The 115,343-nt window shown below is 43.5% G+C and carries 84 protein-coding genes, 1 tRNA gene and 1 pseudogene (1 of these 86 only partly in view); 45 read left to right on the forward strand and 41 right to left on the reverse strand.

All coding sequences use genetic code 11. The features are described from left to right. Positions 1–65: 65 nt before the first annotated feature. From nuoF to FW774_RS04730, 15 genes and pseudogenes are all read left to right on the forward strand, one after another. Positions 66–1,433, forward strand: coding sequence for an NADH-quinone oxidoreductase subunit NuoF (nuoF, locus tag FW774_RS04660; RefSeq protein WP_149346959.1), 1,368 nt, complete (start codon positions 66–68; stop codon positions 1,431–1,433). A gap of 248 nt (positions 1,434–1,681) precedes the next feature. Continuing rightward, a pseudogene (locus tag FW774_RS04665) lies at positions 1,682–2,221 on the forward strand (ORF6N domain-containing protein). A 2-nt stretch (positions 2,222–2,223) separates the two neighbouring features. Beyond that, entirely contained in the window at positions 2,224–3,228 is a 1,005-nt protein-coding gene (locus FW774_RS04670) for a 2Fe-2S iron-sulfur cluster-binding protein (protein WP_149346960.1), read from the forward strand. Continuing rightward, positions 3,228–4,283 carry an NADH-quinone oxidoreductase subunit NuoH gene (nuoH, locus tag FW774_RS04675; protein ID WP_149346961.1) on the forward strand — a complete coding sequence of 352 codons (1,056 nt, stop codon included), beginning with the start codon at positions 3,228–3,230 and terminating at the stop codon, positions 4,281–4,283. The genes FW774_RS04670 and nuoH overlap by 1 nt, the downstream gene beginning before the upstream one ends. Positions 4,284–4,320: 37 nt before the next feature. Continuing rightward, complete coding sequence (locus FW774_RS04680) at positions 4,321–4,830, forward strand: NuoI/complex I 23 kDa subunit family protein (protein WP_149346962.1); 510 nt, start codon at positions 4,321–4,323, stop codon at positions 4,828–4,830. Positions 4,831–4,909: 79 nt separating this feature from the next. Further along, entirely contained in the window at positions 4,910–5,419 is a 510-nt protein-coding gene (locus FW774_RS04685) for an NADH-quinone oxidoreductase subunit J (RefSeq protein WP_149346963.1), read from the forward strand. After that, a complete protein-coding gene (gene nuoK / locus FW774_RS04690; RefSeq protein ID WP_149346964.1) occupies positions 5,419–5,748 on the forward strand; it encodes an NADH-quinone oxidoreductase subunit NuoK in 330 nt (109 codons plus the stop codon). The genes FW774_RS04685 and nuoK overlap by 1 nt, the downstream gene beginning before the upstream one ends. Positions 5,749–5,887: 139 nt before the next feature. Then, positions 5,888–7,813, forward strand: a complete 1,926-nt coding sequence (nuoL, locus tag FW774_RS04695; RefSeq protein WP_149346965.1) for an NADH-quinone oxidoreductase subunit L — start codon at positions 5,888–5,890, stop codon at positions 7,811–7,813. Between the two features lie 22 nt (positions 7,814–7,835). Then, a complete protein-coding gene (locus FW774_RS04700; RefSeq protein WP_149346966.1) occupies positions 7,836–9,299 on the forward strand; it encodes a NuoM family protein in 1,464 nt (487 codons plus the stop codon). Positions 9,300–9,317: 18 nt separating this feature from the next. After that, complete coding sequence (locus FW774_RS04705) at positions 9,318–10,700, forward strand: NADH-quinone oxidoreductase subunit N (protein WP_149346967.1); 1,383 nt, start codon at positions 9,318–9,320, stop codon at positions 10,698–10,700. Between the two features lie 42 nt (positions 10,701–10,742). After that, entirely contained in the window at positions 10,743–11,387 is a 645-nt protein-coding gene (locus tag FW774_RS04710; RefSeq protein WP_149346968.1) for a DedA family protein, read from the forward strand. Further along, entirely contained in the window at positions 11,384–11,929 is a 546-nt protein-coding gene (locus FW774_RS04715; RefSeq protein ID WP_149346969.1) for an inorganic diphosphatase, read from the forward strand. The genes FW774_RS04710 and FW774_RS04715 overlap by 4 nt, the downstream gene beginning before the upstream one ends. 9 nt (positions 11,930–11,938) lie before the next feature. Further along, a complete protein-coding gene (locus FW774_RS04720; RefSeq protein WP_149346970.1) occupies positions 11,939–13,258 on the forward strand; it encodes a hemolysin family protein in 1,320 nt (439 codons plus the stop codon). A 1-nt stretch (position 13,259) separates the two neighbouring features. Then, a complete protein-coding gene (locus FW774_RS04725; RefSeq protein ID WP_149346971.1) occupies positions 13,260–13,964 on the forward strand; it encodes a 16S rRNA (uracil(1498)-N(3))-methyltransferase in 705 nt (234 codons plus the stop codon). Then, the gene (locus FW774_RS04730; RefSeq protein ID WP_149346972.1) at positions 13,961–14,614 is read left to right on the forward strand and encodes a DUF4159 domain-containing protein; all 654 of its coding nucleotides are present in this window, start codon (positions 13,961–13,963) and stop codon (positions 14,612–14,614) included. The genes FW774_RS04725 and FW774_RS04730 overlap by 4 nt, the downstream gene beginning before the upstream one ends. A 153-nt stretch (positions 14,615–14,767) precedes the next feature. Here the strand turns inward: FW774_RS04730 and FW774_RS04735 are convergent, their stop codons facing one another. From FW774_RS04735 to FW774_RS04760, 6 genes are all read right to left on the reverse strand, one after another. Further along, positions 14,768–15,154 (reverse strand): putative toxin-antitoxin system toxin component, PIN family, encoded by a 387-nt coding sequence (locus FW774_RS04735; RefSeq protein WP_149346973.1) that lies wholly within the window; start codon positions 15,152–15,154, stop codon positions 14,768–14,770. Between the two features lie 32 nt (positions 15,155–15,186). Beyond that, positions 15,187–15,384, reverse strand: a complete 198-nt coding sequence (locus FW774_RS04740; protein ID WP_149346974.1) for a hypothetical protein — start codon at positions 15,382–15,384, stop codon at positions 15,187–15,189. Positions 15,385–15,533: 149 nt separating this feature from the next. Then, on the reverse strand, positions 15,534–17,024 hold the full coding sequence (locus FW774_RS04745; RefSeq protein WP_149346975.1) for an NAD(P)H-hydrate dehydratase: 1,491 nt from the start codon (positions 17,022–17,024) through the stop codon (positions 15,534–15,536). A gap of 64 nt (positions 17,025–17,088) precedes the next feature. Beyond that, positions 17,089–17,307: a DUF3368 domain-containing protein gene (locus FW774_RS20835; protein ID WP_149347168.1), complete on the reverse strand. Its 219-nt coding sequence runs from the start codon at positions 17,305–17,307 to the stop codon at positions 17,089–17,091. A gap of 9 nt (positions 17,308–17,316) precedes the next feature. After that, entirely contained in the window at positions 17,317–17,550 is a 234-nt protein-coding gene (locus FW774_RS04755; RefSeq protein WP_149346976.1) for a hypothetical protein, read from the reverse strand. Further along, complete coding sequence (locus FW774_RS04760) at positions 17,543–17,776, reverse strand: UPF0175 family protein (RefSeq protein ID WP_149346977.1); 234 nt, start codon at positions 17,774–17,776, stop codon at positions 17,543–17,545. Before FW774_RS04760 ends, FW774_RS04755 begins: the two co-directional genes overlap by 8 nt. Positions 17,777–18,046: 270 nt before the next feature. Between FW774_RS04760 and FW774_RS04765 the strand changes: the two genes are divergently transcribed. The 4 genes from FW774_RS04765 to FW774_RS04780 all read left to right on the forward strand — a co-directional run bounded on the left by FW774_RS04765 (position 18,047) and on the right by FW774_RS04780 (position 22,841). Next, the gene (locus FW774_RS04765) at positions 18,047–20,350 is read left to right on the forward strand and encodes an NADP-dependent malic enzyme (RefSeq protein ID WP_149346978.1); all 2,304 of its coding nucleotides are present in this window, start codon (positions 18,047–18,049) and stop codon (positions 20,348–20,350) included. A 5-nt stretch (positions 20,351–20,355) separates the two neighbouring features. Beyond that, complete coding sequence (locus tag FW774_RS04770) at positions 20,356–20,718, forward strand: VOC family protein (protein ID WP_149346979.1); 363 nt, start codon at positions 20,356–20,358, stop codon at positions 20,716–20,718. Between the two features lie 280 nt (positions 20,719–20,998). Continuing rightward, a complete protein-coding gene (locus FW774_RS04775; protein ID WP_149346980.1) occupies positions 20,999–21,721 on the forward strand; it encodes a YebC/PmpR family DNA-binding transcriptional regulator in 723 nt (240 codons plus the stop codon). 199 nt (positions 21,722–21,920) lie between these two features. Next, complete coding sequence (locus FW774_RS04780) at positions 21,921–22,841, forward strand: hypothetical protein (RefSeq protein WP_149346981.1); 921 nt, start codon at positions 21,921–21,923, stop codon at positions 22,839–22,841. A gap of 62 nt (positions 22,842–22,903) precedes the next feature. Here FW774_RS04780 and FW774_RS04785 read toward each other — a convergent pair whose 3' ends face one another. From FW774_RS04785 to FW774_RS04810, 6 genes are all read right to left on the reverse strand, one after another. Beyond that, complete coding sequence (locus FW774_RS04785; RefSeq protein ID WP_149346982.1) at positions 22,904–29,290, reverse strand: alpha-2-macroglobulin family protein; 6,387 nt, start codon at positions 29,288–29,290, stop codon at positions 22,904–22,906. A 274-nt stretch (positions 29,291–29,564) separates the two neighbouring features. Then, positions 29,565–30,125 (reverse strand): aminoacyl-tRNA hydrolase, encoded by a 561-nt coding sequence (pth, locus tag FW774_RS04790; RefSeq protein ID WP_149346983.1) that lies wholly within the window; start codon positions 30,123–30,125, stop codon positions 29,565–29,567. A 305-nt stretch (positions 30,126–30,430) separates the two neighbouring features. Next, on the reverse strand, positions 30,431–30,868 hold the full coding sequence (locus tag FW774_RS04795) for a GNAT family N-acetyltransferase (RefSeq protein WP_149346984.1): 438 nt from the start codon (positions 30,866–30,868) through the stop codon (positions 30,431–30,433). Positions 30,869–30,991: 123 nt separating this feature from the next. Continuing rightward, complete coding sequence (locus FW774_RS04800) at positions 30,992–31,573, reverse strand: 50S ribosomal protein L25/general stress protein Ctc (protein ID WP_149346985.1); 582 nt, start codon at positions 31,571–31,573, stop codon at positions 30,992–30,994. A gap of 21 nt (positions 31,574–31,594) precedes the next feature. After that, positions 31,595–32,539: a ribose-phosphate pyrophosphokinase gene (locus tag FW774_RS04805; RefSeq protein ID WP_149346986.1), complete on the reverse strand. Its 945-nt coding sequence runs from the start codon at positions 32,537–32,539 to the stop codon at positions 31,595–31,597. A 76-nt stretch (positions 32,540–32,615) separates the two neighbouring features. Then, positions 32,616–32,686, reverse strand: a tRNA-Gln gene (locus tag FW774_RS04810). Positions 32,687–32,895: 209 nt separating this feature from the next. Here FW774_RS04810 and FW774_RS04815 point away from each other — a divergent pair. Next, complete coding sequence (locus FW774_RS04815) at positions 32,896–35,925, forward strand: protein O-mannosyl-transferase family (protein ID WP_149347169.1); 3,030 nt, start codon at positions 32,896–32,898, stop codon at positions 35,923–35,925. A gap of 659 nt (positions 35,926–36,584) precedes the next feature. Here FW774_RS04815 and FW774_RS04820 read toward each other — a convergent pair. The 10 genes from FW774_RS04820 to FW774_RS04865 form a co-directional block, all read right to left on the reverse strand. After that, positions 36,585–37,835, reverse strand: a complete 1,251-nt coding sequence (locus FW774_RS04820; RefSeq protein WP_149346987.1) for an MFS transporter — start codon at positions 37,833–37,835, stop codon at positions 36,585–36,587. Between the two features lie 94 nt (positions 37,836–37,929). Then, a complete protein-coding gene (locus FW774_RS04825) occupies positions 37,930–39,576 on the reverse strand; it encodes a beta-N-acetylhexosaminidase (RefSeq protein WP_149346988.1) in 1,647 nt (548 codons plus the stop codon). Between the two features lies 1 nt (position 39,577). Beyond that, positions 39,578–41,341 carry a LamG-like jellyroll fold domain-containing protein gene (locus tag FW774_RS04830; protein ID WP_149346989.1) on the reverse strand — a complete coding sequence of 588 codons (1,764 nt, stop codon included), beginning with the start codon at positions 41,339–41,341 and terminating at the stop codon, positions 39,578–39,580. Positions 41,342–41,365: 24 nt separating this feature from the next. Next, positions 41,366–42,085, reverse strand: coding sequence for a D-lyxose/D-mannose family sugar isomerase (locus tag FW774_RS04835; RefSeq protein ID WP_149346990.1), 720 nt, complete (start codon positions 42,083–42,085; stop codon positions 41,366–41,368). A gap of 22 nt (positions 42,086–42,107) precedes the next feature. Next, positions 42,108–43,949, reverse strand: coding sequence for a glycoside hydrolase domain-containing protein (locus tag FW774_RS04840; protein ID WP_149346991.1), 1,842 nt, complete (start codon positions 43,947–43,949; stop codon positions 42,108–42,110). Between the two features lie 22 nt (positions 43,950–43,971). Further along, positions 43,972–45,747, reverse strand: a complete 1,776-nt coding sequence (locus FW774_RS04845; protein ID WP_149346992.1) for an SGNH/GDSL hydrolase family protein — start codon at positions 45,745–45,747, stop codon at positions 43,972–43,974. Positions 45,748–45,793: 46 nt separating this feature from the next. After that, positions 45,794–47,956: a RagB/SusD family nutrient uptake outer membrane protein gene (locus FW774_RS04850; protein WP_149346993.1), complete on the reverse strand. Its 2,163-nt coding sequence runs from the start codon at positions 47,954–47,956 to the stop codon at positions 45,794–45,796. A gap of 18 nt (positions 47,957–47,974) precedes the next feature. Continuing rightward, positions 47,975–51,154 (reverse strand): SusC/RagA family TonB-linked outer membrane protein, encoded by a 3,180-nt coding sequence (locus tag FW774_RS04855; protein WP_149346994.1) that lies wholly within the window; start codon positions 51,152–51,154, stop codon positions 47,975–47,977. Between the two features lie 43 nt (positions 51,155–51,197). Next, positions 51,198–53,036 carry a putative Ig domain-containing protein gene (locus FW774_RS04860; RefSeq protein WP_149346995.1) on the reverse strand — a complete coding sequence of 613 codons (1,839 nt, stop codon included), beginning with the start codon at positions 53,034–53,036 and terminating at the stop codon, positions 51,198–51,200. Between the two features lie 229 nt (positions 53,037–53,265). Then, positions 53,266–57,351, reverse strand: coding sequence for a putative Ig domain-containing protein (locus FW774_RS04865; protein ID WP_149346996.1), 4,086 nt, complete (start codon positions 57,349–57,351; stop codon positions 53,266–53,268). Positions 57,352–57,561: 210 nt separating this feature from the next. On the opposite strand from FW774_RS04865, the gene FW774_RS04870 reads away from it, so the two are divergent. Next, a complete protein-coding gene (locus tag FW774_RS04870) occupies positions 57,562–58,431 on the forward strand; it encodes an AraC family transcriptional regulator (RefSeq protein WP_149346997.1) in 870 nt (289 codons plus the stop codon). A gap of 184 nt (positions 58,432–58,615) precedes the next feature. Continuing rightward, positions 58,616–58,867 (forward strand): DUF433 domain-containing protein, encoded by a 252-nt coding sequence (locus FW774_RS04875; protein WP_149346998.1) that lies wholly within the window; start codon positions 58,616–58,618, stop codon positions 58,865–58,867. A gap of 12 nt (positions 58,868–58,879) precedes the next feature. Here the strand turns inward: FW774_RS04875 and FW774_RS04880 are convergent, their stop codons facing one another. Together FW774_RS04880 and FW774_RS04885 are read right to left on the reverse strand one after the other, a co-directional pair. Next, positions 58,880–59,833 carry an Rpn family recombination-promoting nuclease/putative transposase gene (locus tag FW774_RS04880; protein WP_149346999.1) on the reverse strand — a complete coding sequence of 318 codons (954 nt, stop codon included), beginning with the start codon at positions 59,831–59,833 and terminating at the stop codon, positions 58,880–58,882. Between the two features lie 224 nt (positions 59,834–60,057). Further along, positions 60,058–60,597 (reverse strand): hypothetical protein, encoded by a 540-nt coding sequence (locus FW774_RS04885; protein ID WP_149347000.1) that lies wholly within the window; start codon positions 60,595–60,597, stop codon positions 60,058–60,060. Positions 60,598–60,850: 253 nt separating this feature from the next. Here FW774_RS04885 and FW774_RS04890 point away from each other — a divergent pair, with 253 nt between their 5' ends. From FW774_RS04890 to FW774_RS04900, 4 genes are all read left to right on the forward strand, one after another. Next, complete coding sequence (locus tag FW774_RS04890; RefSeq protein WP_149347001.1) at positions 60,851–63,133, forward strand: glycosyltransferase family 4 protein; 2,283 nt, start codon at positions 60,851–60,853, stop codon at positions 63,131–63,133. 64 nt (positions 63,134–63,197) lie between these two features. Next, entirely contained in the window at positions 63,198–64,202 is a 1,005-nt protein-coding gene (locus tag FW774_RS04895) for a glycosyltransferase family 4 protein (RefSeq protein ID WP_149347002.1), read from the forward strand. After that, positions 64,202–64,369 carry a hypothetical protein gene (locus FW774_RS20355; protein ID WP_187774808.1) on the forward strand — a complete coding sequence of 56 codons (168 nt, stop codon included), beginning with the start codon at positions 64,202–64,204 and terminating at the stop codon, positions 64,367–64,369. Before FW774_RS04895 ends, FW774_RS20355 begins: the two co-directional genes overlap by 1 nt. 295 nt (positions 64,370–64,664) lie before the next feature. Next, a complete protein-coding gene (locus FW774_RS04900) occupies positions 64,665–66,593 on the forward strand; it encodes a tetratricopeptide repeat protein (RefSeq protein ID WP_149347003.1) in 1,929 nt (642 codons plus the stop codon). A gap of 274 nt (positions 66,594–66,867) precedes the next feature. Here the strand turns inward: FW774_RS04900 and FW774_RS04905 are convergent, their stop codons facing one another. Next, complete coding sequence (locus FW774_RS04905; RefSeq protein ID WP_149347004.1) at positions 66,868–67,491, reverse strand: response regulator; 624 nt, start codon at positions 67,489–67,491, stop codon at positions 66,868–66,870. A 118-nt stretch (positions 67,492–67,609) separates the two neighbouring features. Here FW774_RS04905 and FW774_RS04910 point away from each other — a divergent pair, with 118 nt between their 5' ends. After that, positions 67,610–69,526: a sensor histidine kinase gene (locus FW774_RS04910; RefSeq protein WP_149347005.1), complete on the forward strand. Its 1,917-nt coding sequence runs from the start codon at positions 67,610–67,612 to the stop codon at positions 69,524–69,526. A 55-nt stretch (positions 69,527–69,581) separates the two neighbouring features. Here the strand turns inward: FW774_RS04910 and FW774_RS04915 are convergent, their stop codons facing one another. From FW774_RS04915 to FW774_RS04935, 5 genes are all read right to left on the reverse strand, one after another. Further along, entirely contained in the window at positions 69,582–69,998 is a 417-nt protein-coding gene (locus FW774_RS04915) for a hypothetical protein (protein WP_149347006.1), read from the reverse strand. A gap of 104 nt (positions 69,999–70,102) precedes the next feature. Next, a complete protein-coding gene (locus FW774_RS04920) occupies positions 70,103–73,225 on the reverse strand; it encodes an AsmA-like C-terminal region-containing protein (RefSeq protein ID WP_149347007.1) in 3,123 nt (1,040 codons plus the stop codon). Between the two features lie 270 nt (positions 73,226–73,495). Continuing rightward, positions 73,496–73,885, reverse strand: a complete 390-nt coding sequence (locus tag FW774_RS04925; protein WP_149347008.1) for a septal ring lytic transglycosylase RlpA family protein — start codon at positions 73,883–73,885, stop codon at positions 73,496–73,498. 184 nt (positions 73,886–74,069) lie between these two features. Then, entirely contained in the window at positions 74,070–74,942 is an 873-nt protein-coding gene (sucD, locus tag FW774_RS04930; protein WP_149347009.1) for a succinate--CoA ligase subunit alpha, read from the reverse strand. Between the two features lie 190 nt (positions 74,943–75,132). Beyond that, on the reverse strand, positions 75,133–76,404 hold the full coding sequence (locus FW774_RS04935; protein WP_149347010.1) for a dicarboxylate/amino acid:cation symporter: 1,272 nt from the start codon (positions 76,402–76,404) through the stop codon (positions 75,133–75,135). Positions 76,405–76,637: 233 nt separating this feature from the next. Here FW774_RS04935 and FW774_RS04940 point away from each other — a divergent pair, with 233 nt between their 5' ends. The 5 genes from FW774_RS04940 (at position 76,638) to FW774_RS04960 (ending at position 79,543) form a co-directional block, all read left to right on the forward strand. Further along, positions 76,638–77,090 (forward strand): VOC family protein, encoded by a 453-nt coding sequence (locus FW774_RS04940; RefSeq protein ID WP_149347011.1) that lies wholly within the window; start codon positions 76,638–76,640, stop codon positions 77,088–77,090. 130 nt (positions 77,091–77,220) lie between these two features. Further along, the gene (locus FW774_RS20840; protein ID WP_410522724.1) at positions 77,221–77,385 is read left to right on the forward strand and encodes an HTH domain-containing protein; all 165 of its coding nucleotides are present in this window, start codon (positions 77,221–77,223) and stop codon (positions 77,383–77,385) included. Continuing rightward, the gene (locus FW774_RS04950; protein ID WP_149347012.1) at positions 77,382–78,701 is read left to right on the forward strand and encodes a serine hydrolase domain-containing protein; all 1,320 of its coding nucleotides are present in this window, start codon (positions 77,382–77,384) and stop codon (positions 78,699–78,701) included. The genes FW774_RS20840 and FW774_RS04950 overlap by 4 nt, the downstream gene beginning before the upstream one ends. A gap of 174 nt (positions 78,702–78,875) precedes the next feature. Further along, positions 78,876–79,121 carry a DUF6364 family protein gene (locus FW774_RS04955; protein WP_149347013.1) on the forward strand — a complete coding sequence of 82 codons (246 nt, stop codon included), beginning with the start codon at positions 78,876–78,878 and terminating at the stop codon, positions 79,119–79,121. Then, the gene (locus tag FW774_RS04960; RefSeq protein ID WP_149347014.1) at positions 79,121–79,543 is read left to right on the forward strand and encodes a type II toxin-antitoxin system VapC family toxin; all 423 of its coding nucleotides are present in this window, start codon (positions 79,121–79,123) and stop codon (positions 79,541–79,543) included. The genes FW774_RS04955 and FW774_RS04960 overlap by 1 nt, the downstream gene beginning before the upstream one ends. Positions 79,544–79,694: 151 nt before the next feature. On the opposite strand, the gene FW774_RS04965 is transcribed toward FW774_RS04960, so the two are convergent. Both FW774_RS04965 and truA read right to left on the reverse strand, forming a co-directional pair. Next, complete coding sequence (locus FW774_RS04965; RefSeq protein ID WP_149347015.1) at positions 79,695–81,494, reverse strand: ABC transporter ATP-binding protein; 1,800 nt, start codon at positions 81,492–81,494, stop codon at positions 79,695–79,697. A gap of 116 nt (positions 81,495–81,610) precedes the next feature. Further along, complete coding sequence (gene truA, locus FW774_RS04970) at positions 81,611–82,378, reverse strand: tRNA pseudouridine(38-40) synthase TruA (protein WP_149347016.1); 768 nt, start codon at positions 82,376–82,378, stop codon at positions 81,611–81,613. A 364-nt stretch (positions 82,379–82,742) separates the two neighbouring features. Between truA and FW774_RS04975 the strand changes: the two genes are divergently transcribed. The 3 genes from FW774_RS04975 to FW774_RS04985 all read left to right on the forward strand — a co-directional run bounded on the left by FW774_RS04975 (position 82,743) and on the right by FW774_RS04985 (position 92,049). Beyond that, positions 82,743–83,588 (forward strand): helix-turn-helix domain-containing protein, encoded by an 846-nt coding sequence (locus tag FW774_RS04975; RefSeq protein WP_149347017.1) that lies wholly within the window; start codon positions 82,743–82,745, stop codon positions 83,586–83,588. Between the two features lie 417 nt (positions 83,589–84,005). Then, a complete protein-coding gene (locus tag FW774_RS04980; protein WP_149347018.1) occupies positions 84,006–89,897 on the forward strand; it encodes a right-handed parallel beta-helix repeat-containing protein in 5,892 nt (1,963 codons plus the stop codon). A gap of 172 nt (positions 89,898–90,069) precedes the next feature. Beyond that, complete coding sequence (locus FW774_RS04985; RefSeq protein WP_149347019.1) at positions 90,070–92,049, forward strand: TonB-dependent receptor plug domain-containing protein; 1,980 nt, start codon at positions 90,070–90,072, stop codon at positions 92,047–92,049. A 64-nt stretch (positions 92,050–92,113) separates the two neighbouring features. Here FW774_RS04985 and FW774_RS04990 read toward each other — a convergent pair whose 3' ends face one another. The 6 genes from FW774_RS04990 to FW774_RS05015 form a co-directional block, all read right to left on the reverse strand. Further along, the gene (locus tag FW774_RS04990) at positions 92,114–94,267 is read right to left on the reverse strand and encodes a PAS domain S-box protein (RefSeq protein ID WP_149347020.1); all 2,154 of its coding nucleotides are present in this window, start codon (positions 94,265–94,267) and stop codon (positions 92,114–92,116) included. Between the two features lie 3 nt (positions 94,268–94,270). Beyond that, positions 94,271–94,858: a YfiR family protein gene (locus tag FW774_RS04995; RefSeq protein ID WP_149347021.1), complete on the reverse strand. Its 588-nt coding sequence runs from the start codon at positions 94,856–94,858 to the stop codon at positions 94,271–94,273. Between the two features lie 304 nt (positions 94,859–95,162). Further along, positions 95,163–96,083: a DUF58 domain-containing protein gene (locus FW774_RS05000; protein WP_149347022.1), complete on the reverse strand. Its 921-nt coding sequence runs from the start codon at positions 96,081–96,083 to the stop codon at positions 95,163–95,165. A 21-nt stretch (positions 96,084–96,104) separates the two neighbouring features. Beyond that, a complete protein-coding gene (locus FW774_RS05005) occupies positions 96,105–96,680 on the reverse strand; it encodes a DUF4468 domain-containing protein (RefSeq protein ID WP_149347023.1) in 576 nt (191 codons plus the stop codon). Between the two features lie 55 nt (positions 96,681–96,735). After that, positions 96,736–97,791 (reverse strand): outer membrane beta-barrel protein, encoded by a 1,056-nt coding sequence (locus tag FW774_RS05010; RefSeq protein WP_242457739.1) that lies wholly within the window; start codon positions 97,789–97,791, stop codon positions 96,736–96,738. Between the two features lie 68 nt (positions 97,792–97,859). Further along, positions 97,860–99,251, reverse strand: a complete 1,392-nt coding sequence (locus FW774_RS05015) for an ammonium transporter (RefSeq protein ID WP_149347025.1) — start codon at positions 99,249–99,251, stop codon at positions 97,860–97,862. Between the two features lie 581 nt (positions 99,252–99,832). On the opposite strand from FW774_RS05015, the gene fabG reads away from it, so the two are divergent. Together fabG and FW774_RS05025 are read left to right on the forward strand one after the other, a co-directional pair. After that, positions 99,833–100,576, forward strand: a complete 744-nt coding sequence (gene fabG / locus FW774_RS05020) for a 3-oxoacyl-[acyl-carrier-protein] reductase (protein ID WP_149347026.1) — start codon at positions 99,833–99,835, stop codon at positions 100,574–100,576. 412 nt (positions 100,577–100,988) lie between these two features. Then, positions 100,989–101,462 (forward strand): ribonuclease H-like YkuK family protein, encoded by a 474-nt coding sequence (locus FW774_RS05025; RefSeq protein WP_149347027.1) that lies wholly within the window; start codon positions 100,989–100,991, stop codon positions 101,460–101,462. 172 nt (positions 101,463–101,634) lie between these two features. Here FW774_RS05025 and FW774_RS05030 read toward each other — a convergent pair whose 3' ends face one another. After that, a complete protein-coding gene (locus FW774_RS05030; RefSeq protein ID WP_187774810.1) occupies positions 101,635–102,246 on the reverse strand; it encodes a SprT-like domain-containing protein in 612 nt (203 codons plus the stop codon). Positions 102,247–102,447: 201 nt separating this feature from the next. On the opposite strand from FW774_RS05030, the gene FW774_RS05035 reads away from it, so the two are divergent. The 3 genes from FW774_RS05035 (at position 102,448) to FW774_RS05045 (ending at position 104,726) form a co-directional block, all read left to right on the forward strand. Continuing rightward, positions 102,448–103,602 (forward strand): LLM class flavin-dependent oxidoreductase, encoded by a 1,155-nt coding sequence (locus FW774_RS05035; RefSeq protein WP_149347028.1) that lies wholly within the window; start codon positions 102,448–102,450, stop codon positions 103,600–103,602. Between the two features lie 79 nt (positions 103,603–103,681). Continuing rightward, on the forward strand, positions 103,682–103,888 hold the full coding sequence (locus FW774_RS05040; RefSeq protein ID WP_187774811.1) for a DUF2281 domain-containing protein: 207 nt from the start codon (positions 103,682–103,684) through the stop codon (positions 103,886–103,888). A 121-nt stretch (positions 103,889–104,009) separates the two neighbouring features. Next, positions 104,010–104,726 carry a DsbA family protein gene (locus FW774_RS05045; RefSeq protein ID WP_149347030.1) on the forward strand — a complete coding sequence of 239 codons (717 nt, stop codon included), beginning with the start codon at positions 104,010–104,012 and terminating at the stop codon, positions 104,724–104,726. Between the two features lie 242 nt (positions 104,727–104,968). On the opposite strand, the gene FW774_RS05050 is transcribed toward FW774_RS05045, so the two are convergent. Further along, a complete protein-coding gene (locus tag FW774_RS05050; protein WP_149347031.1) occupies positions 104,969–106,897 on the reverse strand; it encodes a beta-galactosidase trimerization domain-containing protein in 1,929 nt (642 codons plus the stop codon). 331 nt (positions 106,898–107,228) lie between these two features. On the opposite strand from FW774_RS05050, the gene FW774_RS05055 reads away from it, so the two are divergent. The 3 genes from FW774_RS05055 (at position 107,229) to FW774_RS05065 (ending at position 110,592) form a co-directional block, all read left to right on the forward strand. Further along, on the forward strand, positions 107,229–107,978 hold the full coding sequence (locus FW774_RS05055) for a glycosyltransferase family 2 protein (protein ID WP_149347032.1): 750 nt from the start codon (positions 107,229–107,231) through the stop codon (positions 107,976–107,978). 167 nt (positions 107,979–108,145) lie between these two features. After that, positions 108,146–108,649 carry a hypothetical protein gene (locus FW774_RS05060; protein ID WP_149347033.1) on the forward strand — a complete coding sequence of 168 codons (504 nt, stop codon included), beginning with the start codon at positions 108,146–108,148 and terminating at the stop codon, positions 108,647–108,649. Positions 108,650–108,786: 137 nt separating this feature from the next. Beyond that, positions 108,787–110,592 (forward strand): DNA polymerase III subunit gamma/tau, encoded by a 1,806-nt coding sequence (locus FW774_RS05065; protein ID WP_149347034.1) that lies wholly within the window; start codon positions 108,787–108,789, stop codon positions 110,590–110,592. 466 nt (positions 110,593–111,058) lie between these two features. Here the strand turns inward: FW774_RS05065 and ppsA are convergent, their stop codons facing one another. Then, positions 111,059–113,497 carry a phosphoenolpyruvate synthase gene (gene ppsA, locus FW774_RS05070; protein ID WP_149347035.1) on the reverse strand — a complete coding sequence of 813 codons (2,439 nt, stop codon included), beginning with the start codon at positions 113,495–113,497 and terminating at the stop codon, positions 111,059–111,061. A 123-nt stretch (positions 113,498–113,620) separates the two neighbouring features. On the opposite strand from ppsA, the gene FW774_RS05075 reads away from it, so the two are divergent. Both FW774_RS05075 and FW774_RS05080 read left to right on the forward strand, forming a co-directional pair. Next, a complete protein-coding gene (locus FW774_RS05075) occupies positions 113,621–114,493 on the forward strand; it encodes an AraC family transcriptional regulator (protein ID WP_149347036.1) in 873 nt (290 codons plus the stop codon). A gap of 289 nt (positions 114,494–114,782) precedes the next feature. After that, positions 114,783–115,343 carry the beginning of an FG-GAP repeat domain-containing protein gene (locus tag FW774_RS05080; RefSeq protein ID WP_149347037.1) on the forward strand. 1,446 nt of this gene lie beyond the right edge of the window, so only the first 561 of its 2,007 coding nucleotides appear in the window; it begins with the start codon at positions 114,783–114,785; its stop codon lies off the right edge, out of view.

The raw sequence follows: 115,343 nt of genomic DNA on the forward strand, positions 1-115,343 counted from the left end.
AAAAGCAGATACGGATTTGACGATAGACTGATGTCTCAAATCTTACATCTCAAATCTAAAATACAATGGGCCGTAAACTATTAATAGAGCATATCAACGTTCCCGGAATCAATACCCTGGAAGTTTACCGGCAAAAAGGTGGTTACCGTGCAGTAGAAAAAGCCTTGAAAACCATGTCGCCTGATGATGTGGTTGAAGAAGTGAAAAAATCGGGCTTACGCGGACGTGGTGGCGCCGGTTTTCCTACCGGGATGAAGTGGAGCTTTTTGGCTAAGCCCGAAGGAGTTCCCCGTTACCTGGTGTGCAATGCCGATGAATCTGAGCCGGGAACATTCAAGGACAGGCACCTGATGACCTATATTCCTCATGCTTTAATTGAAGGAATGATCATTTCGAGCTACGCATTAGGCGCTAACGTATCTTACATTTACGTGCGTGGCGAGATGATGCCGCAAATACGCATTCTTGAAAAAGCCATTGCCGAAGCTAAAAATGCCGGTTTCCTGGGTAAAAATATCTTAGGCTCAGGTTACGATTTAGAATTATATGTACAGCCCGGTGGCGGAGCATACATCTGCGGCGAGGAAACAGCACTGATAGAATCCCTTGAGGGAAAACGAGGAAATCCACGGATCAAGCCTCCTTTTCCAGCCATTGCCGGTTTATATAATTGTCCCACCGTTGTTAATAACGTAGAATCTATTGCAGCTACGGTACCCATTATTAACGATGGCGGCGAAGAATACGCTAAAATAGGCGTTGGCCGTAGTACCGGAACTAAGTTAATTTCCGCTTCGGGAAATATTAATAAGCCCGGTGTTTACGAAATTGAATTAGGTGTTCCGGTAGAAGAATTTATTTATTCTGATGAATACTGTGGCGGAATTGCTAACGGAAAACGGTTAAAGGCGGTTGTAGCCGGAGGTTCATCTGTGCCTATTTTGCCAGCCAACCTGGTTATGAAAACCGCTAATGGTGAGAATCGCCTGATGACTTATGAATCGCTTGCTGACGGTGGATTCGCTACCGGCACCATGATGGGGTCGGGCGGATTTATTGTATTTGATGAAGACCAGTGTATTGTACGCAATACCTGGAACTTTTCGCGGTTTTACCATCACGAAAGCTGCGGACAGTGTTCTCCATGTCGTGAAGGTACGGGCTGGATGGAAAAAGTGCTGCACCGGCTGGAATATGGTCACGGTAAATTAAGCGATATTGATTTGCTGGTTGATGTATCCAAAAAAATAGAAGGTAACACCATTTGTCCGTTAGGGGACGCGGCGGCATGGCCGGTAGCCAGTGCCATACGGCATTTCAGGGATGAATTTGAGTGGCATGTAAAAGAGCCAATGAAAAGCCAAAGTACCAATTATGGTTTGGCCAATTATGCAAAGCCGATTGAAAAAGCTGTGGCGGCTGAGGAGAAATAATTACAATCTTAAGGTCGCAATTTGCGACCTTAGAATTACAAAACTTGTTAAATGAACTCGTTAAGGTCACATTTTGTGAGAATTGTCAAATTTGTGAAAAGAAATTTCTAAGATCACATTTTGTGATCTTAGAAATTTGAATAAAGACTTTGAAAATGGGACTTGGTAGCTAATTGAGGCCGTTTAATATAAAATAATAATAAAATTCTAAGATCACATTTTGTGACCTTAGGATAACAACTTAATAAATGTCAAAACAAGAGTTATCCATAATTCCTAATGAGATAATCATTAATAAAATATATCTTTTTAGAGATATTAAAGTGATGTTGGATACAGATTTGGCAGAACTTTTTGGAGTAGAAACGAGGTTGTTGAAGCAATAAGTTAGAAGAAACATAGAGCGTTTTCCAGAACATTTTATGTTTGAACTAACAAAAGAAGAAAACGAAGTTCTAAGGTCGCAAAATGTGACCTTAGAACAAGGGAAATATTCAAAATACCTGCCTTTTGCATTTAGCGAACATGGTATTTTGCAATTGTCGAACGTTTTAAAAAGTAAACGTGCGGTAGAGGTAAGTATAAAAATAATAGATGTGTTTGTTGAGCTTAGAACAATGGCTTTAAGTAATGCAGACCTTCGCATCGAAATAGAAAAGGTTAAAAAGAAAGTAGATAATCAAGATAAAAATATAGAGGTAATATTTCGTTATTTTGATGAATTATTACAACAACAGGAAAAGCCGAGAAAACAGATAGGATATAAAATTCCTGATAAGAAGAAATAAAAATGGCTGAAACAGTTAAAGTGACCATAGATGGAATAACAGTAGAGGTAGCTCCCGGCACTACCATTTTAAATGCTGCAAGGCAGATAGGAGGGGAGATTGTTCCGCCGGCGATGTGCTATTACTCTAAATTACAGGGAAGTGGAGGTAAATGCCGTACCTGTTTAGTTAAGGTAAGCAAGGGTTCAGAAAAAGACCCGCGTCCGATGCCAAAGCTGGTAGCATCATGCCGTACAGGTGTAATGGACGGTATGGAAGTGCAGAATATCACTTCGCCGGAAGTTATTGAAGCACGTAAAGGTGTGGTAGAGATGCTGCTCATCAATCACCCGTTGGATTGCCCGATTTGCGACCAGGCCGGTGAGTGTCATTTGCAAGACCTGGCTTACGAACACGGAGAAGAAGCCACCCGCTATGAATTTGAGCGTCGTACGTTTGAAAAACATACCTTGGGCGATAAAATCCAGCTGCACATGACGCGTTGTATTTTATGTTACCGTTGTGTTTTCGTAGCCGACCAGATTACCAATAAGCGTATTCATGGCGTGTTAGGCCGTGGCGATGCCGCCGAAATATCAACATATATTGAAAAGGCTATTGATAACGATTTTTCGGGCAACATGATCGATGTTTGCCCGGTTGGCGCATTAACCGATAAAACGTTCCGGTTTAAAAACCGGGTGTGGTTTACCAAGCCGGTAGATGCACATCGCGATTGCCCGACCTGCAGCGGTAAAGTAACCCTTTGGTATAAAGGTGAGGATGTAATTCGCGTTACCGCCCGGAAAGATGAATATGGTGAAGCAGAGGAATTTATCTGCAATACCTGCCGCTTTGATACCAAGAAAACCAGCGACTGGGTGATTGAAGGCCCTCGTCATATTTCCAGGCATTCGGTGATATCGTCTAACCATTATGAAACCATGCATCCGCTGCCGGTTATACAACAAAAGCCGCAATTGCAGGAGTTTAATAAAGAACAATTTGAAAGAGCTACAAAACTGTAATGGAATTAGCACTCGTTATACAAAAATTTATCCTGGTTATCGTCATTTTTGCGGTTAGCCTGCTTGTTGCCATGTATTCCACCTGGGCAGAGCGTAAAGTAGCCGCCTTTTTGCAGGATCGTGTTGGCCCTAACCGGGCCGGCCCCGGGGGAATTTTACAACCTCTGGCCGATGGTATAAAGATGTTTACCAAAGAAGAGATTATTCCTTTAGACTCCAATAAGTTCCTGTTTATCGCAGGCCCGTCGCTGGCTATTTTAACAGCCTGTATCGGTAGTGCCGTTATTCCCTGGAGTACACCGCTTACCATCGGTTCTAAAACCATCCCCTTGCAGGTAACAGACATTAATGTAGGTATACTGTACATTTTTGGCGTGGTATCGCTGGGTGTTTACGGAATTTTAATTGGCGGCTGGGCCTCCAATAATAAATATTCGCTGATGGGCGCTATCCGGGCAGCGTCACAGAATATCAGTTATGAAATTGCCATGGGCTTATCGATTATCGCTTTACTGATGTCTACCGGCTCATTGTCGCTCAAAGTAATTGTAGAACAGCAATCCGGTTTCTGGGCGCATGGCTGGTTTACCTGGAACGCGTTTCAGCAGCCTTTGGGCTTCCTGATTTTCCTGGTGTGCGCTTTCGCGGAAACCAATCGTACACCGTTTGACCTGCCCGAATGTGAAACCGAGCTTATTGGTGGTTACCATACCGAGTATTCGTCCATGAAATTAGGGTTTTACCTGTTTGCCGAATATATCAATATGTTCGTGTCATCGGCAGTAATGGCCAGCCTCTATTTTGGAGGATATAATTTTCCGTTCATGCATCATTTAGGCCTGGATGCCAACTGGTTAAGCATATTGGGAATTGTGGCGATGTTGCTGAAAACCTTCTTTTTCATATTCCTGTTTATGTGGGTACGGTGGACAGTTCCCCGTTTCCGTTATGACCAGTTAATGGATTTAGGCTGGAAAGTGCTTATTCCGTTATCTATTGTCAATATTGTACTAACAGGAATCTGGATAACGGTGAAAGACATATATTTTAAGTAGAAACGCATCCGCCTGAAGCGGATAGGAAGAGATACTAATGGAAGCATTGAGTTCAAAAAAGAAAGTATTAGAGCAGAAGCCTTTAAGTTTATCAGAACGGTTATACCTGCCTGCTATCCTTAAAGGAATGGCTACAACAATAAGCCACCTGTTTAAGCGTGTGCCAACGGTTAAATATCCCGAACAACAGCGGGAGTTCTCTAAAAACTGGCGTGGCATGCACTCGTTAAAACGCGATGAGCAGGGCCGGGAACGTTGTACCGCCTGCGGTTTGTGCGCCTTGTCATGTCCGGCGGAAGCCATTACCATGATTGCCGCCGAGCGTCAGAAAGGCGAGGAAAACCTGTACCGTGAGGAAAAATACGCAGCGGTTTATGAAATCAATATGCTGCGGTGCATATTCTGTGGTTTATGCGAGGAAGCTTGTCCTAAGGAAGCCATCTATCTGGACGGCCCCATTGTACCGGCGGATTACCTGCGTAAAGATTTTATATACGGAAAAGATAAACTGGTTGAACAACCGTTTCATGCGGAACAGGCTAATTAACCGTTTTAATTAAATTTTTGGAAGAGAAATTATACCTTTGCCCGCATTGTAAGCGGATGAGGCAACAACAACAAGATAAATGGGCATATCTCTATTCTATTTAGTAGCGTTTTTATCCATATTTTTTTCGCTGCTGGTTATTTTTTCCAAAAATCCGGTGCACAGTGTGCTGTACCTGATAATAACCTTCTTTACGTTTACCATCCACTACATTATTCTCAACGCACAATTCCTGGCTGTAGTAAACTTCATTGTGTACATGGGAGCCATTATGGTGCTGTTCCTGTTTGTACTGATGTTGTTAAACCTGAACCGCCAGAGCGAGCCGGCAAAACCCCTGCTACTCAAGTTAACGGCTGTTATTGCCGGTATGTGTTTACTGGTAACACTGGCCGGTTCTGTAAAGGCATTGCATACTTCAAACCCGGTTTTACTGCATCATCCTAATCTGGGGTTGGTTCAGAACCTGGGGAGGGTACTGTTCAGCGAATTTCTTTTACCGTTCGAAATATCGTCAATACTGTTGCTTACCGCTATGGTAGGCGCTGTACTGTTGGCTAAAAAGGACGAAACACAACCTGAAGCATAATGGAAGCATTAGTAAAATCCATACATGGCGTTCCGCTTAATCATTACATCCTGTTAAGCGCTATTATATTTACCATCGGCGTTATCGGGGTGCTGATACGCCGCAATGCTATTGTGATATTCATGTCGGTAGAGCTGATGCTGAACGCGGTAAACCTGTTGCTTACGGCATTTTCTGTTTACCTGGGCGATGCTTCAGGACAGGTGTTCGTGTTTTTTATTATGGCGCTTGCCGCTGCCGAGGTAGCCGTGGGTTTAGCCATTATTGTAATGGTTTACCGCAACACCAATTCAATAGATATTAATATACTTAACCGCTTAAAGTGGTAGGGTTAAAGCTAAAAGTGTAAAGTTAAAAGTCAAAACAGTTAATACGTTTAAAATCAATAAATAAAAACAATAAACAAGACAGTTTATAATTGACTTGGCAATTGTGACAAATAAAATCTCCCGGTAAGGGATTTCGATTATGATAGATTTAGTTTGGTTAATTCCTTTATTACCATTAGCAGGATTCCTCATCAATGGCTTTGGGCGCAATGTTCTTTCAAAAGGCGCTGTAAGTGTTATTGGCTGTGGAGTTGTTTTTCTGTCGTTTTTATTGAGCTGTGGTGTTTTTGGACAGATATACACGGCTGTGCAACAAACAGATGTTGCGGCGCAAAGTATTACCGTTCCTTTATTTAGCTGGATACAAGCCGGAAATTTATCGGTAACATTTTCATTCCTGGTAGATTCATTAAGCGCTGTTATGTTGCTTATTGTTACCGGTATCGGTTTTCTGATTCACGTATATTCTACCGCTTATATGCATGACGATAAGGGATTCGCTAAGTTCTTTTCTTACCTGAATCTTTTTGTGTTTTTCATGCTGCTGCTGGTGCTTGGCTCAAACTACATCGTGATGTTTATTGGCTGGGAAGGCGTGGGCTTGTGCTCATACCTGCTTATCGGCTTTTGGTTTACAAATTCCAGTTATGCCAGTGCCGCTAAAAAAGCCTTTGTAATGAACCGTATCGGCGATTTGGGTTTCCTGGTTGCCGCTTTCCTGATATTTTACACCTTCGGAAGCCTGGAGTTTGCCAAGGTATTTCCGGCAGCAGCCAATATGGCTTCGGGAAATGCTACGCTGGTGCTGATTACCATTTTACTCCTGGTAGCAGCTACCGGTAAATCGGCACAAATTCCGTTGTTTACCTGGTTACCCGATGCGATGGCTGGCCCTACGCCGGTATCAGCGCTGATACACGCCGCGACCATGGTTACAGCCGGTATTTATATGATTACACGTTCAAACGTGTTGTTCACGCTATCGCCGGTAACTATGGAAGTAGTTGCGGTGGTTGGTTTGGCTACGGCATTACTGGCGGCAACTATCGCGTTATCTCAAACAGATATTAAAAAAGTATTGGCGTATTCAACGGTATCGCAATTGGGCTACATGTTTTTAGGTTTGGGCGTGGGCGCCTTCACCGGGGCCATGTTTCATGTAATTACACATGCCTTTTTTAAAGCCCTGTTGTTTTTGGGGGCAGGCTCGGTAATTCACGGTGTAAGCGGCGAGCAGGATATGCGTTTAATGGGCGGGTTGAAGAAAAAAATGCCGGTTACTTATATCACCATGCTTATCGCAACTATTGCCATAGCCGGTATTCCGCCATTCTCAGGCTTTTTCTCCAAAGACGAAATCCTGGCCCATGCTTATGAGCATAATAAAGTATTATGGGTTTTGGGTGTTATCGGTGCATTGTTTACCTCATTCTATATGTTCCGTATGCTGTTCCTGACTTTTTTCGGAACATTTCGCGGTACACACGAGCAGGAGCATCATCTGCACGAATCGCCTAAGGCCATGACCATGCCATTGATTATCCTGGCAGTTCTTTCTGCTATTGGCGGATTAATCAATATCCCCGAAGTATTTGGCGGAAACCATTGGCTGGCTAATTTCCTTTCACCTGTACTTAGCTTTTCAAATGCGCCGGCAGAAAATACCCCGGCAGACCATAATACCGAATATTTGTTGATGGCGGTTTCTGTAATAGGAGCCCTGATTGCTGCTTTTGTGGCATACAGCCGGTATGTGGGTAAAACCCATGTTCCGCAGCCCGACAATGGTGAGCGGAGCTTCCTGGCAAAACTATCGTATAACAAATATTATATCGATGAATTGTATGATGCGTTGTTTAAAAAGCCGTTAGACGCGATTTCTGGATTCTTTTATAAAATTATTGACCGTTCGGGTATTGATGGTATTGTGAATGGCGTGGGTAAAAGCGCTACCGAAGCCGGTAATGGGCTGCGTTTATTGCAAACCGGTAATATCGGCTTTTATATTTTTATGATGGTTATCGGAATCATCGCCCTGCTGGTTTATGGTTTTTATAAAATTTAAACGGATAGAATAGTTTAGAAACATGTATTTACCCTTTATCATATTTTTTCCGTTGGTAGCATCGCTGCTGCTGTTACTGGTTAAAAGCTATGCCCGGCAGTTTGCCCTGGTAGCATCGCTTATTACATTGGGATATACTTTCGTACTGACCTGTAACTTTGTTCCCGATGCTTCCATGCAGTTTGTTACCAGTTACCCGTGGATTTACTCACTGGGGATAAACTTCAAAACCGGTATTGATGGTATCAGCCTGCCGATGGTGCTTTTAACCAACGGACTCATGCCGCTCATTATCCTGGCCAGCTTCAAGCAAACGTATAAAAACAGCGCCGCGTTTTATGCTTTGGTACTGTTTATGCAGGCCGGTTTGCTGGTTGTATTTACAGCGCTCGATGCCTTTTTATTCTACGTAGGTTGGGAAGCCGCGTTAATTCCCATTTATTTTATCTGTGCACTGTGGGGCGGCGAAAACCGTATCCGGGTTAACCTGAAATTTTTCATCTATACCATTTTCGGAAGTTTACTGATGCTGGTAGCCATTATTTACCTGTACCTGCAAACTCCCGGACAGACGTATGATATTAATGCTATTTACAGTCTTGCCGTGAGTGGAAATGCGCAAAGCTGGATATTCTGGGCTTTCTTTATTGCTTTCGCGATAAAAATGCCGGTATTTCCATTCCATACCTGGCAGCCCGATACCTATACCGAAGCGCCAACTGCCGGTACCATGCTGTTAGCCGGTGTTATGCTTAAAATGGGTGTTTATGGCGCTATCCGCTGGTTGATACCGGTTGTTCCGCTGGCATTTGCTGCCTGGGGTAAAACTGCTATCATACTTGCCATAATCGGAATTGTATATGCCTCAATCATTGCCTTTACCCGCAATGACATCAAGCGTTTAATCGCGTATTCATCTATTGCACACGTTGGCCTGATTGCTGCCGGTGTGTTTGTGTGGAATGTGCAGAGCTTACAGGGCGCCATGATTCAGATGCTGAATCACGGTATCAATGTTGTTGGTCTGTTTTTCATTGCCGATATCATTATCCGCCGGCTTAATACCCGCGATATGCACAACATGGGCGGCATCGCTAAACAAGCTCCAACGTTTGCCATTGCTTTCCTGCTGGTAGTAATGGCTGCCGTAGCTTTACCGTTAACAAATAGTTTCATCGGCGAATTTTTACTGTTGCTGGGCGTTTATCAGTATAGTATCTGGGCCGCCGCGATATCCGGTTTAACCATTATTCTTGGCGCCGTATATATGCTGCGTATGTACCAGCGGATAATGCTTGGGCCGGTGAACGAAAAGATTCCGGTTTTTGCTGATATAGACGGAACCGAAAAAACAGTGCTTGTAATTATCGGCATCCTTATCCTGGCTATCGGGGTATATCCAAAACCGTTGCTTCATTTATCAGAGGCTGCCGTAAGCAACCTGGTAGAAACCGTGAACAGCAAACTATTAAGTACCAAATTTTAAACAGGTCAGAAAGAATCAATGAATTCATTATTAACCATATCTGTTTTAGCCATACTGGTTTTATATTTAGGTTTATTTAAGGCTAAAAAGGCCTTATTGCCTGTTACCATTCTGGGCTTACTGTTTGCGCTGGGTAACGCAGTAGTGCAATGGAACCAGTTTAATCCGCCTATCTTTCACGGTATGATGCAATTTGATAATTATGCCGTAGCGTTTTCGTCGATAGTAATTGTATCAACCATTTTAATCCTGCTGTTATCTAAAAACTATTTTGAGCGCATCAGCCGGCATGTGGCCGAATATTATGCCGTTATGCTATTTTCGCTGGCCGGGATGGTGGTCATGGTTTCGTATCATAACCTTACCATGCTGTTCATCGGCATAGAAATCATGTCGGTAAGCCTGTACATTCTTGCCGGTATAAAGAAGCAGGATTTTGCTTCAAACGAAGCTGCGCTGAAATATTTCCTGATGGGAGCATTTTCAACAGGCTTTTTGTTGTTTGGTGTCGCCCTGATTTACGGTGCTTCCGGCTCATTCGATTTGGAGGTGATTAAAGGTTCGCTGGAGAAAGTTCAGCCTAAAGATATATCGCCGTTATTTTATGCGGGCATATTGCTGATTTCGGTTGGTTTGCTATTCAAGGTTGGCGCTGCTCCGTTCCATTTCTGGACACCCGATGTGTACGATGGCGCTCCAACCATTATCACAACATTCATGAGCACAGCTGTGAAAACCGCCGGATTTGCCGCGTTTTTACGCTTGTTTGCTACCTGCTTTGTGCCGCTACAGGATTTTTGGATGCCGGCAATGCTTACCATAACAATTATCACCTTGTTTGTAGGCAACATTACGGCTTTATATCAGCATAGCTTTAAACGCTTGCTGGCTTATTCAAGCATTTCGCATGCAGGATATATGCTTTTTGCCATTGTAGCATTGAACGGAAATTCAGCTTATGGCGTATTTGTGTATGCCATTGTTTATTCGGCAGCAACCATCATTGCCTTTGCCGCTTTAATGCTTATCCAGTCGCAAACCGCTTCAGACGCCATCGATGGACTGAATGGCTTGGGCAAGCGCAACCCCTGGCTGGCATTTGCAGTAACAGTTGCCATGCTGTCATTGGCCGGTATTCCGCTAACAGGCGGATTTATCGGTAAGTTTATCATGTTCTCAAATGCGCTCAGCAGTTATCATATCTGGTTAGTTATTCTGGCGGTGGTAAACGCAGTAATTGCCATATTCTATTACCTGCGGGTGGTAGTTGCCATGTATTTTAAAGATGCCGAACACGGTAATATTGTGGTTCCGGCATATTTTAAGCTGGTACTGGTTATCACGGTAGCGGCAACAATCCTGATTGGTATTTATCCTGCAGTTTTAACTAATCTTATCTGATAAGAATTATCTATATTCGTAATTTTACGGATAATAGGCACTATGCAAGATATTTGGGCTTCCCTGCAACACATCATCAATCCAGAGAAACTGTTAAGAGAAGGAGGCTTATACGTACTTCTGTTTGTTGTTTTTGCTGAAACCGGCCTGTTTTTTGGTTTCTTCTTACCGGGTGACTATCTGCTGTTCCTTGCGGGGATGTTTGTAGCCACTCAAAAATTAGATGCTAATATCATTGTTCTGGTTGTAGGGTTAATTGTGGCAGCGATATCGGGCAACTTTACAGGATATTGGTTCGGAAAGCGTACCGGCCCGGTGCTGTATCACCGTAAAGATTCATTTTTTTTTAAGCAGAAGTATTTAGCTGCAGCCGAACAATATTATCGTAAACAAGGTGCATTTGCCCTCATCATGGGACGCTTTATACCCATTGTACGAACATTTGCTCCCATAATAGCAGGAATAGTAGGCCTGAATTTTAAACGGTTTGCTCTGTACAACATTGTGGGTGCAATATTATGGGTTACTTCATTAACTTTGTTGGGATATTATCTCGGACGGAAGTTTGAGAGGCAGATAAACGATTATTTATTATACATTATTATCGGTTTTGTAGTAATTACTACGTTGCCATTAATAATAACTTACATCAGAAACCAGTTTTTTAAAGACGATAAACAAAAATGAGTAAAAACCATCCTTGGCATGATGTTTCCCCCGGCGGCGCTGATATTCCGTCTATAGTTAATGCTATTATTGAAATTCCTAAAGGCTCAAAAGCAAAATACGAAATTGAAAAGGAATCCGGTTTATTAAAATTAGACCGCATCTTGTTTTCGTCGGTAATGTATCCGGCAAACTATGGTTTTATTCCCCAAACCTACTGCGATGACAAAGACCCTCTGGATATTCTGGTACTTTGTTCCGCCGATGTTTATCCCTTGACCATTATTGAAGCAAAGGTTGTTGGCGTGATGCACATGGTTGATAATGGCGAGCAGGACGATAAAATCATCGCGGTAGCTAAAAACGATATGTCTGTAAATTATATTGAAGATTTAGAGCAGTTGCCGCCGCATACCATGAAAGAAGTTGTTCGCTTTTTCCAGGATTATAAAGCGCTTGAACATAAAAATGTAACCATTGAGGCGTTAATGGGTCGTGAGGAGGCGTATCGCATTGTCCGTGAAGGTCTGGAACTTTACCAGACAACTTTTGTTAACAAATAAGATTTAGCAATGGGTTTCCAGCTTTTCATAACATTCTTTCTGGTATTTTTAAACGGGTTTTTCGTGGCGGCGGAGTTTGCCATTGTAAAAGTGCGTGGCTCGCAGATAGAAATTAAGGCGAAATCCGGAAGCCGGGTAGCAAAAATAGCCAAGCACATTACCCATCATTTAGATGGTTACCTGGCGGCTACGCAGCTGGGTATCACGCTGGCTTCGCTCGGTCTTGGTTGGGTAGGCGAAAGTGTAATGACCGAAATTGTTAAAGATTGCTTTGCCTGGTTCAACATTGATGTAACCGGCAGCATCACCATTAACATTATTCATGCGCTGGCTTTCTCCATCATCACCATTCTGCACATTGTTTTTGGCGAGCTGGCCCCTAAGTCGTTAGCCATACAACGTCCCATTGGCGTTACGATGGGTATTTCGTTACCCCTGCAATTTTTCTACGTCATATTCAGGCCGGTTATCTGGCTGCTGAACAGCCTGGCTATGCTGATTCTCAGCGTGTTTGGCATTAAGCCCGTTGAAGGCGGCGAGGTACATCACAGCTCTGAAGAGCTGCAATATTTGTTAGACCAGGGAAAAGAAAGCGGTGTAATCGACATCAGCGAGCATGAGCTGATTAAGAATGTGTTTGATTTTAACGAACGCATGGTGAAAAACATCATGGTTCCCCGAACCAAAATATCAGCCATAGAGCTTAATACCGATTACAAGGAACTGTTGGATACCGTTATCAAGGAAGGCTATTCCCGTATTCCGGTTTATGATGAAACCATCGACAAAATAGTGGGTATTGTACATGCCAAAGACATTTTGCCGCTCCTGGCGGATAATAAACCATTAGTGTTAAAAGATATTATCCGGAAGCCCTATTTTATTCCCGAAACCAAGAAAATTAACGACTTGCTAAGCGAATTGCAGGCTAAGCGGATACAGATTGCCATTGTATTGGACGAGTTTGGCGGTACTGCCGGTATGGTTACCCTGGAAGATATTGTTGAAGAGCTGGTAGGCGAAATTCAGGATGAATATGATGAAGAAAAGCCTATTGTAGAGAAGCTTTCCGACCATGAATTTATGGTCAACGCATCGGCAAGTATATACGATGTGAACGAATATTTACCACACGATTTGCCCGAAGACCGCGATTACGATACCGTAGCCGGTTTGGTAAGCGATGTGTTTGACAAAATTCCCGAAGTAGGCGAGCGTCGTAGTGCGTTTGGCTATACTTTTATTGTTTTGAAAAAAACAGACCAGAATATTGAATCGGTGAAATTAGAACTGGAGCTTGAAAAACCCGATTTAGTGAATGTACGCTAGTATGCACATTTTTTATACGCCGGATATTGTTCCAGATGCAGCGTATGAACTCAATGAAGAAGAGAGCAAACACTGTGTCAGGGTGCTACGCTTGCAGCAGGGCGATGAGATTGTGCTGGTTGATGGTAAAGGCGGATTTTTTAATGCCGTTATTGAGAATATCCATCCCAGGAAAGTCAGTGTAGCCATTGTTCATAGCCGGTATGATTATGGTAAACGGAATCATTACCTGCACATTGCTATTGCACCTACAAAAAATATTGAGCGTATAGAATGGTTCCTGGAAAAAGCTACCGAAATTGGTGTTGATGAGGTTTCCTTTATCATTTGCGACCGTTCTGAGCGTAAAGATATTAAGTTAGAGCGGCTCAATAAAATTATCACAGCAGCGGTAAAGCAATCCATTAAAGCGTATCATCCCAGACTTAATGAAGCTGTGAAATACAAAACGTTTTTGCAGCAGAAACCGGCCGGGCAGAAATTTATAGCACATTGTATTGATGCGCAAAAATCGTACGTTAAAGATTTAATGAACCTTAACGGGACATATACCGTATTAATCGGACCTGAAGGTGATTTTACTCCGGCGGAAGTTGATGCGGCCTTACAAGCGGGTTATCAACCGGTAACATTAGGAGAAAGTCGTTTGCGTACCGAAACGGCAGCGCTTGAGGCCTGTTTTGAATTTAATTTCCTGAACCGATGAAGTTGCATCTGCTGGTTATTTTCGGAGCTTTATTGCTTACTGCCTTTGTGCCGCCATCGTATAAAATGGCTAAGCTTAAATATAATGGCGGTGGCGATTGGTATGGCGACCGTACGGCCTTACCTAACCTGATTAAATTCTGCAATAAAAATTTAGGCACCAATTTCAGCGAGGATGATGCTGTTGTTGAAGTGGGAAGTAAAGACCTGTTTAACTATCCGTTCGTATTTATGACCGGGCATGGTAATGTACAGTTCTCAGACCAGGAAGCCCGCAATCTGAGGCAATATCTTATAGCAGGGGGGTTTCTCCATATCGATGATAACTACGGACTTGATGCGTTTGTGCGTCCGCAGATGAAGAAGGTTTTTCCCGAGTTAGAGTTTAAGGAACTACCAGTTACACATCCCATTTATTCACAGAAATATAAATTTCCAACGGGGCTACCTAAAATCCATGAGCACGATGGCAAACGTCCGCAGGGATTTGCATTGATTTATAAAGGCCGTGTGGTTTGCTTTTATACCTACGAATGTGATTTGGGGAACGGCTGGGAAGATTATGGTACGTATACCGGCGATACCCAGGAAACCCGCGAAAAAGCGCTTAAAATGGGCGCTAACCTGGTGCAGTTTGCATTGACGCAGTAGGGGTAAGACGTGAGATGTTAGAGATTTCTCAGTATAATTCTATCGATTGAGCGAGGCCCTAACTTCGTTTAACTAACTTTTACAGCCTACGGACTATATCTTATAATTTGAGTTATAGCCTAAACATCGTATTGAACCATAACTGGCCTGTTTCTATTCAAACTCTTTTTTATATTGAGCTTCAAATTCTTCGTAGGTTAATACTAAAATTTGTGGAAACCGATTGTTCTTGATTTGATGAATATGCTTATCGTTACTTATGATATAGTCACTTTGACCGGCTATATAACAATCTATAAATTTATTGTCATCCTTATCATTTTCAACCAATTGCCATAAAAAACTTGGATTTTTTAGTATGACATTTGGCAATAATAACAGAAAGTCGAGCGAAGCCTCTGTTTGTTCAAGCCCATATCTTATACTAATTTGCTCTTGATATTCTGTTAATATTTCGTTGGAAACTACTAAATCATATTTCTCCTGTAATAATGCTTTGTATATCCAATGGTACTTGTACTTAGGCGCAAGCGCTACCATGAAAACATTAGTTGTCTAAAACTAAACGTAACCTATCCATTTAGCCACTTATCCAAATCCTTTTCGGTAATACCTTTGTCGTCAACCGCTTTTTGAATGTTCTTTTGCAGTTTATCGGAAAAATATTGAGCCAGCATTTTTTTTATGGCTAACAAATCTTCTTCCTTTGGTTGAAAAGAGTAGACATTTAATAATTCCAGTTGTAGTGCACTTAGCTTTTGACCTTGCATAAAAACCTCCTTTTAACAAAAATAACAATTTAGGAGTGATTTACCTCGTAAGTCGCTTTGCTAAACTTTTAAGATTGGCAAAATCTTCAAAGCGATGTTTTACACTTACAAGCCTTGGTTTTTACTTTATAATTGGAGTACATTATCCCTTACTTATCCATCAACTCCGCCATCAGCGTAGAAATCCGGTCTGTCAATGCTGATGCCGTTAATACATTCCCTTTGTATTGTTCGCCGCAAAGGCCATGAATATAAGCAGCTGCAATGGCCGAATGTTGGGGCGTATATCCCTGGGCCAGTAACGATGCAATCATTCCGGTAAGCACATCGCCCATACCGCCTGTTGCCATCGCTGGACTTCCGGTTGGATTGAACAGGCATTCACCGGAGGTTGTAAAGATGATGGTATAGCGGTTTTTTAGCAGGATGGTGCATCCCAGTGTTTTGGCCCGGTCTAGCCCGGTCTCTAAACGTTCCCACCAGGATTGATGATTACCAAAAAGCCGGTCGAATTCTTTTACGTGTGGCGTAAATACTGAACCCTCGGGGACAAATGACATAAGCTCATAATTTTTAGCAATCAGGTTAATGGCGTCGGCATCAATGACAATTGGCTTTTGAGCATTTCGCAGGGTAGTTTCTACCAGGCTTTTAGCGGATGTAGTTTCACCAAGTCCCGGCCCAATAGCGATGGATTGATATTTCTCCCAGTTTAGTGCCGGAGGATTATTATCTCGTAAAACGGCCATCACTTCAGGTAAACGGGTATTTAAGGCAGTTAATCCGCTTGCCGGGATGCAGGCTGTTGTTAAGCCAGCCCCGGTTTTAAGGCAGGCTTCTGCCGATAGCAGAGCGGCGCCCATAGTTTCTTCTGCGCCTGCTATAATGAGCGCATGTCCGTAAGTGCCTTTATGGCTAAACGGCTTTCGCGGTTTTAATAAATGCCGGATGTCCGCTTCTTCAATTAATTTATATGGACTCGGCAGATCCCGGATAAAATTTTCATCCAGGCCAATATCAGCTACTTCAAATGTATCGAACGTCACGGCAGATTCAGGCAGCAGGAAGTTGATTTTAGGTCGCTGAAAGGTGATAACCCGGTTGGCTTTAAGTGTCATGGATTGCTCCGGTGCGCTTCCATCGGCAAAGAAACCGGTAGGAATATCCACTGCGACCTTTTCTGCATGAAGCGAATTGATAAACGAAACCAGCTGAAGCCAGTCACCTGCTAATGGCTTGTTTAAACCTGAGCCGAGTAAGGCGTCGATAATGATATCGGCCTGTTCCGTTGGGAAATCTCCGGATTGAAGCTCGCAGCTATTTACCGGTGTTGACCGGAGTCGTTGTAAATTCTGCTCAAAATCCGGGGACTGTTTGTTGCTGAACCTGGCAATATACACCCGGATATGTTTATAATCCTGCTGTGACAGCAATCGTGCTATGGCCAGTCCGTCGCCACCATTATTCCCGGTTCCGCAATAAACGGCAATGTGTTTATCCCTATCGGGATAATGTGTAATGAAAATCCGCACAAATGCCTTTGCCGCGTCTTCCATCAGGTCAATAGAGGTTATCGGCTTATGAGCAATGGTCCAGGTATCAGCCTGGCGCATTTGTTCTGATGTTAACAGGTTGAGCATACTGCTAAATTAAACAATGTAGCAGCAATTCAATAATTTGAGAATTTATAATTAGGAAGTGTTATTAATCCTTAAAATCAAGGAGAATACGTTTGAGCAGTAAAGGATCTATTCTAAAATCAGTTGATTTAATCAGCTCAAAGTAGGGTCTTAAAGAATAATCTATTACATTTTGTTGCCGAGCAGAAATTAGAATACCTATTGTACCTGTAAAACGAATATTCAGTTGGGTAGCAAGCCGACGTCCTTTCAGGTCATCTACAATAAGTAGCGCATGTTGTATCTCCTGGGCTCAAGCAATGGCGCTGGCTTCACCTAAATCCACCTGATTGGCATAGGCTTTGAGCAAATTGCTGTTCTTTACTGATACGACTTGTATCCATGCCGGTAAGGCTGTTTTAAACTCAGCAGCAATCTGTGGAGTAATTAATACGTTGCGATATAAAGTATACAGTAAATTAAGCGCTCCAATCTTGTCTAATAGAATTAAACAACTGGTGTCTGTAATAATAACGTATTCAGCCATTGATTCTGGCTACGTCAGTTAATACATCTTCATAAGTATATTGGATATAGTTTACATTGAACTTTGCCAATATTTTAGTAAAATCCCGTTTAGCCATTCCACACATTTCAGCCGCTTGCCCTAAAGATAATTTACCTGCCTCATATAACTTAGCTGCAAAAAAACGGACAGTTTCGTCATGTTCTTTTTCAAGTGCCTCGGGAACATTTAACATCATTGTGGTCATAACAAAAAGATAAGCAATTTATATAATATTTACAGCATGTGTATAACTGTGTTATTGCTGAATATGAGATAGCTAAGTTTCGGTGTAGTTGTGCTCACACTCTTAACCCATGAATCTGAAAATACAAATCTTTCCGGTCCTTTTGGTTAGATTATGAGTCTATTATGCTTATAAAACTGAACTTTTTTCAAAAAATGTTTTCAAAACAACTTCGGTCTTAGCTCAAAAAAGATACTAACTTTGAGGCGCTCACAAAGATTAAAAAGCATAATGAGTAAAATAAATCGCAAGCAGGACGCACTGGATTATCATTCACAGGGCCGTCCGGGTAAAATACAGGTCTTACCAACCAAACCCACCAATTCACAACGAGATCTTTCTTTGGCTTATTCGCCAGGTGTTGCAGAGCCCTGTTTACGCATTGCCAGCAATGCCGACGATGCCTATAAATATACAACCAAAGGGAATTTGGTTGCTGTTATCAGCAATGGTACAGCCGTTTTAGGTTTGGGCGATATTGGCCCGGCAGCCGGGAAACCGGTGATGGAAGGAAAAGGTCTGCTGTTTAAAATATTTGCAGATATTGATGTATTCGACCTGGAGCTTGATACTAAGAATGTGGATGAATTTGTCCGCATTGTTAAAGCGCTGGAACCAACATTTGGCGGGGTAAACCTGGAAGATATCAAAGCTCCCGAATGCTTCGAGATAGAACGCCGGCTAAAAGAGGAAATGAACATTCCTGTAATGCACGATGACCAGCACGGTACAGCCATTATATCGGCGGCGGCCTTATTAAATGCCTGCGAGTTACAAAAGAAAAAGATCGACAAGGTTAAAATTGTGGTTAATGGGGCCGGTGCGGCAGCCATTTCTTGTTCCCGCCTGTATGTAAGCGTAGGAGCCAGGAAAGAAAATATTGTGATGCTTGATCGTTCGGGAGTAATCCGAACTGACCGGGAAAAGCTTGATCCGTTAAAAGCTGAGTTTGCTACATCGCGTGATCTGAGCACATTAGAAGATGCGATGAAGGGGGCCGACGTATTTATTGGCCTGTCATCAGCTAATGTGCTTGGTGCCGAGGCCCTCAAAACGATGGCCAAAAATCCCATCGTGTTTGCCATGGCTAACCCCGATCCTGAAATTGCTTATGAGCTGGCTGTGAGCACCCGCAAGGATATCATTATGGCTACCGGCCGGTCTGATTATCCCAACCAGGTAAACAATGTGCTCGGTTTCCCCTATATTTTCAGGGGGGCGCTGGATGTACGTGCCACAACCATTAACGAGGAAATGAAAATTGCCGCCGTTAAAGCTATAGCCGATCTGGCCCGGAAACCTGTTCCGGAAGCTGTTAATATGGCTTATAACAATGTGAACCTTAAGTTCGGAAAAGATTATATCATACCCAAGCCTGTTGATCTGCGGCTGATCACAACCGTATCGCCGGCGGTGGCAAAAGCAGCCATCGAATCAGGGGTGGCACGTAAGGTAATTACCGATTGGAATGCTTACACCGAAGAGCTGGAAAAACGTTTGGGTATTGAAGAGGCCCTGATGCGCTCGTTAATTACGAAGGCAAAGAGTAATCCTAAACGGGTGATTTTTGCTGAAGCCGATAATTATAAGATACTCAAGGCTGCTCAGATCGTAAAAGATGACGGCATAGCCATACCCATTTTACTGGGAAATAAGGATGCTATCCGGGCCATTATCCGCGAACATGCATTAGAACTGGATGGTGTGGAAATTATTGATCCGAGGGAAGAGACTGCACGTAGCCAGAAATATGCTGATTATTTGTATAAAAAGCGTCAGCGAAGAGGTGTAAGCACCTTTCAGGCTGCTAAATTTATGCTCGACCGGAATTATTTTGGCGCCAGCATGGTTGAGTTTGGCGAAGCTGATGCACTGATCTCCGGTCTTACCAAAGATTATGCGTCAACGGTGCGGCCTGCATTACAGATTATCGGTACGGCGCCCAATGTTAACCGTGTAGCCGGTATGTACATGATGCTGACACGTAAAGGCCCTGTGTTTTTTGCAGATACAACCATTAACGAAGATCCCACCATTGATGAATTGGTAGACATCACCGTTCTGGTGAATGAGGCAGTAAAGCAATTTAATATCACCCCAAGGATAGCCATGCTAAGCTATTCGAACTTTGGCTCTACCGAAGGTGAAGTGCCGTTAAAAACCCGGAAAGCTGTTTCTATTCTGCACGAAAAATACCCGGATATTATTGTAGATGGTGAAATGCAGGCTAATTTTGCCATTAATCCGCAGTTGTTAAAAGACAATTTTCCTTTTAGCACACTGGTAGATAAACCGGCAAATACATTGGTGTTTCCTAACCTTGAATCGGGAAATATTGCTTATAAACTGTTACAGGAACTGGGTGAGGCAGAAGCGGTAGGACCAATTCTGCTTGGTTTGAATAAGCCGGTTCATATTTTGCAGCTGGGCAGCTCGGTACGTGAAATTGTCAACATGGTAACCATTGCAGTTGTTGATGCTCAGGCCAAAGAAGCGGGTGCGAGCGATAAGAAAAAAAGAATGTTTAAAAAATAACAGGGATGCTACAGGGACTTAGAACGATAATTTATCATGTTGCCGATATAGAGCAGGCTAAGCAATGGTATAAGCAGGTTTTTGCTATAGAACCGTATTTTGATGAGTCTTTTTATGTAGGATTTAATGTGGGCGGTTATGAGCTTGGCCTTGACCCTGATCCAACTACGTATACCAACGGGCATCATGCCCTAACTTACTGGGGAGTTGCTGATATACAAAGTGCTTTTAAGCGTTTTGCAGCACTAAATATCAGCATACACGAAGCTCCTAAAAATGTAGGCGGCCCAATTTGGGTTGGAAGCATTTACGATCCGTTTGGCAATGTTATTGGTTTAATAGAAAACCCGGAGTTTAAAGTTGGATAATATTTACAACGCAGACAGCGTTCAAAACGCTGTCTGCGTTAACTTTGACAACTTTTTAAAAGTTGTCAAAGTTAACGTCTCAGAAAAGTAACAGCAGCACTGCTTTAACCAAACTAAACCCGACAGGAGCGGCAGCCCCGATTGCAATGAGGGCTATAGCGGATGGCGGGACTACCTGAACCTATGAAATACGACAACTGCTTTTCAAATATCAACTAAAAAGCCTACCAGAAATTAAAGATAACATTAACTTTGCTGCACTAACGACAGATCATTTTTTATGGGAAGAGCTTTTGAATTCCGCAAAGAGAGAAAATTTAAACGCTGGGCTAAAATGGCCGTGCAGTTTACCCGCTTAGGTAAGGAAATTGCCATGGCGGTTAAAGCCGGCGGCCCGAACCCCGACGCCAATGCACGCTTACGCACAGCCATGCAAAACGCAAAGGCGGTAAATATGCCGAAAGACCGCGTTGAAGCAGCTATTAAACGGGCGTCGAGCAAAGACGAAAGCGATTACGAAGAAATTGTATACGAAGGTTATGCGCCATACGGCGTTGCCGTGCTGGTTGAGACCGCTACCGATAACACCAACCGCACCGTGGCCAATGTGCGCAGCTATTTTAACAAAGTTGGCGGCACACTGGGTAAAACCGGTTCGCTGGACTTTATTTTTGCACGTAAGTCTGTTTTCAGGTTTGATCCGGGAGATTTTGACCTGGAAGAGCTGGAACTGGAACTGATCGACTTTGGCCTGGAAGATCTGTACGTGGAAGAAGATGAAGAAGGGAACGATGTTGCCGTGATCCACACGTCGTTTGAGGATTTTGGTAAAATGCAAAAAGCGCTGGAAGAGAAGGGCATTGAAGTAAAAAGCGCCAAGCTGGAGCGTATCGCCTTGTCGACCACTGAAGTTACCGAAGAACAGGCGGCAGACGTATTAAAGCTGATCGATAAGCTGGAAGAGGACGATGATGTGCAGGCGGTATATTATAACATGGCGTAAGCATTGCTTAATCAAAAGTCAAAAGTTGAATCCCGTATCCCAAATCGTTCCTCTCGGGACAGGCAGTACGGGAAGACTCCGACTATTCGGGGCCAAAAACCACACAAGGCTCCTGATATGGCTAACGAAACTGAGGGTCTTTTTTAAAACTGGTTGTATAGTATAGTTCGTGTAGGCTAATTTATATAAACGTATTATTATGCTCACATTCGAAGAATTTTTTAAGAAAAAAAAGATAGATCTGGTGCAGCTTAAAGCTGCGGAGCCAGCGCTATATACCGAATTTGAGTACGATTATGCCCAGATGGGCGAAAAAAGCTTTGACCACACCAAGAAATTCTGGTTCAACAAATTGCGCCGGCTCTATCATACTAAGGAAGAGCCTAAACCGGCCAGGATTGCCACCCAGCCGGCTCAGCCCGAACCAACTGCTCCGGCGGCTACCCCGGCAGAGCCAGCTACTCCTGCTAAAACCGGCTTTACGCCTCGTTTTAAACCGGGACTGGCCAAACCTAAGCCAGCAGATGCACCTGAACCTGCGGAAAATAAACCGGCAGATAATGAAGTTTCAGGGGATACACCGGCTTCAAAACCACCGGCATTTAAACCACGTTTCAAACCCGGCTTAACCAAGCCTGCCGCAACGGCCGAAACACCGGTTAATGAACAGGCACAACCGGAAACAGAACAGACATTAACCGATACCCCGGCAGCACCAGATCCTTTATTAAAAGAGAAAACTGCTGCTAAACCGGTATTTAAGCCCCGCTTTAGACCGGGATTAACCAAGACTGTTCCTTCAACCGAAACTCCGGCCAATGAACCGGTACAGGCCGAAACACAACCCTCGCCAACAGAAAGTTCCTCTGAAGATGCTTCATCAGTTACAGCCAGGCCCGCTTACAAACCGCGGTTTAACCCCAGGAACCTGCCGAAGAAACCGGCAGAGGAAACGAAAGCAGGGCAGGAAAGCAAGCCACTGGATGTACCGGCATTTACAGAAACATCCGACAGCGCTGCCGATACTCCTGCCCAACCTGAACCAAAAGAAGATTCACCTATCCAACCTGCAACCGCTTATAAGCCGCGGTTTAATATGCGGAATATAAAGAAGAGTTAAGAGCGGAAAGGTTCTCTGCTAATATTTGCGTCAGCACACCATCATACTACAGCAATCCTACACTATTTCACTGTTACCCGTGTTCCCTGCCAATAGGTGCTGAACTCCGGCGCATACATGCATTGCAAAGAGGTAATTCCGTTCGAAAAATTACCGGCATGCGTTACCCGCAACGGATATTCAAACACATAAACACCTTTACGCAAATAGCTGATAAAGAAATTGGTAGAGGCATCTTTGGTGCTTTCATAATATCCCAAACCATCCTGGTACTTATACCGCGAGATCACATTCACCGGCTCAAAACCTGCGGAACGCATATCTTTCAGGTGGATATATTCCATATCCCGGTCGGTGCTGATCTCAATACGAACCTTTATCAAATCACCAACAGCCAGCATGGTGTTATTGTCTAATGCTGCGAGCACCTTGCCTGCCGAAGTCTGCTTTTGCAGGAATAGCTGCTTTTTAATTTTCACGGCTGTAGCCGACGATGTGACCTTATCCAGGTTCTCAAAATACTGCCAGTAAACAGCGCCCCAGGCAATGCCTTTATTGGTATTGGTTACCCGGATATTGCCCATTGCAGGTTTTACGGCATTTCCCGATATAACGGTTTTGGTATATCCGGTTCCTGCTTCTGCCGGACTGTCGCTTACCGGTAAGGCCTGTCCGCCTAAGGTAATTTGCGGTTGCGCCGATTCATCCAGCAAGTTATAACCACGCATCAATAACGCATAACATGCAGCAGCAGTTGCTTTTGTAGTTTCCCAATCGTTAGTTTGCTTGTTCTTAAGCAGCCAGACTTTCATTTCTTCTACAGCCTGTGTATCATGAGCTACCTCGTCAAAGGCTTCAATTAATATGGCCTGTGTCTCTATCGGCGACTGATACCACCACCAACCGGCCTTATTCTCCGGCCAATACATTCCCAGCTCTTCGCTTTGCTGCGCCCGTTGCTTTAAGGTGCGGATAATTTTAAGCGCTTCGGTGGTATTTCCGGCCCGTTGCAGCACCAATGCCGCCTGCGCCTGCTGGTAAGGGCTCATGGTTTTCCAGTCTGTAGCAGTCTGTTTCAGGAAAAACGAGTAGGCCTTCTGGAAATCTGCACTGGCATTTTCCTGTTTACCGTAGCTGCGGGCATATAAATAATGCAGCGGCAGGTAGGTAAAATGTTGATCCTTTTTTGATAAAATGTGCTTGTAATCTTCCACCATTTTACCGTCTAACCAGGTAATGGCCTTTTTCAGCAGCGCATCCACCTCCGGATAAGTTTTATTATCAATAAGGTTGAGGTGTTTCAGCTGTCCGATACCTAAAACGATATGCTGCGTAATATAACGGTCTGCGCTCATGCCGGTAAACCAGGGGAATGAGCCGTCGCTGTTCTGCATTTTCTTCAGCTTATCGAAATTGTTTTTCAGCTCATAACGCATCCTGTTCAGATCGAATAAAATGGCTATGCGCTTTTTACGCCCGGTTTCACCGGCAGCATCACGCACCCAGGGCGTTTCTTCCAGCAAAATGGTCTTCAATTCCTGGTTTTTCTCCAGGTTTGACAACAGACTTTGTCCGTTTTTATCCTGCTGCCATTGCTCAAATACCTGCTTTATCTTAGGCGAGCTGTTGATGATGCCGGTGGCAAAGCTATTGGCATAAAACCGGCTGAATGTTTGCTCGGCACATTCGTACGGATATTCCATCAGGTACGGCAGGGCCTGCACCGCATACCAGACCGGGTTAGGCGTAAACTCTACGGTTAAACTCTGCTGACGCAGGGTTGCTGATTGCCCTGATTGCAGCAATTTATCAAATGTGAACGTTTTGGTCTGGTTATCACGCAGGTTTAGCGGAAGCGTTTCGGTAACTAACATAGCATTGGGTAATACGGGAATGGTGTTTTCCTCGCCATCGGCATAGCTGCCGGATTGCGCCTGTAAGCGGTAGGTAATGGCCTGTATTCCCTGCGGGATGACCAGTTGCCATTTTAATGCTTCGCTGCCGCCGTTAGCCAACGTAACGGTTTTTGCAGCCCGGTCGGTTGCTGAAATGATATTCAGCGGCTGCCCGGTAAAGGCATCTTTTAAGCTAAGCAGTACCTGGCTGCTGAGACGACTGCCTGATATATTATTCAGCTTTGCAGCGAAAATAATAGTATCGCCTTCGCGGAAGAAACGGGGTGCATTGGCCGAAACAGCCAGCTGTTTTTGTGTAATCAGCGTTTGTGTCAATGAACCGGTTTTCAGGTCTTTGGTATGTGCAAAGGCCATCAGCTTCCAGCGTGTCAGCGACTGTGGGATGGTAAAATCGATGACAATCTGACCATTTTCATCCGTATGCAACTGCGGGTAGAAGAAAGCCGTTTCGTTGAAGTTTTTGCGAGGTTCTATTAATGCTAAATAAGGATATTCCTTTGGTATCTGGACGGCCCGGCCGTTTATAATGGCTGTCCCATTAGCTTTATCATAAATCGCAACGGATGCGAAATCATGAGTATTATTATCTGTTACTGTTGCTGAACCTCTGATAGTTACCTTGGGAGCTGCACCTACGTAATCAGTGGACGCTACAGCTCCTGTTAAATCTTGTCGCTTTTGCTCTCCATAACCCACAACCACCACCTCATCCAATCCTGATGAAAGTGGCATAAGCTTGATATCCAAACGTCCTGCACCCGGAATACGAATAGTTTGAGGCTCATAACCAACAAAACTAATGGTGATCATATCACCTGTGGCAGCATGAAATTTATACATGCCATCTGCATCTGTAGTAATGCTTATATCTTTTAATTTTATTACTACGCGGGGCAATCCTTCTCCTGTTCTGGCATCGGTAACCATACCGAATACGCCCTTATAGGTTTTGGCCAGGCTGTCTAATTTCAGCTTTAAGGCAGCAATTCTTTCTTTATGCTCACGATTCCATCTCACCCGGTTCATATAATTACGGTATAAGGAGTTATATCCGCCATAGTAGGAATATCCCAGCAGGTCAATTTGCTCATAGTTATGCTTTTGAGGGTTCAGATAGCTATAATGCTGCAAAAACCAGATCGGGTTAGTTACAGAAACAGTGTTATAATAAGAATGCCAGCTAAATTTACTATAGCTGGCGGTGCGGGTAAAGTTGGTTTGCCAGTTAAGCGGTTTAAAGGCATCCAGCGAGGCATCATATAGCGTAGCTACCATTTCAGCCAGCTCCTTTTCACCTTTTTTATTGCTGACCTGGATTTTCCACTGCTCCTGCTCACCGGGCTGCAGCTTATTCCGGAAGGTGAGCAGCTTCACATCTAAGGATTTGCTTTTATCATCTACCTGTATAGTACGCAGTGAGCGATAAAGGCGATTCTGCTGCATCATGCTGAATTGCACGGCGAAGCTGTTATCAAAATCAGCCGTAACCGGGATGCTTATTTTGGTTTGCTTACGAGATACCGGAAGCCATTGCCGTTTGATCACCCTATCCTGCCGGTAAATTTCGTACAATACATAACCGTTGCTGAATGGAGCGGCAACTTTGAATACGGCATTTTCACCAGGACTTATACTTTCCTGTTCGGCGATCAGCCAGTCATCCGGTGTTTCAATAAGCGTTTCTCCCCCGGACGTTACTGCAAATACTTTAACGGTGCTGGCGGTATCTCCAACATGAGTTGTAGCCTTAATATATACCCGGTAATAACCGCTTTCCAGTTTCCCGGCATCCAGCGCCAGCGATTCCCGGCCGTTTGCCAGCTTCAGCTGCCGAGTTAATACCACGTTGCCATCCGGCCAGTTTTCCGGCTGGTCATCGCCCTGGTAAGCATCGAACGGAAAATACTCCAGGTACTGCTTTTTACTGAAAGCATACTGCAGCTCGCCTTTATCAAACAGGTCACTGCGTATCATCCTGCCGGGCTCTTTGAGCTTTACCACTTTCACATCAGCTGTAGCTGCTACCGGCGTTTGATTCAGATTGGTCACCTGTACCTGTATGGAATCGCGGGATTGTATCTTTCCCGGAACCTCGGCCTGCAACAGGATGTCATGCTGCCCGGCATTGACGCGTGTGCTATTGCTGTGTGTTTCGCCACTGGCATCGGTAACATCCACGTTTACCGTATAGCTGTAATTGTGCTTCATATCATCAGCCGCAGCTAAAAACCGGATCTTAAAATTCCCGTTGTCATCTGTTTTTATCGTTCCGTGGGCAATTTGCCGGGTTGATACGGGCGCATAATACCAGCGACCAACCGGGAAACCGGCCCTGGTAACGGTATATTTTACGCCGGCCTGGCTTACCGCGTACCCGGCAAGAGCTACAGACCGGCCTGTAACCGTGATGCTATCGTTTAGCTTATATCGTTGATCTGGCTTATCAAACGTTACTTCAAATGAGGGACGTTTATATTCTTCAACTTGTACGTTTACCGAACCATATTTGGCAGACAATACCATAGCGCCATTTAATTTCCCTTGCGGGATAGCAAATGAGCCCTGGAATGTACCGTATTCATTGGTTTGCAGCAAAAGCTCAGCTAATTTCTCACGATTCACATCTTTAAAGGTTACCGTTACCTTTTCGTTAGTGACGATCGAGTTTTTATTATTTTCTACCCGAAGATACAGGCCTTTAAAATACACGGTCTGTGCGGGACGATAAATACCCCGGTCAGTAAAAAGCACAATCCGCCTGGACGGTTTTGACGAATGGCTACTGTATCCGCCATTTACATTAAATACCAATGTATCTTTATTTAAAATGGCGAGGCCCCTTCTTATTTCTGTGTTCCACGGACATGAGGCATACCCTTCCGTATCGGTAACCAGTCGGTTGATTGTTTTTTCTTCATTGTTTTTAACTGTATATAACCTGATCCTGGCATTTTGAAGCGGCTTACCAACCGTTCTGTCGGTTACCGTAAATTCCATATTGTCATTTACGGTACGATTGCTTACCGCCAGGTTTGAAACCGTAATCAATGAAGCATAAACGGGCTGCTTTTTCTGCAATAAGCTGTCGGATGATGAAACAAACAACACATATTGTCCTGCGTCAAGCGCATCTATTTTATCCATCCAGTTATGTTGCTGATAATCGGTCTGTGCAGGTAAGATGATCCGCCAGGTACGCAGCGCCTGATGGTTTTGTAGAAATTCGGTATAGGATTTTTCGCCACCGTATAAGCCGTATGTGTTATAGGTATCTGATGCGTTAACCGGAATTTTATACAAGTACAGGAAAAGCATGCCGGCATTCTGGTATTGGATAAACAGGCGCATGGGTTTTCCTGGCAGGTTTACGTCCTCGGTTTTAGCTGTGATCTGCTCTTTTTGAACAACCTTTATGAGCTGCCGGGCATTAACAGCACCGGTACTTTTAGGATATGCCGTTATTGCCCGCCGGGCAACGTTAACTGCTTCTACATATCCCAGCCGGTTGCGATCGCTTTTTTCGGTTTTGTATTGATCGCCTTTTTGCTTGTAAAATTGTGCTTCCTGGAAGAGTACATCGCTATACACCTCGCTGTTTCGCGATAAGGTTTCCAATTGTTTTAACCGGTTCAGGTAAAGCGTATCCTTATTCTCCAGATCGCTTTTGCGATAAATAAATTGCAGCCGTTTCAGGTCGGCATCGGCCAGCGCTGCTTTATCGGCATCGTTATTATGAAAGGCAAGAATATCCTGAAAAAGCTTTACGGTTACGGCAATGAGCGAAAGGCTGTCTGTTTGTGGTACCGGTTGTTTGATAAAATCGGTTATATTGCCCAGCCAAACTGCATGGTTTACCGTAAACGCATCTTCAGCGACGGGCAATGTGGTTCGGGCATCCATCAGTACATCAATTGCCCGTTGCGCCAGCAGATCGTACAATGTCGGGCGATATTTGCGGGTAGCTTTATCGCCTTTCAGCACACTATCGAGCACACTAACCGGTGTCTTTTTCAGCATGCCGGCATCGGCCAGCGACCCTCGATATTGTTTCAACACCTCATTTACCAGTGTTGCGGCAGGCCAGGTACGGATATCCGGGCTTAACGCGGATTGTTCTTCCACACCGGTACGCTGCATGATCTTCCATGAATTTTGCTGATAATAATTCCAATAGGTTTCTGCCAGCAACGATTGCAAAATACTTTTCTCCGGCTGACCGGCTTTGGCAATATCCTGCTGCATGGCAGTAATGATTTTCACCAACGCATCTTCTTCCAGGTAGCTTTGAAAGATCATGCGGTATATCACCGATTTTACCAGCATAGCACTGTTACCTTCGGCCCTGGCCCGTGCATTGATCTGCTCAATGTGCGTTAACGCATCTTTCGGCAGACCTTCATCGGCCAGGGAATCGATCAGTTTAAAGCTGCGGGTATAAAAATTCTGACTTTGGGTTTGAGCTATTGAGGTGCTACCTGCAATTACCAGGATAATTCCTACAAGAAGTAATTGCCGGAAAGATGATGCTGTCATAATGATTAGTTTGTGATATCAGGATGAATTGGCATCTCAAATTCCACAAATAATAATTAATAAGCAAATTTATAAGGTATTGGGTCATGAGTAGTGCGTATTGAGATCGTTGAATTGCTGTATTGCGGGGTTGCTATAGTGTTGAATTGCTGTGATTGTTTAATTGTTTTATTGCTATATTGTTGATTACTCGTTAAAGCCTGCAGCTAAAAATCAAAATACCGAATCAACCAACTACCAACCAACTAATCACTAACTACTAATCACTAACCAACTACTTATTATACCTTGTCATTGTCAGTTCCGGGCCGGCGGTAACAAAGCTTTCAATCATTTCAACCGAGCGATCGATCAGGGCTGGTAGCTCGGGGATCTCGTCATCGTCAAACCCGCTTAATACGTAATCTACCTGGCGACCTTTGGGGAAGTTATCGCCTATACCGAAACGTAAACGTGGATAGTGCTGCCCGCCAACCAACGCTTCAATGCTTTTCAGTCCGTTATGTCCAGCATTGCCGCCTTTGGGTTTTAACCGGAGCGCACCAAAAGGTAAAGCCAGATCGTCCACAATAACCAGGATATTTTCTACAGGGATTTTCAGCTCATGCATCCAATAGTTTACGGCTTTGCCGCTCAGGTTCATGTAGGTAGTCGGTTTGATCACATGCAGCTTTTTTCCCTTATGGCTTAGCTCGGCATAGTATGCCAGACGGAGATTGGAAAAACTTGTTCCGGCTTTTTTCGCTAATGCATCGGCCACCATAAAACCAATGTTATGCCGTGTATCTGCATATTCCGGGCCAATATTTCCCAAACCAACTATCAGGTATTTCATGGCGTAAAGGTAGTAAATAAGGTGGAAGGTAATGGGGGGAAGGTATAAGGCTTAGAATAGAAACAAGAGACAAGAAAGGTAGAAGGTAGAAGGTTTATGGCTTATGGTTCATGGCGGATAGTCCGGAAGAAATCTTTAATAATTGACAATTGATAATGGACAATTGACAATGTCTGTATGGTTCATGGCCTTTAGTTCAGAAGTCGAAGAAGTCCGGAAGCTAAATAGAAGCAAGAACATAGATGCAAGAACCAAGACAAAGAACACTAACTATTGTCGGGGTGGCTTATAGCAGGCCAAGCCTTCTATACATCCGGATTCTGCAAGGGTTTGATCAGGTATTTAGGCCATTCGATATAACCTTGCCGGAAATAAAAGCGGTGTGCGGCCTCCCGCAGAGAATGGGAATGGATCTCAATACGGTCGCAGTTTCTTTTGCGGGCCAAACGGGTACAATATTGCTCCATTTTACGGCCAATGCCCTGGCTGCGAAATTTTTCGTCTACTGCAAAATAGCTGATCCGGGCAAAATCGCCTTGTAAGGCAATCTGAGGAATAAAATGGATGGACATTACGGCAGCAACCGTTTCCCCGTGCTCATATACCAGCAATTCTGCATCCGGATGATCGAGTAGCTGCAATATCCGGTTAGCCAAAAATGGCCCGGTATCAGGATATCCTAACTGCCTTAATAATTCCTTGATCACAGGCAAATCATCCGGCCTGGCTTTTCTTATCCCCATAATCTTAACTATTTTGTATGAGAGTCTTTAAACGCATAACGTCATTCCGGTAAATTGAAGCTTTGATCTCAATGTAACCGGAATGACGTTGTATACAATCTCTTTCCCGATAAAGGTTAAGGATTATTTGCCTTTTGCAGCTTCCTGTTCTGCCTGACGTAATGCACGGGACATAACAACCGATACAATCGTATCGTCGGCATTATTCAGAATAGAGAAGTTATCAAATTTAAGCTCGCCTACGCGTACTGATTTTCCTACTTCAAGCGTTTCAATGCTTACTTCAACGTATTGAGGAATATCTTTTGGCAAGGCTTTTACACGTAGCTTACGTAACTTCTGGATCAGTTTACCACCCACTTTAACACCGGGTGATGTTCCTGTTAATTTTACCGGTATTTCTATAGCAACAGGCTTTTTATCATTTAATTCTAAAAAGTCTATGTGCTGAACTTTTTCATTTAACGGGTGAAACTGGATATCCTGAACAATAGCCTGAGCTTTTGTACCTGCAATATCCAGATCTACAAAATGAACATCCGGTGTATAAACCAGTCCTGTTAAATCAGCAGCGTCAACCGCAAAATGCAATTGTGTTTTTCCACCGTACAGAACAGCCGGAATCTTTCCCTGGTAACGTAGCTCTTTGGCGTCGCGTTTCCCTACGTTCTCTCTTGGAGAACCGCTAATAGCGATAGTTTTCATGTTTATCTATTTTATTTGTTATTAATCTACTTTAAATAGCTGGCTGATGGAGCTATGCTCATTTACATTGGTAATGGCCTTAGCGAACAGCTCGGCTGTTGACAGCACTTTGATTTTGCTGCACTGTTGCTTTAACGGAATGGTATCGGTAACGATGAGCTCGGCCAGGGCTGATTTTTCGATGGTTTCGTACGCCTTGCCTGATAAAACAGCGTGAGTACATACGGCCCGTACACTGTTGGCTCCGTTTTCCATGATGAGGGCCGCCGCTTTAGACAAAGTACCTGCGGTATCGCAAATATCATCGATCAGCACAATATCCTGCCCGGTAACATCACCGATAATAGACATAGACTCTATCTCATTGGCCCGTTTACGACGCTTGTCGCAGATAACGATCTCGGCGTTAAAATATTTCGCAAAGGTACGTGCCCGGTATGAGCCGCCAATATCCGGCGATGCGATGGTTAAATTTTTAAGTCCCAGGCTTTTGATGTACGGAACAAAAATGATCGCTGCATCCAGGTGATCTACCGGGATATCAAAAAATCCCTGGATTTGCGCAGCATGCAAGTCCATGGTCATGATGCGGTGAGCGCCTGCCGCCATGATCAGGTTTGCCATCAGCTTGGCGCCGATAGCTACCCGCGGCTTATCTTTACGATCCTGGCGTGCCATCCCAAAATAAGGTACCACAGCAGTGATGTAGTGCGCCGAAGCCCGTTTTGCCGCATCCGTCATCAGTAACAGCTCAATAATATTATCATTTGGCTGGCAGGTGGATTGGATCAGGAAAACATCGCATCCGCGTACAGATTCATTATAGATAGGCTGAAACTCGCCATCGCTGAAGCGGGACAAGGTAAGATCACCTAACTCTTTTCCGTAAGCTTTTGCAATTTTTTCGGCCAATTCCCTGGAACCTGAGCCGGCAAATAATTTGATGGGATTAAACTGGAGTGGCATTTCTGGATTTCGAAATCACGAATCTTAAATGTTCAATCTGTTCTTTAACGAAAGTGCAGCAATTGAATGTTAATTGTTGCCCGACCAGGATTCGAACCTAGACAAACAGAACCAAAATCTGTCGTACTACCATTATACTATCGGGCAATTTCCATCGCAAAAACATCGCTCTGAAATGGACTGCAAATATAGAGCGATAAAACAAAACCTGCAAAAGAATTTTATTTTTTATCTTGCAAATAATTCAGCACGTAATTTCGTTAACACGAAAACGTTAAAAGCCGTTAATTACCCATGGTATTCAAATACTATTCACTATTTTCGGCGCAAATTATTTACTGTTCAGGTATTTTATGATGAACTATACAAAAACCAACAACATTTTAGGCTGGGTATGCTTTGTAATTGCATCGTTAACCTATGTGCTTACCCTGGAGCCTTCTGCCAGTTTCTGGGACTGCGGCGAATTTATTTCTGCCGCCTATAAGCTGCAAATTGTGCATCAGCCCGGCGCTCCGCTGTTTTTAATGATACAAAAAATGTTTTCATTACTGGCCATGGGCGATATTCACAGGCTGGCCTACTGGATGAATGTTGGCTCGGCGCTTTCAAGCGGGGCAACTATTCTCTTCCTGTTCTGGACAATCACAGCCCTGGTGCGTAAGGTGGTGTGGAGACCCGGCGAAGAGCTTACCATCTCCAAGCTGGTTATTATCATGGGCTCGGGTCTTGTTGGTGCCTTAGCCTATACTTACTCTGATTCTTTCTGGTTCTCTGCCGTTGAATCTGAAGTATATGCCATGTCGTCATTATGTACGGCCATTGTATTCTGGGCCATCTTAAAATGGGATGCTCATGCTGATGAGCCCAAAGCCGACCGTTGGCTTATTTTTATTGCTTATGTGATGGGCCTTTCCATTGGTGTGCACCTGCTTAACCTGCTGGCCATACCGGCAATAGCGCTGGTTTACTATTTCAGAAGAACGGCTAAGCCAACCAATAAGGGTGTTATCGTAGCGCTTATTGTTGGATGTATCATCCTTGCCGTTATACAATATGGCATTATTCAATACCTCATTAAATTTGCCGCTTATTTTGACCTGTTCTTTGTTAACTCGCTGGGAATGGGCTTTGGCAGTGGAGTTATTGTCTTTTCTGTACTGCTCATTGCTGCTATTATATATGGTATTCTGTATTCCATCAAACGGGCTAAGCCTATACTTAACCTGGCGCTGGTCTGTTTCGCTTTTATCCTGATAGGCTACAGCTCCTTTGCCATGGTTATTATCCGGGCAAAAGCCAATCCATCACTGAACAACAATGACCCCGACAATGCCTTTTCATTTTTAAGCTACCTGAACCGTGAGCAATACGGTGATCGTCCTTTATTATACGGCCCGTATTTTGACTCAAAGCCTATTGATTACGAGGAAGGCGAAAAAATTTACCGCAAGGGCAAAGAAAAATACGAAGTTGCCGGCCGCAAATTTGACCAGATATACGACCGCAATACCTTGCTGCCACGCATGTACAGCGATGATCCGCAACATGTGGGTTATTACCGCGACTGGATGGGTTTGGGGCAGGATCAATCGCCAACCTTTACCGATAACCTGGGCTTTTTGTTCAGCTACCAGTCCGGCTTTATGTATGCCCGTTATTTCCTGTGGAATTTCTCAGGTCGGCAGAACGATACACAGGGCAATGGTAATTATACCGATGGTAACTGGATAACCGGTATTAAATTCCTGGATGCGCTGCGTTTGGGCCCGCAGGATAATTTACCGCCAAGCATTGCCGGCAATAACGGTTATAACCGTTTTTATATGCTTCCGCTGATACTTGGATTATTAGGTGCATTCTGGCACTTTAAACGCAAGCAGAAAGATGCCGGCGTTGTCGGTTTATTATTTTTCTTTACCGGTCTGGCCATTGTGCTTTACCTTAACCAAACGCCGTTGCAGCCCCGTGAGCGTGATTACGCGTATGCCGGTTCGTTCTACGCTTTCGCGATATGGATAGGTATGGGCGTTGCCTGCATAGCCGATTTCCTGAAAAAGAAAATGAACCCGGTAAACGGCGCTATACTGGCAACCGTTATCGGCATCTTCGCGGCCCCGGTACTTATGGCAAAAGACGGGTGGGATGATCACGACCGCTCCACCAAATATACAGTACGCGATTTTGCGAAAGATTACCTCGAATCATGCGCACCAAATGCCATTCTGTTTACGTATGGTGATAACGATACCTATCCGCTGTGGTATGTACAGGAAGTGGAAAACGTACGTCCGGATGTGCGCATTGTTAACCTGAGCTTATTGGGAACCGACTGGTACCTGCGCCAGCAAAAGTATAAGGTAAACGAAGCCGACCCGCTGCCGATCACCATGCCGGATGATAAGTTTGTACAAGGCGTACGCGATGTTATCCGCTACAACGATCAGTACAAAATTGATGGATCGGTTGAATTGAAGGATATTTTCGATATCATTACATCCGATAATGATAATGATAAATTAACTTACCAGGATGGTTCGAAAGAGAATTTCCTCCCGACCAAAAACTTCAAATTAACGATCAATCCCGACCAGGTAATTGCCACCAATACGGTAAGCGCCGCTTTACGCGACAGCATTATCCCGGTGATGGAATGGAAATACAACAAAAATTATGTTACCAAAACCGAGCTGGGAATGATCGATATCCTGGCGCATAACAACTGGAAACGTCCGGTTTATTTTGCCGTTACCGTGCCATCCAGCAATTTTATCGGCCTGGATAAATACCTGTATAACGAAGGATTTGCCTCACGGCTGCTTCCTTTAAAACCTGCCGCCGAAGATACTACCCAGCAGCAGGATGACCGGTTAAACCCCGAGCCTATGTATAATAATATGGTGAACAAGTTTGTATGGGGAAATATGAAAAATGCCCGTTACCTTGATCCCGAAAGCTCACGGATGATCGGTATTGTGATCAAAAGCTTCAACGAGCTTGCCCAATCATTATACAATGCCGGCGAAATTGATAAAGCAAAAAAGGCCATTGATAAAAGCCTGGAGGTTGTTCCCGATAAAAACTACTCCTTGTATTTCACCATACACCGCTTCTATACCGCCGACATGCTGTACAAGCTGAAAGAAACGGATAAAGCGAATACCCTGGTTAAGCAGACCGCCGATTACCTGGATAAGGAACTGGAGTATATGTATGAGATCTCGAAATCAAAAGAAAACCTGAGCACCAACGATATCCAGTTAGGTATGTCGGTATTGAACCAACTGGTGACTCTAACCCAGCAAAACAACCAAACGGCTTTGCACACGCAACTGGATAACAGCTTTAAAGCGTTTGAATCGAAGTTTATGAGCAGTATGAGGTAGTGGGCCTCTCCCCAGCCCTCTCCGACCGCGTACCACCTTAGCTTTAGCGGTGGCGCAAGGAGAGGGAGCTTTGATCGTAGTATTCTTTCTCATGCCTGGCTTAAGTTTCAGCTAGGCATAGTGTTCTGGGCTTAACTTAAGTGCCTTAGTTAACTTTGACAACTTTTTAAAAGTTGTCAAAGTTTATCTTATCGGTATAAACAGATTCGGGGCTAACTAAAAAGTCAAAAAGTAGTGTCATTTCGATCCCGAAGTCTCGCATAGGCCTCAAGATAATTTTATGGATTTACTATTAATTTATTGATTTTTAGATAGTTATTATCAAAAAAAGCAGTAAGTGAAGTGGCAACACAGACAGAACTAAAAAGCCCGGAACCCCGTCACCCTGAACTTGATTTATCCCGAGACTTCGGGAGTAAAGTGGCGCTTATGCTGCTATTTAGGAGATTCCGGATCCCCCGAGTACTCGGGGCGGAAGGACGGCAGGGGCTTTTAGCTCTTAACTTGACGCCTATACGAAGTCTCGGGAGAGGAGACCATCGGGATGACGGGAGCTTTTTGGTCAACCCCAAGGGTAGGGCGGAACATCACCTGTGAATATTGTTGGTCTGTCAGGGATGGACTAAGGAGAGAAATCCAACGTTTTTTATAAATCTTTGCTATGGCTTTCTGCCACGCACCGCAAGTATAACTAAAACGGATGCCAGGAACAGTGACCCCGACATAAATAAAAACGATTGTCCGACCTGGCCTGTTCCGTGAAGATAACCCACAATATAAGATCCTACAAAAGAGCCTAAAGCGCCAATACTATTTATCAACGCAATAGATACTCCCGCTACGTTGCGGGGTAATGTTTCGGCTATCAGGGCAAAGAAAGGTCCAAACGGCGCACATAATGATGCGCCTGCTATGACCAGCAGCACAAACGACAACCAGAAATTGCTTGCTCCAACCAAATAAGAACCGTAAAAAGCAAGTGAGCTGATTAACAGAAATGCCCAGACAAATGTCTTCCGGTTTAAGGTTTTATCAGAGAAATACGACACACTAATCATCCCGATAATGGCAAATGCGTAAGCAATGGATGAAAGCCATCCGGTTTCTACAATATCCATATCCGGGGCAGCTTTAATTACAGAGGGCAGCCACATCATAAATCCATACGTGCCGATACTCCATAAAGCAAATTGCAGGCTCAGCAATACCACGAATCTCGATTTAAAAGCTGTTACATAATTCTTAACCGGTTTGATATGTTCCTGCTCCTGTTGTAACTGGTTTTCTATAACCTGTTTTTCATGGTCTGACAACCATTTTACATCCCGGGGTTTGTCGCCAACCTGTTCCCACCAAAAAAAGGCCCAGATCACCGCGGGTACTCCTTCAATGATAAACATCCCTCTCCAGCCCACCGCGTCAATTAAATATCCCGATAGAATAGACATCCACAGCATCGTTGCCGGATTGCCCAGAATTAAAAACGAATTCGCCTTGGATCGCTCGCTTTTTGTAAACCAATTACTCAACAGTATCAGCATACCCGGCATTACCGCACTTTCAACAACTCCAAGCATAAACCGGATAACGATCAGGATGCTGATATTATTCACTATACCTGTTATGGTTGCTAATACGCCCCATAATACCAGCGACCAGAAAATCAGTTTTTTTGTGCTTTTGGTTGCAGCATAATGCGCCCCGGGAATCTGGAAAAGGAAATAACCCAGAAAGAACAGCGATCCCAGCAGGGATACCATCGCCGGCGTTATATTCAGATCGTCGGCCATGCCGCCGGCAGCGGCAAATCCAAAATTTGCACGGTCAAGGTAAGCGAGACTATACGTTACAAAAACAATAGGCATCAGGCGATACCATCGTTTGCCGGCGGTTATATTTTGACTGGTCATTTTAGGTTTATAATGTAATTGTGTTGTATGGTTTTGTTCTGATATCCTTTTAAGCCTTTATTAAAAGAACTGAAACAAACTGAATCCGATAAATTCAATTCGCATTACTATAGTACTTAAAAAAATCCATCTTCATCTTATCCAAATGCCTGAGATTATAATTTAACCTGCGCAGAAAGCCATTATAATCCTTTTGTGCCAAAGATGTCCATCCTACTTCAGCCAGAGCACAGGCCCTCGGAAATGTCATAAACTCAGCGTCTCGTTCATTGGTAACATATTCTGTCCATAAACAGGCCTGCGTACCCAGAATATACCGGGCTTCATCCGGTGTTAAACCGGCAGGTACCGGATTATAGGAATATACTTTTTCTAAAGGTAAAAAGCCCCCGTTAGAAAAGGGTTCCTGTTTCCTGTCTTTTGTCTGGTACAAATTCACATAGGTATAAGCGCTGGGTGTCATAATTACCTGATGGTTTTGCCGGGCGGCAGCTATTCCACCTTTCTCGCCATGCCACGACATCAGCGTAGCATTTGGAGCCAGACCGCCTTCCAGGATCTCATCCCAACCTATAATTTCACGCCCTTTTGAATTCAGGAACTTTTCAAGCCGGCCGATAAAATAGCTTTGCAGACCATGTTCATCCTTCAGATTCAATGTTCGAATCAGGTTCTGGCAATATGCCGATTCTTTCCACCGGTCTTTGGGTACCTCATCGCCTCCGATATGGATGTATTTGCTTGGAAAGATATCCATCACTTCGGTGAGTACGTCCTCCAGGAATTTAAACGTTTCTTCTTTAGGGCAGAGTATTTCCTTATGCACACCCCAGCGTGTTGAAACTTCATACGTTGTATCGGCTTTGCATCCCAGATTTGGATAAGCTGCCAGTATAGCCTGTGAATGTCCGGGGACATCTATTTCAGGAATAATGGTCATGAAATGTTTGCCGGCATACGCCACCAGGTCTTCAAGCTGCTGCCGCGTGTAGTAACCGCCATGTGGTTTACCATCAAATTTTTCGGGCACATCCAGCCGGTGGCCAACCAAGGTTTCTTTACGCCAGGCAGCCACTGTTTGCAAACGCGGATATTTTTCAATGGCTATCCGCCATCCCTGATCATCATTGAGATGCAGATGAAGCGTGTTGATCTTATAAAACGAAAGTGCATCGATATACTTTTTTATAAACTCCACCGAAAAAAAATGACGGGCCACGTCTAATAACGCCCCGCGATATGCAAAACGGGGAGTATCCTCAATTTGAACGGCTGGAATGGTAAGATTTTTCACATGACCATCTTTTGTTTCAACATCCGGCGGCATGAGTTGCCGTAATGTCTGAACGGCCCAGAACGCTCCACGCGGGGTTTTATAGTTTATCATCACTATCTTACCCGTTACCGATAACTGGTATCCCTCGTCGTTAACGATGGTATTATCTATTGAGAAACAGATACTGTTTTTATGATTTCCCTTATTCCCATAACCCAGCTTATAACCTGTGGAATGTTCAATCAACTCAATAAGGAAACCGGCTGCTGTTTTTAATGCCGGATTATTGTTATCCAGGATAACTTTTGTCTTTGCAGTGATATCAAAATACCCTTTTCCCGGTACAAGTTTTACCGGCTTGGGAATAAGCGGGTAGCGCTCACTCTCCTGCGCATATAAGACCAGGCCCGAAGAAAACAGGTACGCAAAACAGATAATTATCCGTAAAAAGGAGGTGTTGAACATGTTATTTTCTTTTAATGCCTGCGTGAAAATTACTGATGGCCTCGGATGTGGTGAGGTAACGGTTGTACAATCTGAGGTTCACAAGGGAGCCATGCAGCGCCGGAGCAAGTTTCCATATCGCATTATTACCTATATTTTGCATTTTATCACTGAATCTGCCCCAGCCATGTATACGGGCCGTTCCTCCGTCGCATAGTTTTCCATCTACAACAACGGTGATAATATCGGGCAGGCCATCTACAATAAAAACTACATGATGTAATTTGCCTGCAGCGAGGGTTCCGGGATCGGTATCCCAGCCTTCGGTGTGCTTTCCATCACTTAGTTCCAGCCTTAGCGTATGCTGTGGCGTGGTTATTAAACGGACGCCTTTACCCTGATTATCCCGGTTATCTAATACAATCTGCCCCGGTTCCATATCTTTTAACTCAAGCCAGAGATCAATTGTAAAACCTCCTTCTTGTAGATTGGGTAAGGTGCCGGCAGCAACAGTGCTGTTCGCTTTAATACCAGCCTGATTATAAATCAGCCCTTTCCGGATAAGTTTTCGTGCGGTTGGCTGATTCCACAGACCTTTCAATAAATCAACATCTACCGCATGGACACGGGCTTTGGTTTTCTGGGTTTCGGTTATCCAATACTTGCCGTCTTGTTCTATCAAATCCGGATAACTCATACCGGCATAAGTTAAATCATTGCTATACAGTATAATTTCGGGCTGCGACCAGTAGATTTTACCATTTTTCTCTATTCCCCCGCTAATCCAGGCAGGATTGCGCCCTTTAAAATCTTTACCTCCATGATTATGAAACCAAAACAGATACTTACCATTAGCGCATTTGAATACCCGTGGACAGGCTCTGGGAGTTTTGATTGTATTACCGAGGCTATATACAGCCCTTTGAGGCAGCGTCCAGGTCTTACCAGCATCCTGGCTATAGGCATCAGCAGGGAATCCCATTGCCGTACGATACATACAATAAATATTGCCGTTGCTGAGTGTAACGGTATTGTGTTCTTCCTGGACTGAACCAAAAGCAGGATTACGTAATCCGGCATCTCCCTCAGGAAGCATTTGCCAGTGAATTTTACCAGGGTCTTTTTCAAAAGCAATATTATCCGACTTAAACAGCCATCCCTCACCGATATCCTGGGGAAATTTCCCTAATTTCGTAAATGCGAAATAGATGCTGCTTTTTATTTTATCAGGTTTATCTATTCCCCAGAACATTTGCACTTTACCCTTAAAATCATTGTTAAAGTCCAGGCTGGTTTTGCGTACCGGCAAGCGGTAACGTTGCGACCATGTCTTTCCATTATCATCTGAGAATTTGTAGCAATACCATCCCAATAATCCCGCCTGCCGAATGGGTTTGCCGTTTACTTTTGAAACATTATCTCCATTATAATTGTAAAAAACATATACCCGTCCATAGGACGTTAGGTACGGAATAGCCCAGGACGAAATTGGCCCAACATTTGGCTCTATAGCAACCACATCTGACCATGTTTTACCATGATCTACGCTTATTGCAGAAACAATATGTTGACCGGGCCGGCTTTCTGATTCTGCTCCTGTGGTAAACACACACAACCAGCGCCCGTCTTTTAGTACCACCACATAAGGCTGATCGATATATCCGTTATCATAGATAGAATAACCATTTTGTATGTTTCTTGGATCTGCAGATTGGGCTAGCACCAGCTTACCTGGCATGCTTAATATTACTATAATAGCCCCGATTATATAGAGAATCTTGTTCATAAAGTATTTGATTAATGGATTAAATTATACCGATGAACACGCCACCGGATATTCATGACACAAATAATATTTCCGGGCTTCATCTTCCTCAATCTCCGGAAAGCGTTGTGCATAATCTACCAGGAATACGTTATCGCTCCAATCATCACAAACGCTGGATATTTCATTACTGATAGTATAACCAACACCATCTATTTTGTAACCGGTACCTTCCTCACCCCAAAACTGATGAATGGTGCGGGGCGGAATACATACGCTCATTCCCGGCTTAAGCCTGATGATACTTCCCGGTTCCATTTTGACGGTACAGCCATCTACCTGTATTGTAAATCGCTCTGTTGAATGCCGGCCTTCTTCATCGGCCTTGGTTACCTGCACCAGAATATTTCCACCAGCCCGGCAAATCAAATCTTCACGCTTTGAGAGATGAAAATGGGCCGGTGCACGCTGAATTTCAGGATCGATCAATAGTTTCTCCGCATACTCTTTAGGATATCCCGTTTTTCCTTTACGCCCATTGCGCAGGGTAAACAGCACTCTTCCTATATTATAAAAATCTTTACTGTTAAAATCGGTAACGTCCCAGCCCAGCATACAATCACGTATTTCATTATATTCTTCTCCTGCCCGTTCCCATTGTTCCGGGCTCCAATTGTAAAAATCAGGAAGTTTTACGTTAAAATGTTCAATTACCAGCTTAGCTGTATCAATACTGTTATTAATGATGGATCTTGTTAAGTGCATGTATTTATATATAAAAGTTGTTTCAATAGATAGTGTCTAAATAGTCAAGCATTTCCTTGCGTACAGCGTTAAACGTTGCAGGTGAATCTTCATAACCTTTTGGAATAGTTTCTGCCCGGGTGAGGTACGTAGAAAAAGGCAAGTCCTGCCCCTGTTCAATTTCGGGAAAGACCAACTTTGCTATCAATTCCTGCGCTTTTGATGGATTAGCAGAACGAAGCTTTGCCAGCAAGGTCGCATCAACCATGCCTTCTCTGAAACTTATAATCCGCATAGAAGGTATCAGGCCATTTGGAGATCGGTAATACAACCAGGCATCGCCAGGTGGGTGTCCCGGATTTTGCGATCCGTTAGGGAGCGGCCCCAATGATGTTTGATATTCATCCGGAACTCCCCGGTATTCATTCGCTGCCCAAAATAAATATCCTGAAGCATTATATTTCATACACAGCCATGGCCATAACCGATTCTCAATCAGCGGCTGGTCCAGATGACGGTTAGGATAAGGCGGATAGGGACTTGAGGTATTATATAGCCATATACTCTTATGCTGGCTTAATCGATCCTTCACCGCATCATTTTTTTGAAGAATAATACCTGGAAGATTAAAAACCTGTATACCAATCATATCGGTAAACAATTCCGGGTGTGAACTATTGGCATCTATGGACTTAACAGTCGGCATAGTTCGTTTCAGGATATTATTATAATGCTTATATTCATTCAGGGCCGCAGGTGAAGGCTCATCGTATATATGCTGTACATAACGGTTTAACATCCCCAGCGTTTGAAGATGATTATTTAAATCTTTAAGAAATGTTTGTTGAAAACATTCAAAGTTAATTTGTGTGCTGCCCAAACTAATCGTATTTCCAGTTACACTATCTTTAATAGTAAGGCCTGAACCCATTAACTTCATATGCCGGCCGGCAAAATATTTAAAGCCCAGACTGTCAAACATGTGTACCCAACGATCGAATCTGGAATAATCAAATGATAATGTCTTTGTCTGGCTATTCCATAATGTTTGTATGAGTGGATGTGCTGTACTAACAAGTGGCGTAAACATCGTATTCGCTCCATCTTCCCGCAGCATTTTCCCGGCCCGTTCCAGTAAATTCCAGTGTGCTTCGCTCCACCATTCCACCGAAGTACCGCTTTTGAGATTTTCAGGCAATTCAGAAAGCCAATGTGTGCTATCCAGGAAATAATCTTCTGGCAGTACGGTTTTGTGTACGGTAAACGAAACCGGGATATTTTTTTCTATTCCTAACGAGCCCGTGATTTTAATATTCCCCTGATAATGCCCAATGGGGCAATCTGTAGGTACCTGTATTTGTAGTAATACGCCTGCAATTTCTTCAGCAGGTACATTGATAGCAGTTGTTTGTGTGTCTGCTACTGCCTCCAGAACATCAAATGGTGCAAGCCGTACGAGATAAGGTACCCAGGAATCTGGAAACGCCCCCCCTGGGACATTAATCATTGAACCCTGTGTATTTCCTTCAACATGCACAGGCAACAGTCGTCTAAAAGCAAATCCACCCGTAAAGGATGTACCTTCTTCATTTTTTACGCTGTCAAGCACTATTGTGAATTGCTGCGTGCTCGAACCCGTGATGGCCAATTGCATGCCTAAAGTATAGTTTCGCGGAATATTAACAGACTGATACCCTGGTTCTGTAACAGGAAAATTATCAGAATAAATACGGGCATACAGGTCTAATAGTTTACATTGAAAATCATTTCCCGTATTAGCTTCCTTCTTTATAGGGAAAGCTTTATATAATTCTTCCGCCTCTGCAGATATTGTATAAGCAGACAGCAAAGCCAATAAGGCTATCATTCTTCTTATGCCATTCATCGAACAATAAAATTAGTGTAGTTTACTTACCTAAAATTTTTCGTAATACGGGCTCTATCACCTCACAATAGCGAAACATGCCTAAATCAGTAGGATGAGACCCATCAACAGTTGCTTCATTATCATAGCCAATCAGCCCTTCTCCCGGTATATATGACACAGCCTTCACATTTTCTTTCAGGAGTTGTTCATAGGCTTTTTTCAATCCTGCCCGGCGATTATTTGGCACTGCCGCTCCCGTAAAATTTGCATAGGCATACGTTCGGTCTTCGACAAGTATTATCGGTGTTTCGGGGCGTTTAGCCCGAAGTTTTCTTACAAGAAAAAGTGTTCGGTCTACAATTTCATCAGAACTCATCTTTCCCATATTGGGCAGACAGTCTATAATATAAGCTGATGCAGAGATTTCTGCCAGTATATCAGCAAATTCCGGATCCATAGTACCATTGCCTGAAAATCCCAGATTGATAGTTGGCATATCCAGCCTTCTACCCAACATAGAAGGATATGCCATGCCGGGTCTTGAGGCGCTACATCCCTGCAATATTGAAGTGCCATAAAAAACCAGGGGCTTTCCGCGATCATGAGGCTTTTCTATTTTAACATCTGGCGAAAAACCCAACTGTATATCAGTTAAAGCACTATATAATGGCAAATAGAGGATATATTCATATTTACCTGTTTCGGGAATTCCGTTTTTTAAACTTGCCTCATTATCAACATCACTCCGTGTCGGTTTCCCAACACCAGCCCACTGCCATTTCCCGTTTAATTTAACATACAAATCGAGCCCATTAACACCAAGAGGAGTCATGTGGGGAAGAAACGGATTACTCTTCAATTTCCATTTCGCAGTAATAAATTTTGTATTGGAAGCGGTAAAATGCAGAGCAATACCCGCCGAATGTGTGCTTAATGCCCATACCGGATTTCTCACCACAGATTTAAAACGGGCTGGCAATCTGTTATATGGTGTTTCTGTATCTTTCCATCCTTTACCTTCAATATTTAATTCAGTAGCGTTTATCCATTTTACAGTTAGATCTACAGGCTTTCCTGTTCTCATTTCTGCATCCAGGTTTTCTATACGTGTTTCTGTGGATGATGTCGTTGATGCCTGCGGAACACCTGTAAATTTAAAATTCTGCAGTTTTCCTATCCATAATAAAGATTTACTACTGTTACCTGCCTGACAGCCTATTTCAAACAGTCTTTTTGAGTTTTCTCCTAAATCACCTATCCCAGCAACAGAATATTTGTGTTTCCGATCTATTACAAGTGTAATGGTTCCTTTTCCACCATCGGGGCTCCATTCCAAAGAAAAGAAATGAATTTTTCCATCGTTAAAGCTACGGCCCGAAGACATTAATGAAACCCCTTTCTTATCGTTATTAACGGCCATTACTCTTAATGTCCCATCTTTTAACATTAAAAAATCCCAGCCTGTATAACCTGATAGAGCAGAGCGAGTGCCGGCTATAACCGCTATATTTCCGTCCTCGTTTGTTGTCTGGAAGTTTCCTTCAAACACCCAAGGAAGGTTACGCATATCCAACGATGGCAAATACGAGCTGCTAAAACCCGACCATGTTCCTTTTTCAACAGATGCCTGCTTATTTAGATTATAAGTTCCTGTGTTATCCTTTATGAATGTAGATTTATCATTTACGTCCAAAGGCCAATGTGCCATAAGTTTACTGCCCGCCTGATAAGAAGCTAACGCATTGAATGTTAAGATCCATCCTAAAAGCAGCAACAATAGCTTAGTATAGTGTCTCTTATTTATTATTTTTCTCATCTTTATATCCTTTGTAGTATACGTTGCCTTTACATATTAGCATCGATTACCATCCATAGTTCTGGTCCAGTAATGGGTTCAATCCTCTTTCTTGTTCAGGTATTGGCCAAAGAACATCACGGGCGGTGGCATTTTTAAAGTATTCAACTCCCGCATTGGTAGGGGCTTCTATGGCAAACTCGTCTACTCCTATTTTCATTCTTTCAACAAAATTCCCCCACCTTCTTAAATCCGATTTTCGTAAACCTTCATAACACAGTTCCCTCGCTCTTTCGGCCATTATATATTCCTGTAAAGATTCTTTGGTAAACCCGGACAATTCAATGCCGGATGCTCCGGCCGGTTCTGGCGGATAATAAAACTTAAAATCACTCAGGTTTCCATTCCAAAGGTATCTTTTCAGTAGATTGGGGCCAGAAGCATATATATCAGACCCAATCGAAAAGCGACGATTTGTGTTAGCGCCTAAATCACCAACACCATCAGCCGAATACTCATTTGTTCCGTCGATGATCAAGGTAATTTTTCCTAGTGCACCGTCATCGGGATTCCATTTGACCTCGAAGTGATGCCGCTCTCCATCCCTAAGATTAAGTGAGGTAGGAGTGGAAACACTAGCTGTTGCCTGGCCCGACCCCTTTGATACCAAAAAGCGAACGGAACCGGTCGCCAGCATAACAAGATCCCAACCGGAATAAGAAGAATAAGTTGACCTGGTTCCTGCGATGTTCTGTAACGCCGTATTAGTTGTTTTAAAATATCCTTCGCATACCCAAGCCCTATCCCTTATGTCCAATACTGACGGATAGGCACTGCTGTATCCTGACCAAGTGCCGTTGGCGAAAGTTACCTGTTCAGTAAGATTGTATTCTCCTTCATCGTCTTGCAATACGCCACCCGACCCTGCTTCTGTATCCAGTTTCCACGAGGCGAAAATCGTATTCTCCGTTAATGGAATCGGAGACATTCCAAACGCCCTTCTTCTAATTTGATTTAATGCGCTATAGGCTTCTGCCGTAGGTCCGTTAAGATAGTTATCGGCCTCTGCAAACATCAACAGCACATCAGAATATCTTAGCAATACAAAATTGAGACATGAGTTAGGATATTCCCTTGCTCCGGCAGCCTCATATTTTCTATACCATTTGCCCGCATATCTAAATAATCTTGAGGTAGCAGGTCTTGCCACTTCAACGCCATTCGATATAGTGTACGGTGCTATACACCAATCTCTTCTCAGGTCTCCTGTTTCATATGAGTCGTATAGCCACCTTGTGCCTTGTACCCATCCGTAAGACACGCCGCTTTCTGTAGTTGACCCATTATACAAAACCCCAAAGTTTGTTCCTATCCTGCCTGCCTGTTCATAAGGAGGTTCACGATTTCCCCAAAATTCAACTTCCCATATACTTTCTTTAATATCGTATATATCCTGTGCATAATTGATAAAAACCTGTTTATAACTGGGATTAAGAGCATGTAATTTAGAATCTATTACTTTTTTAGCCCAGGTTCTAGCATCTTCATATTTAGAGACATCATTGATAGGATTTCCTGCCATATACAGGCACGTTCTTGCAATAATGCCCTGAACAGCAGATTTGCTTACCCTTCCCCCAAAACCAATTTCATTTATAGGTAATACAAGTTTTTCTGCTTCGATCATTTCTTTGAGAATAAACTCGTAAACCTCTTTTGCAGGAGTTTGTGGAATGTTTGGTTCACCTGGTGAAGTAGTACTCTTCAGTTTTAAAGGAATATTCCCGAAATTATTCACCAGAATAAGATAAAAGTAAGCCCTTAGAAACTGCGCTTCACCCTTTATTACTTTTCTCTTTTCCTCATCCATTTCTGGTTTATTAATATTCTCCAAAAGCAGGTTTGCATTATTAATACCTTTATAAAATTCAGCCCATAACTTAGTTATGTAAGGATCGCTCGTCACTACATTATATACCTGTACTCCACCGGTTCTTCTGAACCATCCTTCATCTGCTTGTAAACCCATATATCCATGCATCGCATTTCCATACGTGTTAAAACTAATAAGAGTAGCATACACCGCATTTAGTGCATAATTTAACTGTTCTTCTGTTTCATAATAAGTTACAGGAGATAGAAAATCTTTGGGTTTGGTATCCAGAAACTTCTCACACGAACCAAGAAGTAACATCACGATACTTAGCGCCGATATAATTATCCGTTTCATAATTTTTTGCTTTATCTGTTATAAAATGGCTTTTAAACTAAATACAATTGTTTTCGCCCTGGGATATGCAGAAAAGTCAAATCCCGGAGTCAGAATGGAATTTTTCACTGCCACTTCAGGATCCATACCTGTATAATTAGTCCAGGTAAATAAGTTCTGAGCAGAACATCCTAAAGAAAGCTTGCTTACTTTTACCCGTTTTAAATATTTGGAAGGTATATCATAATCCAGTGATACTGTTTTTAGCCGTAAATAAGACCCATCTTCTAATGTCATGGACGAATACACTCCATTTGGTCCTGCTCCTGAATCTGCACCGCCTAAACCTGCTCTAAACATATTGGTATTTTGATTCTCAGGAGTCCAACGGTTATTATAAGATGCAAACTGATTCATCAGAGGCCTTATATTATAACCTCCTTCAAAATATATTCTATTTGCATTCATAATATCGTTACCATACGACCATTGGAAAAAGATATTGAGCTTAAAATTTTTGTAAGCAAAATTGTTGTTGAAACCTCCGGTATGAATAGGGAACGCTCTTCCTATAACCGTTCTGTCTTCACTATTAACTATACCGTCATTATTCAAATCTCGGTATTTTATATCTCCCGGTTTTATAGAAGCCCGCGGATCTCCATTGGTAGGTACTTCATCTTTAAGTTCATATACTCCGGGCGAAGTTTCATTGAAATCGCTGTATTGATATACACCATCCCATATAACTCCCCAGAATGACGCTGCAGGCCCTCCTACTTCAGTTCTATATAATGGCGTTCCACTATAGTTACTGTCCCATGACATGTAGTTGAGCATAAAGGGTTCATTATCATTCAGGGCAAGTACCTTATTCCTGTTAAAACTTATATTGAAACTGCTCTCCCAACTAAACGTTCTTCCTTTTACATTTTTAGTGTTCAATGAAATTTCCAATCCTTCATTTTTAAGAGAGCCGACATTTTTAAAGGCTGTAGAAAAGCCCGACACTAATGGCAAATTAGCTCGTAACAGTAAATCGCGTACCGTTCTTCTATATATATCTGCCGTCAGGTTAATACGATTTTTAAACATAGAAAGGTCATAACCAATATTTACCTGTTCAGAGGTTTCCCATTTAAGAGATTCGTTTCCCAAAGTATTGGCTATGGCTCCTCTAGACGGGGTTTGGTTATTAAACGAGTAATAATAAGTGTACGGCAGTTCAATGGAGGATAAATAGTCATAATCTCCAACCCTGTTATTACCCGATAGCCCATAACCAATTCTTAATTTTGCATCAGTTATAAATTTAACCTGCTTCATAAAATCCTCATCACTCATTCTCCATGCAATTGCTCCGGAAGGGAAATATCCCCATCTGTTACCTGATGGGAATCTGGAAGAACCATCAGCCCGATAAGAAGCTGTCAGCAAATATTTAGATTTGAATTTATAGTCAACTCTTCCGAAAAAAGACATTTGCTTTGAATCACTTATAATACTCCTATTGGTTACAGGAACTCCCTGATCAAGGCCACTCAGCCCCAACTCCTCATTTGGCACATTTTGGGAACCAAAAGCATAATAACTTGTATTGATACCTTCCAGGCTGAAGCCTCCCTTAACATCCAGATGATGGTTACCAAAGGCCTTTGCATAAGAGAGAATATTTTCATTAGAGAAAAGCTTATATTGATAGAAATTTGCTCCACCTTGTACTCCAGCGTACACTACTCCGGGGCGCATAATCCCTCTTCTGGTTTTAGAATTATAGAAATAATTATATTCTCTTAGCCTTTTGTCTGCCCGGCCATTTACGGTCAGTAATAAGTTTCCGGTAATTTTATATTTGAGAGACAGATTTCCGGTAATTATCGAATTTTTTGTATGCAGATTCTCATTTTCTGCCATAATTACGGGATTTATCCTGTAGTCACTCGCGGCATTAAGTGTGGGATCTGTCAACTGTGTTTCCAAATCATATAAAGATTCATTAGGGCCTGTAACAGGCCTGTATCCCCATATACTTGAAAAGAAAGAGCTGGTTGCTGTACCACTTAATGCATCATCTGCGGCTACGAGCCCTGATGCATGGTTATCCGTATAATATAAGCTTAAACCAGTTGATAGTTTTTTATTAATGGTTTGTTCTAATGCAATACGACCATTAAATCTATTGAATGCTGTATTGATGATGGTACCATTCTGATTATAATAGGAACCTGACACAAGATATTTGGTGCCACCTGTTCCACCACTTACAGAAAGGTTATGTATTTGAACTGTGCCCAGACGAAATACTTTATCCTGCCAGTCTATAGATTCTGCATTTCTGTATACTTCAGGATCAGGTGTCTCTCCTGCCTGAAGATCAGGATAATAAACTGCCTTCGCATCAGCAGGGAAACGCTCTAATTGTAATTTGACAAACTCATATCCATCCATCATCTCCATTCTATTTGTCACCTTATTAAATCCCTGACTACCATTATAAGTAATCCTTGCCTTCCCTACTTTCCCTTTCTTGGTCTCTATCAGTATTACTCCGTTAGACCCGCGAGCTCCATAAATTGCAGTTGATGAAGCGTCTTTCAAAACGCTTATTGATTCCACATTGTCCGGACTTATAGTGGTAGGGTCAAAATTTTCCATCGGAAAACCATCTACTACATACAGCGGATCTGTACTCTGCGTCAACGACCCTACCCCTCTTATGGTAATATTAGGAGCAGAACCTGGCTGCCCATCATTTGAAGCCACCTGCACACCAGCAACTCTACCCGCCAAGGCATCGGCAAAGGTAGCAACAGGAGCTTTTTCCATATCTTCCACACTCACCTGGCCAACAGCGCCTGTTAAATCTCCCTTTCTAACTGTGCCGTATCCTATCACTACTACTTCGTTAAGTCTTTTGTCTGCGACTTCCAACACTATATTAAGCTGCGCTTGCGAACCTATGGATACTATCCTTGTTGTGTATCCAATATAACTGAACTCTAATTGTCCACTACCCTGAGGGACTCTGATAGCGTATTTCCCATCGCCATTTGTCTGGGTTTTTACAGATGTACCTTTCACCGTTACGTTTACTCCCACTAAAGGTTCATTCCCATCTCTTGAGCTTACTAAACCTGTAATTGTTCTATCCTGTGCGTATGACAAAACTGTCAATAAGGAAAAGTACAATAGCAGGCACCATCGAATTGATTTAGCCATAACCTGATTTTTTAAATGTTTATAAATTGAATGTAGAATAAATTTATTCTATCACTATTTTTTTAGTGCTTATACCGTCTACTTCTAACAGATAAATTCCTGCAGGTAATTTTTTAGAAATATTTACAGATATCTCATTATCTATCACTTCCAGCTCTTTCTGAAATACTGCTTTACCATTCAAGTCAATTATTTTCACCAGTTTTAGTTTATCAATCGTATTTATTCCCGATATTGTAAACTTCTCTGCACTTACAGGATTAGGAAAAACTTTCCAGCTGTTAAAATCAGTTAAACCCACATTAACAGACTTCAATCCCAATTCCTTGTATACACCATCTTTATCTGTCTGCACAAGTTTGTAATAATTGATACCCGGGTTTGGATCTGAATCTGTATAAATATAGTTACCTCCCTCATTTCCTTTAGAATCTATTCTGGTATATATTTTAAAGTCCTTTCCATCTGTACTCCTTAGTATATTGAAATGGCTGTTATTAGTCTCCGACGAAGTTTTCCATATTAATTCTACACTTCCGTTAGTTAACAAACTAACCGAGTAATCAACCAAAGACACCGGTAAAGCCGCTTCTACTGTAATATTGATTGTTGCGGTACTACTGCCTGATGTATTATATGCGGTAACGGTATAATCTGTGGCTGGAGAAATCTCTGTTGGTGTTCCGCTGATTATACCTGTTGTAGCATCAAAACTTAAACCTGCTGGTAGCTGTGGGCTTATTGTATATCCTGTTGTGCTTATTTTTCTAATCCTATCATTAGTATAATCAGCAACATATAGGTTTCCTGAGGCATCTATCGCCACATCTGCTGGATTTTTAAAACTTGCCTCTGTGCCTATACCATCTGCTAAAGCTCCTGTCCCGCTTCCGGCTAAAGTAGTTACTATACCAGAAGGACTCATTTTTCGTATTTTATGATTATTATAATCTGCTATGTACAGATTTCCCGCATTATCAAAAGTTAATCCAAAAGGTCCATTAAAACTTGCATCTGTATCAATAGGACCATCATTAGAACCACCACAAGGACAGATATTTAATGTTTCCACCTGAGCTGTTGTGGCATTAATTTTTCGTATCCTGTTATTACCATTATCACTTACATAAATATCTCCTGTACTGCTCACAGCAATACCGACAGGATTATTAAATCTTGCATCAGTTCCTATGCCATCCAAAGCACCAGATTGATTTGAACCAACAGGCGCACCAGCAAAAGTTACCACATCTCCAGTTGGTGAAACTTTACGTATCTTATGCCTTGCTCTGTCTGCTACATACATATTGCCCGAGGCATCAAATGCCATCCCAAAAGGTAAGTAGAATTCAGCGGAAACGGCATCACCATCTGCATCCCTATTACCTGCTGCACTACCAGCCCCGGAAAAATGAGTTTGCACTCCTGCCGAAGTAATTTTACGTATAATATTACCTTGGTCTGATGCATATATATTTCCCGATGCATCCACCGCCACTCCTAAAGGATTATTAAATTTTCCATCTGCCAATACACCAGAAGAACTGGTAACACCTGCAAGAGTACTTACAACACCTTCTGGAGTTATTTTTGTTATTCTATGGTAAGCCCTATCAGCAACATAGACATTCCCAGAGGCATCTACTGCTATACCTTGGGGTCTGGAAACACCTCCTGCTGCCCCAGCAACAGTAATGGTACTTACCTGTCCATAAATTGTAGCAGGTACAGCTCCTCCTGTATTAACAGGGTTTAAAGGAGAAATTGCCGTGTTTTGTGTAAACACATTTGATACATTGTAGCTAATAACCGGAGCCTGAGCCAATGTGATGCTTGTACCAGAAAACATCAAAAAAACGCTTAATAGTAGTTTTCTTTTCATATTACTTTAATTACGAGTTAACAAATTGATTGACAGAAACTTGCTTCAAAAGCATTATCCTTTACTCAAAGATGCATCGAAATTTACTGCTCAACTCATACGAAATTGCCCAATATCAATGCTATTCTATCTTTATATAAATTACAAAAACAGATTTGAAACAGAATAGTATTTACCATGAAGTAAGAGAGCTTGAAATTTGAGCCTGTCTCCAAAAGCAATACTATCATTAACGTATGAATATCTTTTTTACCCCCAATTCCTGTACCTGCACCATATACATGCCTGGCATTAATCGGGATGGAAGATATATATTAGCTTGCCCGTCATTTACGGTCAAGCCTTTGCTGAACACTATTCGTCCGGTCATATCATAAATTTTCACAATCTTTTCCTTTGAGGCAGCAATTGGCACAACTATTCTAAACCATCTGTTATCAACAGGATTGGGGTAAATGCTCCAATCTGCTTTTATTAAATTTTCAGGGTTAATTTCTACTCTCATATTTTCATTACCAGTAGGCCGAGAAGCTAATAGCAAGTCATCTGATACTTCGATACTAATGGTATCAGAGCTGCTACCTGCACTATTATATGCTGTAACAACATAATCTGTAGCTGGCGATACTACGGTAGGTGTACCACTAATAACACCTGTTTTGTTATCAAATGTTAACCCAGTTGGCAGTGACGGATTGATAGTGTAACCAGTGGTTACAATTTTCCTAATCCTATCATTAAGATAATCTGCTACATACAGGTTTCCATCTGCATCCGCTGCCACATCCGCCGGATTTTTAAAACTCGCAGCAGTGCCTATTCCATCTGTTAACGCTCCGGTCCCACTACCGGCAAGTGTACTTACAGTTCCAGTCGGTGCTATCTTACGAATTTTATTATTAGTATAATCAGCTATATAGAGGTTACCAGCACCATCAAATGCCATTCCGAAAGGGCCATTAAAGCTTGCAGTCGCTACCGAGCCATCAGCCGATCCGGCACTCCCTGTCCCTGCAAATGTTGTTACTTCACCTGTCGAGGTAATTTTCCGGATTTTATTGTTATTAAAATCCCCAATATAAAAATCCCCTGCCTGACTGATTGCGATTCCTACCGGGTTATTAAACTTGGCACTTGTTCCTGTGCCATCAATAGACCCTGCCGTACTACCAGCGAAAGTACTTACGGTACCAGATACGGTTACTTTACGAATTCTATGATTTGCACGATCCGCAACATACAGGTTTCCTGTTGAGTCCAGGGATAATCCAAATGGGTAATAGAAACTAGCTGATGTGCCTGCACCGTCAGATGATCCTACTGAACCGTCTCCGGCAAGTGTACTTACCTGCCCCGCCGGACTAATTTTCCGGATACGCTCATTCTGAATATCAGAAACATAAACATTACCAGCACTATCTATAGCAATATCAGACGGATTATTAAACATGGCTGTGGCACTTGAACCATCTGCAAACCCTGCGGTTCCGCTGCCTGCAAGAGTACTTATAGTTTCTTGCGGAGTAATTTTCCTAATCCTGTGATATGCCCGATCAGCGATGTATACATTACCAGATTTATCAATTGCAATACCTTGCGGCCTTGAAACATCTCCGCTGATAGTTATTGTACTTGTTTCACCATAAGTGGTAGCTGGAACAGGGCCACCAGTGTTTACAGGAGCTATAGGCGTAATGATTTGATTTTTAATATAATTCTGCACATCCGGATAAGCTATGTGTGGCGGGGTATTTATAATTTCTATATTTAGAGTATCCGAACTATTACCAGCCTGATTATAAGCCGTAATAATATAATTTGTAGCGGGCGATACGGCCGAAGGCGTTCCGCTAATTACTCCTGTTGCGGCATTGAGAGACAACCCTCCCGGTAATTCAGGATTAATAGTGTAACCTGTGATAGTAATTTTTCGAATTTTATTGTTACCGTCCGCTACATATAAGTTTCCTATGTTATCTGTTATTACATCAACCGGATACTTAAAACTAGCGGCACTGCCTATACCTTCTGCCAAGCCGATTGTGCCACTTCCCGCAAGAGTACTTACTATACCAGAAGGAGTGATTTTTCGGATTTTTTGATTATTATAATCTGCCACGTACACATTTCCCAGATTATCCACCGTTACACCAAACGGATTAGTGAAACTGGCAGCTCCGCCAATACCATCAGCAGAACCAGGGCTGGTTTGACCTGCTAAAGTACTGACTACGCCTGCTGCAGTAATTTTCCGAATCCGGTTATTCGTGTAGTCACCAACATATATGTTGCCAGCACTGTCAACCGCAACTCCTACCGGATTGTTAAATTTTGCAGTTAGCGGATTACTTGAATCTGCAAACCCCGCAGTGCTCCCTGCTATTGTAGTCACTACTCCCACCGGAGTAATTTTCCGTATCTTATAGTTATAACGATCGGCGACATATACATCTCCTGACCGGTCGACAGCAAGACCAAAAGGATAATTAAATTTTGCGGCACTACCCGTACCATCAGCAAAACCTGCAGTTCCAACAGTACCGGCCAGCGTGCTGACAACCCCTGCCGGGGTGATTTTTCTTATTGTATGATTCCGCATGTCAGAAATATACAAGGTACCGGAACTATCAATTACAATTCCGGCCGGTTCATTAAAACTGGCACCCGTTCCTGTACCATCTGCCGAACCAGCTACACCGCTACCTGCAAATGTGCTAACTACACCTGCAGGGGTGATTTTTCGTATTCTATGATTATAACGATCGGCCACATAAATATTTCCTGTATTGTCTGCAACCATTCCATAAGGTGTCTTGAATTTTGCTGTTGTACCTACACCATCCGCAAAGCCATAACTTCCACTGCCTGCAAATGTGCTGGTTTCACCATAGGCAACTACAGATGGCACACTACCACCATTATTCACGGGAATAAGTAATGGAATTTCTTTATTTTTCACATAAATCTGCCCTGCCCCATAATTAATATCAGGAGATAAGTTATCTATTACTTGAATACTTACAGTATCAGAACTATTCCCTGTTCTGTTATATGCCGTAATGATATAATCTGTTATGGGTGCTACTGCTGTTGGCGTACCACTGATTATACCTGCGGTAGCATCAAAATTTAACCCGGCTGGTAATGACGGCCTAATGGTAAAACCAACTGTTGATATTTTTCGGATAACGTTTCCGGTAAATTCGGCTACATAGAGATTACCAGTTCTGTCAACAGCAATTCCAAAAGGATTATTGAAACTAGCCGAATCTCTTACACCATCCATAGAACCGCTACAGGCACAACCGGCCAGCGTACTTACCATCCCAGCGGAAATTTTCCGGATTTTTTGATTCCCATAATCGCTCACATATATATTTCCTATACTATCAACAGCCACACCAACCGGATTATTAAAACTTGCTACCGTATCAATGCCATCGATTGAATTCGCGGCACCACTACCCGCTACAGTACTTACTAAGCCTCCGGGAGTAATCTTTCGTATTCTATGATTGGCTCGATCAGCTACATACAGATTTCCGGTTCTGTCAACAGCAATCCCAAAGGGATAATTAAACTTTGCCGCACTGCCTGTACCATTTGCAAAACCTGCTGTACCAACACTACCGGCAAGTGTACTTACTACTGCAGCGGGAGTAATTTTCCGAATTGTTTGATTCTGTAAATCAGAAACATACAGGTTTCCGGCAATATCGATGGCAATTCCACCAAGTTCACTGAAACTGGCTGATGTACCTGTACCATCTGCAGAGCCCACAGCACCACTGCCGGCAAATGTACTGACTACACCTGCCGGGGTAATCTTCCGTATCTTATGATTATAACGATCAGCTACATAAATGTTGCCTGAAGTATCTACAGCCACCCCGTAAGGATTATAAAAGCTTGCCGATGCCCCTGTACCATCTGCAGAGCCCACAACACCACTACCTGCCAATGTACTGACTACACCTGCCGGGGTAATCTTTCGTATTTTATTATTCGCTCTGTCAGCTATATACAGATTACCTGAAACATCAACTGCCACTCCCACCGGCGAATTAAAAGTGGCTGCTATCCCCGTGCCGTCAGTCGAGCCGGCAATGCCACTGCCAGCAAATGTGCTTACCTCACCATATACAATAGCTGGAATTTCTCCACCAGTATTAATTGGTTCCAAGGGGACAATCGTTTTGTTTTTTATGTAAACCTGAGATTTGTTATATATTATATATGGTTCTTGCGAATAAAGTTGCTCATGGCACAATAACACAATAGCCGCCAACCAACTTATTAGTAAATACCTTTTCATATTATGCGTTAGTTTGTAAATGGTTAGTATTAAATAATCGAATAGCAATTCAAAATTGCCCCGAATTCTGCTACTCAACCCATACGAAATTGCCCAACACTGATGCTTTTCTATCTAAAACCAGGATTCACCTATAAAAATTCAACAAAATAGCATTCAATACCTAAAAAGAATCCTATATTTAGGTTACGACTCTTAACTCCGTCAACTATGAAACCAGTTTTAATGCGTCATGTAGAAGCGTACAGCGAATCATTTAAATCATGGAAAAATGAGAAACCTTACCGCCATAATCCCTGGCATTATCACCCGGAATGTGAGATAACCTTTATCATTAAAGGCAGCGGTATCCTGTTTATTGGCGACCGGGTTTTAAATTATTCGGAAAATGAGCTGGTATTGATCGGCCCGAATCTGCCGCATGAATGGCGGAGCAACATCAAAGAGGATCCTGACAACTATTCACAATCAATAGCCGTTCATTTTAAGCCCGGTTCATTGGGAAATGATTTTTACAAAATTCCCGAAATGCAACCCATTAACTTGCTATTAGAGCAATCTGTCAGGGGAATTGCTATCCAAAGCAATCCTGTTAAAGAAACGGTGAAGAATAAACTTATCCAGTTAATTGAAACTCAGGGAGTAGAACGCATTAGCCTCCTGTTATCTATATTGAGCAGCATTACCCGTACCGACAAAATAAGCTTTCTATCCAGCACCAGCTTTGTGGATTCCATTCAAAACGACCATGATCACCGGATTAATAAAGTATATAAGTATGTGATGACCAATTTCAAAAATCAGCTATCGATAGATCAGATTGCTGCAGAGATCTCCATGACACCTACTTCTTTTTGTCGTTTCTTTAGAAAAAGGATCAATAAATCGTTCGTACAGTATGTCAATGAAATACGCATAGGTTATGCCTGTAAGCTGCTATACGAAGACAAATTCAGCATTTCACAGGTGGCTTTTGAATCCGGATTTGACAACTTGTCTAATTTTAACAAGCAATTTAAAAAGATCAAACAGGTTACCCCCAGTCAGTTTATTTTACAGATCTCAAAAAAAAGCGATTAAATCGTTTTCAAATCTACTTACATTAAGGTTGCTCTAAACCTTCGACTTAGTGTATTTGCACCGAGACAAACTGCCTGTGTCGCAATTGTAAGCTTTGAGCTGCACAGACAATATGGCCAATTACTTATAACATATTTATTATGTTTGTATATGGCCGTTAATCGTTAACGAATCAATTAAAAATATGGTTTGGCAGGATTATATCATTTCGGATAAGAATATACTCATCGGAAAACCCACGATAAAGGGCACCCGTATATCCATTGAGCTCATCCTGGACTTATTATCTTCCGGATGGACAGAGCAACAGCTTTTGGAAAGCTATCCTCAATTAACAACAAACCATATAAAAGCTGTTTTTTCGTATTTACGGAATTTGTATGAAAAATGGACTGTTTGTGTCATTAATCAAAGGAGGCTCGTGGCTAATATCTAAAAAGAGAGAAACTTACTTTTCTTTTTCTAACTCGTGAATTTTACGAACAAAATCAATCTCCACAGAAGCAAAGGCGGCTATCTCCTCATCTGTAAAACGATTTGAAAGAATAAGATTACGAACAATTTCAGCTTTGCCTTTTTCTATCCCTTCGGTTCTGCCTTGTTCTCTGCCCTCAACTCTGCCCTCAACTCTACCTTCAGCTCTACCTTCAGCTCTACCTCGTTCCCTGCCTTCTTCTATCTTCTGGCGTATTGTTTCCTTCACGCTATATTCGTCCCAGCGGCGCTTTAAACTTACATCGTACATTGTTCTTTCCTCCTTATTTAATTTGCTGTACTCTGCTATATCAAACAGTTTCTCAAATATGGGCTTCCTCAGGTATACCGGTAGTTTGTCTAATTTAGACATATTGGTCAATACGTACAACCATTTGTCTAAATCTGATACCAGTTCCGCCTCATCTTTAACAAAGTTAACCAATTCTAAATAGAAAAATCCTAACTCTTCATAAAATACTTCGCCCGTCTCCCGGTTACACAAGCAAACATCATGCAAATACCGGTCTCTTTTGCCGTCTGTTAAAGTAAATCCGTCCAGTAGCGCTATTACATAAACTTCACTGATCTGGTACCCCCATTCCGAACGCCTGCCCTTGGGCGCCTGGTCGGCTATCAGTTTACTGGAATAGTAGAGCATACGCTTCTTCAGGTTAGACTGGTCGGTACGCTGTACCTCTATCAGAAATTGAGAACCGTCGTCACCGGTACAAGTCAGATCGAAAATAACCGAACCTACATTTTCTGTATCCCCGGTATATTCATTTTTGTTATATACCAAGTCAATAACCGTTTTCCGGCCTCGGAATATACTATTGATAAAACTGATCAAAATGTCCTTGTTGGGTTCGGTGCCAAACAGGCGCTTGAAAGAAAAGTCGGTTAGGGGATCTATATACTTGGTCATGCAGTTTGTTATTTCAGTTTCTATCTAATATAAAAACTAAAAAAACAAGTATACGAAACAGGGGAGCTTTTTGCTAAATTATCCTATCCTAATGCCATATTATCTCTAAAAATTGATCTGTTGTTTCATCCTTGTCTTGTAATAGCCGGATCGTAAAATCCGGGAATTATAATTCTAAGATTACAAATCCCGATGAGCTATACGATACCCATCATAAACCCAACTCACCCTCTAACAGGCTGCCACAATTCTGTAAGATGCCCGTTTTTACCATACACAGGGTCTGATTCCGGCAAAGGCACCTGCTTAATGCGCTCATCGGCAGCAGGCCGTTCGCCATCTTTACCATACAGTATATCGTAGTTTCCGCCCGGGGGATAAGCTCCCACACAACTGAAATCCTTGGTAGCTTTGAGGCATTTATGAGCCACACCTGCCGGGATGATTACCACATCGCCCCGGAATAGCTCAATGCAAGTCCCTTCATCACCGCCAAATTGAACATCGGCCTGACCGCAAACAATGCCCAGAGCTTCGTGTGTTGTGCTGTGATAATGATGATAGGTATAAATATCGCCAGACCAGGCATTCGTCCAGCCGTTACTATTAAAAATTGCCTTTACGGTCTCGTCATTTTCTTCCGGGTGCAGCCGCAAAGCACCTTTATAAACCAAAAGCGGCAGGTCTGAATTGGGAAAAATGCCATCATCGGCAAAAGTGTGCGATACAAGGTAAGGCTGCTGAATGATTTCTACTTTATTCATGAGGCTAATTGCTTTAGTTGGTATGTTTAACAAACAAGATCAAAAATTGATTACATAAAACCTTGCTTTTACAACTATCGTTTTATATAAATAAGCACTTGTTCCGGAATAGCCGTTTTTCGTATAAGTTTAAAATCGCCGGTAAAGAGAAATACGCAAATATTTTACACTATCACATTAAACAATACGTACAAAAGCGTGTTAATCAAATGCATTATCCTATATTAACTATTAAATAAATTACCATTAAGGTATGAAGATCGCATATATTTCAACGTATCCACCTCGCGAATGTGGCATTGCAACATTCAACAATAATCTTGTAAAGGCTATTGCCGCCAATTTCAAGAACAAATCTGTAAAGGATACCGGCTTTGTTGTAGCCCTGAACGATTCTGATAAATTGAACGAGTATGAATATCCCTCTGAGGTTGAATTCATTATCCGGCAGGAGAATCAGAATGATTATATCCGGGCAGCCGGCTATATCAACAACAGTACCGCAGATGTATGCATCCTGGAGCATGAATTTGGTATTTATGGCGGCGAAAGTGGCATTTATGTTCTGCCACTTATACACCGGGTAAATAAACCCATTGTGGCCATTTTGCACACCGTTTTGCGTGAACCCACGTTTATGCAAAAAATTGCTATCCGGGAAATTGCTGCAAATGCAGCAAAAATTGTGGTAATGAGCAAAAAAGCGGTAGGCTTTCTCAAAGATATTTATCGCATTTCGCCAGATAAGATCCAGTTGATCGAGCATGGCGTTCCTGATCTGGAAATACTGGATATTAACCCCGTAAAGAAACAATATCCCTTCAGAGATAAGAGAGTGCTGTTTACATTCGGTCTCATTAGCCGGGGCAAGGGGCTTGAGACCGTAGTAAGGGCTTTACCTAAAATAATAAGCAGGCATCCGGACGCAATGTATGTGATACTGGGCAATACGCATCCGGGCGTGTTGAGAAATTCAGGTGAAGAATATCGCGATCATTTGAAACGACTCGCTACCGAACTGGGCGTACAGGATCACCTGTATTTCATCAATAAATTTGTATCGGAAGAAGACTTGTTCAATTACCTTACGGCGATCGATATCTACATTACGCCTTACCTGAATGAGGCTCAGATTACCAGCGGAACCCTATCGTATGCCATTGGCGCCGGGGCAGCCGTAGTGTCAACACCTTACTGGCATGCCCAGGAATTACTGGACGATAATCGCGGGCGACTGTTCAATTTTAAAGATGCCGATGGTTTGGCCGATATTGTAAACGACCTGCTTGGCCATCCTGAAAAGTTAAAACGCCTTAAAGCGCATGCATACGAATATGGATTAAAATTACGGTGGCCCCGCATCGGTGCCGAGTATGTGAATGTATTAACGCATGCCATAACCAATGCCGATTACAGTCAAAAAACACCGCGGCAGATCATTGACCCCGAAATTATGCCCACCTTTTCGCTGGCGCATATCAAACGCTTAACAGACGATACCGGCATTGTTCAGCACGCTAAATACGGCATTCCCAATCTTAAAGAAGGCTATTGCCTGGATGATAATGCCAGGGCGCTGATCATGGCATTAATGGCTTACCAGCAAAATAAAAGTCCCGAAGCATTGGAGTTGCTGCCCATTTACTTAAGCTATATCCATTACATGCAGCTTGAAGATGGCAACTTCCGTAACTTTCTAAGTTTCGATCGCCGTTACCTGGATGATGTGGGTTCTGAAGATTCATTCGGCCGGACAGTGTGGGCCTTGGGATACATGATAAACTGTGCCCCCAACAACTCTTACCGCGAATTTGCATACGAGCTTTTTCACAATTCAGTCCGCCATTTCAAGTCCCTCGAACATCTTCGCGGCATAATCAATACCATTATCGGGTTGGCGCATTACCTGAAGGTTTATCCATACGATGAAGGCCTTCTACGTGAACTGAACGACATGACAAACCGCGTTATTGAAGCATACCAGGCACACAGCAGCGGCACATGGCATTGGTTTGAAGATAAGCTGACGTACGATAATGCCATATTCCCCCTGGCCTTGTTACATTCCTGCGAGATAACCGGCAACGAACAGGTAAAAAGCATTGCATTAAAATCGCTGGCATTTTTAGATGAGCTGGTGTTAAGCAAAGGGTATTTATGTCCTGTTGGTAACGACGGCTGGTATTACCGCGGCGGAACGATGCCTTTATACGACCAGCAAGCTATAGAAACCATGGCTTCGGTTTTAGTGCACCTGCAAGCCTACCGCGTTGCACAAAAAACCGAATACCTGCGTAAAATGTTTATCAGCTACATGTGGTTCCTGGGCGAGAATACCTTACGGATCCCGCTGTACGATCATGAGACCAAAGGCTGTTGCGATGGCCTGCAGCCCGGCGGCATAAACCGCAACCAGGGCGCAGAAAGTACGCTGGCGTATATGATCTCACATCTGGCCGTGCTGAACGGTTTCCAAATGGAGTACCAGTACAACAAGTCTAACAACAGCACAGCATTAACGGTAGAACAACTATAACAAGCATAGCCGGTGAAGCCTTTAAGCGCTGATGTTAAAAGGCTTCATTTGTTTTTGACAACTGATGAGAATTGCGGTATTATCGCCTGTAGCCTGGCGAACCCCTCCCCGGCATTATGGTCCCTGGGAACAAATAGCATCCAATATTACCGAAGGCCTGGTTAAAGCCGGGCTGGATGTAACCTTATTTGCTACTGCGGATGCTATCACCAGTGCCAGGCTGGACGCTGTTATACCCAAGGGATATGAAGAGGATAAAACCCAGGACGCTAAGGTAGCCGAATGCCTGCACATCAGTAACCTGATGGAAAAAGCAGCCGACTTTGACCTGATCCACAATAACTTTGACTTTCTGCCACTAACCTGGTCGCAGGTGATAAAAACACCGGTGCTTACCACCATTCACGGCTTTTCGTCAAAGCGCATTTTACCGGTTTACCAGAAATATAATAAACACACTTATTACGTTTCTATCAGCAATGCCGACCGCGATCCTTCATTAGACTATATTGCTACCGTTTATAACGGTTTGCGTATACAGGATTTTGTATTCAATGCACAACCGGACGACTATTTGCTGTTTTTCGGACGCATTCACCCGGATAAGGGCGCTGCCGAAGCTATACAAATAGCGTTAAAGAGCAAGCGAAGGCTCATTATGGCCGGGATTATACAGGACGAGGCTTATTTCAGAAACCACGTAGAGCCGCATTTGGGAGGTTCGGTAGAATTTATCGGTCACGCCGGGCCTGAAATGCGCAATACCTTATTGGGCAACGCTGCTGCACTGCTCCATCCCATTAATTTTAACGAACCTTTCGGGATGAGCGTAGCCGAAGCCATGCTTTGCGGAACGCCTGTTATTGCATTTAACCGCGGCTCTATGCCCGAACTGATCCGGCACCGGAAAACGGGGTTCCTGGTAACCAGCATTGACGAAGCTGTGCAGGCAGTAGCACAACTTGAAACCATCAACCGCAGCTATTGCCGCGAATGGGCCAGTACCATGTTCTCACAGGAAAAAATGGTAGCCGATTATATAGAGGTGTATAAAAAGATAGTGGGATAATGAACAAAAGAGTAAAGGCTTCGGTAGCGCTTATATCCGCTAATTTAAAAAGTTTGTTTGCCGGGCATACCATATACACAAATAACCTGCCTCCCGCTTTAGGCGGAAGAGCAGGTACAATCAAGCCCACAATCCTAATCGTTCTTCATATTGTAGTTTATAAATAACAACAGCCTGCACGGGGATATCAATCAATCGCCCATTCAGGCTGCTAAAAAACAGAGAGCATATATTATCTAGAAATAGTCTTCGGATGTATCATTAATCGCCACACACAAACTTAAATCTTGCTATCAAAGCTATCTTAAAGCAGAAGAATGGTTTATCCGTAAAATTGCTGATTTTACATCCGTATTTCTACGGAGGCAATCCCAATAACCTGTTTGTACATTTCGGAAGCAGCGTACTATTTTCACCTAAAAAAGAAAGCTATTATATTGTACGCTGAAATGCCGGCCAATTATGCGCAGATATATCAGCTTAACGCTCCTTTGCATCACATGCTTATGCAGTGCCCAACCCAGGATAGACAGCCTTAAGAAAATCCTGGCAAACGGCAATAAGGATTCCCGTATACCGGCATTACTTGAATTATGCTGGGAATACCGTTACAGCAAACCCGACACTGCACGGAAATACGGATTTGAAGCACTGGAAGCGGCAATGCAGAAAAAAATGCCATCGTTTGAGGCCGAGGCGCTTCATAACCTGGCAATAACCTACGAAGCGCAGGGAAATTACCAGACCGCATTAAACTATAATTTCAGGGCATTAAAAATCAGGAAACTATTAGCCGATAGCATTAAAACAGCAAACACGCTTAATAATATTGGTATCTCTTATGATGAGCTGGGAAATTTCACCCTGGCGCTTAAATATTATAATGAGGCCTACCAGATCTACAAAAAGCTCAACGACCGTGAAAAATTAGCCATGGTAACCACCAATCTTGGTATTCTGTTTAAAGGACACGAAGATTTCAGACAAGCCATTGCCTATTATAAAGAGGCGTATGCTATATATAAGACCTTAAAAATGCCCCTGGAATCTGCGTTTACCGAAGCCAATCTCGGCTCGGGATATCACTACACCCATCAATACGATAGCTGCCTGTATTATTCCCTGAAAGCTGCCAAAGTGTTGAAAGAACAGCACATTCTCCAGTTTTTACCCGTTACCTACGCCAACGCCGGAATAGCGTATTTTGAGTTAGGAAATACCGCAAAAGCGTTAGAGCTGCTGCAATCAGCACTGACACAGCATGCCCGGTATGGAAATAAAAAAGAAATGTCTTTTTGTAACATACACCTGGCCCGCATCATGATGAAGCAAAAAAACAATGCTGCGGCACAGGCGTATTTAAAACAGGCCATCAGCCTGGGCGAACAAATTGGCGCCAGTAAACAGGTTATGGATGCCCAGTTGTTGTTAGCTGATGTCTATCGCGATGAGAAGGATTTTGAGCGTGCCTATCAGGCGCAACAGGCTTATGGCTTTATTAAAGATTCTCTATTCAGGAAGGAAAAGACCAGGTTAATCACAGAGTTTCAAACAAAATACGAAACCGAGAAAAAGGAACAGCAGATCGTTTCACTCAACCAGCAAAATACCATACAGCAATTGAAGATCAGGCAGCGCACCGTCCTGTTGCTCATTGCTGTAGCCCTATTGTTAGCAGGCGCCATCATCACCTATTTATTGAATAACCGGCGTAAATTAAAAGCAGAGGCCCGCCTGCAGACCGAAATCAATAAACAACAGGAATTAACTACCAGGGCCGTACTTGATGCCGAAGAACGTGAACGGCGGCGCATTGCTACCGATTTGCACGATGGTGTCGGACAGATCTTATCTGCCGCCCTGATGAACCTGAGCAGCTTATTTAAAAAGCTGGGGCTTAAAGGCGATGAAGAAACGCAGGCACAGCGCTCATTAAACCTGGTTACAGAAGGCTACAGTGAAATGCGCACCATCTCTCATCAAATGATGCCGAATGCCCTGCTCAAAGCCGGACTGGCCTCGGCTGTCAAGGACTTTTTAAATCATATTGACGAAAACCAGATCAAGGTAAGTCTTGAAACCGTCGGTCTCACCAAACGCCTGGATGAACAGGTAGAAACCGTACTGTACCGTGTGATACAGGAAACCGTTAACAACGTGATCAAACATGCTTCGGCATCAAAGCTGACCGTTCAGATTATACACGATACCGACAGCACATCGGTAACCATTGAGGATAACGGCAAAGGTTTTGACAGCAGAAAGCTTGCCGGTAACGAGGGTATCGGCTTAAAGAATATACGTTCGCGGGTTGAATTGCTGAAAGGAATTGTTGATATCGATTCGACACCTGGTAAAGGAACAATGGTAGCCATACATATACCGGCCTGATGCTTGTACTTAAAGATCTATGAGATTTAATTTTGGTTGGTTTCTTCTTTTAAGATAAAATTGAGGACTTCGCCGTTTGAAAATCTCATTCATAGGTTTCCCGAGCACAAAAAACTAAGCTTACATCAGCGATACTTCTTTAAAGATAGCAATCATGGGTAAATATAAGCCAGCGTACAAATATATTCGTATTACCTTTTTCATCCTAAAGTGTCGGGATTTTACGGCGCCCAACTTTTGAATTTTGAATTTTTACTTTTGACTTAACACTAAATTACACCAGCTTATGGGTATAAGCATATTTAATAAGGCCGATGGTATTCACTGAATTGGTTTTGCGCATCAGGTTTTTACGATGTGTTTCAACGGTACGTTCACTTATAAAAAGCCGGTCGGCTATTTCGCGACTGGTTAGCTCCTGCATCAGCAGCTTCAGCACTTCCAGTTCGCGTTCGGTAGGTGCACATTGCTCATCCGGAAATTCAGGTTTGTGAAACAGCGCCCGGCTTACCTCCTGGCTCCAGTACTGGCGATGGTTAAGAACCGAATCTATGGCATGTAACAGCTCTTGTTGCGCATACTTTTTAAGCACATAAGCATCAACACCGGTCGCCATAATTTCGCGTACTATCTGCGGATCATCGTGCATGCTTAACATGATAATTTTCAGATCAGGGTGCATCTGCCTGGCCTTTTTTACCAGCGTGGCGCCGTCCATATCGGGCATGGAATAATCTGTTATCATTATATCAAACGTTTCACGTTTCAGGTTGGCCAGGGCAAAGTCTGCCGATTGCGACTTGGCGCACACGCATAAGTTTGGGTTTTCTTTCAATAAAGATTCAAGACCATCAATCAGTATGGCATGATCATCAACCAACAGGATTTTTATTTTCATACACAAGAGCGAACGCCTTAAAAATACGTAAAAATTGGTATGTAAATCAATACGTTAGCCAATTAACTTACCCCCATACTAAGTTAAATCATTGTTCATAACAAACAAATTAACGCTTATGCTCAAATCATTTACATTTATAAAAGGGGGTTACTTGTGCATTGCCCTTTCTTTGATTATCTGTCCGGCATTTGCTCAACAGGATACCAAGGAGAGATTCGATAAAATTTACACACAGGCTGTTAAATATCTCCTGAAACCTGATTCGTTGATCAGGTATGCTAATGAAGCCTACCAGTTTGCAAAAAGCGAAAATTATGTATCAGGAGAAGCGCAATCACTCAAGTTAAAGGGAATTTATGAGCATCGCGTTAGCAATTTTGACCAGGCCATTCAATATTATCAGCAATCGTTAGCCATTTTTGAAGATTTGCATATTCCGCTTGAAATTGGTAAAGTCAACCTGAATATTGCTACTTCATATAGCAGCAAATATGATTTTGTAAAGAGCATACAATACGGGCTAAAGGCGTTGAAAATATTCGAACAGCTAAATGACCTGAACGGCCAGGGACGTGTACTAAATTTGCTGGGTATTTGTTCATCGGCACAGAAAGATTACAGAAGTGCCGTTAACTATTTTATCCAGTACAATAAACTTGTTAAACAAGCCCGCGACACGGTTGAGATTGCAACAAGCTACAACAATATTGGTACAACCTATCAATCGTTATCGAAACCAGATTCGGCCATATACTACCTTAAACTTGCCGCATATCTGCATAATAAGGTTAACAATCTAAACGGCTTAGGTGCGGTGTACGAAAATATTGGCGCTCTCTATGAGTCAAAAAAAGATTTACAGAATGCCATTGTTTATCACAAAAAAAGTATGGATGCCTACAAACGCTTTGGCAACCGGAAATTTCTAAGCCATAGTTATTATAACTTAGGCGTTGCTTACAAGCAGCTAAAAGATACCGTGAAGGCAGAGCAATGGTTTGACAAAGCACTTGACCTGGCCGAAAAGGTTGGAGAAAAACAGATCATTCAGGAGACCTACGCCCGGCTTTCTGAGCTTCATGCCAACAGAGACCAGTATAAAGCGGCGTACGAAAATCTCAAATTATCTGTACATAGTCGTGATTCTATTCTCACTAACAGCAAAATGCAGATTATTGAAGATTTAAAAACGAAATACGAAACCGGGAAAAAGGAGCAGCAGATCGTTTCGCTCAACCAGCAAAACACCATACAGCAACTAAAGATCAGGCAGCGCACCATTCTGCTGCTCATTGCTGTAGCACTGCTGTTAGCCGGTGTGCTGGTTGCCTACCTGTTCAACAACTGGCGTAAATTAAAGACCGAAGCTCACCTGCAGGCCGAGATCAACAAACAGCAGGAGCTGGCTACAAAGGCTTTGCTTGATGCAGAAGAACGTGAACGGCGACGCATTGCTACCGATCTGCACGATGGTATAGGGCAAATTTTGTCGGCTGCGCTAATGAATATGAATGGGTTGTTTAAAAAGCTGAACCTTAAAGGCGATGAAGAATTACAGGCCCAACGCTTGCTGAGCCTGGTGACAGAAGGTTACGATGAAATGCGCACCATTTCTCATCAAATGATGCCGAACGCCCTGCTCAAAGCAGGATTAGCCTCGGCTGTAAAGGATTTTTTAAATCATATTGACGAAAACCAGATCAAGGTAAGTCTTGAAACCATCGGTCTTACCCAACGCCTGGACGAGCAGGTAGAAACGGTGCTTTACCGCATTATACAAGAAACGGTTAACAATGTGATCAAGCATGCCTCGGCATCAAAATTAACGGTTCAGATCATAAACGATACTGACGGCATATCGGTAACCGTTGAAGATAACGGCAATGGGTTTGACAGCAGGAAGTTTACCGGCAACGAAGGCATCGGTCTAAAAAATATACATTCGCGGGTTGAATTGCTTAAGGGGATTATCGATATTGATTCGGCTCCCGGTAAAGGAACTTTGGTAGCCATACATATACCGTTAAAATAATAAGCCGGTTTATACTCCATTCAGCATACAAACCGGCTTTATAATAAATATGGTTTTATAAAATCTGCGAAAGCACACTCAATGCAGCATCTGTGCTGGTGCTTTTAGCCGATGATTTCAGCCCTAACAAATTAGCATACTGGTTAACTGTTAAAATGGTTTTCAGGTTAGACAGCAGCTTGCTTTTTGAACCGGCCAGCTTAGTGGCGTAAGCTGCAGCGTTAGTGGTTGCCAGCGATGCGATGCTCGATTTTTCGTTCAAAAACGATGTTACCGCCGATAATGAGCTGCTCTCCTGTTTGCTGTTTAAATTCAGCTTGGTATCTAAGGCCGATACAATTTGCGATGCTGATGCCGTAACCGCGTTAGTGGCTGCCGTTTTACCGGCAGATTTAACCGTGCTTAACAGCGATTGTGAATACCCCATGGCCGCAATGCAAGCCAGGGCAATGGTGAAGACTACTTTTTTCATTTTATTGTATTGTTTGTTTTTAGTTGTTTGAAATTTGAATTTTAGTTCTGGTATTGGACATTGGAACGGTCAACGTACAACCTAAAACTTATAACTTAAAAACCTTAGTTCTCCGTTGTTTCCTGCAATTCATCTTCCTTTTGCTGCCTGCCCAGTTTAATCACAGGCTTTTCCTGCGTTCCGGTGATCTTCATGGGGATACCAAATATTCCAAAAGGAGGGAGGCCCAGCCTGAAACCGATGTTCATCCGGCCGTCAAGGCTTACCTGACCTTCAAACCGGGGCCTGAAACCCGCAATCTTCATCCGGGTACGTTCAATGGTCATCACATTATTGCTGATGCTCGTTTTAATATCCACCTGCGATACACTGGGGTCATTCAAACTTTCGCTGGAAGTTTTACGGGCAATACTGTTCATCAGCTTAAAACCTTTAAAGCGAATGTTATTTAGGCTTAATGTTCCGTTACCTTTCAGGCTGGGCAGTACAGGGAACATGTTTTCATCCAGTTTACCTTCCAGCTTATAGTTTAGCGAAACCGTTCCGTAAGCATCTTTAGCCGCCGAAGCCATTTCCCTGAACAGCTTTATCTGCTGATACGCCTTCTGAATATCAAAGTTCTCCGCTTTTACATCATACGTAAAGTTCGCTTTACGCGGATTTACCGGTGCATACGAAGCATTCATATTCACCGTGGTTCCAATAACGTTAAAGCCGGTATTCTTTAAAAACAGTTGCCCATCTTTTACTTCCGCCTCGCCCTTGAAATTATCCAGGTTCAAATCATCATAACGGACACGTTTTACCGCAGCGGACAGGTTAACATCCAGGTTATCCGGAATAAGCACCACACCGACAGCCTGTTGGGGGGCAGGCGCTGCCGACGATGAAACCGGTGCGTAAGCCATAAACTCGTTTATATCCAGCTTATCGCTGCTCAATTTGAAATCACCTTTTAACGGTTCCCCCTCGCGGGTAAGGTAATTAAGCATATTGGATAGTTGCCCGTCCATGTTAAATGCCGTTTTACCGTATTGGGCGGTAAAGCTTTTAAACAGCATTTTCTCGCGGTAAAACACAAATCGACCGCTCCTGATCAGGAATGCCTGCGGGAAAAGGTCGCTGCTCACGGCCATGTCCTTAATCTCCAGCATCCCTTTGTTATCCAGCTTCTGGTACTGGCCGCTGGCAGCATCGCTTTGACGACCTTTTAAAGCCAGGTTGGTTTTAATTTTACCTGCCAGATCATAGCCGGAAACACCAAATATCTTATACAGCTTGGCTAAATCGACGCTGCCTTTTGATTTGATATCATAACGCAGATTGTTAAAATCTTCCAGGTTTGCTTTAAGCAGGAAAGGTTCCTGGGAAACCTTAAAGGAAACCGGCAGAATTTCAATCCTCAAATCTTTGTACGAGCCTTTGCTACTAGTAACCCGTGTCAATAAATCAATATTATTCAGCGGAATAGGATAAGCGTCGGTTTTAAAATGTCCGTTTTTCAACGCAAGCTCGGTAACCGTAACCGGGAAGATATGCTTCTTAGGCTCATACGTTCCGTTAGCAACCGCGTTTACCGTTAGCTTGCCGCCCAGTTCAATCCCGTTTAACGGATAAAATTTGGCAATATCCTGTAAATCAAATACCGATTTAAGGTCGGCATTTACGGTAAATTTATTAAGGTCTTTAACCTTGATATAGCCTTTCAGGTAATTATCAAGCAGGTTTACGTTGATGTTGGTAAGCTCGGCAGTGGTATTCTTATAATTGCTGTCTGCGCAGGATGCGTTGATATCAAAGCTGATATTCTTTAAGGCTTCCGGCAAAGCGGTGTACTTAAAATAGCCGTCGCTTACCCTGCTTTTCAGCGTGAAAGCCGGGATACTGGCAATTACAGTATCTACCTGCCGGATACCGCTTTTTCTTATCGCGGTAGCATATTTTCCTTTGGCGCTGAAATCCAGGTGCAACAAACCCCTGAAATCAAAATCCGGTAAGCCGAGGGCCTGGTCAAGTTCAGCCAGGTTAAGCTGCGTTTGTACCTTACTATCAACCGTGCAGGGATTTAAGCCGTTCAGCTTCAGTGAGCCGTCAAAATAATCTTTCCCGATATTAAAGTGCACCTTATTCACTGCCAGATCCAGTTTTTGTGGATCAAGCCCCGGAACATTAGCCTTCATTTCCAATGCCAGATTCTCCAGCGGGAAAGGGGCCTTTTCATGTTGTATAAAGCCATCCTGTATGCTTAGTCCGAAAGCTGCATCCGGCATTTTTTGATCTTCGGCATTGTATTGCCCGTTTAAGGTCAGTGTTAAACTTCCGGTTCCCTTCAGCTTTGTACCGGCGACATAGCGCAGATAATCCGGCGGCAATGCGCTGATGAAATCAGCCAGTGCAACCTGCCTACTGCTTACACTGAAAGACATATCATAGCCGCTTTTCAGAAAGGCGAACTTCCCGGTAAAGGTTAAAGGCAGATCATTGATCTTCAAATCGTTTTTCTCAAAAATAAAGCTCAGCGAATGGGTATTGATCCGGGTAACCAGCCGGGCATCTATCTTTTTGTTTTTAAGGTATTGCTGATCGCCATAAGCAAAATCCAGCGAATCAACACGGGCATGGGTTTGCAGCGTGAACACAGCGTTCATTAAATCGCCTTTGCCCTGGTAATTAAATCCTTTCGCGTCAATCATCATCGGTAAAGAACGGTCATGATAAACCAGGTGACTGTTGCTGATCTTTATCAGCTCAATACCCAACGATACACTGGTAGTATCCATCGTTTCAGTGCTGTCTGCCGGCGATGATGATTTATAAATATTGTAATTAGCCGCTCCAAGGCTATCCGTCTGGATATTGATCAGGGCATTATCTACGTAAAATTTATTGATACTGATTTTATCGCCAAAAGCAGACCACACGTTAACGCCCAATGCGATTTCGCCGGCATTCAACAGGTTTTCTTTCTCAAACGGTGCAGAACCTTTTAAATCAACCTGATAGAGTGTAACGGTCAGGTAGGGAAAATGCTTAAAAAATGATAAGTTAACATCTTTAAATGCAACTGTGCCGTTAATGTTGGCATTGGCCCATTCGGTTACTTTGCCGTTAATGGTTTTTGATAAAAATAATGGAAGAACGGCCAGAAGAACAACTATACCGAGTATACTAAAGCCTGTAATTTTAGCTATCCTGATAAACAGGTTGCCAGAGCGTTGCGTTTTCAATGTTTAAACAGCTAATACCTTGCAAAAGAACACTTTTTACTTTATATGTATGAAATTTTACAGGCAGAATTTTTTGTTAAAAATCGTTAAGAGGAGATTCTAGAGTATGTATAAATTTATATATGGGTAATTTAGAATGGCCGGTATCTCCACCGGCCATGGTCTCGGCCGCTGCCTGTGTCTCCACTGGCAGCTCTGTATAACTTAACTTTTTCATTTTTAAACAGACTCTTAAAATTTGACAACTTTTTAAAAAGTTGTCAAATGAAACTATGGTTCATTACCATCCTGGTAAATCAACTGAACATCGGCTACACCGCGACCATAGATGCCAATAGCTTTTGCCGCTCCCTGCGAAATATCGATGAGGTACTTTTTATTAAAAGGTCCACGGTCGTTTACCAGTACATCAATGGATTTGCCGTTGGCTTTGTTAACAACGGTAACCCGGCTGCCAAATGGAAGCGTGCGGTGTGCGGCCGTAAACTTTTTATGATGATAGCGCTGTCCGCTGGTAGTTTTCCGGCCTTCGAAATAGCCGGCATAATAGGTTGCCTTACCGCTTAATGTATCAGTGTATGCTTTTGTAAATGCAGCTTTTACTTTAGTTGTATGAACACACAGAGCTGCCGTCAATATTCCAATAATAACTATGCGCATGTTTTCAATTCAAAAGTAAAAATTCAAAAGGCTCACCTCGCAATCCTAACCTACCGATTTAGATTAAGTAAACATCAAAACAGGTAATCGGCTTAAAATTATTCGTTTGTAATTAACTTAAAATACCCCATCGTTTTACGGATGAGGTATTAATAAATATCAACGTATCTGCTAAAGCAGCATATTATTTTGCCAGTTCTTCGGCCATGGCAGCGCCAATCTCTGCCGGAGATTCCACTACCCGTATGCCGCACTCACGCATAATTTTCATTTTGGCAGCCGCTGTATCGTCGGCACCGCCAACAATAGCGCCGGCATGACCCATACGACGTCCCGGAGGCGCAGTTTGTCCGGCGATAAAGCCTACAACCGGCTTAGTACCGTTCTCTTTTATCCAACGGGCTGCTTCGGCTTCCATACCACCGCCAATCTCGCCAATCATGATGATACCGGCAGTTTCAGGATCGTTCATCAGCAGCTTTACCGCTTCTACCGTTGGCGTACCGATAATCGGGTCGCCACCAATTCCGATGGCTGTAGTAATACCCAACCCGGCTTTTACCACCTGGTCTACGGCTTCATAAGTCAGGGTTCCTGATTTGGATACAACACCTACATTACCTTTCCTGAAGATAAAACCAGGCATAATACCGATTTTAGCTTCGTCAGCAGTAATAATTCCGGGGCAATTTGGTCCGATCAAACGGGTGTCCCTGTCTTTAATGTATTCCTTCACCATGATCATATCTTTAGTAGGAATACCTTCAGTAATACATACAATTACTTTGATGCCGGCATCGGCAGCTTCCATAATGGCATCGGCAGCAAATGCCGGAGGAACAAAAATAATAGATACGTCGGCGCCTGTTTTATCCACAGCATCTTTTACAGTATTAAAAACGGGACGCTCCAAATGGGTCTGACCGCCTTTGCCGGGGGTAACCCCTCCAACAACGTTGGTTCCGTATTCTATCATTTGCGACGCGTGATAAGTACCCTCGTTGCCTGTAAAACCCTGTACGATAACTTTAGAATTTTTATTAACTAAAACGCTCATAGATCTTTATTTTTTGCTTTGGGTGCAAAGCTACTATTATTGCATGGATTGTCAAATTGAAATTGGCGGTAATCCCATTTACGATTTTAGATTTATGATTTACGAAGGTGGCTGATGGCTGATGGCCGATAGCCAATGGCTAACAGCTAATGGCCTATAGTCAGGAAGCAGAAATAGGCCACAATACGCGTTACATCATCTCCTCCATCTTTTCTATAGCGGCAGGTTGTGTGGCCCAACGGTATTTATCCTCATCAAATTCATTTTCGCTTTTGGCGATAACAATGGTAGCTATCCCGTTACCGATCATATTGGTAATGGCACGGGCTTCGGACATAAAACGGTCTACGCCCAGCAATAGGGCAATATGCTCTACCGGCATAATTTTTAATGCCGATAAGGTTGACGCCAGCACGATAAACCCGCTTCCGGTAACTCCGGCTGCTCCCTTGGATGTAACCATCAAAACCGCCAGCAGCGATATTTGCTGACCCAACCCTAAATGAATATTAAACGCCTGCGTTAAAAACAACACCGCCATAGAAAGGTAAATGGCGGTTCCGTCTAAGTTAAACGAGTAGCCGGTAGGTATAACTAAACCGACAACGGATTTATCGCAACCAATGGTTTCCATCTTCTGCATCATACTGGGCAATACCGATTCTGATGACGAGGTTCCCAGTACAATTAATATTTCCTGGCGGATATACCGCAAATATTTCCACAGGCTGAATTTATAGTAGCGGCAAATGGCATTTAAAACCGCGAAGATAAACAGGATACAGGTTAAATATACCGTTCCCATCAGCTTGGCCATAGGCAGCAGGGTGGATAATCCGTACGTACCAATACTGTAAGCCATTCCGCCGAAAGCACCCACCGGGGCCAGGCGCATTACCACCTTCATGATATTGAAAAACACTTTCGATAGCTTATCGAAGGTTGATAACAGCGATTGTCCGCTGCTGCCCATACGGTTTAAACCGTAGCCAAACAAAATGGCGAAGAACAGTAGTTGCAGAATATCTCCCTTAACAAAGGACTCAAAAATATTATGCGGAATAATATGGGCAATAAACTCACTCCAGTTTATCTCTGCAGCCTCTTTGGCATATTTATCTACGCTTTGGGCATCGCTGCCTGCCGTGCTCAAACCCTCGCCGGGCTTCAGGAGATTGGCAACCAGCATACCGATGATAATGGCCAGCGTGGTAACTATTTCAAAATATATTAAAGCCTTTCCTCCCACGCGACCTACCTTTTTCATATCGCCCATGTGCGCAATACCCAGCACAATGGTTAGAAATATAATGGGTGCTATCAGCATGTTGATCATGTTGATAAAGCTCTGACTGATCAATTTGGCGTAAGGTGAAAAGCCGGGAAAGAACGCACCGATAATCATGCCTGTTATAATGGCCACAATTACCTGGAAGGTTAGGTTAGTATAGATTAACTTCATTTATTTTTTACCGTAAAAATAAAAAGTGGATTTAATACCAAAGTTTACAAGATTGCGAATGTAGTTGATAAATACCATTTATTGATAATGAAAGATTAGCATAAGTTGAGTAGATTTTATCCGGGTATAACCATTTTATCTGTTTATACGTGAACGTGTTGTGTATATTTGGGAGTTAGCGGTCGTTGCAGGACGCCACAGTAGACATTAATAAACGACATAACAAGAACAATATGACAAAAAGTAAATTACTTGAAATGAACAACGTAGGCATCGTTGTAGAAAATCTTGATAACGCTATTTCTTTTTTCACAGAAATGGGGCTGAAACTTGAAGGACGAACCATGATTGAAGGCGAATGGGCGGGACGAGTAACAGGACTTGGAAATCAATCCGTAGAAATTGCAATGATGGTTACACCTGACGGGCACAGCCGGCTTGAACTTTCAAGATTTCTAACACCGGCAATCATTTCTGACCATAGGGCAGCACCTGTTAATTCTTTGGGGTATCTAAGAGTCATGTTCAAAGTTGACAATATTGACGAGTTGGTGTCCAGACTTACAAAGCAAGGTGCAGAACTTGTTGGCGAAGTGGTTAATTATGAAAACATATACCGGCTTTGCTACATTCGTGGAGTTGAAGGACTTCTTATTGGACTTGCCGAACAAATAAATAATAAATGAAAAAACAATATGGTTACCGGAGTTTTATGTCAAATCGGGATTGGTTGAAAAAAAGTAGTTGAAGGCATAGACTAAAAAAGAAGGTTCGGAGAAAAGTTCGGAGAAACCCTGGAAAAGTTCGGAGAAAATTATACGATTGATAAAAAACAATGCCCGGATAACGATTAAAGAATTAGCAGAACAACTGAATATATCAACAAGAGCAGTAGAAAAGAATATAGCAAAACTAAAAACAATAGGAATACTTGAACGCATTGGTAGCGACAAGGGCGGACATTGGAAAATTAACAAATGAAAAAAACAACGTTAACAATACTGATTACCGGAGTTTTATGTCAAATCGGGATTGCCCAAAACTTTGACAAAATCAAGCTGGATAATTACTTTAACGCACTTAAAGCAAACGATAAGTTTATGGGGAGTGTGGCTGTTTCACGGGACGGAAAACTCATTTACTCAAAATCCATAGGATTTGCGGACATTGAGAACAATATACTGGCAGACGCAAATACCAAATACCGGATTGGCTCAATATCCAAAACGTTCACTTCGGTTTTGGTATTAAAAGCCGTAGAAGGGAAAAAATTAGACCTGAGCCAAACCATTGACCAATATTTTCCGGCTATTAAAAATGCCGCTAAAATAACCATTAAAGATTTGCTCAGTCACCGAAGCGGAATACCTAATTTTACCAATGAAAAAGATTACCTGACCTGGCACACCCAACCCAAGACTGAAGCAGAAATGGTAGCGATTATTGCTAAAGCCGGCAGCGATTTTGAGCCTGGCAGTAAAGCTGAATACAGCAATTCAAACTTTGTGCTTCTAACCTATATTCTTGAAAAGAGCTTCAAAAAATCCTATACCGAATTACTGAAAGAATACATTACTCAACCCATTGGATTAGTCAATACATACCTGGGAGGAAAAATTAAAACTTCGGAGAAAGAAAGTAAATCATATAAATACACAGATACCTGGAAAGTTGAACCCGAAACCGATATTTCTATTCCTTTAGGTGCGGGCGGCATTGTTTCCACACCGGGCGATTTGGTAAAATTCAGCGACGCGTTGTTTGGAGGAAAACTTTTAAAAAAAGAAAGTCTTGAAACGATGAAAACCATCAAAGACCATTATGGAATTGGATTGTTTCAAATTCCTTTTTACAATAAAACAGGTTATGGACACACTGGAGGTATAGATGGTTTTAGTGCTGTTTTCGCACATTTTTCAGACGGCAATATTTCTTATGCGCTAACCTCAAACGGAACAAACTTTAACAATAACAACATTTCTATTGCGGTTCTGAGTGCCGTTTATGACAAGCCTTATGACATTCCTGAATTTTCAACTTACAAAGTGAGTTCAGCAGATTTGGACAAGTATTTGGGCGTTTATTCATCAACGCAAATCCCGCTTAAAATAACAATAACTAAAAAAAACAGTACACTCATTGCGCAAGGCACAGGACAACCTTCCTTTCCGCTTGAAGCAATAGAAAAAGACAAATTTAAATTTGACCAGGCAGGTGTAGTATTAGAATTTAATCCGGCAGCAAAAACAATGACACTTAAACAAAGAGGAGGGCAATTTGCGTTTACAAAGGAGTAAAATTACACTCAAAACGGCTGTTGTTCTTGTCGAATTTCGTACCGGGATTTATTTCGGTAAACGCTGTCAGGGTTTTGAACCCTGACAGCGTTAAAAGCCAGAACAACTTTGCATGACCACTTATTCAATTACGTAAATTATTCCTAACTTTACACGTAACATACGTTTAAAGGAATGAATACGAAACTGACATTGAACTTAAACAAGCATATCATTGAAAGTGCAAAAGACTATGCAAAAAGTCATAAAGTTAGCTTATCGCAATTAATCGAAAACTATTTAAACTCATTGACCCAAAAGAACGAAAAAGAGATTAAAGTAAGTCCGCTTGTTGAGAGTTTAACCGGTGTAATTCCAAGTGAACAAGACGCTGACTTCAGAAAAAACTATTATGAATATTTAAACAAAAAATATTCATAATGGATAAACTTTTTGTTGACACAAACATTATCATTGACCTTCTTCAAAAGAGAGAAGGATTTTATGAAGAAGCTCAGGAATTATTTACACTTGCTGACAAAAAGAAAGTAAAACTTTTTATTTCTTCATTAACCATTGCGAATACACATTTTTTACTCTTAAGGAATTATAACTCTGATGAGGCCAGGAAAATATTGGCAAAATTTAAAGTTCTGGTAGAAGTTTTGCCATTGGATGACAAAATAATTGAGCTGGCTTTGGCTTCAGACTTAAAAGACTTTGAAGATGCCATTCAATACTACACTACCATAGAAAATAATGCGAATATGATTATAACCAGAAATAAAAAGGATTTCGGTAAACAAACTATTCCAATATTAACAGCAAAAGAATATCTAAACCGAAATAAAAGTGTTGGGTAGACAAAGGGAATTTCCTTGGTGAAGCAAAATTCTTATCGATTGAGCGAAGCTCCGGCTTCGTTCAACTACTTTTAAGCCTCCGGCTGATAAACAAAGGTTCATACCATAGTAATTGTAGGGGAAACAGAATAGCGCATAGTGAAGTTTCCCGCTACCGCTCTCCAATCCCGGCCGAATTAAATTGCAAATCGTACAGGCGTTTGTAATAACCATCTAAACGCAGCAATTCCTGGTGTGAGCCCATCTCCTTAATCTCACCATGGTCAAGCACAATAATTCTGTCGGCATGCTGGATGGTAGACAAACGGTGCGCAATCACAATGGATGTACGTCCCTGCATCAGCTTTTCAATAGCCGTTTGGATAAGATGTTCCGTTTCAGTATCTACCGAAGAAGTAGCTTCATCCAACACCAGAATCTTAGGATTATACACCAGGGCACGGATAAACGACACGAGCTGCGCCTGCCCGGCCGATAAGGTTGCGCCGCGTTCCTGCACCACGTAATCATAGCCGCCGGGCAAACGCATAATAAACTCATGCGCACCCACTTCTTTGGCCGCGGCAATGATCTGCTCCCGCGAAATATCCGGGTTATTCAGGCTGATGTTGTTGGCAATGGTATCCGAAAACAGGAAAACATCCTGTATCACGGTAGCAATCTGCGAACGCAGAAAACCAAGCTCATAATGCCGGATATCCACATCGTCAAGCAATACGGTGCCCTTACCAATCTCGTAAAAACGGTTAAGAATATTAATGGTTGATGATTTTCCCGCCCCCGTTGCGCCTACCAGCGCTAGCGTTTCGCCGGGTTTTACATGAAACGAAATATTCTTCAACACCCAATTTTCATCGTTATAAGCAAACCATACATGCTCAAAACGAATATCGCCCTGTATGGCTACAGGTTTCAGTGTACCGTTATTGGCCGTAGTTTCATCGGTATCCAAAACGGTAAAAATCCGGTCGGCGCCCACCATACCCATTTGCAGCGTGTTGAATTTATCAGCCAGTTGCCTGATGGGCCTGAACATCATGTTAATAAAGGCGATGAATGATACGATTAAACCCGGCGTTACACCGCCCGACGAGGCAGACAAAGCGGCCAGCTCATGGTCTGAAAGAATACGCTTTGAGCCGTACCAAACCAGCAAACCCAGCGACATGGCGGAGATAATTTCGACCACCGGGAAAAATATGGAATAGTACCAGTTTGAACGGATATGCGCATCGCGGTGCAGCTTATTTACAGCTTTAAATTTCTTCATTTCCTGCGCCTCGCGGGCGAAATACTGGATAATGCTGATGCCCGTAATATGTTCCTGCAAGAACGTATTGAGCCGGGCAACCTGCGTACGCACTTCCTGGAAAGCCGATTTAATAGCTTCCTTAAAGATATACGTAGCCAGAAAAAGCAGTGGCATGGGAATAAGCGTTACCAATGTAAGTTTCCAGTCCTGAATCAGCATCACCACCAGAACACCAATTACCAGCAATAAATCGCCAATGATGGAAATTAAGCCTTCAGAAAAAATATCGGCAATAGTTTCCAGGTCAGATACCGTACGTGTTATCAGCATCCCGATAGGTGTACGGTCAAAATACTTCAATCGCAGCGAAGTGATATGATTAAACACATCAATACGCAGGTTGCGGATAACCGACTGCCCCAATAAATTCGTGGAAAACGTTTGATAATATTGCACCAGCGATTGCAGGATTAATAATCCCGACATCAGCAAACAAATCTTGATCAACCCCGGATAATCTGCCCGGATGATATACCGGTCGACCGCAAGCTGCATTAAAAACGGTTGCGCCAGCGACACCACCGAAAGCAAAATAGTAAGCACCGCCGATACAATAAACAGCAAACGAAAAGGCCTGACATACTGCAGCACACGCCCCAGTAATTTAATATCTAATGCTTTTCCGGTAACTTTTGCCATATTTTACTCCTCGCAACTTTTAATCCCCGAACCCCGAATTACCCGGGAGGATTTCGCTCCACCCAACTTTGCCTTTAAAAAGGCCATGTGCGCCGGGCATTTTGACTTTTGACTTTTTAATTTTGACTTTCAATATAAGGATAATGTACCGCCGTAAGATACAAACCACAGGCCGGCACCGATGTACCGGCATTCGAACGGTCTTTACTCATTATAATATCATGCAAGGCCTCCGGGGCCATTTCACCACGCCCTACTTCCAGCAGCGTACCAACGATGGCACGCACCATGTTCCGCAAAAAACGGTCGGCCGAAATATAAAATACAATACCATCTGCCTGCTCTCTCCACACCGCCTCTTTAATCATGCAATTGTTGGTAAACACCTGCGTGTTTGATTTACTGAAACAACTGAAATCCCGGTATTGCTGCAAAATCGCCGAAGCTTTGTTCATAACGGCAATATCAGGACGGTCGCGTAACTGCCAGGATAAATCTTTTTTAAACGGATCTTTTTCAAAATGAATACGATATTCATACGAACGTAGCGTGGCGTCAAAACGGGCATGGGCATCCGGCTTAACCGGGATAAGCCGCTTTACCGCGATATCATACGGAAGCAAAGCGTTCAGGCTGTTCAGCGAGCGCTGCTCTTCAAACGGCATATCCACATCGCTTACATCAAAATGTACATAAAACTGGGTGGCATGTACGCCGGCATCGGTACGGCCACAACCCACCGTTTCAACGGTCTGCCTGAAAACCGTATTCAGCATCTGGTTAAGCACCTGCTGTACAGTAACAGCATTAGGCTGCACCTGCCAGCCATGATATTGCGTGCCTTTAAAGCAGATTTCAGCAAAATAGCGCCGGATAGTATTCACCCCGCAAAGATAGTTTTTTGAACGGTTGCCTGTTCCAACCCTCTGCGATAATTAGGTAAAATTAGTGTTGAGTATTGAGACACGAGATTTTAGATGTGAGATTGTTTCGCTTCGCTCAAATTGTTGTATTGCCAGATTGTTATATTGTTACGTGTTATGAGTTACGAGTTATGAGTTACGTGTTACGGGCCTCATAACACGTAACTCACAACTGGCAACACATTTCTGCTTTCAGACTTTCCCGACTTCCGGACTAAGGACTATGAACCATGAACTATAAGCCATCAGCCATAAACTATCCGCCATTCAACTTTAAGCTAAAAACATTATCTTTAACACAGAAATAATATTCATTTTCACGAAAATGCCTGCATTCACCAATATTAACAGGTTTTACCCCGAACCCGGAATATTGACAGCTATCGTCAAGAACATAACGGTGGCTGAGATGGCCGTTACCAAAGGATGGGAAAAATTATTTCATCTTGGCGGCAACTATATCACATTTGTTCTTAAAGGCGATGTACAGATCCGCTCAAACGAGGTCATATACGATGGTAGCGAGGTACTCTTTAACGCTTCAGGAACACAATTCTTTGAGTTTAAGGTACAGTCTGATACGCTGTTTGCCATTATATCCCTGAAACCCACGACATTTAACCGGGTCTTCCATCTAAACCCGGCCGACTACAACGGGAAGTACCTTCCTGCTAAAAAGGCCATAAACGATGATTTACATGATATCCGCGAAGAACTGCAGACCTGTAATAATTATGAGGAAATAGCAAACCGGTTATTCAACTGGATGGAGCCCTGGTGCAAAAATATCCGGAATTCAAATAACCTTATCGATGCTATTATTGAATACATCCATACAAAAAATGGATGTGTAAAAATGCTGGAAATCGCCAGGCGTTTTAAGCTATCCCGGCGTTCCCTCGAAAAATATTTTAAAAAAGAAATTGGTATTACACCTGCCCATTACACCAAAACCTGTCGTTTCGCTTCGGTGCTTACCCTGTTGCAACAATCGCAGAAAGAACACATTGATGCTGTTATAAGTATCCTGGAGTATTACGACTATTCTCACTTTCAGAAAGATTTTCAACGGTGCATGGGTATTAAATTTCAGGACTACATTAACGATAAGCAGCATCCGTTGCAGGAATACCTGTTTGCATATAATTCTAATTTCTCGCCGGTACGATAAGGCCGGAAGGTGGAAGGCCTCTTTGAGACATCTTCGTCCCGGAGTAATCCCGGAACAAATCAAGTCAAATCGCGATAGGAATTCCAGAACATGGCTTAAGTTTCAAATGCTATAACGCTGTCAGGGTTTAAAACTCTGACAGTCTTAAAAACTTCACCTGTCTTAAGTTTCAGCAGGAATATTGAGCACCGGATAACTTAGGCCTTAGCATTACAGGAAGTTCTGAAACTTCCTTAATTACCTAAAAAGCCACAAGCCTTAAAGTTACTGAACGAAGCCGGAGCTTCGCTCAATCAGCTTACTCCCCTCTCCCTTGGAGAGGGGCTGGGGGTGAGGCCAACAAATTTCGTTCGCATTTTTACACAAGAATACTACCTGCGAGCAATAATATTGCATGTTATTTAAATACAGCGCAATATGAATCTACGTTTATCCTTTACTTTCCTCATCCTGTTCATCTCATCGCTATCGCTAAAAGCACAGGTGCTTTTTTACGAAGACTTTGATAATATTCCCGGTGCGATCGCTGTAGGCGGCTACCAGTCTTACACTTTTCCCGCTGGCTGGACACTGGCAAATGTGGATAACTTCACTCCTGCAGAGCAGGTGTCTTATGTAAATAATAGCTGGATACGGCGTGAAAATTCCTTCACTGATGCCAACTATGCCGATAGCTGCGCCATATCTACTTCATATTACACTCCTGCAGGCACAGCCGATGACTGGATGTGGACCCCCGCCATTACACTGAGCAACGGTGTTGTGCAGTTAACATGGCGGGGTAAAGTAGGCGATGCCGATTATCCTGACAGCTACGAAGTGCGTATCATGACCGATACTCCTACCGGCAGTGCGGGTAATATAGGCAATATGCTTAGTAATTCTATCGTATTATACAGTTCTATTACAGAAAGTACAACCTGGGCCACTCACTCCGTTGATTTAAGTGCGTATGCGGGGCAAACAGTATATATCGGTTTCAGAAACCATTCTGATGATAAATTTTTGCTGTTTATAGATGATGTGAAAGTAGCTGTCAATTATAACGCGGATGCCGCGGTTACCGGCATTACCGGTTACGAATATACCCAGATGCCGGTATTCAATATCAGTAGCATCCCGTTAAGCGGTAGCATTAAAAATACGGGCGTTCAATCCCTCAGCCAGGTTAAGCTGAATGCCCGCATATACGATTCCGCTCACAATCTGGTACACACAGCCGAAAGCAGTGCGCTTAGTTCGCTCGGCACACTGGCAAGCAATTCGTTCACCTTAAGTCCTGAATGGACACCCGATGCGTCCGGGATTTATACCATTAAATATTTTCCATCAGCCAGCGAAGCCGATGAAAACCCGCTAAACGATACCCTGACGAGAACCGTAACGATAACCGATAGTACACTGGCCAGGGATAACGGCATCGTCACCGGGCAATTATCTATCGGGGAACCGGGTCATACCGGACAGGCGTTTACCATTATCAATCCATCGGTACTCAGTTCCGTATATGTACAATATAATACCAGCGCCGCACCACGGCAATACGCCGTTTCGGTATGGAAAGAAAACAATACGGGTACACCTGTCGAAATGATTGGCAGTACAGATACATTATCGTATTCAGGAGAAGATACCCTGAAAACAACATTGTCTTTTAAAAACGGGCCGATTGTGCTTATGCCGGGTACTTATGTGATTGCCGATATTCAGTTTGACAACACGTCGGCTGTTGCCTCATGTGATGAAACCTATACAGAAGGCCAGTTATGGTATTACACCACTGCCAACGGTTGGAGTAATTCAATACCTTACGTATTGAAGAAAGTACCGGTTTTGCGTATGAACCTGCATCCCTATATCAAGCCGGGTGTTAACGCCCTTCATTTTGACGGAACAGACGACCATGTAGATATTCCGGATAACGATGCGCTCGACTTTACCAATACCGGCACTTATACCCTCGAATGCTGGATAAAGCCATCAGGCTTTAATGCGTTGGCCGGTATTATTTCCAAATACCACAACTCCGGTGCCAATGGTTATTTTCTGCGGCTTACCGGCGATGGCCCGTATACAGGTTTAGACTTTGACGGCCTGAAAACCGCGAACGGAATCCTGGCGCCAAATACCTGGTATCACATTGCCGCTGTAAATAACGGAGGTACCCGGACGCTTTATGTAAACGGCGTAGCCCAAGCGCTTAGCGGCACAGCTATACCCGTAGCAGCCAATACGGATAAACTTGCGCTGGGAATGGATTACCAGTCATCGCCTCGTTATTTTAACGGTACGATAGACGAGGTACGGATATGGAATGTTGCCCTCACCCCCGAACAGCTACAGGGAAACATGGGCCGTACTGTACTGCCCACTACTCCCGGACTGGTGGCTTATTATAACATGGATGAGGGAACAGCCGGGAGCGACAACACCGGGCTTACACAGGTTACCGACCTAACGGCCAATGCCAATCCTGGCACAGCAGTGAACTTTGCCCTAAACGGTAATACTTCCAATTGGGTAAATGGCTATATACTTAGCGAAGCTACCAGCGGCAACGTATTATATGTGGACGCTTCGGCTACCGGCAGCAACAGCGGCAACGACTGGGCCAATGCGCTTACCTCGCTTTCCGACGCCCTGAATATCGCCGGATATTCAGCCACCATCGATACCATATTGGTAGCTAAAGGCACTTACTCTCCTGAGTACAAGGCCGGCAATGGCACGGAAGAAAGAGACAAAACCTTTGTGCTGCCTGCCAATGTAAAAATACTGGGCGGCTATCCTAATGGTGGTGGAGATGGCACACGTGATATTGCTGCCAACCCCACAATACTAAGCGGCGACATTGATAAAAACAGCACATCAGACGCTAACGATGCTACTCACGTACTTATTGCCGCAGGCGATATGGGCAGCGCCGAGCTGAATGGCTTTACCATTACCGGTGGATACGCTTCGGGAGGCTCTACCAATATCACCGTAAATTCTACCATCATTACCCGTAGTAATGGTGCCGGAATAATGATATACAATTGTGGCTCAACATTTACCATAACTAATTGTACATTTTCAAAAAACACGGCCGAAAACATTGGCGGCGGCATATATATGTACAGCCAATCAGCTGCCGCGGCTTCACCCATAATAAGCAACTGTACGTTTTCAGAAAATACGGCACATTCTGGCGGTGGTATGGGCAACAATAATTCCGCTCCGGCAATCAGCCATTGTAACTTTTCAGAAAACAGCGTTGACCTGAATGGTGGCGGCATGTATAATTCATCGGCTTCCTCACCAACCATTTCCTACTGTACATTTTCAAAAAACACAACCGACTGGCAGGGTGGTGGCATGTATAGCAGTGCCTCGACTCCACTGGTAACACATTGTACTTTTTCAGAAAATACAGCTCCCTCTGGAGGAGGAATGTTTAATCAAGGTGTGCTGTCTGGCACTAAAATAAGCTACTGTAATTTCCTGAAAAACGAAGCTAACGGCGACTCGCAGGGCGACGGCGGTGGGATAATCAATATGGCTTCTTCACCGGTAATTTTTGAGTGCGTTTTTTCAGAAAACACATCGGATTCTGGCAATGGCGGCGGAATAGCCAACCGGAACGCCTCTTCACCAACGGTGATTAACTGTGTCTTTTCAAAAAATACGGCAAGCTTAGGTGGCGGAATAAGTAATATAGACCATTCGTCTTCGGATATTGTTAATTGTACCTTCTTTGGAAATGAAGTAACCTTCCCGGCAGGCGGGGCTATCGCCAATAGCGGTTCATCTGCTTCAACCATAACCAATTCTATTATTTACGGCAATACCGGCTCTGGCATCTTTGACAATAGTGATGGTTCAAATTCTACCGTAACCTACAGTTTGGTGCAGCAAACGGTTGGGGTTTATCTGGGCGAAGGGAATATCAACGCCGACCCGTTGTTTGTCAATGCCAGTAATCCTGTTGGCAATGACGGCATTTGGGGCACAGCCGATGATGGTTTGGCTCTGCAAGGCTGTTCACCGGCCTTAAATACTGGCAACAATGACAATGTTTCCCCTGAAAACACGGAGGATATTGCCGGTAATCCACGAACCTACCATAGTACTGCGGATATGGGAGCTTACGAGAGGCAAAGCGCACCGCTTTCTGTAGGGCATTCCGTATATGTGGATAGCACTAATGGTAATGATAACAATACGGGTATAAGCTGGGCCACCGCTTTTAAAACCCTTTCGTATGCATTGAAGACAACCCAGAGTTCAACATGTTATGCCGGTGTAGACAGTATTCTTGTTGCCGAAGGTACCTATTTCCCTACCGGCGAGCAAAGTGGGACTAACCGCGATAGTACTTTTTTGATTAACCGTGGCGGATTGAAGCTACTGGGCGGTTATCCTGCCGGTGGTGGTACAAGAGATATTATCGCTAATCCTACCATTCTCAGCGGCGATATTGGCGCACCTAACGACGGTACAGATAACAGTTACCATATCGTAGTGGCAGTAGGTAGCGCTATAGATAACACAACTGCGTTAGACGGCTTTACCATTACTAAAGGCAATGCCAATAATGGCAGCGGTAATATTACAGTAAATGGCATTAAGGTAGCCAGAGTATTCGGAGCCGCTATATATAGCAATGCCTCTTCTCTTGTAATAAACAATTGTATTTTTTCAGGCAACAGCGTAACTCAACAAGGTGGAGCTATGTACAATACAAACAATGCCTCTCCTGCTGTTACCAACTGTACGTTTTCAAACAACACTGCGCAACACGGTGCAGGAATATTTAACCTCCAGGCTTCGCCTACCATAAACGACTGTACTTTTTCAGACAATGTGGCAAATCAGCAGGGAGGAGCGATGTACAACCAAGATAATTCGCAGCCGGCTATTACCAACTGTACTTTTTCAAACAATACCGCAAACCACGGTGCAGCAATATTCAATCAACAATCTTCACCATTAATAACCAATTGTACTTTTTCAGATAATACGGCAAATATGCGGGGAGGCGCTATGTACAATCAGGATAATTCACAACCGGCTATTACCAATTGCTCTTTTTCAGGAAATAATGCTGTAAGTGTAGGCGGCGGTATAGCCAACTATACTTCTTCACCGGTAATTTCCGGATGCATCTTTTCGAAAAACATGGCAAACGACGGTGGTGGCGGAATATATAATGCTTCTTCATCGGCCCCGGATATTGTTAATTGTACATTTTTCGGGAATGAGGCAAGCACCTCTCAAGGTGGAGCTATCGCTAATAGTGCTTCATCCACTTCGGTTATAAGAAATTCTATTATTTACGGCAATACCGGCACGAATCCATTTGATAACAGCGATGGTTCCCACTCGACAGTGACGTACAGCCTGGTGCAGCAGACCGTTGGGGTTTATCCGGGCGAAGGGAACATCAACGCCGACCCGCTATTTGTAAATAGCAGTAACCCTGCCGGAGATGATGGTGTTTTTGGCACAGCCGATGATGGTTTGGCATTACAAAGTAACAGCCCCGCTATCAACACCGGCAACAATCAGCTTTATTGGGATGCCGTTAACGGTGGAGTTCCGCTTCCCTCCCCCTTAGGGGGAGTCGGAGGGGGCTTAGATTTTGCCGGAAACGTTCGGGTGTACAAATACGACGAAAGCGGTATTATAGATTTAGGCGCTTACGAGTACCAGAGCGACCCAACCCCGCTGCCCGTTACACTGATTAACTTTACCGCTAAGGCTTCCGGCAACAGCGCCTTGCTGCAATGGCAAACCGCCAGCGAATTAAACAACAAAGGCTTCATCATTTATAAGGCCGGAGGGATGGAAGGTGGAAGGATGGAAGGTGAAGAGAACGCGACGTTTGTAAAAATTGGTGATGTACAGGTTGTAAAGACGGATAATCGTCCGTCTTCATCAGGCGCAGACGGACAATCGTCCGTCTCTACGTACGCGTTTTATGATAATTCGCCGTTAAACGGCAACAACTATTACAAACTGGTACAGGTAGATAATGATGACAAGGCAACAGAATTAGGCGTCAGAACGGTCGCCTTCCACCTTCAGCCTTCTACCTTAAACCTCTATCCAAATCCTACAAACAACTCCCTGACCGTGACTTTTCCGGCAGACCGCTATCAAAGCCTGGAAGTAACTGACCTAAGCGGAAGGGTATTACAACACCTTATTTTAAATGAAACAGAAAGTAGAAAAACGATTTCATTAAGTGCTTACACGGCAGGAATGTATATCATTAAACTAAATGGAAAGGGACAAACAGAGATTAAAAAGGTGATAAAGCGGTAAAAGTCCCTAAGGGGAACCTTTTTTTTAAGTAGCTGAACGAAGCTGGAGCTTCGCACAATCGGATTGCTTTGAGCTATCAGCTATTGGCTATCAGAACCGTTAGTAATTTTTTTGCCATTATTATTTTACAAGGATTATCTTTACCCGGCAAGATTCGGGCAATAAAGCGTTCATGAAATTAACTGATTTTCTATATTATAAAACTCCGGGAACTATTACTTTCAGGAATGTTCTTTCCATCCTAACCTGGCTTATCCTCTTTTCAACCAGCGCTTTCTCCCAGGAGCCGGCACCCCAGTTATCTTCGCAGAAGCTTAAAGACCTGAGCATTGAAGAGCTTATGGGCATTGAGGTTACTTCCGTTTCCAAAACGCCCGAAAAATTAACAGAGGCCGCTTCCGCAATCCAGGTGATCACCCAACAGGACATTCAGCGGTCGGCGGCTACCAACGTGCCCGAAGCATTGCGTCTTGTACCTAATTTACAGGTTACACAACTAAATTCACGCCATTGGATAATCAGTGCCCGCGGCTTTAATTCAACATTTTCTAATAAGCTGCTGGTAATGATAGACGGCCGAACCGTGTATTCGCCGCTTTTTGCCGGGGTTTTCTGGGATGCCCAAAGTGTGCTGCTGGAAGATGTTGACCGTATCGAAGTGATCAGCGGGCCGGGAGCTGCGCTTTGGGGAGCAAATGCTGTAAACGGCGTGATCAATATTATCACTAAAAGCGCTAAAGATACACAGGGGTTATTTGTATCGGCGGGGGGCGGTACCTTCTTACAGCGGTTTGCAGAGGCCCGGTACGGCGGCAAAATAGGCTCCGAAGCAAATTATCGCATTTATGCACAGCATAATGATCGCGACCACACATTCCTGCCAAATGGCACGGATAATATGGATAAATGGCGATTTTCGCAGGCTGGTTTTGACCTGGACTGGAACCTTTCGCAGGCCGATATGCTGAATGTACAGGGCAACTTTTATATGGGCAAAGAGCGTGACTCGCCGCCTGCATCTGGCATAGACGGGCAGAATATTATGGGCAAATGGACACATAACCTTTCGGATAGCTCTAATATTATTGTACAGGCTTATGCCGACCGTACCTGGCGGGTTGAGCTTGATCCGGAAAATATGCTTAGTGATGAACTGACAACTTATGATTTTGATTTTCAGCATAACTTATCGCCGGGAAAATACCATCGCTTTATCTGGGGGCTGGGTTATCGTTTTATGAACGATAAAACACATAACTTCACGCAATTTGTGGGTTTTGTACCTGCCGACCGGAAAATGCATTTGTTCAGCAGCTTTGTGCAGGACGAGATCTCTGTTTCCCAGAAATTTAAATTAACACTTGGTGCGAAGCTTCAGCACACCACATTTACCGGTTTTGAAATACAGCCTAACGCCAGATTATCCTATCTTCTTACCAAACAGCAGGTACTCTGGGCGGCCGCTTCGCGGGCTGTACGTGCTCCCAGCCGTATCGATGTAGATTATCACATCCCTGTCTATCCTCTTCCGGACAGTGTGCGGCATGTAGCCGGCGGACCAGATTTTGCATCAGAAAAGGTAATGGCTTATGAGCTGGGATACCGCATACAACCATTCCGGGGTTTGTCGTTATCGCTGGCTACGTTTTATAATCAATACGATGACCTGTATAGTGTTGTACCGCTTCCGGATACAAAGGTTTACCAGATTCAAAATGGAGCGGAAGGACATTCATACGGCGCCGAGTTGTCTGGCAACTATGTATTGAGCACCAACTGGCGGTTACGTGGCGGCTATACCTATTTCTTCAAAAAAGTAAAGAATAAACCGGATAATGTTACCGATCCGGCTACATTAGCCGGCCTGGGCGTTGATGCTAATCACCAGGCAGTACTGCAATCTATATTGGATCTACCAGCGAACTTTCAATTAGACATCACAGCCCGTTACTCAGATCCGCTACCTACCACGATATATAACTTGTATGTACCCGCCTATTTTACACTGGATACCCGTATTGCCTGGAAATTCCAAAAGCGTTTGGAATTTTCTGTTAACGGCCAGAACCTGCTGAAAAAACGGCACACGGAAGTAGGCCCCAACCGGCAAATCCCACGCAATATTTACGGAAAAATTGTATGGCGATATTAAGAACGACGAGACCCTGAAAATTTAGGGAACTTTACAATCACCCTTATTACGTCCGGTGTTTCAGTTATGCAAAAGCCTCAAGGTTAAAATAGAAGGTAGATCCTTTACCTTCGGTGCTTTCTACCATGATATGGCTGTTATGATGGCGCAGAATTTCTGAAACCAGGTAAAGTCCGATACCAAAACCCGATACCGTTTTTATTTTCTCATTTTCTACCCGGTAAAATCGCTCAAACAGCTTTTTCTGGTCTCTGCTGCTGATGCCGATACCTTCATCGCTGATGTAAACCCGTACTTCATCTGCCTGTTTCTCATAACCAACGGTTATGGTGCTATTGGGTGAAGAATATTTCATGGCATTGCTTAACAGGTTATTCAATACCTGTCCTATCTTATCACGGTCGGCATTAACATTTACCGCATCAGCGGCCAACAATTTAATGGTGTGACCGGAATTGAGAAATACAGCATCGGCAACTACATCTTCCATTAAACGGCTTAAGTCAAATACCTCTTTTACAATCTGGATTTTCCCTTCTTCAATGCGGGCCAGGCTCAGGAAATCCTTGATCATGGCGCCCATTTTATTGGCCTGGGCTTCGGCACGGGTAAGTGCATTAATGCAGAATGTATCGGCATGCTTTTTGGCATGAACCAGCAGTATCTGGACATAAGCTTTAATAGATGTTAAAGGTGTTTTCAGCTCGTGGCTGATGATGGCTATAAAATCATTTTTTCTGATCTCTTCCTGTTTCTTATCGGTTACATCCAATATTGCCCCGATAAAACGGACTGGTTTATCCTCATCATTAAAGAACACCCGGCCCTTTGCCCGCAACCAGCGTATCTTATCATCAGTATCCACAATACGGTACTCCACATCGTAATTGCCATCATCCAGCGACCTGTTAAATGCACTCTCCATTACCCGGTTTATCCGGGGAAGATCATCACGATGTAACCGTTTTAAAATTTGTTCATTGAACGTGCTCGGATCATTATGTGCAATACAAAGCAGCTCCCGGCACCGGGTATCGCAGCTCAATATGTTGTTTACAACGTCCATGTCAAAGGTTCCAAGCTCTGCTGCCTGTGTGGCCAGCCGCAGATGTTCTTCACTTTGAACAAGCTGCCGTTCGTTTTCCTTCTGTTTGGAAATATCACGGGCAATTTTAGACAGACCGATAATATTTCCGGATGCATCTTTAACGGCCGAAACCGTAAGCGAAATATCAAGCAGGTTGTTATCGCGGGTTATAAACTGGGTCTCAAAAGATTCAACCTGTTCGCCCTTTTTGAGATATTCGGCAAACCGGGCTTCTTCTTTTTGCTTTTCGGGCGGCATAATGGCCGATACGGGCTGACCGATCATTTCCCCGGCAGTATAGCCCAGCATCCGTTCTGCAGAGAGGTTCCAACTGGTTATTCTGCCCGAAAGATCATTGCCGATAATGGCATCGCCGGATGATTCTACAATAGCAGCCAGTTGTAAGCTTTCTTCCCGGGCCTTTATGATCTCTAAATTTTGCGCCTCAATCTGTGCCAGCATCTGGTTAAAAGCATCGGTAAGCGAACCGACCTCACCGCCACCCATTTTTGTCGCCCGGATGGAATAATCCCGCTTTTGCGAAATAATACTGGCCGTTTGTTCAAGGGCAATAATGGGTTTTGAAATAGCTTTTTGCAGTACGATAGAAAGCAGGTAAGCAACAAACAGCGAACCTGCAATAAGAAAAAGGGCAATGATAATGTATTTTTTAAGCTGCCCGTACATTGCCTCAAGATCTGACCGGATATAGAGCGTTCCGAGCCGGTACTGATGCTGCATTACCGGCTGGAAACCGGCCAGAAATGCGCCTTCAATACGGTAGCCGCTTTTGCCCGGCTGGGCAGGCAATGCGTTTGAAGAAATAGTATCCGGGTATTTTGCGAACAGCTTACCGGAGCGATCATACAGACAGGCTGCAACAATATGCTTATCTGCATCCAGGGCGCTCAGAATTTCGTTGGCATCTGCCTGACTATCGAACGCAAGAGCGGCAGAGCTATTCGAAGCTATGATCACTCCCAACGTAGAAACATTATTTTTTACCGCCTGCCGGAACGTGATAAATTCAAAAAAAATATAAACACAACACATCAGCGTTAACACTACCGAGCAGGTGAGTAATATAATGCTCATTAATTTGCGCTGTATGGGTGAGTTTCTGAAATTCATGTGTTAATTCTGCAAATTATAAACCTTCGCAACGTTAAGTAGTTTGGAACTTATCTCTAATTGTGCTGCTTTGACGGCCGCAGCGTTAATTTCGAACCGGATTTTATTTCTCTCGGTATAAAAGCGTATCATGCCGCCCCATTTTAAAAAGTTATCGGCATTGCCTACCGTTAAAACATTTTTCTGGCTCATGGCCGATATGGCTTCCTTTATTTTTGCACCTTCATTTAAATTTATGAAAAGCAGGTGGCAATTATCAATATCTTTTCGTGCAGCATAATGTTGAACAATAATAGGATGCCCGTTAACTGTCTCGCCCGATACAATTTCCTGCAGGTAAGTACCAAAGGGATTTTTGCCTGCAATACCAATGATGAACGGCTCATCCGGAGAATCAAAGGCATCAGGCGGCCAATCAATAAACCTGGTGAAATTATACAGGAAGGCCGCTTTGACCTGGTATTCCGGAGCAGGCTTAACCTGTGCGTAAGTATATGGCGAAGTGGTGTAAAGATAACATGCAAGCGCAATGCACACTTTTAAAACAATGGAACGAATAGGAAATTTATCTGTTATCTTATTTCTCAACATTCCAATATAAAATCTTATAGAACCATCCCCACTGATTACCTCAAAAGTAAATCTTTATTTTTCTAATTTATCACAATAGGCTCTTTGTAACAAAGTTTTTTACTCTTTGTTCCACTGGCTACTCAAAAAAGCCTTTTGGACGACAATATCTATCAGCAGAATAAGATTTCTATCGAATAGCTTAAGCCCCGGTACATATTAATAAATAATGACAGCTTATTTCTGGTAACCGTTTCCCATAATTTGTGTTAATATCAGCTTGGATTCTCTACGGGAGAATGGCGAAAAGGTTTCCTTTATATTTTTATCCCATTTTTGCCCGCTTAATTAAATAATTATGCAGTACAGGATAAAAACCCTGGTTAATATCGGCATGAACCAGGTCGATATGGTATTGAGCGCATTTTAATTCCAGCTCTTTCTGGTACGCGGTCATTTGGTTAATATAGTGCTCACGAACCTGCAACGGGTTTATTTTCAGGTCTTCGCCCGATTCCATATCGATAAAATGATGAGGGCGGTTTTCAAATTCCAGATTCTGCTCCTTGGCAGCATCGGTTACGTTGAATAAAATGACTTCGTGCTTATTGTATTTCAGGTGCTGCAAAGCCGAAAAGATGTCCGTCAGGCTATCCCGGCCGGTTCCCGGTTGCAGCCAATCGCTAAACACCACAATAAGCGAACGTTTATGAACCTGTTCGGCAACCTGGTGCAGCACAGCGGCCACCGATGTTTTTTGATGAAGGTCTGTTTGCCGCATTAATTTTTCCAGCTCGGCAAACAGGTATTTCTGGTGCGTTACGGTCGATTTTGCAGCGGTTGATAGCGTGATATGATCGGTAAAGGTGGTCAAGCCGAAGGCATCACGCTGTTTTTGTAGCAGGTAAACCAGTGCCGCAGCCGCATAAACAGAAAACAGCAGTTTGTTATATCTCTTTTCGGGGAAATACATGGACGAAGAAGCATCAAGCACCAGCTGGCACCGCAGGTTGGTTTCCTCTTCAAAACGCTTTACAAACAGCCGGTCTGTACGGCCATATAGTTTCCAATCGATATTTTTAACAGAATCGCCGGTATTGTATAACCGATGCTCGGCAAATTCAACCGAAAACCCATGAAACGGACTTTTATGCAAACCAGTAATAAAACCCTCAACTACCTGCCGGGCAAGCAGGTCAAGGTTTCCGAAATCCTGAAGGTCTTTATACGTAGCTAAATTTTCCATTGTATTGGTTCGGCACGCAAATTACCATTTTTCGGGAATTGCTTTTTTGCCGGAATCCACCCGCGACGCTTTTTTTGCTGCCAGCATGACCTCCTTTAAACGTGCCGCCACCTTATTACATTGTATTTCTGTTGAAGAAATATAGCCTTTCCATTCGGCAGCGTCCAGCTTGGTGGGTATTTTTTCAAGCGGATAACTGTTCCCCGCCGGAACAAAGTTACCGTAACGATTACGCATGTACGGGCTAATTACAAAATCGGTTAGCCAGTACCGGTATTTTCCATTTTTTATTTCGAGGGTCATAGTGTAGGCAACTTCGGCGCTGGGATGTGTTACAAAGGATGCGGTTTTACTTAGAACAAGTTTCCCCTTGCCATGGAAAGAGGTATCGGCTTCCGATTTACTCAATTTAAGGTCTTTTTTCTGCTGCCTGAAAAATTGCTTCGCATGACTCGCCAAACTATCCGCCGAAAGTCCGGGAGCTTCAATTACCTGGTAAAACAGATATTTCCCCTCGGCGCTCATGGTTAGCGTTCCGGATTGTGCCCACGCATTCACGCTGAAAAGCACAAAAAGTAAAAACAACAATTGCTTCATAAAAAATAAAAAGCCGCCTGCAATTACAGACGGCTTAAAGTTATGTTAATAAATCTTAAAACGCGTAAACCGCAGCTAATGAAAACTGTGCAGCCGATTTGGTTGCAGAGCCATTGCTCTTAAAGAACATGTTGGCAGAACCGTTATCTAGTCTTACTTCAGGGATAAAGGTCAATCCGCCGGCTTTTAAGTTAGCCGATAAGGTTACGGCAAACACTGATTCATCGGGAACTACACCGGCAAACGACAAGGCTGTAGCGCCGCTTTTAGCCTTAAAGTATTCGCCTCTTACACCTAAGCCAATATTCGGAGTAAAGAAGTTTTGCAGGTACAGGGCAGCGCCGGTAAATCCGCCATCTTCAGCATCTGATTTTGAGAAATCAGCCGCATTTAAACCTACCTTGAATGATTCAGTTACCTGGTAGGAAGTGGTCAGGTCAAACTCCGTTCCATAGCCACCGTAACCATCGCCGCCGGTAATTACATTCAGGTAAGCGGTCCAGTCCTTAACCGGAGCTACCATAAGCTGTGCCCCTACGCTTGATACACCGCGTGTTGCCGTATAGGCATTCCACTCGTTAAATAAACCCACCATCAGGCTTACCTTATCTGAGAAAGCATAGGTGCCCTTGATGCCTGCATTCTGGAACGGGCCGCTGGAGAACAAGTAAGAGGTGGAGTAATTAAAATTAGCTGTGGGTGAAATTACTTCGTATCCTACAAAAGTACCCATAAAACCGGCAGTCATGCTGAATTTATCCGTGAACGCGTAGTTTACGTACAGGTTCTGGATGTGGAAAGAATTACCGCCGTTAGCGGCTGCTCCGTCACCGGGAAGAAGCGACTGGTATTGTCCGCGAGGGCCGAAAGACAGCTCACCCACGAAAGAAGCTTTACCGGTAGACTTCTTCAGGGCAAGATCGATCATACCTAATGAAACGGAATTCTGGTCTGTTGCAAAGCTGGTAGCAATGTTAGGTGTTTTCTGAAAATCGTATTTGTAATACGTATCTACAGAACCTGAGATTTCAAGCGGCGCTGAATCCTGTGCATTAGCGACAAACACGGAACCTGCAGCAAAAGCTGCCATAAAAGTAAACTTTCTGATCATTTCCATAATTTTTAAGGTTAAATAAAGTTTGATTGTATGAGTTAAAGTTTGATTGTGGTGAATAGCTGTTAAAACGTCTCTGCCAGTACGTCTCCTTTCTCGTTAACAAGTAACGTTTCTGTGTGAACCGCGTAAGTTTCATCGTGCTGACTGGCGTCCAGTCCTATCTCTTCGTCTTCAGACGATACGCGGATAGGCTCTATGAGGTTGATCAGCTTAAAGATCAGGTATGATACGGTAAAGCTGTAGGCTACAACGATCAGCATGGCCTTTAACTGTGTGAAAAAGAATGCTGCGTTGCCATATAATAACCCGTTGTTGCCGCCTGAGTTAACGGTTACAGTAGCAAAAACGCCGGTTAGCAGCATACCTACTATACCGCCAAGCCCGTGACATGGAAATACATCCAATGTATCGTCTACGGTAGATTTATGTTTATAGGCTACCGCGATATTTGAAATGAGGGCCGCAAAGACACCGATGAAGATACTCTGAGGAACCGCCACAAAACCTGCAGCTGGTGTAATGGCAACCAAACCCACAACCGCACCAATACAGAAGCCAAGCACAGATGGCTTTTTGCCTTTCATTACATCAAAAAACATCCACGATAACCCGGCAGAGGCGGCAGCGGTATTGGTGGTAGCAAAAGCGGATACTGAAAGTGCATTAGCGCCCAACGCAGAACCGGCGTTGAAACCGAACCAGCCAAACCATAACAAACTTGTACCTATTAATACATAAGGAATGTTTGCCGGTGGAATTTCTTTATTTTCAAGATGGGCTTTACGACGTTTCAGTACTAAAGCGCCTGCCAGGGCTGCACATCCGGCGGAAATATGCACCACGGTACCTCCAGCGAAATCGAGCACACCCCATTTAAAGAAGATACCATCCGGATGCCAGGTAGCGTGAGCCAGCGGCGCATACACCAACAACCCAAACAGCACAATGAATAAAATATAAGAAGTAAAGCGAACGCGTTCGGCTACAGCACCAACCACTAATCCCGGCGTGATAATAGCAAACATGAGCTGAAACAAAGCGAACAATGCCAATGGAATTGTTGGCGCTAAGCTCCAGGGCCCGCCTGACATTACTCCTTTAAAGAACATAAATGTTGATGGATCGCCGATAAGCCCTAATCCGCCCAGATCTTTACCAAAACACAGGCTGAAACCTACCACTACCCACAATACGCTTACAACTCCGGCGGCAACTACACTCTTTATCATGGTAGAAAGCACATTTTTACGGTGAACCATACCACCATAAAAAAATGCCAGGCCAGGCGTCATGATGAAAACCAGGGCCGTTGCCACAATTATCCAGGCAATGTCGGCGCTATTGTATTTCCCCTCGCCATTGAATGTGGGTAACGATGGCACAAACACAGAAGCCAACGCTACTACAGACAGAATCAAAAATGGCACTACTCTTTTTAATGTTAATCTTGACATATCAATATGTTTTCAGATAATTATTGATTAATTTTTTACGAATTACGAATATTTAAATGAAAAATCATAGAAAATTATCAATTTTTTCATTGATTATTTTAAAAACATACATTTTTTTAGAATAAAACACATAAATAACCGAAATTATTCTAAAAACAACATCAAAAAATTACATCAATTAATATTTATAATTTTAACATTTATAGCATTTTCAATAAAAAAATAATACAAAATCTCCACTTTATTGACTGTAAAATCAAAAAAACACAATTACACAAGACATTAAACATGAAAAAACTATCAAAAAAATATAAAATACATATTACATAATAGATAATAAAACAGCATATATTTCAACGATAAAATCCCCAAAAACACCATATAACCAAAAATAAAAACAAAAATCCTCCAATTTTTCATTCATTTTAACTCCATAAGTATTAAAACGCAGTATATTCATTGGAATACATAAAAATTAGGATGGGAACTGCCGGTATCATTACAGTAAAAGATTCTGACCACATCTGCCAAAGTTTTACTCAAAAAGTTTAATATTTGCAGATACCAGAAAACAGCATAGCATGAAATTATTAGAAGGAAAAATAGCATTAATAACAGGGGCATCGAAAGGCATAGGACGGAAGATAGCAGAGAAATTTATTGAACACGGAGCCCAGGTTGCATTTACTTATTTATCATCGGTAGAAAAAGGCCAGGCCCTGGAGCAGGAGCTTGCAGCAACCGGCATTAAAGTAAAGGGATACCGGTCTGATGCCTCTAAGTTTGACGAGGCTGAAAAACTGATAAACGATGTTGTAGCTGATTTTGGCAGCATCGACATTGTAGTTAATAACGCAGGCATCACCAAAGATGGTCTGCTGATGCGCATGACCGAAGAAAACTGGGATGAGGTGCTCGACGTAAACCTGAAATCGGTTTTTAACGTTACCAAGGCTGCTTCTAAAATTATGATGAAGAACCGTAAAGGTGTATTTGTTAATATGAGCTCGGTGGTTGGCGTTCAGGGTAATGCCGGACAGGCAAACTATGCGGCCTCAAAAGCAGGCATTATCGGGTTCTCCAAATCGGTTGCCAAAGAGCTAGGCTCAAGAAACATACGTGCCAATGTAGTGGCGCCCGGGTTTATCCGCACAGAAATGACTGATGTGCTGGATGTTAAAGTTGTAGAAGGCTGGACTCAGAATATCCCGCTTAAACGGGCAGGCGAAACTGAAGACGTAGCTAATGTATGCGTATTCCTGGCATCGGACATGAGCGCCTACGTTACCGGGCAGGTTATACCGGTTTGCGGCGGAATGCTGTAGGAAGTGGAAAAGTGAAAAGTTGAAAAATCGATGGCGCTCGTTTGCAATACCTTTAAGTTCAACGCAGACAGCGTTCCGAACTGTCTGCGTTGGTTGAATACAAGCGAGCGCTAACAAGTTACATTATATCTGTAATACAGCTTCGATGGCGCTCGTTTGTAATGAGTGCCTCATAATACGGCGTTTATAACGCCGCAGATTACGTAGTATCCGTTTTGTAAACGAGCGCTAACAGGGTTATTAACGGAATCAAAAACCTTGGTGGATTTGCAGGATAAATCACTTGATGTTAATATGTTAACAAAAAAACAATGTATTGGTTATTTATAAACGTATATCTTTATAAGACCTAAAAATAATGCTTTAATTCAAGCGATTTTTTTTAAGGTCATTCACTTTAACCTCAACTAATATGACCTGGAAAAAATTTAGCGGCGAAATCCTCAAAACGCCTATCCATCAGGAAGTAGAACAAGCCATTGAACGCGAATACCGCTTAGGCAATAAGCTGAAAGTGTGTATCGGTACCGACTCTCAGGTAAAAGGTAGCCTGATCGATTTTGCTACGGTAATTGTATTTCTGCGTGAGCAGAAAGGCGGTTTCATGTTCATCCACCAGGAGCGTATCGCCCGCAAAATGACCATCAAAGAACGCATGCTTACCGAAGTGCAGAAATCTATTGAAACAGCCTACTCGCTGTGCGATCTGCTTGACATTTATGATGTAGACCTGGAAGTTCATGCCGATATCAATACCAACCCGATGTTCAAGTCTAACCAGGCACTGCACGAAGCTATGGGATATATCCTAAGCATGGGTTTTGTATTTAAAGCCAAACCCGAAGCCTTTGCCAGCTCGGCTTGCGCCAATAAGATAGTGCAATAGTAGCTTAACTAATTGTTGGTATCAGGTATAGCGAGCAGAAGGGGTGAGCTTCCGGGCTTTTTAGCGCTGCCTGTGCAACTTTGTTGAGTTTCCAATAAATTACATGCAGTTAAACTTGACGAGGTAGGCGAATGATTGGGAGCTTCCCGTAGTACGGGACTTAACTTCTGAATTAACCTGTTACCAAAAACACCTCGGCCAGCGGGTTAAACAGGTAAATATTTCCGGTTTTAACCTCAACGCAACGATAACGCTTTTTAATGCGTTCGCCTTTCTTAAATACACGTCCGTTTTTTAGTGTAAACAATGCATGCAGTGCCACACGCTCTACCGTGAACACGTTTTCTGCACGCTTATCATAACGCTGTAACGCTCTGAACAAATTTGCATCGCTGCAACTGGAAGCAGCCGGGTTTTGCAGGTAAGCACGTATTGCCCGGTGAATATCTTCCGGGAAAACTTCCATTTCAAAAAAAGGAACCATCATCCGCTTAAAGTTAGCTTTCCACTCAGTGCCGTGCGGTTTTACCAGGCTTTTATGCTCATTCCAGGTATGCAAATGGGCAAACTCATGTACCGTGGTTACCAAAAAAGCATACGGATTCAGGTTATAATTCACAGAAATACGATGCCCCTTTCCCTGTTGCGGTGGACGGTAATCGCCGAATTTGCTGTTACGTCCCCGCGAAACCTTGAACTCACATTTAAAATAATCTATCCAGCGGGCAATCAGTGGCGCCGCTTTTTCGGGCATATATTTAGAGAGAATAGCTACTTTATCCACACAAAACAGTTGTTATCAAAAATAAATATTTATCAGGTAAACCAAACAAGCAAGATGTTATCTGTATAAATACGCTGATTTAAAGCTGCTTAGCTTAAATCTCCGGCCAATTCAAATTATTTATCTTTCTAAAATTAATTTCATATCGGTTACCTAACCTGGTATTTTTTGACGAATTTTAGCACAGCTAACATTAACCTTATGGAACCGATAACTATCCGGACAGAACAACGCGTTGCAGAAATTTCATGGTTCTGCGATCTTTGCGGCGGCGACACCCAATACCTGGGTATACTTGACAATGCCCGTCGAAGCAATTATGCCCATGCCCGCGAAATTCTTCTCACAGCCGAGCAATCGGGATATAAAAATATCCTGCTGCCATCCTCGTACACCGTAGGTCAGGATGTGCTTACGTTTGCCTCGGCCATTGCACCGCAAACAACTACCATTAATTTGCTAACAGCCATCCGTTGCGGCGAGTTATACCCGCCCATGCTGGCCAGAACCATAGCTACGCTGGATCATATTCTGAAAGGCCGGTTAACCATCAATATCATTAATTCTGACCTTCCGGGGCTGAAAGAGGATGCCGGACTGCGCTACCAACGGTGCGCCGAAACCATAGAAATTCTGAAACAAGGCTGGCAAAACGACCGAATCGTTCATCATGGCGAGGTATACCAGCATATCGACCTTTCATCAGACCCTGTTAAACCTTACCAGCAAAATGGCGGGCCGCTGTTATATTTTGGCGGCATTTCTGAAGGTGCACGGGAGGTTTGTGCCAAATATTGCGATGTTTTCCTGATGTGGCCCGAAACGGAAGACCGCCTGTACGAAACCATGAAGGATATGAGCGCCCGGGCCGCCAGGTATGGTCGCAAACTGGATTTTGGCCTGCGGGTGCATGTTATTGTACGTGAAAGCGAAAGCGAGGCTATCGAGTACAGCCGGTATATTATGTCAAAGTACAATGAGCAGGAGGGCCTCAAACTGAAAAACCGGGCGCAGGATGCCGCTTCGCTGGGTGTGCTACGGCAGAATGAGCTTCGTGAGCTGGCCGATAAGGATGGCTTTGTAGAGCCCCTGTTATGGACAGGTATTGGCAAAGCCCGTTCGGGATGCGGGGCTGCCATCGTAGGCAATCCCGACCAGATCATTCAGAAACTGAACCGCTATATGGATATGGGCATGCGTTCATTTATCCTTTCGGGATACCCTTTGCTGGAAGAAAGCCGGCTTTTTGCGAAATACGTTTTGCCACAGCTGCCTAACGTGTCTATGCCGGTGCTGCAAAACAGGATTCCGGCAACTACGCCGGAAACGCCGTTAACTACAGCACCATTGAAGTAAAATTTGCGAGATCCATCTATCTAAATATTCAAATAAGTGTGAATATTTTTCATTTTTTTTGTTTTAAACAATGTTCTTTATGACTGATATACAGTTATATACTAAAATAGCTAATCTGTCTGGCAGACTAAAATCAGAGGTTTCAGATTATATTGATTTTTTAAAATATAGATCAAATAAGAAAACCAATACACCAGCTAAAAGAATTGCCGGCAAAGCTAAAGGATTAATAACCATGAAGGATAATTTTGACGATCCGGTACAAGGATCCGAAGCATATATGTGATGGATCTTTTACTTGACTCTCATACAAATCGTCTGGTTTATCACTGAAAGTGGCATATTGATAAACCTCTTTTTACATCTCCCAAACCAAAGTCGGTTACATAAGCTGTAGCTTTGCAGTTATGAAAGTAGAAATCTGGTCGGATGTAATGTGCCCGTTCTGCTATATCGGCAAACGGCACTTCGAGCAAGCCCTCGAAACACTTCCTTTTAAGAATGAAATCACTGTGGAATGGAAAAGCTTTCAGCTTAACCCGGAATATAAAAACACTAGCGGCGAGAGCCTGTATGAATACCTGGCCAAAAGTAAAGGCATTTCTGTAGAACAGGCCAAAGCCATGACCTCGCAGGTTGCCGGTATGGCCAATGCAGCAGGATTAAAAATCGACTTTGCGCATAACATTCCGGCCAATTCATTTAATGCGCACCGGATCATTCACCTGGCAGCCAAACATAGCTTACAGGATAAGGCTGAGGAAGCATTCTTCAACGCTCATTTTGTGCAGAACCTGGATGTTGATAAGCCGGATGTTCTCTTACAGGTTGCCACTGAAATCGGCTTAGATAAAGATGAAACAGCCGCATTATTAAGCGGGGATGAATTTGCTGATGCCGTACGGTATGACCAGTACGAAGCGCAAAACCTGGGCATTCGTGGTGTACCGTATTTTGTACTCGACCGTAAATACGGCATTTCGGGAGCCCAGCCGGTTGATATGTTTACCCAGGCGCTTACACAAAGCTTTACCGAATGGAAAGCCACACAACCACAAACCAAACTTACCTCCTTAGGTTCACAAAACGGTGCGAACTGTGATGAAAACGGCTGCGCTTTGTAATTGTCCGGCATTGTTCTGATTGCCCTATCCCTTGGTCTGTCCCCAACAGACCAACATTTATTCGTTCCGGCTTGCCGGGGGAAAAGAGAAGTTTCGTGAAGACACGAAACCTGGAGTTTCGTAGCCGGAGGCTTAAGTGTAGAACGACGAAGCCGGCGCTTCGCCCGATCGCTACCATACACTTATGCTTCTTGTAAATTTATAACCCTATAACCTCCTTAACCTCAGCCTCAACCTTGTCCTCAACCCCATTCCACAACCAATGTTTCTTCCGGGTAAATGGTAATTATTGTACCCTGAATACTTCCGCCCTTGTTGGCATAAAATATCCGGTTGTTGCCATAAGGTGGCCTTACAAGAACTTCTGCGGTACGCTGCTCGCCGGACTTGTTGATAATAACCGTTATATAAGTGCTGCCGGAGACAAGGGTTTTCATCAGCATGCCTTTTTGAAACTCCCGGAAACGGAAAGAAACTTGTTGCAATATTTCAGCCGTTTCCTGTTCCAGCAAGGCAGCCAGTGGCCGGTAATTGCGTTCGATCCGGGCTCCCAACCCCAGGAGCGCTGTTGTCCAGAAAACTTCTCCATCGCCATAGCGGTTTCTCAGGGCTATAGGCACATCATGATATGTTGCCACCACAGTTCCGGTGTCCGGCCGGATAGTCCCCAGCCAGGCATGCGCCGGAAGGCTTACCGGCGGCTGATTAAAGGTAACGGTAAACCGGTTGGCCGTGTATTTAAACTCGCTGACCCGGCCGCCCAGTAGCTCTTGCAGAGGACAGGCCTTCAGTATACAAAAGGCATGTTCGTTGTAATAGCCGGTCAAACCATCGGCAATAAGTTTACCGCCTTTGGCCACAAAATGCACTATGGATTGCCAGTATGACGAAGGCAGGGCGATGGTATGTGGCAGGATCAGCGCCTGGTTCCGGTAGCTGTCTTTTGAAAAGTCAAATTCCCGGATCTCCTTCAGGTTCGCCTGAACACCCAGCTGGCTCAGCGTTTCGAAATAGGCTAATGCCGACTGCATCACGCCGCCCGGGCGCCGGGCCTCGTCCGATGCATCTACGGGAGAAAACCGGGCCTCTATCCATAACGACTCACGGGTGTAGAGGATATGAATGCCTGATTCATCCGTGCGGGCACAGGCAAACAGATCAGCATGTGTATTGACGAGTCCGGCAATTTCACCCGCAGCCTGCATCCTGTCCGATGGCTCGTTCTGGTAATTGAGCATAGCCCATTCGCCTGCTTCCATGCCCGACATGCGGGGGTTGAGGCACCAGAAAATGGCGCCTTTGCTTTCGGTAGCCAGGCAGGCCCAAAGCCACTGGCTGATCTCTTCCTGTGTAGGGCAAAATATATCGCGACTGCCACTGTAGGTCATATTTCCACCGGTAAGTTCTGTCATGAACCAGGGAATTGTTCCGGCGCCGGAGCGGATGATCTCGCTGTTAGCCGATACAGCCAGGGCATATTCAGAACGGTTGAAGTATCCGAAATGCCAGCCTGGATGGGCTGATCCGCCTAAGCTGCTCAGGAAGCTGCGCCAGGCAGGAAAGTCGTATTCAGCAACGTTCGAAAAGATCTGATGATTGTTAACGTGTATGGGCTTGTGAGGATCATACTTGCGGATCTCGTCTGTAAGCCAGGCCAGGAACCAGGTATTATGATCCAGTAAAAAACGTTCTTCGTCAAAATGCAGGTACGGGTAGCCGAGATCGTTATACAGGGTGTCCGGTTGTTGCTGCTTCCATGCTGCAAATTTTTGCCCGGTCAGTGGACTTTGCGGTAATTTGCCGGCTCCCGGTTCATTGACAGGCACCCAGCCGTACAGGGCAGGGAAATCTTTAAAGTGATTGACTACCTGTTCAATGTATAGAGCGATACGTTGCAGATGGGCCTCATCATCGGGAAATTTGAAGCCGCCGATATCGGTAAAATCCGTAGCCGGGAACAGGTTGGCATAAACTCGTATGCCGTATTTTCCGGCCAGGATAAAGGCCCGGTCAAACAGGCTGAAATCCCAGCTTCCGCCAGGTTGGTGCATGTAGCTTTCAAACATCCGGATGCGGGTGACCGTCAGGTGATGCGCTTGCAGGCGTTGAAACCAGGTTTCGGTTTCAGCTTCCGTTTGTCCCGGCTCAATAAATATCTCGGCTCCGATCATGGCAATTTATTTTACCGTATTAAGCGATGCAGTGTATGTTTTGTTTGTTGTTAATTTCGATTGGTTGATTTATTAATGTGTGTCTGTCAGCTTACAAGAAAGGCACACACGATGCGCCAGCGAGGGCCGTTATTTGTCTTGGTAAGCCATAAACTCATAAACCTATAACCTTCTCAACCTTATCCTTGTACTCAACCTTTCCCAACTCGTTATTCGTTAACCGGTAATGTCTAAACTTATAAACCCATAACCTCCTCAACCTTATCCTTAATCTTAATAAAGGCGCCGGGTTTTTACTTTTAACTTTTTACTTTTGGCTTATTCAGTTTGTATGAAAATATCCCTTATCACGGTAACCTACAATGCGCAGGCTTTCCTGGAACATAGCCTGCAATCGGTTATGGCGCAGGATTACGGTGATGTGGAATATATTGTAATTGACGGAAGATCAACGGATAATACCCTGCAGATCATCAACCATTATCGCGATAGCGTTGATATCCTGGTTTCGGAACCGGATAACGGGATGTACGATGCCCTGAATAAAGGGATCAGCCTGGCTACGGGCGATGTAGTTGGCGTACTGCATGCCGATGATTATTTTGCCGGCCCGCAGGTGATCAGCAGAATTGCGGATACGTTTAAGGCCAGCGCCGCCGATATTGTTTACGGTAACCTGGATTATGTTCATCCGCAGAACAGCGATAAAGTTGTGCGTAAATGGCGTAGCAAACCCTACAGTAAGGGAATGTTTGACTGGGGCTGGATGCCGGCACATCCTACTTTTTATGCCCGCCGGGATTTATTTACCCGGTATGGCGCTTATAAGCCCGGCTTTGGCAGTGCTGCCGATTATGAGCTGATGCTGCGGTTTATCCATAAGCATGAAGCCTGTACGGTATTCCTGCCCGAGGTGATCGTAAAAATGCGTACCGGGGGAATGAGCAACAGTTCGGTTAAAAATCGCGTAAGCGCCAACAAAGCAGATCTGGAAGCAATGCGTATCAACGGGATACGATTTCCACGCATAACAGCTCTTTTAAAACCATTGCGTAAATTACCCCAGTTTTTTAGGGTTTAGTGCCAGGCTCATAATGAGCTGTCACTATCCCGCATAAGGTGGGACAAATAGCGTGGTTTATTTTTAAAAAGTTTAAACAGATTCTATATGCAAACCGTCTTGTAACTCGTTATTACCTTGTTGATTTTAAATGTTAACTGTTTTTACGTTTTGACTTCATATTAGTTATGAGAAAATTGATCATTTTAATGCTGGCAGGATTCCTGTTTGCCTGTAATAACAACCCGCAGGTAAAAGAACAACAGCAGGTTGAGCAGCCATCGTATGATACCAACCGGGCTCTTGGTCCGATAAATTTTGATATTTCGCCGCAGGAATATCCGGCCAAAGTACCCGGAACTTATATGCAGGTAGGCAGTTACCGTTATGAATTGCAGCCGGGGTTTTCTAAAGCGGGGAAATTAACAGTATTAAGACTGCGCTCTTTATCCGAGTCGGCAGATAGAGTACAAAGTAAATTGTTTAACCAGATGCAGAATTTACTTTCGGTATTAAAAACAGAGAACGGAGCGCCAACGGAAGATGCCGGCTTCCCGGATTTTAAAACGATGAAGAACGGTAGCACAGCCTGGAATTATACCTGGGAAAATCAGCCTAAAACCATTCATTTAGGACTTGAAAGGATAGCATCAGACGAGTATCGTGTGATCTGTGCGATAGAAAAGAAGTAAGATGCCGGAATTGGCTGCGACAGTTTCTGCATTTTTACCGGCAGAATAGCGGAAGCTGCCATCCAGGGCGCCCGACCGTATAACAAACCAACTGTCCAAACTTTCAACTCATCCTGAAAAGCATTACCTTCGTTGCGATGGAAAATTTTATTGTTTCGGCCCGCAAGTATCGCCCGGTAACGTTCGAAAGCGTTGTTGGCCAGCAACATATTACCAACACGCTTAAAAATGCCATTAAAAATAATCAGCTGGCACAGGCATTTTTATTCTGCGGTCCGCGGGGTGTAGGTAAAACCACCTGTGCCCGTATCCTGGCAAAAACCATCAACTGCCAGAATCTTTCCGCGAACATTGAACCCTGTGGCCAGTGCGATTCCTGCCGTTCCTTTCAGAATGGTAATTCCTTTAATATCCATGAGCTGGATGCAGCATCAAATAACTCGGTAGATGATATCCGCAGCCTCATTGAGCAGGTGCGCATACCTCCGCAAGCCGGTAAATATAAAATTTACATTATTGACGAGGTTCACATGCTGTCGCAGGCGGCGTTCAATGCCTTTTTGAAAACGCTGGAAGAGCCGCCCAACTATGCCATTTTCATTCTGGCAACAACCGAAAAGCATAAAATACTGCCAACCATATTATCCCGTTGCCAGATATTTGACTTCAACCGTATTCGTGTAGAGGATATGGCGGCGCACCTGGCATCGATAGCGAATAAAGAGAATGTAAATTTCGACCAGGACGGGTTGCACCTCATCGCCCAAAAAGCTGATGGCGGCTTGCGTGATGCACTTTCCATGTTCGACCAGATCGTGAGCTTCTCAAACCGGAATGTTACCTACAAATCGGTTATCGATAACCTGAACATCCTGGATTACGATTATTATTTCCGGATAACCGATGCGTTGCTGGCGCAGGATGTAGCCGGGGCGCTGGTAATTTTTGATGATATCCTGGCCAACGGTTTTGACGGCAATCATTTTATCAATGGTCTGGCATCGCATTTCAGGAATTTGCTGGTAGGTAAAGATCCGGCCACGCTTAAATTACTGGAGGTGAGCGAAGGTATTCGCCAGAAGTATTTACAGCAGTCGCAGGCCGTTTCGGTATCGTTTCTGCTTTCTGCGCTCAGCATTGCCAACCAGTGCGATTTAAATTATAAGCTGAGCAAAAATCAGCGGTTACAGGTTGAGCTTTCGCTGATAAAAATGTGTCACATTGCATCAGCCTTAGACTTAACGGTTTCTGACGAAGCCCTAAAAAAAAAACCTGATGCAGTAGCTCCGAAACCGGAGCCGCAGCCAGTTAAGGAGCAGGCTGCTCCCGTTCAGGAAACCCAGCCGCCGCTTCCGGTAGTGAAAGAGCCGGAGCCTGTTTATGCGGCTACAAACAATCAGCCTGAAAAACCTTCGGAAGCCACCTCCCTGGAAGTAACGGCTGTTAAGCCCAAAATAGTTATTCAGAAACCTAACCTTTCGGCAGCGCCTTCTATTATCCCAAACCTGAATGACCTGACGTCGAATACGGGCCCACAGGCCTCGGATGAACCGCAATACATCATCGGCGAAAATCGCAATCCCTTTACACAGGATGAATTTCTGAAACTCTGGAACCAGTACGCCAACCAGGCCAAGGAGCAGGCTAAGCTGAATTTGTTTACCCTGATGACAGCCAATGCACCGGTTTTGAAAGAGGATTTTATCATTGAGGTATGTATTGAGAATAAGATACAGGAGAACCTGCTGCTCAATGAGAAGATCGACCTGCTGAACTTTCTCCGGGTAAAACTGCAGAATTTCGCTATTGATGTTATTCCCAGGCAGGTAGAACAAACCGTTAAAAAGCGGTTGTATACCTCTACCGAAAAATACCAGCACATGGTTGAGAAAAACCCTGTGCTGGAAGAATTCCGGAAGCGGTTTAACTTAGGGTTGGAGTAAATTCTATGGTGTAAGCTCCGGCTTAGTATGATTACTTAAACCTTCTGGCTAAAAGACCTAAGGGTGACTCAAAAGTCAGCAAAACCATCAATTTATAGTCACGCTGACCCCGAAGTCTCGGGGGAAGCGCCTGTAGTCATGATGAACCAATCCTTCGACTAAGCTCAGGATGACACCATAAGAGGCTTTTGAAACACCCTTAGGCCTCCCTTTATCAACCACGCGATGCGATCGCTGTTTCCGGCCATTCGTGTTTGCAAACGCGGACGATCAGATGTCGTTCTGATACTTCTTTATTAACGCAGACAGCGTTCTGAACGCTGTCTGCGTTGAGCTATGCTTAATGGGTTCTGACGCAAGATAAAGCGTTTTGTCCTGTACCTTAATACCATTCTGCGATACAATCGCTGTTTTTCACCATCCGTGTTGCAAATGCGGACGATCAAAAGATGATCAGAATAGTTGCCTAAGCCGGTTCAGCGATATCAAATTTTTCGGCTTCCGCTATAGCGTTTACCGTCTTGAAAAACGAATCGGGCGTTACTGAAATACTGTCGATGCCTGCTGCGACCAGGAATTGGGCAAAGTCGGGGAAATCGGACGGCCCTTGTCCGCAAATACCCACTTTAATACCTGCTTTCTTAGCCGAGCGGATAAGCATATCGATCATTGTTTTCACCGCCCTATCACGCTCATCGTAAATATGCGATACCAGCGATGAATCCCGGTCAAGCCCTAACACCAGTTGGGTAAGATCGTTAGAGCCAATAGAAAATCCATCAATATACTGCGCAAATTCATCGGCCATCAGCACGTTAGAAGGAAGTTCGGCCATCAGGTAAACCTCCAGCCCGTTTTCTCCACGCTTAAGTCCAAATTCATTCATGGTTTGATAAACAAGCTGCAATTCCTTCACTGTGCGGCAAAAAGGGATCATCACTACTACATTGCTTAAGCCCATTTCGTTGCGTACCTTGCGGATTGCGGTGCACTCTAAGCCAAAGGCCTCTTTGTATTCAGGAGAATAGTACCGTGAGGCTCCCCGCCAGCCGATCATTGGGTTTTCTTCCTGCGGCTCAAAATGTTCGCCACCCAGCAAGTTGTAATATTCATTGCTTTTAAAGTCAGAAAAGCGCACGATCACCTTATTTGGATAAGCTGATGCTGCGATACGGGCAATGCCGTAGGAAAGTTTTTCAATAAAGAACTCCCGCTCGCTGTCAAAGCCCCGGCATAGATCGGCAATCTGCTCAGATAAGGCTGCATCGCCTAACTGTTTGTGATGTATCAGCGCCAGCGGGTGTATTTTGATATAATTATTGATGATAAACTCTTCGCGTGCAAGCCCAATGCCCGAAGCCGGGAAGCCGGAAAACCGGAAAGCATGATCCGGCGAAGCCACATTCAGCATAACAGGTGTTTTAATAGCAGGCAGGTTATTCAAGTCGAATTCCTGTGGCGTGAAGTTTATTTTACCATCGTAGATAATTCCGGTATTTCCCTGGGCACACGAAGCGGTAACCAGTTGCCCGTTTGATAGTAATTCGGTGGCATTGCCACAGCCAACAATAGCCGGTATTCCCAATTCGCGGGCAACAATGGCCGCGTGGCAGGTTCGGCCGCCTTTATTGGTGATAATGGCCGATGCCTGTTTCATTACCGGTTCCCAGTCGGGGTCGGTCATATCGGTTACCAATACGTCGCCCTTGGTAAAGTGGATATCCTGATCGCCGGTTCTGTCAAGTAGAATATTTACTCGTCCACTGGCAATTTTACTGCCTACCGCAATGCCCGTTAAGATGATCTTTTCAGAATCAGCCGGCTCATCGATCTGATATTCAATAATGCGTTGTGCCTTTTTCTGTGAGTGAATAGTTTCAGGCCGGGCCTGAACAATAAACAGCTCGCCTGTTTTGCCGTCAACGGCCCATTCCACATCCATCGGGCACCAGCGTTGTTTAAGTGTGCTGTAGTAGTTCTCAATAATGCTTACCCAGTTTGCCAGCTGCAGAATCATCGCATCAGGAATGCAGAACTGGTTAAAGTGTTCCGGTGTAACCGGTACGATCTTTACGCGTTCGCCGGGAACATCCGAGTAAACCATTTTTTTATCTTTTACGCCCAGCTTCTTTTCAATGATGGCTTTGTAGCCCTGCTTCAGCGCAGGTTTAAAAACAATGAACTCATCCGGAGACACAGCGCCCTGTACTACCATCTCTCCAAGGCCATACGAACCGTTGATGATCACCACATCTTTAAACCCGCTTTCGGTGTCCAGCGAGAAGGCCACACCCGATGCTCCCAGGTCTGAACGCACCATTTTTTGCACGCAAACCGATAAACCTATCTGGAAATGATCGTAGCCAAAACTTTGCCGGTAACTGATGGCCCGGTCGGTGAATAAGGATGCAAAACATTGCTTAACGGTGCTTAAAACGGCTTCGACACCGTTTACATTCAGAAAAGTTTCCTGCTGTCCGGCAAAAGAAGCGTCTGGCAGATCCTCGGCGGTAGCCGATGACCGTACGGCAACATCCACATCTTGCTGTTTGTAATGTTTGCATAAGCTGTTATATGCTGCCGTGATTTGCACTGTCAGTTCAGGCGGGAATGTTCCTTCGGTGATCAGCGCCCTGACCTGCGCCCCGGTTTTCTTTAAAGAATCTACACTATCGGGAATAATACTGTTAATAGCTGCTTTAATGCGGTTTTCCAGGTTGTTGAACTGAATGTAGCTTTTATAAGCCCCCACGGTAATTACAAAACCGCCCGGGATGCGAATGCCCAGGTTGGAAAGATGTTGCAGCATCTCGCCTAAGGATGCGTTTTTGCCTCCTGCTATGTCAATGTCATGAATGCCTACCTCGCTAAGGTTGAGAATGAACGGTGTTGCTTGTATATTCATTGCAATTTGTTTTTTACAAAGGTAGGGTGGGCATTACATTGTCTTTGCCGGGATGTTAACCAATTTTGATACTATCTTAACCTATATTTTGAATATATTCATATTATTGAGTTAATTTGATACGTGAATAATGCTTTACTTCATACCGTTCCTGTTGCACCCGAGCACTCCTTTAGTGTACAGGCGTTTATTGGCCCGGCCTTTTATAACCAATGGCATTATCATAAAGAGATAGAGCTGGCCTATATTGTAGAGGGTACGGGAACACGGTTTATCGGTGATTCTATTGAAAATCTGAATGAGGGAGATCTGCTGTTGATCGGTGCAAACATGCCGCACATGTTTCGCAGTGATGATAAATATTATGAGAATAAGCCGGAGCTGATTGCAGAAGCAATTATTGTGCATTTTCTGCCCGAAACGTTAGGCGCTTCTTTTCTCAATCTTCCGGAAAATAAAGCGATCGGACAGTTGTTGAAAAAAGCAGCGCACGGTATCCTGGTACAAGGTAACACCCGGACAGCGGCTATTGAGCTGATCAGGTCTATGCGTTATGCCCGCAACGGCGAACGTATTATCAAACTGTTGCAGGTGCTGCACCTCATTGCCGAATCTCAGGAAATGAAGCTATTGTCTAATAAAGCATTTCAACATGCCTTTAATAAATCGGATGAAAACCGCTTGAACCGGGTGTATCATTATACGCTGAATAATTTCTCGCGGCCTATTACCTTGCAGGAAATTGCCGATGTGATTTATATGTGCCCGCATTCATTTTGCCGTTATTTTAAATCCCGGACCAAGAAACGGTACTCGCAGTTCTTGCTTGAGATCAGGGTTAGCCATGCCTGCAAATTATTAATGGAAACCGATTACAGTATGTATGTGGTGTGCCACGAAAGCGGGTTTAACAATCTATCAAATTTTAACCGGCATTTTAAGCTGATTACCGGGAAAACACCGCTGGAGTATAAGAAAGGATTTCAGGGTGTATAATATCTTGTACTATAACCCAATGTACTGATAGCTCAGGTTTGAATAATCTATGCGATGCAATCGCTGTTTTCTACCATCCGCGTTGCAAACGCGGGCGAGCAGGTTGCAAATGCAGATGATCAGAGGGAATTATAAGCCGGAGGCTTAATAGTTGCCGGGCGAAGCTGGAGCTTCGCCCGATCGGTTTTCCTGATAATATCCTACAAAAACAGGAAAATAAACGACAATAACGATACAGGTAAGATAGCTAACTTGGTAGCTTGAATACCAATTGTAATACCAGTCAGAAATGGTGAGGAAAACAGTTCATTTTGGCGTAACCCTGTTGTTATGTTTAGGATGTGCAGCTACGGTCAGTGCACAGCAAGCCACCTATTCCATTAATCGCGACAGAAGCAATAAACAATTGCAAAGCGGTAGCCCTATATTAACGGGCGCTGATATCGGACGGTTCGTGCTGCCATCGCTTACCGGCTATGTTATGGGCGTGGCAACTGTAGGGCAGAATAATAATCCCTCCTTATTTCTGCAAAGCGATAAGCGAAGCCCCGGCACATATTATTACACATTTAAGCGATTTACTGAAAAAGGTGAGCCGGTTTTTTCGCAGGGTGTCAGGCTGTATCTTCCATTTGAAGATACGGGTGAAAACAGAGGTGTTATCTTACAGGATTCGAAGCATAACATCTGGGGATTCTGGCGGTTCTCAAAGGTACTGAAATATGCCAGGTTCAATGCCGCTTCGGGTCAGTTTGGGGATCTGCAAACCCTTGCCGTTAAAGGCTTGCCCCGTAATTTTTCAACATTCGGGGTAACAGAAACCAGTAAAGGAAAATTTCTTTTTGTATTT

Origin of the sequence: Pedobacter sp. BS3, from assembly GCF_008274585.1 — a bacterium.
In the GTDB taxonomy this organism is placed as follows: domain Bacteria; phylum Bacteroidota; class Bacteroidia; order Sphingobacteriales; family Sphingobacteriaceae; genus Hufsiella_A.

Excerpts from the sequence above, each read along its gene's own strand:
- nuoF (WP_149346959.1), top strand. The coding sequence starts at position 66 with ATGGGCCGTAAACTATTAATAGAGCATATCAACGTTCCCGGAATCAAT.
- FW774_RS04670 (WP_149346960.1), top strand. The coding sequence starts at position 2,224 with ATGGCTGAAACAGTTAAAGTGACCATAGATGGAATAACAGTAGAGGTA.
- nuoH (WP_149346961.1), top strand. The coding sequence starts at position 3,228 with ATGGAATTAGCACTCGTTATACAAAAATTTATCCTGGTTATCGTCATT.
- FW774_RS04680 (WP_149346962.1), top strand. The coding sequence starts at position 4,321 with ATGGAAGCATTGAGTTCAAAAAAGAAAGTATTAGAGCAGAAGCCTTTA.
- FW774_RS04685 (WP_149346963.1), top strand. The coding sequence starts at position 4,910 with ATGGGCATATCTCTATTCTATTTAGTAGCGTTTTTATCCATATTTTTT.
- nuoK (WP_149346964.1), top strand. The coding sequence starts at position 5,419 with ATGGAAGCATTAGTAAAATCCATACATGGCGTTCCGCTTAATCATTAC.
- nuoL (WP_149346965.1), top strand. The coding sequence starts at position 5,888 with ATGATAGATTTAGTTTGGTTAATTCCTTTATTACCATTAGCAGGATTC.
- FW774_RS04700 (WP_149346966.1), top strand. The coding sequence starts at position 7,836 with ATGTATTTACCCTTTATCATATTTTTTCCGTTGGTAGCATCGCTGCTG.
- FW774_RS04705 (WP_149346967.1), top strand. The coding sequence starts at position 9,318 with ATGAATTCATTATTAACCATATCTGTTTTAGCCATACTGGTTTTATAT.
- FW774_RS04710 (WP_149346968.1), top strand. The coding sequence starts at position 10,743 with ATGCAAGATATTTGGGCTTCCCTGCAACACATCATCAATCCAGAGAAA.
- FW774_RS04715 (WP_149346969.1), top strand. The coding sequence starts at position 11,384 with ATGAGTAAAAACCATCCTTGGCATGATGTTTCCCCCGGCGGCGCTGAT.
- FW774_RS04720 (WP_149346970.1), top strand. The coding sequence starts at position 11,939 with ATGGGTTTCCAGCTTTTCATAACATTCTTTCTGGTATTTTTAAACGGG.
- FW774_RS04725 (WP_149346971.1), top strand. The coding sequence starts at position 13,260 with ATGCACATTTTTTATACGCCGGATATTGTTCCAGATGCAGCGTATGAA.
- FW774_RS04730 (WP_149346972.1), top strand. The coding sequence starts at position 13,961 with ATGAAGTTGCATCTGCTGGTTATTTTCGGAGCTTTATTGCTTACTGCC.
- FW774_RS04735 (WP_149346973.1), bottom strand. The coding sequence starts at position 15,154 with ATGGTAGCGCTTGCGCCTAAGTACAAGTACCATTGGATATACAAAGCA.
- FW774_RS04740 (WP_149346974.1), bottom strand. The coding sequence starts at position 15,384 with ATGCAAGGTCAAAAGCTAAGTGCACTACAACTGGAATTATTAAATGTC.
- FW774_RS04745 (WP_149346975.1), bottom strand. The coding sequence starts at position 17,024 with ATGCTCAACCTGTTAACATCAGAACAAATGCGCCAGGCTGATACCTGG.
- FW774_RS04755 (WP_149346976.1), bottom strand. The coding sequence starts at position 17,550 with ATGGCTGAATACGTTATTATTACAGACACCAGTTGTTTAATTCTATTA.
- FW774_RS04760 (WP_149346977.1), bottom strand. The coding sequence starts at position 17,776 with ATGACCACAATGATGTTAAATGTTCCCGAGGCACTTGAAAAAGAACAT.
- FW774_RS04765 (WP_149346978.1), top strand. The coding sequence starts at position 18,047 with ATGAGTAAAATAAATCGCAAGCAGGACGCACTGGATTATCATTCACAG.
- FW774_RS04770 (WP_149346979.1), top strand. The coding sequence starts at position 20,356 with ATGCTACAGGGACTTAGAACGATAATTTATCATGTTGCCGATATAGAG.
- FW774_RS04775 (WP_149346980.1), top strand. The coding sequence starts at position 20,999 with ATGGGAAGAGCTTTTGAATTCCGCAAAGAGAGAAAATTTAAACGCTGG.
- FW774_RS04780 (WP_149346981.1), top strand. The coding sequence starts at position 21,921 with ATGCTCACATTCGAAGAATTTTTTAAGAAAAAAAAGATAGATCTGGTG.
- FW774_RS04785 (WP_149346982.1), bottom strand. The coding sequence starts at position 29,290 with ATGACAGCATCATCTTTCCGGCAATTACTTCTTGTAGGAATTATCCTG.
- pth (WP_149346983.1), bottom strand. The coding sequence starts at position 30,125 with ATGAAATACCTGATAGTTGGTTTGGGAAATATTGGCCCGGAATATGCA.
- FW774_RS04795 (WP_149346984.1), bottom strand. The coding sequence starts at position 30,868 with ATGGGGATAAGAAAAGCCAGGCCGGATGATTTGCCTGTGATCAAGGAA.
- FW774_RS04800 (WP_149346985.1), bottom strand. The coding sequence starts at position 31,573 with ATGAAAACTATCGCTATTAGCGGTTCTCCAAGAGAGAACGTAGGGAAA.
- FW774_RS04805 (WP_149346986.1), bottom strand. The coding sequence starts at position 32,539 with ATGCCACTCCAGTTTAATCCCATCAAATTATTTGCCGGCTCAGGTTCC.
- FW774_RS04815 (WP_149347169.1), top strand. The coding sequence starts at position 32,896 with ATGAACTATACAAAAACCAACAACATTTTAGGCTGGGTATGCTTTGTA.
- FW774_RS04820 (WP_149346987.1), bottom strand. The coding sequence starts at position 37,835 with ATGACCAGTCAAAATATAACCGCCGGCAAACGATGGTATCGCCTGATG.
- FW774_RS04825 (WP_149346988.1), bottom strand. The coding sequence starts at position 39,576 with ATGTTCAACACCTCCTTTTTACGGATAATTATCTGTTTTGCGTACCTG.
- FW774_RS04830 (WP_149346989.1), bottom strand. The coding sequence starts at position 41,341 with ATGAACAAGATTCTCTATATAATCGGGGCTATTATAGTAATATTAAGC.
- FW774_RS04835 (WP_149346990.1), bottom strand. The coding sequence starts at position 42,085 with ATGCACTTAACAAGATCCATCATTAATAACAGTATTGATACAGCTAAG.
- FW774_RS04840 (WP_149346991.1), bottom strand. The coding sequence starts at position 43,949 with ATGAATGGCATAAGAAGAATGATAGCCTTATTGGCTTTGCTGTCTGCT.
- FW774_RS04845 (WP_149346992.1), bottom strand. The coding sequence starts at position 45,747 with ATGAGAAAAATAATAAATAAGAGACACTATACTAAGCTATTGTTGCTG.
- FW774_RS04850 (WP_149346993.1), bottom strand. The coding sequence starts at position 47,956 with ATGAAACGGATAATTATATCGGCGCTAAGTATCGTGATGTTACTTCTT.
- FW774_RS04855 (WP_149346994.1), bottom strand. The coding sequence starts at position 51,154 with ATGGCTAAATCAATTCGATGGTGCCTGCTATTGTACTTTTCCTTATTG.
- FW774_RS04860 (WP_149346995.1), bottom strand. The coding sequence starts at position 53,036 with ATGAAAAGAAAACTACTATTAAGCGTTTTTTTGATGTTTTCTGGTACA.
- FW774_RS04865 (WP_149346996.1), bottom strand. The coding sequence starts at position 57,351 with ATGAAAAGGTATTTACTAATAAGTTGGTTGGCGGCTATTGTGTTATTG.
- FW774_RS04870 (WP_149346997.1), top strand. The coding sequence starts at position 57,562 with ATGAAACCAGTTTTAATGCGTCATGTAGAAGCGTACAGCGAATCATTT.
- FW774_RS04875 (WP_149346998.1), top strand. The coding sequence starts at position 58,616 with ATGGTTTGGCAGGATTATATCATTTCGGATAAGAATATACTCATCGGA.
- FW774_RS04880 (WP_149346999.1), bottom strand. The coding sequence starts at position 59,833 with ATGACCAAGTATATAGATCCCCTAACCGACTTTTCTTTCAAGCGCCTG.
- FW774_RS04885 (WP_149347000.1), bottom strand. The coding sequence starts at position 60,597 with ATGAATAAAGTAGAAATCATTCAGCAGCCTTACCTTGTATCGCACACT.
- FW774_RS04890 (WP_149347001.1), top strand. The coding sequence starts at position 60,851 with ATGAAGATCGCATATATTTCAACGTATCCACCTCGCGAATGTGGCATT.
- FW774_RS04895 (WP_149347002.1), top strand. The coding sequence starts at position 63,198 with ATGAGAATTGCGGTATTATCGCCTGTAGCCTGGCGAACCCCTCCCCGG.
- FW774_RS20355 (WP_187774808.1), top strand. The coding sequence starts at position 64,202 with ATGAACAAAAGAGTAAAGGCTTCGGTAGCGCTTATATCCGCTAATTTA.
- FW774_RS04900 (WP_149347003.1), top strand. The coding sequence starts at position 64,665 with ATGCGCAGATATATCAGCTTAACGCTCCTTTGCATCACATGCTTATGC.
- FW774_RS04905 (WP_149347004.1), bottom strand. The coding sequence starts at position 67,491 with ATGAAAATAAAAATCCTGTTGGTTGATGATCATGCCATACTGATTGAT.
- FW774_RS04910 (WP_149347005.1), top strand. The coding sequence starts at position 67,610 with ATGCTCAAATCATTTACATTTATAAAAGGGGGTTACTTGTGCATTGCC.
- FW774_RS04915 (WP_149347006.1), bottom strand. The coding sequence starts at position 69,998 with ATGAAAAAAGTAGTCTTCACCATTGCCCTGGCTTGCATTGCGGCCATG.
- FW774_RS04925 (WP_149347008.1), bottom strand. The coding sequence starts at position 73,885 with ATGCGCATAGTTATTATTGGAATATTGACGGCAGCTCTGTGTGTTCAT.
- sucD (WP_149347009.1), bottom strand. The coding sequence starts at position 74,942 with ATGAGCGTTTTAGTTAATAAAAATTCTAAAGTTATCGTACAGGGTTTT.
- FW774_RS04935 (WP_149347010.1), bottom strand. The coding sequence starts at position 76,404 with ATGAAGTTAATCTATACTAACCTAACCTTCCAGGTAATTGTGGCCATT.
- FW774_RS04940 (WP_149347011.1), top strand. The coding sequence starts at position 76,638 with ATGACAAAAAGTAAATTACTTGAAATGAACAACGTAGGCATCGTTGTA.
- FW774_RS04950 (WP_149347012.1), top strand. The coding sequence starts at position 77,382 with ATGAAAAAAACAACGTTAACAATACTGATTACCGGAGTTTTATGTCAA.
- FW774_RS04955 (WP_149347013.1), top strand. The coding sequence starts at position 78,876 with ATGAATACGAAACTGACATTGAACTTAAACAAGCATATCATTGAAAGT.
- FW774_RS04960 (WP_149347014.1), top strand. The coding sequence starts at position 79,121 with ATGGATAAACTTTTTGTTGACACAAACATTATCATTGACCTTCTTCAA.
- FW774_RS04965 (WP_149347015.1), bottom strand. The coding sequence starts at position 81,494 with ATGGCAAAAGTTACCGGAAAAGCATTAGATATTAAATTACTGGGGCGT.
- FW774_RS04975 (WP_149347017.1), top strand. The coding sequence starts at position 82,743 with ATGCCTGCATTCACCAATATTAACAGGTTTTACCCCGAACCCGGAATA.
- FW774_RS04980 (WP_149347018.1), top strand. The coding sequence starts at position 84,006 with ATGAATCTACGTTTATCCTTTACTTTCCTCATCCTGTTCATCTCATCG.
- FW774_RS04985 (WP_149347019.1), top strand. The coding sequence starts at position 90,070 with ATGAAATTAACTGATTTTCTATATTATAAAACTCCGGGAACTATTACT.
- FW774_RS04990 (WP_149347020.1), bottom strand. The coding sequence starts at position 94,267 with ATGAATTTCAGAAACTCACCCATACAGCGCAAATTAATGAGCATTATA.
- FW774_RS04995 (WP_149347021.1), bottom strand. The coding sequence starts at position 94,858 with ATGTTGAGAAATAAGATAACAGATAAATTTCCTATTCGTTCCATTGTT.
- FW774_RS05000 (WP_149347022.1), bottom strand. The coding sequence starts at position 96,083 with ATGGAAAATTTAGCTACGTATAAAGACCTTCAGGATTTCGGAAACCTT.
- FW774_RS05005 (WP_149347023.1), bottom strand. The coding sequence starts at position 96,680 with ATGAAGCAATTGTTGTTTTTACTTTTTGTGCTTTTCAGCGTGAATGCG.
- FW774_RS05010 (WP_242457739.1), bottom strand. The coding sequence starts at position 97,791 with ATGATCAGAAAGTTTACTTTTATGGCAGCTTTTGCTGCAGGTTCCGTG.
- FW774_RS05015 (WP_149347025.1), bottom strand. The coding sequence starts at position 99,251 with ATGTCAAGATTAACATTAAAAAGAGTAGTGCCATTTTTGATTCTGTCT.
- fabG (WP_149347026.1), top strand. The coding sequence starts at position 99,833 with ATGAAATTATTAGAAGGAAAAATAGCATTAATAACAGGGGCATCGAAA.
- FW774_RS05025 (WP_149347027.1), top strand. The coding sequence starts at position 100,989 with ATGACCTGGAAAAAATTTAGCGGCGAAATCCTCAAAACGCCTATCCAT.
- FW774_RS05035 (WP_149347028.1), top strand. The coding sequence starts at position 102,448 with ATGGAACCGATAACTATCCGGACAGAACAACGCGTTGCAGAAATTTCA.
- FW774_RS05040 (WP_187774811.1), top strand. The coding sequence starts at position 103,682 with ATGACTGATATACAGTTATATACTAAAATAGCTAATCTGTCTGGCAGA.
- FW774_RS05045 (WP_149347030.1), top strand. The coding sequence starts at position 104,010 with ATGAAAGTAGAAATCTGGTCGGATGTAATGTGCCCGTTCTGCTATATC.
- FW774_RS05050 (WP_149347031.1), bottom strand. The coding sequence starts at position 106,897 with ATGATCGGAGCCGAGATATTTATTGAGCCGGGACAAACGGAAGCTGAA.
- FW774_RS05055 (WP_149347032.1), top strand. The coding sequence starts at position 107,229 with ATGAAAATATCCCTTATCACGGTAACCTACAATGCGCAGGCTTTCCTG.
- FW774_RS05060 (WP_149347033.1), top strand. The coding sequence starts at position 108,146 with ATGAGAAAATTGATCATTTTAATGCTGGCAGGATTCCTGTTTGCCTGT.
- FW774_RS05065 (WP_149347034.1), top strand. The coding sequence starts at position 108,787 with ATGGAAAATTTTATTGTTTCGGCCCGCAAGTATCGCCCGGTAACGTTC.
- ppsA (WP_149347035.1), bottom strand. The coding sequence starts at position 113,497 with ATGAATATACAAGCAACACCGTTCATTCTCAACCTTAGCGAGGTAGGC.